Below are 113908 nucleotides of genomic sequence, written 5' to 3'. Positions count from 1 at the left end.
AGTGTTCCCGATCGGCGCACTGAGCAAAGGCCTGGACGGCGAACAGCTTGCAGAGCTGGTTGCCTTGCGCGATGCCGGCTGCGTGGCCTTCGGCAACGGCCTGGAGAGCTTCCGCAACACCCGCACCCTGTGCCGGGCACTGGATTACGCGGCCACCTTCGATCTCACGGTGATCTTCAACTCCCAGGACCACGACCTGGCGGAAGGCGGCCTGGCTCATGAAGGACCGACCGCGAGCTTCCTCGGCCTGCCGGGCATTCCGGAAACCGCTGAAACCGTGGCCCTGGCCAGGGACTTGCTGCTGGTCGAACAGACGGGCGTGCGTGCGCATTTCAGCCAGCTGACCAGCGCACGTGGTGTAGCGCTGATCGCCCAAGCCCAGCAACGCGGCCTGAAGGTCACGGCGGATGTCGCCCTGTACCAGTTGATACTGACCGACGAAGCGCTGATCGATTTCAGCAGCCTCTATCACGTGCAGCCGCCGCTGCGCACCCGCGCCGACCGTGAGGGTTTGCGCGCAGCCGTGAAGTCCGGCGTGGTCTCGGCCATTTCCAGCCATCACCAACCCCACGAACGGGACGCCAAACTGGCACCGTTCGGGGCTACCGAGCCCGGCATCAGCAGTGTTGAACTGCTGCTGCCGCTGGCGATGACACTGGTGGAAGACGGCTTGCTCGACCTGCCGACGCTGCTGGCGCGACTCAGTGCCGGCCCTGCGGAGGCCTTGCGCCTGCCAGCGGGCAAGCTGGCGGTAGGGGGCGCGGCGGACATCGTGCTGTTCGACCCGGCGGCTTCGACCGTGGCCGGGGAGACCTGGCTGTCCAAAGGCGAGAACTGCCCATTCATTGGCCACAGCCTCCCGGGTGTGGTGCGCTACACCCTGGTGGATGGCCGGATCAGCCACCAGGCTTAAAACCGCGTCGCCTGCATTCGCGAGCAGGCTCGCTCCCACAAGGACCGCATCAATCCTGTGGGAGCGAGCCTGCTCGCGAAGACTTACTGGAAGGCGCCTCTGTTCTGCGCGTTGCGAATGGACACCTGGTCATTCAGCGTCCAGAAGTCATACAACACCCCCAGAAAGAACAACCCACCCGTCACCAGGTACAGCAACCCGCTGATCCACTTCCCCTGATACATCCGGTGCACGCCGAACACCCCAAGAAACGTCAGCAGAATCCACGCCACGTTGTATTCAATCGGTCCAGCAGTAAATCGCAGGTCTGCTTCACGGTCCATGGTCGGAATCAGGAACAGGTCGATCAACCAGCCAATCCCCAGCAAACCGAAGGTGAAGAACCAGATCGTCCCGGTCACCGGCTTGCCGTAATAAAAGCGATGGGCACCGGTAAATCCAAAAATCCACAGCAGGTAACCAATCACCTTGCTGTGCGTGTCCTGATGCGGGACGGGGGGTTGATAGGTGTTCATGGATGACCTCGATTCACGCGATAGATAAATATTCTTTAAATCTTTGTGACTTTTTTACGAGCAGCCGACGTATGGCAAATGCTACCGTCACTCTCGCCAAACCCTTATAGCACCTGACTTCTGTCGGACAATCGCGTCAATTTACCGCTTATTTGGTTCCGTTAGACCCCGATGGAATCGACCAACGGCCTCAGAATGCCAAAAAAAGCTGTTATAAAGTTGCGCGCTAACACATACGAGCCCTGCCTAATGCGTCCATTTTTCAAGACATGGCTAACCATTTGCCTATTATTGCCACTGGCCGCCCACGCCACCAATCGTGAGCAACGTCTTCCGAACGTTAATGGTTACACCCCAAAATCCCATGCGGCTGCTCCTTCGAGCAAAAGCAAGAAATCGGTAAAGCTAGCTCCACAGCTGGCCAGCAAGAGCAGCCTGGTGCCGCCAATGGCGACCCGGGAAAGCAGCAACGTGCTGAGCCGCGCCGTTAACGTCCTGGGTACACCGTACCGTTGGGGCGGCAGCAGCCCGAGCAAAGGCTTCGACTGCAGCGGCCTGGTGAAATACGCGTTCAACGACGCCACGTTTGACCTGCCACGCACCTCCAATGCCATGGCCAGCGGCCACGGCGAGAAAGTCGATCGCAACGACTTGAAGCCCGGCGACCTGATTTTCTTCAACATCAAGAGTCGTCGAGTCAATCACGTTGCCATCTATTTGGGCAACGACCGCTTCATCCACGCGCCACGCCGTGGCAAGTCGGTGAGCATCGACACCCTGAAGAAACCGTACTGGGAAAAACACTACGTCGTGGCCAAGCGGGTTCTGCCGAAAGACCAGAAAGCGTTGCAGGTTGTTCAGCGCTAACCTGAAGCAAGATCAAAAGATCGCAGCCTGCGGCAGCTCCTACACAGGGACTCGCGTTTCCCTGTAGGAGCTGCCGCAGGCTGCGATCTTTTGCTTTAAACGCCATCAGAAATTATCCGGCGACCGCGCCTTCTCCCGCGCCTGCTCGCGACTGACCAAGCCCTTGGTCACCAGGTCCCTCAGGCCCATATCCAGCGTCTGCATCCCCAGCGACCCGCCCGCCTGAATCGACGAATACATCTGTGCCACCTTGTCTTCACGGATCAGGTTACGGATTGCCGATGTCCCGAGCATGATCTCGTGGGCTGCGACCCGCCCTCCCCCGACCTTCTTGACCAGGGTCTGGGACACCACCGCCAGCAATGACTCGGAAAGCATCGAACGCACTATCGACTTCTCGTCCCCGGGGAACACGTCGATGATCCGGTCGATGGTTTTCGCCGCCGAGGTCGTGTGCAGCGTGCCGAACACCAAATGGCCAGTCTCGGCAGCGGTCAATGCCAGGCGGATGGTTTCCAGGTCACGCATTTCCCCCACCAGGATCACGTCCGGGTCTTCGCGCAGGGCCGAACGCAAGGCGGTGGCGAAACTGCGGGTATCACGATGAACTTCACGCTGATTGATCAGGCATTTGCGCGATTCGTGAACGAACTCGATAGGGTCTTCGATAGTGAGGATGTGGTGATGGCGGTGGTTGTTCAGATAATCGATCATCGCTGCCAAGGTGGTGGACTTGCCGGACCCCGTCGGGCCTGTCACCAGGACCAGGCCACGCGGCGCGTCGGTCATCTTGCGGAACACCTCGCCCATGCCCAGCTCTTCCATACTCTGGACCCTGGACGGGATCGTGCGGAAAACCGCTCCAGCGCCTCGACTCTGATTGAAGGCATTGACCCGGAATCGCGCGACGCCGGGCACCTCAAAGGAAAAGTCGGTTTCCAAGTGCTTCTCAAAGGCCACCCGCTGGGTGTCGTTCATGATGTCGTAGATCAGTGCCTGCACCTCCTTGTGCTCCAGGGCCGGCAAGTTGATGCGCCGCACATCGCCATCGACACGGATCATTGGCGGCAGGCCTGCTGACAAATGCAGGTCGGATGCGCCTTGTTTGGCGCTGAACGCCAGCAACTCAGTGATATCCATAGCACCCCTCAATTCCAGTAGAATGCCGCCAACCTCAGACCGCTGGCGCCTCTTGAATGTCCACGATAGCAGACAACATTGAACGGGTTGGTTCACGTATTCGTGCCGCCGCCCTCGCCGCCCACCGCGATGAAAACAGCGTCCAGTTGCTGGCCGTCAGCAAGACCAAACCCGCCCAGGCGCTGCGTGAAGCCTATGCCGCGGGCCTGCGCGATTTTGGCGAGAACTACCTGCAGGAGGCATTGGGCAAGCAGGCGGAACTGACCGACCTGCCCTTGATCTGGCACTTCATCGGCCCCATTCAATCGAACAAGACTCGCGCAATCGCCGAGCACTTCGCCTGGGTGCATTCCGTGGATCGCCTGAAAATTGCGCAACGCCTGTCCGAACAACGCCCCGCCGATCTGCCGCCCTTGAACATCTGCATCCAGGTCAACGTCAGCGGTGAAGCCAGCAAGTCCGGCTGCACACCGGAGGACCTGCCGGCCTTGGCCAATGCCATCAGCGCCTTGCCGCGCCTGAAGTTGCGCGGGCTGATGGCAATTCCCGAACCGACCGAAGATCGTGCTGCCCAGGATGCCGCTTTTGCTGCCGTGCAAAGCTTGCAGGCCAGCCTGAACTTGCCACTCGACACACTTTCCATGGGGATGAGCCACGACCTTGAGTCAGCTATCGCCCAAGGTGCCACTTGGGTCCGTGTTGGTACGGCCCTGTTTGGCGCCAGAGATTACGGTCAACCTTGACCCCCTTTCATAAGGACCTGACATGAGCAAGACACGTATTGCCTTTATCGGTGCCGGCAACATGGCCGCCAGCCTGATCGGCGGCCTGCGGGCCAAAGGCCTGGAAGCGGCGCAGATCCGCGCCAGCGATCCGGGAGAAGAAACCCGAGCCCGCGTGAGCGCCGAACACGGCATCGAAGTATTCGCCGACAATGCCCAGGCCATCGAGGGCGCCGATGTGGTCGTGCTGGCGGTCAAGCCCCAGGCGATGAAGGCTGTTTGTGAAGCCCTTCGCCCAAGCCTGAAACCCGGGCAACTGGTGGTATCGATTGCCGCCGGCATCACCTGCGCCAGCATGAACAACTGGCTCGGCGCCCAGCCGATCGTGCGCTGCATGCCCAACACGCCGGCGCTGCTGCGTCAGGGCGTGAGCGGCCTGTTCGCCACCAATCAGGTGACCGCCGAACAGCGCCAGCAAGCTCAAGAGCTGCTATCGGCGGTTGGTGTTGCCCTGTGGCTGGACGAGGAACAACAGCTGGATGCGGTCACCGCCGTTTCCGGCTCGGGCCCTGCGTACTTTTTCCTGCTGATCGAAGCCATGACCGCCGCCGGCGTGAAACTCGGCCTGCCGGCAGACATCGCCGCGCAACTGACCCTGCAAACCGCCTTGGGCGCCGCCCACATGGCGGTGTCCAGCGACGTAGACGCCGCCGAGCTGCGTCGCCGCGTCACTTCGCCTGCCGGCACGACCGAAGCCGCGATCAAATCGTTCCAGGCCAATGGCTTCGAAGCACTGGTCGAAAAAGCCCTGGGCGCCGCCGCGCATCGTTCGGCCGAGATGGCTGAGCAACTCGGTCGCTAATCAGCACTTAATAAGGAATCAACAATGCTCGGACTCAATGACGCTGCCATTTTTGTGATCCAGACCTTGGGCAGCCTGTATCTTTTGATCGTGTTGCTGCGTTTCATCCTGCAATTGGTGCGGGCGAACTTCTACAACCCGCTCTGCCAATTCGCCGTCAAGGCCACGCAACCCCTGCTAAAGCCGCTGCGCCGGGTTATCCCGAGCATGTTCGGGCTGGACATGTCCTCGCTGGTGCTGGCCCTGATCGTGCAAATGGTGCTGTTCGCGGTCATCCTGCTGCTCAGTGGTTACTCGGTCGATGTACTGTTCCTGGCCCCCTGGGCGCTGATCGGCATCTTCGCGCTGTTTTTGAAGATCCTGTTCTGGGCAATGATCATCAGCGTGATTCTGTCCTGGGTCGCTCCGGGAAGCCACAATCCAGGCGCAGAACTGGTCCAGCAGATCACTGAACCGGTGCTCGCGCCGTTCCGCCGGATCATTCCGAACCTGGGCGGCCTCGACATCTCGCCGATCTTCGCCTTCATCGCACTGCAGTTGCTGCAGAGCTGGCTGATTCCGCGCCTGGCTTACTACGCGCTGATGCCAAAAGAACTGTTTGGCCTGATCTGATCCTGCTGCACGACGGTGATCGTTCCCACGCTCTGCGTGGGAATGCCTCAACGGACGCTCCGCGTCCGGCTCTGGATGTGACGCGGAGCGTCACGGGCTGCATTCCCACGCAGAGCGTGGGAACGATCATCTCGGCTAGCCGCTTGCTGCTATGGGCAGCGGTCTTTAGACTTACGCCTCATTTCAACGAGAGCAGGGTCGATGCCAGCTGCCTTTCCCCCCGATTCTGTTGGTCTGGTGACGCCGCAAGTGGCGCACTTCAGCGAACCCCTGGCGTTGGCCTGCGGCCGTTCGCTCGCGGCCTATGACCTGGTCTACGAGACCTACGGCACCCTGAACGCCACGGCGAGCAACGCCGTGCTGATTTGCCACGCCTTGTCCGGCCACCACCATGCCGCCGGCTATCACAGCCCCGACGACCGTAAACCCGGTTGGTGGGACAGCTGCATCGGCCCCGGCAAGCCCATCGACACCAACAAGTTCTTCGTGGTCAGCCTGAACAACCTCGGCGGCTGCAATGGCTCCACCGGCCCGAGCAGCATCAACCCGGAGACAGGCAAGCCGTTCGGTGCCGATTTCCCGGTGCTAACCGTTGAAGATTGGGTGCACAGCCAGGCACGCCTGGCGGACCGGCTGGGCATCGCGCAATTCGCCGCTGTGATCGGCGGCAGCCTCGGCGGCATGCAGGCGATGCAATGGAGCATCACCTACCCTGATCGCATCCGCCACTGCCTGGCCATCGCCTCGGCACCCAAGCTGTCGGCGCAAAATATCGCCTTCAACGAAGTAGCACGCCAGGCAATCCTCACCGATCCGGAGTTCCACGGCGGTTCGTTCCAGGAACGAGGCGTGATCCCCAAGCGCGGGCTGATGCTGGCGCGCATGGTTGGGCACATCACCTACCTGTCCGACGACTCCATGGGCGAGAAATTCGGGCGCGGCCTGAAAAGCGAGAAGCTCAACTACGATTTCCACAGCGTCGAGTTCCAGGTGGAAAGCTACCTGCGCTATCAGGGTGAGGAGTTTTCCGGGCGTTTCGACGCCAACACTTACCTGTTGATGACCAAGGCCCTGGACTACTTCGATCCGGCGGCCAACTTCGACGATGACCTGGCGAAAACCTTCGCCAACGCCACCGCCAAGTTCTGCGTGATGTCGTTCACCACCGACTGGCGTTTCTCCCCTGCCCGTTCGCGGGAACTGGTGGACGCACTGATGGCCGCACGCAAGGACGTCTGCTACCTGGAAATCGACGCGCCGCAAGGCCACGACGCCTTCCTGATTCCGATTCCGCGCTACTTGCAGGCGTTCGGCAATTACATGAACCGCATTACGTTGTGAGATAGCCATGAGAGCTGATCTGGAAATCATCCAGGAATGGATCCCCGCGGGCAGCCGCGTGCTCGACCTCGGTTGCGGCAACGGCGAACTGCTGACCTGGCTGCGCGACAACAAACAGGTCACCGGCTATGGCCTGGAAAACGACGCGGACAATATTGCCGAGTGCGTGGCCAAGGGCATCAACGTCATCGAGCAGGACCTGGACAAGGGCCTGGGCAACTTCGCCAGCAACAGCTTCGACATCGTGGTCATGACCCAGGCGCTGCAAGCGGTGCACTACCCGGACAAGATCCTCGACGAAATGCTGCGCGTCGGTCGCCAGTGCATCATCACGTTCCCGAATTTTGGTCACTGGCGCTGCCGCTGGTACTTGGCGAGCAAGGGCCGGATGCCGGTTTCCGAGTTCCTGCCCTACACCTGGTACAACACGCCGAACATCCACTTCTGCACCTTCGCCGACTTTGAAGCCTTGTGTCTCGAACGTGAAGCCAAGGTCATTGATCGGCTGGCAGTGGATCAACAGCATCGGCACGGGTGGGCCAGTAAGCTTTGGCCTAATCTGTTAGGTGAGATCGGTATATACCGCGTCAGCAGCCCGGGGCTTGCAGACCACAAGGTTGCAGTCTGAATCACCACATTTCGAGGAGAACGATCATGGGTCGTCTAGCGCTGCTTCTTCTTACTGCTTGCCTGAGCTTCACGGCCATGGCCGCCGATGCGATCAAAGGTGATCGCCAGGAAAAATTCGGCGACGTGACAGTGCACTACAACACCTTCAACTCCACGTTCCTGACGCCGGACATCGCCAAGGCCGCGGAGCTAACCCGTAGCAAGAACCAGGGCGTGATCAACGTTTCCGTGCTCAAGGACGGCAAGCCGCAGATGGCTCAAGTCAGCGGCACGGTCAAGGACCTGACCAGCCAAAGCGTGCCACTGAACTTCAAGCAGATTACCGAGCAAGGCGCGATCTACTACATCGCCCAATACCCGGTCCCGCAGCAGGAAACCCGCACCTTCGAGATCAAGGTGCAGACCGGTGACAAAATCAACACCATCAATTTCAACCAAGAGCTCTTCCCCGGCGAATGATCAACTTCACGCAACTCGTATTGGCCAGCCATAACGCCGGCAAACTCAAGGAACTCCAGGCCATGCTCGGCGAATCGGTGCAACTGCGCTCGATCGGCGAGTTCAGCAGCGTGGAGCCTGAAGAAACCGGTCTGTCGTTCGTCGAGAACGCCATCCTCAAGGCCCGCAATGCCGCGCGCATTTCCGGCCTGCCGGCCCTGGCGGACGATTCCGGGCTGGCGGTGGATTTCCTTGGCGGTGCGCCAGGCATCTACTCGGCGCGTTATGCCGATGGCAAGGGCGATGCGGCGAACAACGCCAAGCTGCTCGATGTGTTGAAAGACGTGCCTGAAGCTGAACGTGGCGCCCAGTTCGTCTGCGTGCTTGCGCTGGTGCGGCATGCCGACGATCCGCTGCCGATTCTCTGCGAAGGCCTGTGGCACGGACGCATCCTGACCCAGGCCAGCGGCGAACACGGTTTCGGCTACGACCCGTTGTTCTGGGTGCCGGAGCGTGATTGCTCCAGCGCCGAGCTCAGTCCGGGCGACAAGAACCAGATCAGCCACCGCGCCCGTGCAATGGATCTGCTGCGCCAGCGACTGGGCTTGAAATGACCCGTGAATCCTCCGCGTCGTCGTTGATCTTCGGCGGCGCCGCGCAATCGCCTCGGGCCGCCCTGCCTGTGCTGCCGCCCTTGGCGCTGTACATCCACATCCCGTGGTGCGTACGTAAATGCCCTTATTGCGACTTCAACTCCCACACCGCCAGCCCCGTGCTCCCGGAAGAAGAGTATGTCGACGCATTACTGGCTGACCTCGATCAGGACCTGCACGCTGTCTACGGCCGTGAGCTGAGCTCGATCTTTTTCGGTGGCGGCACGCCCAGCCTGTTCAGTGCCCAGGCCTTAGGTCGCCTGCTCAAAGGCGTGGAGCAACGCATTGCCTTTGCCAGCGACATCGAGATCACTCTGGAAGCCAATCCGGGGACCTTCGAACAAGAGAAGTTCATCGCCTACCGAGCGCTGGGCATCAATCGCCTGTCGATTGGCATCCAGAGTTTCCAGCAAGAAAAACTCAATGCCTTGGGTCGTATCCACAACGGTGATGAGGCCGTACGCGCCGCCGGCATGGCTCGTCAAGCGGGGTTCGATAACTTCAACCTTGACTTGATGCATGGCTTGCCCGATCAATCGCTGGAAGACGCCCTGAGCGACTTGCGCCAAGCCATCGCCCTGAAGCCGACCCACCTCTCCTGGTATCAGCTGACGCTGGAGCCGAACACCGTATTCTGGAACCAGCCCCCAACGCTGCCGGAAGACGACACCCTATGGGATATCCAGGAAGCCGGGCAGGCGCTGTTGGCTGAACACGGTTACGCGCAGTATGAAGTCTCGGCTTATGCCCAGCCGGGTCGCCCGGCGCGGCATAACCTCAATTACTGGAGCTTTGGCGACTTCATCGGCATAGGTGCCGGTGCCCACGGCAAGCTCAGCCATCCGGACGGACGCATTATCCGCACCTGGAAGACCCGCCTGCCGAAGGACTACCTGAACCCGAAAAAGCGCTTCCAGGCTGGCGAAAAAGCGTTGAGCAATGAAGAAATGCCGTTTGAGTTCCTGATGAACGCCCTGCGCCTGACCGCAGGTGTCGAGGCGCGGCTTTATCCGGAACGCACTGGAATGACCCTGGAAAGCCTCACCGAAAGCCGTCGCGAAGCCGAACAAAGCGGCCTGTTGCAGGTCGAACCGTCACGTCTGGCGGCTACCGAGCGCGGACAACTCTTCCTCAACGACTTGCTGCAGAAATTTCTGACATAAGGAAATCGAATGGATTTGGTACTCGACCTGCTCGCCACCGCGTCTCGCTGGAGCCGCAGCAATCTCTCGGAAATCGCCCTCGCCCTGGTAGGTTGCCTGCTGGTGCTGTTCGGTGCGGATTTCAAAGGCTGGGTCGAGCAACGCCTGGGCAGCATCGCCGGCGCCTTGCGCGTACCACTGATGTCGTTGCTGTGCATGGTGGGTAGCGGTGCGGCGCTGATCTACGCCACGCCGTGGATCGTCAAGGGCTTGAGCCAATTCAACAATTACAGCCTGGCGCCGGTGTTGCTGGTGGTGCTGGTGCTTATCGGCGTAGTCGCCGACCGCCGCTGACTCCCTGGTCATTGATCGTTCCCACGCTCTGCGTGGGAATGCCTCAACGGACGCTCCGCGTTCGGCTTTAGAGGGGACGCAGAGCGTCCCAGGCTGCATTCCCACGCAGAGCGTGGGAACGATCAGTACAGACTCAGTCGATCAGGACTGCTTTTCGAACTTCAGATCCCACACGCCATGCCCAAGACGTTCGCCACGGCGTTCGAACTTGGTGATCGGGCGCTCGGCCGGGCGTGGCACGCACTTGCCGTCTTCGGCGAGGTTGCGGTAACCCGGTGCGACGTTCATCACTTCCAGCATGTACTCGGCGTACGGTTCCCAGTCGGTGGCCATGTGCAGGATACCGCCGACCTTCAACTTGCTACGCACCAGTTCGGCGAAGGACGCCTGGACGATACGACGCTTGTGGTGACGGCTCTTGTGCCATGGGTCCGGGAAAAACAGCATCAGGCGATCAAGGCTGTTATCGGCCACGCAGCGGTTGAGCACTTCGATGGCATCGCAATCGTAGACCCGCAGGTTGGTCAAACCCTGGGTCAATACGCCATTGAGCAGCGCGCCAACACCTGGACGGTGAACCTCGACGCCGATGAAATCCTGCTCCGGCGAAGCCGCGGCCATTTCCAGCAGCGAATGTCCCATGCCGAAGCCGATCTCCAGCGAACGCGGTGCCGAGCGACCGAACACCTGGTCGAAGTCCACCGGCGCGTCGGCCAGGGGCAGCACGAACAGCGGCGCACCCTGGTCCAGGCCACGTTGCTGGCCTTCGGTCATGCGCCCGGCGCGCATCACGAAACTCTTGATGCGGCGGTGTTGGCGCTCGTCGCCTTCTTCCGTCTGGATTGGCGTGTCGTTCGATTCAGTCATCAAAGGCTCTTACTTGATCAGACCATCCAGCGGCGAAGAGGCGCTGGCATAGAGTTTTTTCGGCATGCGGCCGGCGAGGTAGGCCAGGCGGCCTGCGACGATCGCGTGTTTCATGGCTTCGGCCATCATGATCGGCTGCTGGGCGTGAGCGATGGCCGAGTTCATCAGCACCGCATCGCAGCCCAGTTCCATGGCGATAGTGGCGTCGGAAGCGGTACCGACACCGGCATCCACCAGCACCGGGATTTTTGCTTCTTCGAGGATGATCTGCAGGTTGTACGGGTTGCAGATCCCCAGGCCAGAACCGATCAGGCCGGCCAGCGGCATCACCGCGATGCAGCCGATTTCCGCCAGTTGACGGGCGATGATCGGGTCGTCGCTGGTGTAGACCATCACGTCGAAGCCTTCCTTGACCAGCGTTTCGGCGGCCTTGAGGGTTTCGATCACGTTGGGGAACAGGGTTTTCTGGTCGGCCAGCACTTCCAGCTTGACCAGATTGTGGCCGTCGAGCAGCTCACGGGCCAGACGGCAGGTGCGCACGGCTTCGATGGCATCGTAGCAACCGGCGGTGTTTGGCAGGAAGGTATAGCGATCCGGCGACAGCACTTCGAGCAGGTTCGGCTCGCCTTCAATCTGGCCCAGGTTGGTGCGGCGCACGGCGAAGGTGACGATCTCGGCACCCGAGGCCTCGATGGCCTGACGGGTTTCTTCCATGTCACGGTACTTGCCGGTACCCACCAGCAAACGCGACTGGTAAGTACGACCGGCCAGAACAAAAGGCTTGTCGCTGCGAACGATGCTCATGGGGAATCCTCTTTAAGGGTGAGGGTCTTGCAGAATTCTGTGCCCTTGCAGGCCGGGCGACTAGCCGCCGCCGATGGCGTGCACGACTTCGACATTGTCACCGTCGTTGAGCGTGGTATCGGCATGCTGGCTGCGCGGGACGATATCCAGATTGAGTTCGACCGCCACCCGGCGTCCGGTCAGGTCCAGACGGGTCAGCAGGGCCGCAACGGTTTCACCGTCGGGCAGTTCAAAGGATTCGCCGTTCAACTGAATGCGCATGTCGAATGCCGCCATCATTTTTTGGGGCTGGCATTCTAGCCCGATCATGACCTAAAGGTCAGCAACAAGCGTCAAGCGGTCAACGGCAAGCGCCAGGCGGCAAGGCCCAGGCAAAGCCAGCCGATCAGGAACGCCAGGCCACCGAACGGGGTGATGATGCCCAGCTTGCTGACTCCCGTCAGCGTCAGCACGTACAGGCTGCCGGAGAACAGCACAATACCGATGGCAAAGGATGCGCCGGCCCAGGTAACGAGGCGACCCGGAATCTGCGTAGCCAGCAACGCCACGCCCAGCAATGCCAGGGTGTGCACCAGTTGATAGGTGACGCCGGTATGGAAAATTGCCAGGTATTCGGCGCTCAGGCGGTTTTTCAGGCCGTGCGCGGCAAACGCCCCGAGACCGACACCGGTGAAGCCGAAAAAAGCGGCCAGCATCAAAAAGCCACGCAGCATGAAGAACTCCAGTCAGTCTCGATCCACAGGGTCTGTATAATGGCCCGCTCAACGGGTTCGGCCAAGCCATCTCTATGCTGCGTATCTATTTCCGTCGTTTCGCCAAGGCCGTGCTCTGGTTCATGGGTGCCAGTGTAGTGTTGGTGCTGATTTTCCGCGTGGTGCCGCCGCCCGGGACAATGCTGATGGTCGAGCGCAAGATCGAATCCTGGTTCGATGGCGAGCCCATCGACCTGCAACGTACCTGGAAACCTTGGGATGAAATCTCCGACGACCTTAAAGTCGCGGTGATTGCCGGTGAGGACCAGAAATTTCCCGAGCATTGGGGCTTTGACTTCGGCGCGATCCAGAAAGCACTGGCCCACAACGAGCTCGGCGGCACCATCCGGGGTGCCAGCACCCTGAGCCAGCAGGTGTCGAAAAACCTGTTCCTGTGGTCCGGCCGCAGTTGGCTGCGCAAAGGCCTGGAAGCCTGGTTTACCGGGTTGATCGAAGTGTTCTGGCCCAAGCAGCGGATTCTTGAGGTGTACCTCAACAGCGTCGAGTGGGATGACGGGGTGTTTGGGGCAGAGGCGGCGGCCAGACACCACTTTGGCACCAGCGCAAAAGGTCTCAGTCGCCAGCAATCGAGCTTGCTGGCGGCCGTATTACCGAATCCGCGAGTATGGAGTGCCAGCCATCCAACCGCTTACGTGGCACGGCGTGCGGGCTGGATTCGGCGGCAGATGAGTCAGTTGGGTGGAGACAGCTACCTGGTGGGGCTCAATGATTCGCGTCGGGCACCTTGGGAACAATAGACGATCACGATTTTTCCGGACACTGATGCCCCCCCACTGTGGGAGCGAGCCTGCTCGCGAAAGCGATTGATCATTCAAATTTGTGCTGGCTGACTTGACGCTTTCGCGAGCAGGCTCGCTCCCACATTGGTTTGGCAGTGCGGTAGATTCATTGGCAGCACCAACAAAAACGCCCCGATCAATGACCGGGGCGTTTTTTATTGCCTTTCGCGCGGGTTACGCGGCGATGGACAGTTTGAGCTTGTTCATCGCGCTCTTCTCGAGCTGGCGAATACGCTCGGCCGACACGTTGTACTTCTGTGCCAGGTCGTGCAGCGTGGACTTTTCTTCTGCCAGCCAGCGCTGGTAGAGGATGTCGCGGCTGCGGTCGTCCAGCACTTCCAGCGCTTCGTGCAGGTTGTGGTTGGAATTGTCGCTCCAGTCGGCATCTTCCAGCTGACGGGCCGGGTCGTACCGGTGGTCTTCCAGATAGTTGGCCGGTGACTGGAAGGCACTGTCGTCATCGGCTTCGGCCGCCGGGTCGAAGGCCATGTCGTGACCGGTCAGGCGACTTTCCATCTCGCGCACTTCCCGCGGCTCCACCCCGAGGCTTTCCGCCACACGGTGGACTTCCTCGTTGTTCAGCCACGCCAGGCGTTTTTTCTGGCTGCGCAGGTTGAAGAACAGCTTGCGCTGGGCCTTGGTGGTCGCGACTTTCACGATTCGCCAGTTACGCAGGATGAATTCGTGGATCTCCGCCTTGATCCAGTGCACGGCAAAGGACACCAGGCGCACGCCCATTTCCGGGTTGAAGCGCTTCACGGCCTTCATCAGGCCGACGTTACCTTCCTGGATCAGGTCAGCCTGGGCCAGGCCGTAGCCGGAATAGCTACGGGCGATATGTACGACAAAACGCAGGTGGGCGAGCACCATCTGCCGAGCCGCCTCAAGATCCTGCTCATAATAGAGACTCTCGGCCAGTTCACGCTCCTGCTCCGGCGTCAGCAATGGAATGCTGTTGACGGTGTGCACATAGGCCTCCAGGTTCGCACCCGGGACCAGAGCATATGCAGGCTGCAAAGAATTGGTCATACGAAAAAACCTCCCACTTACATACTCGTGCCATTGGCACTGCGAAAATTGACCGGAAACCGAAAGACAAGTTCCCTTAAAAACTGCAAGGTCAATACGCGCAAAAAAGATTCTACTTCGGCGCCAGCTCCCTGAGATGACGTGCGACTGCAATCCATGCACCGATATAACCCAACAGCACCGCGCCAAGCAAGAGAGACAGACCGTCGGCAACCGGTACGCCGGCCAGTGCGAAATCACTGCCGTACAACCCGGCCAAGCCGACTACCGCATCGTTCAGCCAGTTCAGGCCAAACGCCAATACGCCCCAGGAAAGAATCCCCGCACCGAAACCATACAGCGCTCCCATGTATAGAAAGGGTCTGCGCACATAGCTGTCAGTGCCGCCTACGAGTTTAATCACTTCTATCTCTGTGCGGCGGTTTTCAATATGAAGACGAATGGTATTGCCTATCACCAAAAGTAATGCAGAAACCAGAAGCACGGTCAGACCGAAGACAAATCGGTCGCCCAGCTTGAGGATGGCTGCCAGACGCTCGACCCAGACTAGATCAAGCTGCGCCTGTTGTACCTTCGGCAGTTCGGAAAGTTTTTGTCTTAATGCTTCAAGAGCTGGCTTGTCGACCTCGGTCGGCGTTACCAACACCACGCCAGGCAGCGGGTTTTCCGGCAGTTCCTTGAGCGCCTCGCCCAGTCCCGACTGCTGCTGGAACTCTTCCAGCGCCTGGTCCCGACCAACGTATTCGGCATCGGCCACCCCAGGGATACCCTTGATCTGTTCGCGCAGCGCCTCGCCATCCGTCGCGCTGGCCTCGAGTTGCAGGTACAGGGAGATCTGCGCCGCGCGTTGCCAGGAACCACCAAGGCGCTCAACGTTACTTAGCAAAAGTGACAGGCCCATGGGCAAACTCAAGGCAACCGCCATCACCATGCAGGTGAAAAAGCTGCCGATGGGCTGCTTGCCCAGGCGACGCAAGCTGTCGAGCAGGCTGGCGCGATGACTTTCGATCCAGGCGCGCAACAGCGTGGCGAAATCCGGACCATCATCGTCGTCGTGTTTTTTCTTCTGCGGTTGCGGGTCGGCGGCCTTGGGGGCCACGCGCTCGGAAACCTTTGGACTGCGAGTAGCGCTCATTCGCCGGCCTCCCCATCGCCGATCAATCGGCCGCGTTGCAGCGTCAGCATGCGATGGCGCATGCGCGCAATCAGGGCCAGGTCGTGGCTGGCGATCAGCACGCTGGTGCCCAGGCGGTTGATGTCTTCGAACACACCCATGATTTCCGCCGCCAGACGCGGGTCGAGGTTGCCGGTCGGTTCGTCCGCCAGCAGCAGGGCCGGGCGATGGACGATCGCACGGGCGATGCCGACGCGCTGTTGCTGACCGGTGGACAAGTCGCCGGGATACAGGTCGGTCTTGTCCGACAGCGCCACGCGTTCCAGGGCCGAGTCCACGCGCTTGGCGATTTCGGCCTTGGACAAACCGAGGATCTGCAACGGCAGCGCGACGTTATTGAACACCGTGCGATCGAATAGCAGTTGGTGGTTCTGGAACACCACGCCGATCTGCCGACGCAGGAATGGAATCTGTGCGTTGCTGATGGTGCTCAGGTCTTGCCCAGCCAGCAGCAGCTTGCCGCTGGTCGGACGCTCCATGGCCAGCAACAGTCGCAGCAAGGTGCTCTTGCCGGCACCGGAATGGCCCGTTACAAACAAAAATTCGCCCCGACGGACTCGAAAGCTCAGCTCATGCAAGCCGACGTGACCGTTCGGGTAGCGTTTACCGACCTGTTCGAAACGAATCATGAACGCTCCCGTTCGGCAAACAGTGCCTGGACAAAGGGTTCAGCTTCAAAAGTGCGCAAATCGTCGATGCCCTCACCGACGCCGATGTAGCGGATCGGCAGGCCAAACTGCTTGGCCAGGGCGAAAATCACCCCGCCCTTGGCGGTCCCGTCGAGCTTGGTCAGCGCCAGGCCGGTCAGTTCGACGGTCTGGTTGAATTGCTTGGCCTGGTTGATGGCGTTCTGCCCCGTGCCGGCATCGAGCACCAGCAACACCTCGTGCGGCGCGTCGGCATCGAGCTTGCCGATCACCCGGCGAACCTTTTTCAGCTCTTCCATCAGGTTGTCTTTGGTGTGCAGGCGACCGGCGGTGTCGGCGATCAGCACATCGATGCCACGGGCCTTGGCGGCCTGGACGGCGTCGAAGATCACCGAAGCCGAATCGGCCCCGGTGTGCTGGGCGATGACTGGAATCTTGTTGCGCTCGCCCCATACCTGCAATTGCTCGACCGCGGCAGCGCGGAAGGTGTCGCCGGCGGCCAGCATGACTTTCTTGCCCTCCAGCTGCAGTTTCTTCGCCAGCTTGCCGATCGTGGTGGTCTTACCGGCGCCGTTGACGCCCACCACCAGGATCACGAAAGGCTTGTTCTGCGAGGTGATTTTCAGCGGTTGCTCGACGGGCTTGAGCATGGCCGCCAGCTCGGCTTGCAGGGATTTGTACAGCGCATCGGCATCGGCCAGTTCCTTGCGCGCGACCTTCTGGGTCAGGCGCTGGATGATCACTGACGTAGCCTCGACACCAACGTCGGCGGTCAGCAGGCGGGTTTCGAGGTCATCGAGCAGTTCGTCATCGATGGCTTTCCTGCCCAGGAACAGGCTGGCCATGCCTTCGCCGATGCTGGCACTGGTCTTGGACAGGCCTTGCTTGAGGCGGGCGAAGAAACCGGCTTTGGTTTCTTCGGTGCGTACCGGCTCGACTGGAACTTCGATAGGGGCAGCGACAACAGGAGCAATAACAGGTGCAGGTGCAGGCTCTGGCGCCTGGACAATCGGTGCAACCGGCGGGACAAATGCAGCGACCGCGGGTGGCGGTGCAGCCTCGACGACGGGCGCAACGACCGGCTCGACCACGGGTGCCTGAACCGGCTCAGGCGCAGAAACCGCCTGCGCCGGAATCGGTGGTGTCACGTGCGGCGCCAAGTCATCTTCGACCAGCGCCACCGGCTCTTCCGCCACTGGCAAGGTCAACCAGGGCTCGGTGACCGGGGTCAGCGGCAATTCGGCGACGACTTCAGTCGCTGTTTCGACAAGCGGTTGCAGCACCGGCTCGGCGATCGGCGACACAACCGGCGCAGGTTCGGCGTTTATTACCGGCGCGGGCGTTGGCTCAGGTAGTGGTTGTGGCTGTTCGACGACGGGTTCCTGCGGCTTTTTGCGCAGCCATCCGAACAGGCTTTTCTTTTCACCAGCCGCAGCTGGGGTCTTCTTGTCGTCGTTGGAACCAAACATGGAGGACGGCTATCTCACGGTAGCGACGCGCCAACGGGCGCCCCGGCAAATGAATATTCGATGCAGAACAGACTGCGATTGACCCAGCTTGTTCATGCGCAACATTTTGTCGAGGTGCAAAAGGCACCCTGCAAAAACGATTTCACTAAGGACTGATGGCGGAAAATCGGCGAAAAAGCAGAGTTTAGTTGATAAACCACAGCTTACTGCCGCAAACCCAAACAACCTGATCAAACGTAAAGGCCTGATAGGCGTGGCCGCCAGTAAAACGGATCAGTATCCTAGCACCCTCTCGCCCGCTGAAGCTAAGAACAAGCGGGCAGCCCCAAAGGTTTAAAAACGAATGAATGCCCTAGCCCGCCGCGCTGCAGGCCTGCTGCTCAGCACACTTTGCCTGCCCCTTTCGGCCCTTGCGGCCGACCCGCAACCGACCCACGAATTCACCCTCGACAACGGCTTGAAGGTCGTCGTGCGCGAAGACCATCGCGCCCCGGTGGTGGTTTCCCAAGTCTGGTACAAGGTTGGCTCCAGCTACGAGACGCCCGGCCAGACCGGCCTGTCCCATGCCCTGGAACACATGATGTTCAAGGGCAGCGAAAAAGTCGGCCCTGGCGAAGCGTCGCTGATCCTGCGCGACCTCGGCGCCGAAGAAAACGCCTTCACCAGCGACGATTTCACGGCCTATTACCAGGTCCTGGCCCGCGACCGCCTGGGCGTAGCCTTCGAACTGGAGGCCGATCGCATGGCCAGCCTGCGCCTGCCGCCCGACGAGTTCGCTCGCGAGATCGAAGTCATCAAGGAAGAGCGACGCCTGCGCACAGACGACAAACCCATGTCCAAGGCTTACGAGCGCTTCAAGGCCATGGCATACCCGGCCAGCGGCTATCACACGCCGACCATTGGCTGGATGGCAGACCTGGACCGCATGAAAGTCGAAGAGCTGCGTCATTGGTACCAATCCTGGTACGTGCCCAACAACGCCACGCTGGTGGTGGTCGGCGACGTGACGCCGGACGAGGTCAAGACCCTGGCCCAGCGCTACTTCGGTCCGATCGCCCGGCGTGAGGTGCCGTCGGCGAAGATTCCGCTGGAACTGGCCGAGCCCGGTGAACGCAAGATCACCCTGCATGTGAAGACCCAATTGCCCAGCCTGATGCTGGCCTTCAACGTGCCAAGCATCGCCACCACTGACGACAAGCGCCTGGTCAACGCCCTGCGGCTGATCTCGGCCCTGCTCGACGGCGGCTACAGCGGACGCATTCCGACTCAATTGGAGCGTGGCGAAGAATTGGTGTCCGGCGGCTCGTCGAGTTACGACGCCTACACCCGCGGCGACAGCCTGTTTACCCTGTCGGCAACGCCCAATAGCCAGAAGAACAAGACCATCGCCCAGGCCGAAGCCGGCTTGTGGAAGCTGCTTGAACAACTGAAAACCACCGCGCCGACCGCCGAAGAACTGGAACGCGTAAGGGCGCAGGTCATCGCCGGGTTGGTCTACGAGCGCGACTCGATCACCAGCCAGGCCACCGCCATCGGCCAGCTGGAAACCGTCGGCCTGTCGTGGAAACTGATGGACACCGAACTCGCCGAACTGGAAAGCGTGACACCGCAAGATATCCAGGACGCCGCCAAGCTGTATTTCACCCGCGAACGTCTCAGCGTCGCCCATGTTCTGCCGGAGGAGACGACTCATGAGTGAGCCTAAAAAACCGCGCCTCGCCCTGCTTGGCTTGATCGCTGTCGCCCTGATCGGGTCGGCCGCGTTCTATTTTTCCAAGACCGACCCGTCCAATGCCAGCGAAGCGCTGGACAAGGCCAAGGCCAGCCAGAAGCTGCAGTCGTTGACCGAACTCAACGGCAAGGCCCCGAGCCACCGTAAGCTCGATGTGCAGACCTGGAACACTGCAGAAGGCGCCAAGGTGTTATTCGTCGAAGCCCGTGAGCTGCCGATGTTCGACATGCGCCTGATCTTTGCCGCCGGCAGCAGCCAGGACGGTGACGCTCCGGGCCTGGCGCTACTGACCAACGCCATGCTTAATGAAGGCGTGGCTGGCAAGGATGTCAGCGCCATTGCCCAGGGCTTCGAAGGCCTGGGGGCCGATTTCGGTAACGGTGCCTACAAAGACATGGCGGTTGCCTCGCTGCGTAGTCTCAGCGCCGCGGACAAACGTGAACCGGCCTTGAAGCTGTTCGCCGAAGTGGTCGGCAAACCGACCTTCCCCGCCGACTCGTTTACCCGCATCAAGAACCAGATGCTCGCCGGTTTCGAATACCAGAAACAGAACCCCGGCAAACTCGCCAGCCTCGAGTTGATGAACCGTTTGTACGGTAATCACCCCTACGCGCACGCCAGCGATGGCACGGCGCATACCGTTCCGGCCGTCACCCTTGCGCAACTGCGCGCGTTCCACCAGAAAGCCTATGCCGCAGGCAACGTGGTGATCGCGCTGGTCGGCGACCTGTCCCGCGCCGAAGCCGAAGCCATTGCCGCGCAGGTATCGGCCGCCCTGCCCAAAGGTCCGGCCCTGCCGAAGATCGAGCAACCCGCCGAACCCAAGGCCAGCATCGGCCATATCGAGTTCCCGTCCAAGCAAACCAACCTGATGCTCGCGCAACTGGGCATCGACCGCGACGATCCGGATTACGCGGCACTGTCCATGGGCAACCAGATCCTCGGTGGTGGCGGTTTTGGTACTCGACTGATGAGCGAAGTGCGCGAAAAGCGTGGCCTGGCGTATGGTGTGTACTCAGGTTTCAGCCCGATGCAGGCACGTGGCCCGTTCATGATCAACCTGCAGACCCGCGCCGAAATGAGCGAAGGCACCCTGAAACTGGTGCAGGATGTACTCGCCGACTACCTCAAGACCGGCCCGACCGAAAAAGAGCTCGACGACGCCAAGCGCGAACTGGCTGGCAGCTTCCCGCTGTCCACCGCCAGCAACGCCGATATCGTCGGCCAGTTGGGCGCGATTGGCTTCTATGGCTTGCCACTCAGTCATCTGGAAGACTTCATGCAGCAGTCGCAGAACCTGACCGTCGAGCAGGTCAAGACAGCAATGAACAAACACCTGAGTACGGACAAGCTGGTCATCGTCAGCGCTGGCCCAACCGTGCCGCAAAAGCCGTTGCCGGCCCCTACTGATAAACCCGCCGAGCAACCGCTCGGGGTTCCGGAGCATTAATGGCCACTTCTCGCCCGAAAAAACCTGTCCACAACGTGCATAACGGTGTGAACCAGCTGCGCATCATCGGCGGCGAATGGCGCAGCCGCAAACTGAGCTTCCCCGACGCTCCAGGCCTGCGCCCGACGCCGGACCGGGTGCGTGAAACCCTGTTCAACTGGCTCGCACCCTACGTCCCGGGCGCCAAGGTGCTCGATCCGTTCACCGGCAGCGGCGCGCTGTTTCTCGAAGCATTGTCCCGTGGCGCAGCCATGGGCCAGGCACTGGATGCCAGCAGCCTTGCGGTGTCCAGCCTCAAGGAGCACCTGGGCACGCTGCGTTGCACCACCGGCCAGGTCCAGACCGCCGATGCCCTGCGTTATCTGGAAATCCAGCCAGCGATTGCCTACGACCTGGTGTTCCTTGACCCGCCGTTCAACCAGAACTTGCTGCCCGCCGTTTGCACGCTGCTAGAAGAGCGCCAGTGGCTGGCCGAAGATGCCTGGGTGTACACCGAAAGCGAAAGCGCACCCTCGACCCTCGGCCTGCCTGAGAACTGGCGCCTGCACCGGGAGCAGAAGTCCGGACGTGTCTACTACTCGTTGTGGCAACGCAGCGCCTGAATCCCTGTGACATGACCGCCCCGCAATTACCCTGAATACGCGCTACATAGTTACCGCCAGACGACCCTCCAGATAATCCACAGTGGTTTGTGCAAATACCTGCAAACCACTGAGGATGTACACGGATGAACATCTCCTGCAGCACATGTCTGTTGCTCTTTATCGGGTGGCTGCCGCTCTTGGCTGTCGCCGCATCACCCCCTTTGACTCAAGCTTTCACCCTGGACAATGGACTTAAGGTTGTCGTGCGTGAAGATCATCGATCTGCAGCCGTCACCGCCCAACTCTGGCTGAAAGTCGGTTCAAGCTACGAAACGCCTGGCCAGTCCGGCCTGTCCCACGCCCTCGAGCACATGGTCTACAAAGGCAGCAGCAAAGCCTGCGCCGGAGAGTTTCCCGCAATACTGGAGAAACTCGGGGCCAACGAAAACGCATTTACCGGTAAGGACTACACCGTCTATTACCAGACACTTGCCCCCGGCAGGCTGGCTGTTGCGTTCGAAATCATGGCCGACCTGATGAGTACGGCCAGGTTGCGTGAGCAAGATTTCACCACGGAGCTGGACGTTATAAAGCAGGAGCGTCGCAATAGTATCGACGACCATGTTTCAGCCCTGAGCCTCGAACGCCTGGAAAGCCTCGCCTACCTGAGCAGCGCCTATCGCACCCCGGTCATAGGCTGGATGCACGACCTGCAGCGGCTGGAGGCCCTTCAACTGCAGCAGTGGTACCAGGCCTGGTACGCACCCAACAATGCGACGCTGGTGGTCGTTGGCAATGTCACCCCTGACGGGGTCAAGGCGTTGGCACAGAAATACTTCGATCACCTGGATCGACGCACGACGCCGGTTGCCGTCGTACCTGTCGAATTGTCCACACCCGGCGAAAGGTCGTTGACCCTGTACGCCCCGATATCGGCTCCGCAGCTCATCATGAGTTTCAACATTCCTGGCCTGGCCACTGCGCAAGAGCGCGGGACCGCTCATGCCCTGCGCCTGCTCGAAATCCTGTTGGCAGGTTCCAACAGTGCACGAATCAAACAGCAACTGCAGTTTGGCGAAGCGATATTTTCCGAGGTCCAGTCAGGGTACGACGCCTTCACTCGCGGCGATTCGTTGCTGACCATCAGCACTCAACTCAACCTCGACAAGGTCACGAGTCCAGACCAGGCACTTGCGCGCCTGTGGCAAACGATTGATGAACTGAAAGGCAAGGCACCGGAAAAGGCCGAACTGGATCGGGCCAAAACCATCCTGATCGCCAACACGGTTTATGCACAAGATGATCTGGAAGGCCAAGCCAGTACACTCGGCCTGCTGGAAAGCATTGGCCTCGACTGGCAGTTGGCGGATCAGGACACGGATGAGCTGAACAAGATCACTCCCCTGGATATTCAAAACGCTGCAATCACTTACCTGACACGCGAACGGATGAGCATCGCCCGGATCCTGCCGGAGAAGAACAATGGATAAGTTCACACCCTTCATGAAAGGCATATGGCTAATACTGTCTGGCGTGCTGATGAGCGGGCAGGCGCTTACGGCTGTTGCCACCACAATGACCGCACCACAAAAAGTCATGTTGCAATCACTGAATGAGCCTCAGGCCCAATCGGTTGCGCGGTCGCTACCGATCAAGGGATACAAGACCCTTTCCGGAACCAAGGTCCTGTTCATTCGCACCCCCGGCCTGCCCATGTTCGACGTGCATGTCAGCTTTGCCGCCGGCAGCGCTCACACCCCCCATCAACCTGGCCTGGCAGCCCTGACCTACAGCCTTTTGAATGAAGGCGTGGATGGCAAGGACCTCAATGCCATTCTGGAAAGCTTCGACCAACTGGGAGCCAGACTGGGCATGGGTATCACTCAGGATCGGGCCAACTTTTCCTTGCGCAGCTTGAGCGATGAAGCCCAACGTGTTCCTGCCTTGGCGCTGTTTGCCCAGATGCTTGGCAAACCTTCATTGCCGGAACAGTCCCTGCCTGTGGCGAAGTCCCAGCTACTGCACTTCCTCGACACTGAGGACCAGTTCCATGCCTACCAGGCCAATAAAGCCCTACAGGGATTGCTGTCCCCCGGACACGGTTATGTACAGTCCGTGTATGGGACCAGGGACGGTCTTGCCGCCATCACCCACAATCAGGTCCAGGACTTCCACCGCCACGGGTACGCAGCAGGCAACGCGATGATAACGCTGGTCGGCGACCTTACGGAGGACGAAGCCCAGCGCATTGGCGCACAGATTTCCAGTGCATTACCCCTGGGACCCACCGTTGCCACGATAAAAGCCCCGGACAGTCCCGCCTCTCCAGGTTTTCTGCAGCTGCAAAGGCCAACGAACCAGGCTTACGTGCGCCTTGCCCAGCCAGGCGTCCTGCGCGCCAGTCCAGACTATGTTGCATTGCAGATGGCGAGCCAGATTTTCACAAATCGGCTGATGCATGAACTTCGTGAGCTTCGTGGTCTCACTTATGACGTTCAAGCCGGGCTTTCTACCCTTCAGGCGCAAGGCATCATGACAATCGAGCTGCAGACCAGACCGGAAGTCGCCGATGGGGTAATGACAAAAATCAAGGAGATGTCTCGTGACTTCCTGATCCACGGCCCCACCCAGGAAGAACTCGATGACACCAAAACGCGACTGGCCGGCAGCGCGCCATTGAACAGCACCACCAATACACAGATCGTGGGGCAGCTGCGCGACATCGCTGTCAACGACTTACCATTGAGCCTCGACTTTTCCACTGAAAAAGCCTTGGCATTGGACCTCGCATCGGTCAAGAACGCACTTATCCGACATCTCGACAGCGAGCAATGGAGCACAGTCATCCTGGGGCCCAAGGCCGACCAGCAACCGCTACCAGCCCCTATGGAAAGTGCGGCCGATGGCATCTGTCGCGAAACCGACGAGATTGTGGCAAGTTAGATTTCCCATGACGACGCGGTCGCGGCGCAAGCCGGCCGCGTCATTGTGCGGTTTCACGAAGACCTTTAACGAGAACGGATGTGCAACCCCGCCACACGATCACTGAACCGCCCGCCTTCAGACCAGCCTTCGGCCTCGGCAATCCGCACTTGCAGACCTTGTGGGGGCCGCTGTGGCGCAAAACCACCCACCTGCAACGCGAGCGTGAACGCCTGTGGCTCGAGGATGGCGACTTCCTCGACCTTGACTGGCATGGCCCGCACACTGTCGATGCGCCTCTGGTCCTGGTGTTGCACGGACTGACCGGTTCGTCGAATTCACCTTATGTTGCCGGCATACAGAAAGCGCTGGGCGACCAGGGCTGGGCCAGTGTCGCGCTGAACTGGCGCGGCTGCTCCGGCGAACCCAATCTGTTGCCGCGCAGCTATCATTCCGGCGCCAGTGAAGACCTGGCCGAAACCATCAGGCACCTGCGGGCAAAGCGTCCACTCGCACCGTTGTATGCCGTCGGTTATTCCCTGGGCGGCAATGTGCTGCTCAAGCATCTGGGTGAAACCGGCAGTGCCAGCGGCGTGCTCGGCGCGGTGGCGGTGTCGGTGCCGTTTCGCCTGGACCAGTGCGCCGACCGCATCGGCCAGGGTTTCTCAAAGGTCTATCAGGCGCATTTCATGCGCGAGATGCTGGCCTACATCAAGAACAAGCAACGCCAGTTTCAGCATGACGGGCGCGAGGAGGGTCTCGCGGCACTCGCTGCGCTGGGCTCGCTGGAAAACATGCGCACGTTCTGGGATTTCGATGGCCGGGTGACCGCGCCCCTCAATGGTTTCGCGGATGCCCAGGACTACTATCGTCGCGCATCGAGCCGCTACTTCCTCGGCGAAATCTGTACACCCACCCTGATCATTCAGGCTGCCGATGACCCCTTCGTTTTTCCCCACAGCCTGCCGCAGGCTGACGAGTTGTCAGCCTGCACGCAATTCGAATTGCAGGCCCGGGGCGGGCATGTCGGATTTGTCGATGGCACGTTCCGCCAACCAGGGTACTACCTGGAGCGGCGCATTCCGCAGTGGCTGACTACCGTGGGACGCGGCTAGGCCATGGGCAACACCCAGGGCGAGTCCATCCACTTCTGGCAAACGGCGCCGTTGGCCGGGATCGAGCTGTTGTCGGCACGCTACATCGATCACCGTTTCGCCCCCCATGTGCATGATGGCTATGTGATCGGCATGATCATGGCCGGCGCCCAGCGTTACCGCTATCGCGGTGCCGAACACCTGGCAGGCAGTGGCACACTGGTGCTGATCAACCCTGATGAACTGCACACAGGCCACAAGGGTACGGAAGACGGCTGGTTGTACCGGGCGTTTTATCCCGACAGCGAGCAGATTCTTTCACTGTTGGCCGAGCTGGAACTGCCGACCCATCACCTGCCGGCATTCGGCGCCACGCTGTATCGCGACCAGGACCTGGTCAACGGCTTTTGTCAGTTACATCGCTTGCTGGAAAGCCCCGCCACAGCCCTGCAGCAGCAGACTGCCTGGCGGGAGCTGATGCTGTCACTGCTGCAACGCCACGCAGCAGTTCCCGTTGCCGGCAAACCGGGCAAGGAGCACCGGGCAGTGACTTTGGCCAAGGAGCTGCTGCAGGCACAACTGGCGGCGCCGCCTTCGCTGGAAGAACTGGCGGCGACGGTGAACTTGTCGCCTTTCCACTTCGCACGGGTGTTCCGCCGCGCCACCGGCATGCCGCCACACACATGGCTGATGCAGCAACGCATCGCTCGGGCGCGGGCGTTGCTGCAGGGTGGTTGTTTGCCGCTGGACGTCGCGACACAGCTGGGGTTTGCCGACCAGAGTCATCTGAGCCGGCAGTTCAAGCAGGTGTATGGGGTTGGACCTGGAGCGTATCGCAGCGCGCGCCTCTAAAAGATCGCAGCCTGCGGCAGCTCCTACAGTGGCCTACTCAGGTAGGAGCTGCCGCAGGCTGTGATCTTTTGATCTTTACTCGCCGATGGCAACGCCCCGCGCAGGATCATTGATCCACTCACTCCACGACCCAGCATACAACGACCCCAACGGATAACCCGCCAGGCACAGGGCGAACAGGTTATGGCACGCCGTCACACCGGAACCGCAATACGCCACCAGATCGGCCGGCGAGCGCTCGCCGAGTTTTGCGGCAAACCGCTGCTTGAGCTGATCGGCTGGCAGGAAACGCCCGTCGCTGCCCAAGTTGTCGGTGAAGGCCGCACATTGCGCACCAGGAATGTGGCCGGCAATCGGGTCGATCGGTTCAACCTCGCCCTTGAAGCGCGGCAAGGCACGGGCATCGAGCAAGGTCAGCGCGGGTTGGGCCAGGCGCTCCTGCAACTGCTCGGCACTGAGGATCAGCGCGTTGTCCGGCACTCCGGTAAATGTGCCGCGGCTACTCGACGGTGGGTCCAGGCTCAGGGGCAAGCCCGCCGCGTGCCAGGCCTTAAGCCCGCCGTCGAGGATAAACACGCCGTCACGCTTGCCCAACCAGGCCAGCAACCACCAGGCCCGCGCTGCAAAGGCACCCGGACCGTCGTCGTACAAGACCACTTCGCTGTCGGCGTTGATGCCCCACGCCTGCAGGCGTTCGATCAAGTCCGCCGGCTCGGGCAATGGATGGCGCCCGGTCACGCCCTTGACCACTTTGCCACTCAGGTCGCGCTCAAGATCGGCAAAAGACGAGCCGGCGATGTGCCCTTGTGCGTAGCTGCGCTGGCCGTAATCCGGGTCTTCGAGAGCAAAACGACAATCAAGAATCACCAACCCCGGCTGGTCCTTTTTCAGGTCCAGTGCTTGCGGGCTGATCAGTTGCGCAATGGGCATAACGGGCTCCTGTGATGGGCTGTTTTCGATCCTGCAGCATTCGTTATTTCATACTTCTTCCAATGCCTGGGCCAACGGCACGTAAAACTCTTCAAACAGCGCATCGACCGCGTCGCGAGCCTGATCCGTGACGAAACCCGCCTCCAGCACCAATACCTGGTACACGCCGCGCTTGATGGCTTGTTCGCTGAGGTGGCTGGAGTTTTCCCGCGTGGTGCACAAAAAACGCACCCAGGAGGTGAGGATGATCCAGGCATTGATCGTCAGGGACTCGATCTGCACCCGATCCATCTTCAGGATGCCGGCGGCAACAAAACCTTCGTAGATGGCGGCGCCCTGAATCACGCAGCGCTGGGAAAAGCGCCGGTAGCGGGCCGCCAGTTCCGGGTCACTGTCGAGCAAGTGCTCCAGGTCCCGGTGCAGGAACCGGTAGCGCCACATGGCTGACAACAGCTCCTTGAGGTAGAAACGCTTGTCTTCCACCGTGGCGGCGCGCCCCTGTGGCGGACGCAGGAAGCTGTCTACCAGACTCTCATACTCACCGAACAGCACGGCGATGATCGCCTGCTTGTTAGGAAAGTGGTAGTACAGGTTGCCCGGAGAAATCTCCATGTGGGCGGCGATGTGGTTGGTGCTGATGCTGCGCTCGCCCTGCTGGTTGAACAGCTCCAGGCTGTTCTGCACGATGCGCTCGCTGGTTTTTATCCTTGGGGCCATGGCTTGAGCTTAAATTCAGAGTGCGATGAGGGGCATCTTACGGCCTATCCGCGAGCGATAAAACAAAGCGGTGCCGAGGATGGTATTTGACTTTTTAGAGTATAGACTCTAGAAATGCTCTCACTACAACAAATCCGGAGCCGACCATGACTGCTGACATTTCCTACCTGCAAAATCTCCAGCAGCCCCTGCAAGAGCTTCAGACCCTGTTCGACGCACAGCGCGCGGCCTATGCTGCCAACCCGATGCCGCCCGCGGCCCAGCGCCAGCAATGGCTCAAGGCGCTACGTGATTTGCTGGACAACGAACGCCAGGCCTTGATCGATGCGATCAGCCAGGATTTCAGCAACCGCAGTGCCGATGAAACCTTGCTCGCCGAACTGATGCCCAGCCTGCACGGCATTCACCACGCCCGCCGCCACCTCAAGGGCTGGATGCGCGCGTCGCGGCGCAAAGTCGGTATCGCGTTTCAGCCGGCGTCGGCGAAGGTGGTCTACCAGCCACTGGGCGTGGTCGGGGTCATCGTGCCGTGGAACTATCCGTTGTACCTGGCCATCGGGCCTTTGGTCGGCGCGTTATCGGCAGGTAACCGGGTGATGCTCAAACTCAGCGAATCGACCCCGGCCACCGGTTTGCTGATCAAGGCGTTGTTCGCGCGAATCTTCCCCGAAGACCTGGTTTGCGTGGTGCTGGGCGAAGCCGATATCGGCGTGGCGTTTTCACGCCTGCCCTTCGATCACCTGCTGTTCACCGGCGCCACCAGCATTGGCAAACACGTGATGCGCGCGGCGGCGGAAAACCTGACGCCGGTCACCCTGGAACTGGGCGGCAAGTCCCCGGCCATTGTTTCCCATGACGTACCGCTCAAGGATGCCGCTGAACGCATCGCTTTCGGCAAGACCCTCAATGCCGGCCAGACCTGCGTGGCCCCGGATTACGTGCTGGTGCCGGAAGATCGTGTCGGCGCGTTCGTGGAGGCCTATCGACAGGCGGTTCGCGGTTTTTATCCGACCCTCGCCGACAACCCGGACTACACCGCGATCATCAATGACCGACAACTGGCGCGACTCAAGGGCTATGTCAGCGATGCCACCAGCAAGGGTGCTCTGCTGATTCCAGTGTTCGAGCAAGGCCAAGGCCGTCGCATGGCGCATAGCCTGCTGCTTAACGTCAACGACGAGATGACGGTGATGCAGGACGAAATCTTCGGCCCGCTGTTGCCGATCGTTCCCTACAAGCATCTGGACCAGGCCTTCGCCTATATCAACCAGCGGCCTCGCCCACTGGCGCTGTACTACTTTGGCTACGACAAGCGCGAGCAAAACCGTGTGCTCAACGAGACCCACTCCGGAGGCGTCTGCCTCAACGACACCCTGCTGCACGTGGCCCAGGATGACATGCCGTTCGGCGGTATCGGTCCTTCGGGCATGGGCCATTACCACGGGCACGAAGGCTTCCTGACCTTCAGCAAGGCCAAGGGTGTGCTGGTCAAGCAGCGCTTCAACGCGGCGAAGCTGATCTATCCGCCCTATGGCAAAGCCATTCAGAAAATGATCCAGAAGCTGTTTATCCGCTAACGATAGCCACCGCCGGGTAATAACAATAATGCACCCAAGCCTGTCCGAAACACCCGCGCTGTCACGGCGCGGCCTGCTCAAATTCAGCCTCGGCGCCAGCGCCTTTCTTGCCACTGCCGGGTTGGGGGCCAGCCTCAGCGGCTGCTCATCGAGCGCGCCTGCCAGTGGCTTCACGGCACTGCGCAGTAGCGACCTGCTGTTTTTGCGCGCCCTTGTCCCAGTGATGCTCGACGGTGCAGTCACGGCCGCGAACATGCCGGAGGCTGTCGAGGGCACCCTGAAAAGCCTCGATTACAACCTCGACCACCTGTCTCCGGAAATGCTCAAGCTCACTCGACAATTGTTCGATGTGCTGGGCATGGCCGTGACCCGCGGGCCGCTGACCGGGATCTGGGGTAGCTGGGAAAACGCCAGTGCCGAGGATATCCGGCGCTTCCTCGATCGCTGGGAAAACAGCTCGTTGAGCCTGCTGCGCATGGGTCACAGTTCATTGCTGCAACTGGTGATGATGGCCTGGTATGGGCGCAAGGAGTCATGGGCGCATTGCGGGTATCCGGGGCCACCAGCGGTTTGAGACCGCGTCGACGCTTTCGCGAGCAGGCTCGCTCCCACAGAGATCGCGTACCCATGTGGGAGCGAGCCTGCTCGCGAAGGCGCCAGCTGCTTCACCACTTCATCCAACAATAAAAAGAGAACCCGAAGATGCCCGTACCCGACCCGTTCCGCGAAGGCATGGCCCGTGGCTGGAAAACCCATGATGGCTCGCAACTGACCCAGGACCTGACCCTCGAAGCGGATGTGGCGATCATCGGCAGCGGTGCCGGTGGAGGGACCACGGCCGAAATCCTCAGTGCGGCCGGCTACAAAGTGCTGCTGATCGAGGAAGGCCCACTCAAGACCAGCAGCGACTTCAAGTTGCTCGAAGACCAGGCCTACGCCAGCCTCTACCAGGAAGGCATCGGTCGCATGAGCAAGGATGGCGCAATCACCATCCTCCAGGGCCGGGCGGTGGGCGGCACCACGCTGATCAACTGGACCTCCAGCTTCCGCACGCCAGAGCCAACCCTGGAACACTGGGCCAAGGAACACAACGTGAAGGGCCACTCCCCTGCTGAAATGGCGCCCTGGTTCGAAAAAATGGAACAGCGCCTGGGCGTCGCCCCGTGGATGGTCCCGCCCAACGCGAACAACGAAGTGATCCGCAAGGGCTGCGAAAAGCTCGGTTACAACTGGCATGTGATCCCGCGCAATGTGCGCGGCTGCTGGAACCTCGGCTACTGCGGCATGGGCTGCCCGACCAACGCCAAGCAATCGATGATGGTCACGACCATTCCGGCCACCCTGGAAAACGGCGGCGAGCTGCTTTATCTGGCCCGCGCGGAAAAACTCATCATCAGTGGCGAGACCGTCACCGGACTGCACTGCGTGGCGATGGACGAGCGCTGTGTCGAGCCCACCGGACGCAGTATCAGGGTCAAGGCCAAGCATTACGTATTGGCCGGCGGCGGAATCAACAGCCCGGCGCTGCTGCTGCGCTCCGACGCGCCCGACCCGCACAAGCGGCTGGGCACACGCACCTTTCTGCATCTGGTGAACATGTCCGCCGGCTTGTTCGACGAAGTCATCAACCCGTTCTATGGCGCGCCACAGTCGATCTATTCCGACCATTTCCAATGGCAGGATGGCACCAGCGGCAAGATTGGCTACAAACTGGAGGTTCCGCCGCTGCACCCGGCGCTGGCCGCCACCCTGCTGGGTGGCTTCGGCCAGGAAAATGCCCGGCACATGGCTGACCTGCCGCACACTCACGCCATGCTGGCGTTGCTGCGCGACGGATTCCACCCGGACAGTCCCGGTGGCAGCGTACAACTGCGCGGTGACGCTACACCAGTGCTCGACTACCAGGTTTCACCCTACGTCTGGGACGGCTTGCGCCGGGCCTTCCACAGCATGGCCGAGATCCAGTTCGCCGGGGGCGCCAAGGCCGTGATGCCCATGCACGCCGATGCTCGCTACGTTAAAACCTTGGGCGAAGCGCGCACGCTGATCGACGGGCTCAATCTGGCGTTGTATCGCACGCGCTTGGGCAGCGCCCATGTGATGGGCGGATGCAGCATGGGCGAAGACCCGAAAAATGCGGTCACCGATAGCCTTGGCCGGCATCATCAACTGGGTAATTTGTCGATCCATGATGGTTCGCTCTTCCCCACCAGCATTGGCGCAAACCCGCAGTTGTCGGTCTATGGGCTGACGGCGCAACTGGCGACTTCCTTGGCTGAACGTTTAAAAAACCCGTGAAAAAGACGATTATTTCCATCGTCTATAGTGCTTTCTTACCCAACAGGCGACTTGGCCGACCGGTTAGGCTGCGATACCATCCGAATCCCCAACGCACTCCCGCCAGGACGACGCGATGAACCGAGTGTTGTACCCAGGTACCTTCGACCCTATTACCAAGGGCCATGGCGATCTGGTCGAACGCGCCTCGCGCCTGTTCGATCACGTGATCATTGCTGTCGCCGCCAGCCCGAAGAAAAACCCGCTGTTTCCCCTGGAACAGCGTGTGGAGCTGGCCCGCGAAGTCACCAAACATCTGCCGAACGTTGAAGTGGTCGGTTTCTCGACGCTACTGGCGCATTTTGCCAAAGAGACGAACGCCAATGTGTTCCTGCGTGGCTTGCGCGCAGTGTCGGACTTCGAATACGAATTCCAGCTGGCCAACATGAACCGCCAGTTGGCCCCGGATGTGGAAAGCCTGTTCCTTACCCCATCCGAGCGTTATTCGTTCATTTCCTCGACGCTGGTTCGTGAAATCGCAGCCTTGGGCGGTGATATCACCAAGTTCGTACACCCGATAGTGGCGGACGCCCTCACACAGCGCTTCAAGAAATAATCCTGATCCGTAGGAGCCGGCTTGCTGACAACGCGGTGCACCTGATGCACCGCCTTCGCCAGCAAGCCGGCTCCTGCAGTACGTCGTAGTTGCGTGCACCGCAGACGCCAATGCGGCACAATTAGCGCATTGATTTATTGCGCCCGGGCCTGCCGCCCCGGCTGGAGTTAGCATGTCCCTGATCATCACCGACGATTGCATCAACTGCGACGTCTGCGAACCCGAGTGCCCCAACGCCGCCATTTCCCAGGGCGAAGAAATCTATGTGATCGACCCGAACCTGTGCACTCAGTGTGTCGGCCACTACGACGAACCGCAGTGCCAGCAGGTCTGCCCGGTGGATTGCATTCCTCTGGACGAAGCCCATCCAGAGACTGAAGAGCAGTTGATGGAGAAGTACCGCAAGATTACCGGGAAGGCTTGAAAGATCGCAGCCTTCGGCAGCTCCTACAGAGATCGCATTCCCCTGTAGGAGCTGCCGAAGGCTGCGATCTTTTGCTTTTCAGGTCTGACACCGCGGGCAGAACACACTGGCGCGCTGCCCGAGTTTCACTTCCCGCAGGCCCGTGCCACAGACTTTGCAGTGCTCACCGCCGCGACCGTACACGAACAACTCCTGCTGGAAGTAGCCCGGCTGCCCGTCCCCGCCGATAAAGTCGCGCAATGTGGTGCCCCCGCGCTCGATGGCAGCCGCCAGGATGCGCTTGATCTCGATCGCCAGTTTCAAGTACCGCGCCCGGGAAATACTCTTGGCTTCGCGACGTGGGTCGATACCGGCGGCGAACAGCGCTTCGGTCGCATAGATATTGCCAACGCCGACCACCACCGCGTTGTCCATGATGAACGGCTTGACTGCCATCGATCGCCCGCGAGACTGCTGGAACAGTCGCTCGCCATCGAACAGGTCGGTCAACGGTTCCGGCCCAAGACGAATCAACAGCTCATGGTTGAGCGGATCGAGGCTCCACAGCATCGCACCGAACCGTCGCGGGTCGGTGTAGCGCAAGGCCAGGCCCGATTCCAGCTCGATATCCACATGCTCATGCTTGGCCGCCGGCAGGCCGGCTTCGACCAGGCGCAAATTCCCCGACATCCCCAAATGGCTGATCAAGGTACCGACCTCGGCATTGATCAAAAGGTATTTGGCGCGCCGCTCCACCAGTACGATGCGCTGGCCGGACAAGCGCACATCGAGGTCTTCGGGGATTGGCCAGCGCAGACGGCGATCGCGCACGATCACCCGACTGACACGCTGGCCTTCCAGGTGCGGCGCAATCCCGCGGCGGGTGGTTTCGACTTCTGGGAGTTCAGGCATGGTGCTCTCGGATCAGGCGCTCGGTGAGAAGAGGTTCGCCGTTCAGCGGTGAGTGCCGAGGTCGCGAATCGTTTGCTTGAGGGTTTCGAAATCGTAATCCGAGAGGCCCACGTAATCGAGCACCAAATGCCCGATGCTGTTCCACTCGTGGTCTTCGGGCTGGCTGCCCAGCACCCGGTAGGACGCACAAATGTGCTCGGCCATTTTCAGGATCGCCAACAGGTTTTTCAGGGCGCTGTTGCGCGACGACTCATCGCTGAATATCGCCAGGGCATTGTGATGATTGGCGATCGCGGCAGACACGTGATCCGGCAGGCGCCAGGATTTGGCCGTGTAGTACCCGACCACGGCATGGTTGGTGTTGAATGCCTGGTTCTCGGTGTCCACCACCCGGTAATCGGGACCGGCGTTGGCATAGGCCTGTTCCAGCACGCTCATATAGTTGGGGAACCGCTGCAGCATCAACGGCACGCCGCAGTCGTGGAACAGTCCCAGGGCATAGGCTTCATCGCCGGCCTGAGCGCCAATGCGCTTGGCCAGGGTCAGGCAGGTCATCGCCACGTCCTGGGCAGTATCCCAGAACCGGTTCAAGGTAACGATGGTGTCGTCGTTCATCTCGCCCTTGATCGACTGCGCGTTGATCAGGTTGATGATCGAACGGCTGCCCAGCAGATTCACCGCGCGCTGGATCGAGGCGATCTTGTTGCTCAGGCCGTAATACGGCGAGTTGACGATTTTCAGCAGGGAGCCAGAGAGGCCCGGGTCCTGGGAAATCAGCTTCGCGATCACATCCAGATCCGGGTCGGGCATGTACTGCTCCATCTGCAGATCCACCATGATCTGCGGTTGGGCCGGCACACTGATGCCTTGCAAGGATTGCTGGATTTGTTCGGCGGTAAGCTCTTGGGACATAGGTACACACTCTGGGTCAGGCGCGGATTCTAACTTTTCTGGATTGGATCCGACACCTGGGCCAGTGCGCCGATTGCAGTTTCATCTGGTCCAGGCCTGACTCACCGCATGTCCACCCACCGCGCCGTGGGCTTGCGCAACACGGTATACTCCCGCTCTTTTTTCCGGAGCGACGTCATGTCCCTGCCTAGCCTGCGCCTCAAAGCCAACGCCGACCGTCGCCTGCGCAACGGCCACTTGTGGGTCTACAGCAACGAAATCGATGTAGCCGCTACACCTTTGCACGGTTTCAAGGCCGGCGACCAGGCGATCCTCGAAGCCGCTGGCGGCAAGCCACTGGGCATCGTCGCCATGAGCCCGAACAACCTGATCTGTGCGCGCCTGCTGTCGCGCGACATCAAGTTGCCACTCGACAAGTCACTGCTGGTGCATCGCCTGAATGTGGCCCTGTCGCTGCGCGATCGCCTGTTCGACAAGCCGTTCTATCGCCTGGTCTACGGTGATTCCGACCTGCTGCCAGGCCTGGTGGTCGACCGTTTCGGCGACATCCTGGTGGTGCAGATCGCCTCGGCGACCATGGAAGCCCATAAAGACGACGTGATCGCAGCGCTGACCCAAGTGCTCAAGCCAAGCGGCATCCTGTTCAAGAACGACTCCGCCGCCCGTGATGCCGAAGGCCTCAACCGCTATGTCGAAACCGTGTTCGGCCTGGTGCCGGAATGGGTTGCGCTGGAAGAGAACGGGGTGAAATTCGAAGCGCCGGTTATCCAGGGCCAGAAAACCGGTTGGTTCTACGACCACCGCATGAACCGCGCACGCCTGGCGCCATACGCCAAGGGCAAGCGCGTGCTCGACCTGTACAGCTACATTGGCGGCTGGGGCGTTCAAGCGGCTGCATTCGGCGCCAGTGAAGTGTTCTGCATCGACGCCTCGGCCTTCGCCCTCGACGGTGTCGAGCGCAACGCCGCGCTGAATGGCTTCGCCGAGAAAATGACCTGCATCGAAGGCGACGTGTTCGAAGCCCTGAAAGAGCTCAAGGCCAGCGAAGAGCGCTTCGATGTGATCGTGGCCGACCCGCCTGCCTTCATCAAACGCAAGAAAGACATGAAGAACGGCGAAGGCGCCTACCGCCGCCTGAACGAACAAGCCATGCGCCTGCTCACCAAGGACGGCATCCTGTTCAGCGCCTCCTGCTCGATGCACCTGCCGGAAGACGACCTGCAGAACATCCTGCTGACCAGCGCCCGCCACCTGGATCGTAATATCCAGATGCTGGAGCGTGGCGGCCAAGGCCCGGATCATCCGGTGCACCCGGCCATCCCGGAAACCCGCTACATCAAGAGCATCACCTGCCGGTTGCTGCCAAACAGCTAACGCCATCTCCTGTAGGAGCGAGCACGCTCGCGATGGTCGTCAACGATAACGCGGGAAGCCTGGCGCCCCGCGGCGTTCTCGAGCTCATCGCGAGCAGGCTCGCTCCTACAGGTGCAGGACACATCCTGATCCACTGTCGAAACGACAACCGCTCACCCCTCGCCTACCGCTTTCTCTTCACATCATCGAAGAGGACAACGGAATGTCCGATACGACCAAAGCCCATCGATTACGCAAAGGCCGTCACCCACAATCCGGCCGCATCTATCACCTGAGCGCCGTCACCCATGAACGACAGCCTGTGTTCCAGGATTGGCGCACTGGCCGCTTGTTGGTGCACGAATTTAGAAGTGCCCAGGAAGCCGGCTATATCACGTTTATCGCCTGGGTAGTCATGCCGGATCACTTCCACTGGCTGGTTGAATTGCATAACGGTGATTTACCTAAACTGATGCAAACCACCAAATCCCACTGCACACGACTCCTTAGTCAAAAGCGAGGCCATTGTGCCCCTGTATGGCAGAAGGGCTATTTCGGCCGAGCCCTGCGTCGCGAGGAAGATCTGAAAGCAGCAGCCCGATACATCATCGCCAACCCTTTGCGAGTTGGTTATGTAACTCATATAGGCGACTACCCGCTATGGGACGCCATCTGGCTATGAAACACGCCTCCCTGTAGGAGCAGCCGGTCGACGCTCGATTGCTCGCGATGATCGTCAACGATAACGCTGGAAACCTGACACCCGGCTGCGCTCTCAGGTTTTTCGCGAGCATGCTCGCTCCTACAAGGGGCCGTCCGTGCGTCTTGTGGATGCTGACTGCATGCGTGCAGGCATTCCCTCCAGCCGCCAGCCGTGTAGAATCGCGACATTCATCGCCAGTCATCCCCGGCGGGTTTATGAGCTCAAGCTGAAGCGCGCGGCGATCCCGCAAAGTTATCGGCAACTTCCGGACACCCGGCCATTTCTGAGTGTTCCAGACGTCAATAGAAGCTCACTTCCCTTTTGATACCTGATTAGCCGCCCGGAGTGCTTCATGCCTGATTACCGCTCGAAAACATCCACCCACGGCCGCAACATGGCCGGCGCCCGCGCACTGTGGCGCGCAACGGGGATGAAAGATGACGACTTCAAAAAACCGATCATCGCCATTGCCAACTCATTTACCCAGTTCGTGCCGGGCCACGTGCACCTGAAAGATCTGGGGCAACTGGTCGCCCGCGAAATCGAACGCGCTGGCGGCGTGGCAAAAGAATTCAACACCATCGCCGTCGACGACGGCATCGCCATGGGCCACGACGGCATGCTGTATTCGCTGCCGAGCCGCGAGATCATCGCCGACTCCGTCGAGTACATGGTCAATGCCCACTGCGCTGACGCCATCGTCTGCATCTCGAACTGCGACAAGATCACTCCTGGCATGTTGATGGCCTCCCTGCGCCTGAACATCCCGGTGATCTTCGTGTCCGGCGGCCCGATGGAAGCCGGCAAGACCAAACTGGCCAGCCACGGTCTCGACCTGGTCGACGCCATGGTGATCGCCGCCGACTCCAGCGCTTCTGACGAGAAGGTTGCCGAGTACGAGCGTAGCGCCTGCCCTACCTGCGGTTCGTGCTCCGGCATGTTCACCGCCAACTCGATGAACTGCCTGGTCGAGGCCCTGGGCCTGGCATTGCCGGGCAACGGTTCGACCCTGGCCACCCACAGCGACCGCGAGCAGCTGTTCCTGCAGGCCGGCCGCACCATCGTCGAGCTGTGCAAGCGTTACTACGGCGAGAACGATGAGTCGGTGTTGCCGCGCAACATCGCCAACTTCCAGGCGTTCGAAAACGCCATGACGCTGGACATCGCCATGGGCGGTTCCACCAACACCATCCTGCACTTGCTGGCCGCCGCCCAGGAAGCCGAGATCGATTTCGACCTGCGCGATATCGACCGCCTGTCCCGTCACGTGCCGCAACTGTGCAAGGTCGCGCCGAACATCCAGAAGTACCACATGGAAGACGTGCACCGTGCGGGCGGGATCTTCAGCATCCTCGGCTCGCTGGCCCGTGGCGGCCTGCTGCACACCCAGCTGCCGACCGTGCACAGCGGCAGCATGGAAGAAGCCATCGCCAAGTGGGACATCACCCAGACCAACGACGAAGCCGTGCATCACTTCTTCAAGGCGGGTCCTGCGGGCATCCCGACGCAAACCGCGTTCAGCCAATCGACCCGTTGGGACACCCTGGACGACGACCGTGAAAACGGCTGCATCCGCAGCGTCGAGCACGCCTACTCGCAAGAAGGCGGCCTGGCCGTGCTGTACGGCAACATCGCCCTGGACGGCTGCGTGGTGAAAACCGCTGGCGTCGACGAGTCGATCCACGTGTTCGAAGGCAACGCGAAGATCTTCGAAAGCCAGGACAGTGCCGTACGCGGCATCCTCGCTGACGAAGTGAAGGAAGGCGACATCGTCATCATTCGCTACGAAGGCCCGAAAGGCGGCCCGGGCATGCAGGAAATGCTCTACCCGACGTCGTACCTGAAATCCAAAGGCCTGGGCAAAGCCTGCGCCCTGCTCACCGACGGCCGTTTCTCCGGCGGCACCTCGGGCCTGTCCATCGGCCACGCATCGCCTGAAGCGGCTGCCGGCGGCGCGATCGGCCTGGTGCAGGACGGCGACAAAGTGCTGATCGACATTCCAAACCGCTCGATCAACCTGTTGGTCAGCGATGAAGAACTGGCCGCGCGCCGCGTCGAGCAGGACAAGAAAGGCTGGAAACCGGTTGAAGTGCGTCCACGTAAAGTGACCACGGCGTTGAAGGCTTATGCCCTGCTGGCGACCAGTGCCGACAAGGGTGCTGTGCGTAACAAGGCGATGCTTGATGGGCTGTAAGGCTTAGCGTTGAACGAAAAATACCCCGCCATGTGCGGGGTATTTTTTTGCGGCGTCTATTTAGTGCTTAATTTACTAGTGTATTCCCGAAGGCATATTCAGAACCGGGTCAAAAGCCAGAGTCGTCAATCGCAAGAGTTAGAAGTCCGCAACATCTCTCCCAGATAGAGGAGCGCCAGTAATGTGGGGCTAATCAATGCCACGTTAAACCAGATACTACTACCGGGATGGGTCAGTGAACCTATTAGCGGGATGGAGATAGCTATCAGCCCCATTATTAGCATTAACGATATAATGCGTCTGCGGTAATACACCGTAGTACTAGGTCTATTCAGCGCAGCTAGAGCAAGCCCCGTAGTTCCCGACCAGGCAAGTATGCTTATTATTATACCGAAGGCTTCACCAAACATCATTAAGTACGAACTTAGCAGGGCCAATCCAAAAGCAGGTAAGACACCTCCGATTAGATACATAACTGGCCAAAGGATACGTAACACCACGTATATTTACTCCATTAAATAATCATCGAGCTGAATAAAGTCTCGACCTGATAGGTTTCCGCCTTCCTGAGTTCCTCGATGCGCGAGTCAAGGATTTACCCACGGCCTGGCAACTTGTAGCTTGATGAGATAACGCTCCTCTGTGGGACGCTTGTCGTCTCTAAAGCGATTGACCACCAACATCACCTGATACTGATTACCCGCTTGCCAGGTAGACGTGCCGCCTTTGTTCACGTCTCGTAATCGGGCCCGCCATTCGGGAGTGTCAGCAAAAGGTGGGTCGTCACCGACCCGAATGGGTATCCAGCCACCGTGGCGCCATTGCGCCTGCAAATCCAGCACGACTTTGAGGGTATCGTCGAGTAACAGCGGCTCGATTTGCGGGGACATGCGCAGACTTCTGACTAACCCATCACGATCGAAACTAACCGTGAAAAAGCGAGCCAGCGGGGTCAAAAATCCGAATTGATCGTCGATAAAACGCAGGCGTGCGTCGGACTTGGGAGTGTTGAACCAGGAGTACCCTGGAAAAGCCGGATCAATGGCCGCGCTGGAGCGCAGGCGCATGGCTTCCCAAGGTTCGCCGATCACTAGCGCAATTTCCGGGTCATCCGATAGCGCTCGCATAACCGCCATTGTCAATAGAGCCGCGACTGCAATGGCCAAAACCTTCCGTCGCCACTTCATGCGTCGCAGTAGATTCATCGCACGCCCCGGCCTGCGGCTATATCGAGAATCGCCTGTTCGATCAGTTGGCGATCAGAGCGCCGTAGAAGCTCATCAAATTGCTCCGCGGCCTTGAGTACGAAGGGCATGCGCTGATGGATATCGGCCAGGTTGGCAAAGTAATCATTGCTGAAGCCCACGGTGCGCCCGTCTTCGCTGGGACGGCACTGGCTGGCCAGTGTCAGCTCGACCGCTGCCGCAGCACCAGAGGGGAGGTTCGTGACGTAGGAGAAATGGTTGCCACGTAGCAAATGTACCAATTGCACATCGCTGTACATCGATGGTTGCAGGATGTTCTTCTGTTCATGTTCGGCTAGAAAAACAACACTTTCGGCAATGTTGCCAGCCTCAATGGCCGCGAAGGCTTGCAGTATTTCCTCATGGTAAGTGCCAAACTCCAGCTTTTCCTGCTCGATCGGCCACAACACAGGTTGTTGAACATGCCCAAATATGTTCTTCCGTGAAGCGAGGCATGTCTTGAGCGCCAACAACCCTCGCTCTTTGTAAAAAACATGCAACGGAAAAACATCCAGAAACAGCGTGGTATTGCCCAGCGCCAGCATGTCATGCACGTACTCGAGTTGCCCCTGTACTAGCGACAATGATTCTCTGTCGGTGCGCCAGTCAACGCTCGGTATCGGGTTATTGCTGCGGGATAGCTCGTAGTCACGTTGCAACTGTTTGTCAGTCTTGCCGAACAATTCAATTCCAAAGATTTTCCAACGACGCTGGGCGCTGCCAACCATGCGCTTTCCCGCTTCGTATTGATTCTGAATCCTCTCGACTGATTGAGCCGCATGCAACAACCCACAACCCACCTGCTTGGAGGCGAACGCAGCAAGTCCAGCCCATTGGAAACGCTGATCCTCCAGCCACAATCGGGCGTAGGCCGCATTGATCGCGCGATTGCGCGCTTTTGGATCGGCGATAAGGATCCCGCCCGGTGCCACGATCGCTTCGGCTCTTTGCTGGTAGCTGCGCCAAAGGTTCTGGCAGACCTGTCCCGTCTGTTCGCCGTAGCTCGTTGCAGGACGGACGCTGGAGGGGCTCGGTTCTGCTGTCGGCTGGCGGGCTTCGACCGGCTTCGCGGGTTGAGCCGCGGCTCGGGCAGGCGACGCAATGCCGCTGCTTTCGATCGTTTGGCATCTGATGGTCTGATTGGCAATCAGCTTGGGCGATGGATCGCACTTGCACTTGCACAGGTCGCCGTCCAGTGCGGGCTTGCGTCCTTCCCACTCCTCCGACAGGCGTGGGCCGACGCAGATGATTGTCCCGGTACTGTCGCATTCCGGGCATTTGACTTGATCGCCTTCGCGGGCCAAGTTCTGGCCCAAGATGCTGCCTCGATGCCAACCGCTTACGACTGTGCCGCCGACGGTGGTTTTGGCCCCGACTGTGATGTGGTAGCGCTTCATGCGAAATGTGTCCTTGTCAGATCGAAAGGACGAAAGCTAGAAGAGTCGAAGTGGAGGAAGAATCAGACGCTTCTTTGATTGATGTAGGGCATTTCTGAAATGGGGCAGGATGTGGTCGTCGGTATGCTGGAGATAATGCGAGGGAATGCCCCGCCAGGTGCGGGGCTGATCGTTCCCACGCTCTGCGTGGTAATGCCTCAAGGGACGCTCTGCGTCCAGTGACGCGGAGCGTCACGGGCTTCATTCCCACGCAGAGCGTGGGAACGATCAACTCGGCCAGATGCGGGGCATCTTTTTCCCGCGTTATTGCTGCGGGTCGAGGTTATCCAGCGCCTGGTTTACTGCCAGTTCGCCCAACATGATGAGCTGGGTAATTCCCAGCATCGTGCTGCGTTGAGAGCCTTCCAGCAGGCCGGCGAAATCGCTGGCCATGACGTTGGCCGAGGCGAGGGATTCGCAGGCGTGGGCCAACAGGGTTTCGGTGTCGAGGCCGGGGGCGATGATGAATGTTCGGCTGGGTTTGCGTGGGGTGGCGTTGATGCGGGCGGACAGGTTGTCGGTGTCCGGTGGATCGGGGGTAATTTTGAGCATTGATGAATCTCCTGAAAACAAGGAGCCATCACCTTCGCTACCAAACGAAAGGTGGCAGTCATACGCAGGTTGGTAGACCGGTCCAGGGAGCCGGCGCGCTCGAAAGCGCCCTACGCATGACCACCATAAAAGCAGAGACGAAAAAACCTGCCAAAGGTGTAGTCATGCGCCTGGAAAATCCGGGCTACCAAACCCGATCGCTGAAGAGCAGCGACACGGAGAAGATAGAACCCGCCAAACAGGCGCACAAGTCGGCGGATTCTGAAGTAGTCGTAGTCCCTTACGCAAGAATGCGCAGGTTGTGACTGTAGGAAGAAGTTGATCGAGCAGAGGCTTTCATTGCCCCGACTGACCTCATCGCGAGCAGGCTCGCTCCCACAATGGATCAGCTTTGCACTCTGGATTGGGAACAACACCGATCAAATTGTAGGAGCGAGCCTGCTCGCGATGGACGACAGAGCGCCGCGGGGTATCAGGCAGCCAGCTTCATCGTTAACGACCATCGCGAGCATGCTCGCTCCTACAGTGAATCAAAGTCCTTACTGAATCTCTTGCGGTGTGACGACCACCCAATTTTTGTCCGCCGTCACCGGCAGCCCTTCCTTGGCCTGGGCCGCGGCGTTCTTGGCCATCATGCCCTGGATCTGGGTCATGTACTTGTCCTTGCGGTTGACCCACAGGTGGATGCCGCCCTTGGCCACGTCAACGCCGTGGAACAGCATGTAGCCGTCGCTGGTCGGGGTATCGCCACCGACCAGTACCGGTTTTTTCCACTCATCGATGTAGGTCAGGATCGCTGCGTGCTTGCCGGCCATCCAGGTCGCCGGGGTCCACAGGTATGGCGTCAGTTCCAGGCCGAGGTTGGCCTTCTCGTCATATTTGCCAGCGGTGATCTGCTTGCGCGCAGTGGTCAGTTCGCCGGTCTTCTGGTCCTTGAGCAGCATCGACACGCCGATCACGTTCTGCGGTTTGACGTTGTAGCCGTACTTCGGATCGGCCGCGACCATGCGCACCAGCTCTTCCGAGGCGGCGGTCATCACATAGACCTCGATACCGTTCTCCATCAGCTTGTTGTAGAGCTCTTGCTGGCCGGTGAAGATTTTCGGTGGGTTGACGTCGAGTTTCTTGACCACGTCGCCTTCGTAATAGGTGGCGGGCACCGGTTTGCCAGAGGCCATCAACTCATCGACGTAGCCCTTGAGTTCCTGGAGCGTGAAGCCTGAAAACACTTGGGCGACCCATGGATAGCAGACCATGTCGTCGAGTTCACAGAGGCGGTAGTAGTAACTGAACAGGCTTTCCTTGTGGTCGGCGGTGTCCTTGAACGGCATCAGTTTCAGGGAGGGGTCGAGTTTGTCGCGGGTGATCAGGCCTTTGTTTTCCATGAACGGCAGCAACGACTCTTCGAGGTCGTAGCGGTAACTGGTGTTGTCCATGTCGAACACCGCGTAGTTACCTTTGTTGGCATTGGCCGCGATCATCGCATCCAGTGCCTTGGCCTGATCGGCGGGCCAGTGTTTCAGATCCGTGGCGAACACCTGGCCGACGAGGCCAAGGCAAAGAGCTGCAGCCAGTAATTTCGGTGCGAACTTCATCCTCATATCTCCCTGATTGAAAGACATCGACGCTAACAAATACCTGTGACAGTCCTCATCCGTCAGCGACCGTCAACGTACCTTTCGCGCCAGTCACATTCTCAAAAGCGACATGCGCTTATTCCAAAAACGACACTTTCAAGACGTTTTTGATATTAAATCATTAGATTTCAAGCTGTTAGGCTTGCCGGTTCGCAACTGCCCCGGAAGGCAGTTCGCACCTGTCTAATGGGAGTTCCAATGAATCTGCCGCTGATTCTCAATCTGCTGGTGTTCCTCGCCCTGCTGCTGGGCTTGGCACAAACCCGCCACACAACATTTAGCCTGGCGAAAAAAGTCCTGCTTGCACTGGTGCTTGGCGTGCTGTTCGGTGTGGCGTTGCACACTGTCTACGGTGCCGGCAACCCGGTGTTGAAAGCCTCGATCGGCTGGTTCGATCTGGTGGGCAACGGTTACGTGCAACTGCTGCAAATGATCGTGATCCCGCTGGTGTTCGCTTCGATCCTCAGCGCCGTGGCCCGTCTGCACAATGCCTCGTCGTTGGGAAAAATCAGCTTCCTGACCATTGGCACGCTGCTGTTCACCACCGCCATCGCGGCATTGATCGGCATCGGCCTGACCAACCTTTTCGGCCTGACCGCCGAGGGCCTGGTGGCCGGCACCCAGGAAATGGCGCGCCTGCAGACCATCCAGAGCGACTATGCCGGCAAGGTCACCGACCTCAATGTGCCGCAGTTGCTGCTGTCGTTCATTCCGCAAAACCCGTTCGCCGACCTGGCGCGGGCCAAGCCGACGTCGATCATCAGCGTGGTGATCTTTGCCGCATTCCTCGGGGTTGCAGCGCTGCAACTGTTGAAGGATGACGTGGAAAAAGGTCGGAAAGTGATCAACGCCATCGACACCCTGCAAGCCTGGGTGATGCGTCTGGTGCGCCTGGTGATGAAGCTGACCCCATACGGTGTGTTGGCGCTGATGACCAAAGTGGTCGCTGGCTCCAACCTGCAAGACATCATCAAGCTCGGCAGTTTCGTGGTGGTGTCCTACATCGGCCTGGGCTTGATGTTTGTGGTGCATGGCGTGCTGGTGTCGGCCGCCGGGATCAACCCGTTGAGATTCTTCCGCAAGATCTGGCCGGTGCTGACGTTTGCTTTCACCAGCCGTTCGAGCGCTGCAACGATCCCGTTGAGCATCGAAGCGCAAACCAGCCGCCTGGGCATCCCGCAATCCATCGCCAGCTTCGCCGCCTCGTTCGGCGCGACCATTGGCCAGAACGGCTGCGCCGGCCTGTATCCGGCGATGTTGGCGGTGATGGTAGCGCCGACCGTTGGCATCAACCCGCTAGACCCGCTGTGGATCGCGACGCTGGTGGCGATTGTTACGTTGAGTTCGGCGGGTGTGGCTGGGGTTGGCGGGGGCGCGACGTTTGCCGCGTTGATCGTGCTGCCGGCGATGGGCTTGCCGGTGTCACTGGTGGCGCTGCTGATTTCGGTCGAGCCGTTGATTGATATGGGGCGCACGGCGTTGAACGTCAGCGGTTCGATCACGGCCGGGGCGATTACCAGCCAGGTGATGCAGCAGACGGATAAAGAATTGTTGGATGCGGATGAGCATTCTGAGTTGGCTCACGCTTAAGTCTTTCAGCGGCTGAGTGGGCCTCTTCGCGAGCAAGCCCGCTCCCACATTATTCCTGCGGTGTGCACAGCATTTGTGAACACCCGAGATCAAATGTGGGAGCGGGCTTGCTCGCGATGCTCTTAGGCTTTTTCCCAAACTTCGAAGTTGTATGCCGGCTTGTCATCCACAGCCGGGTTTTCGATGTTGGACACCAGCTTCCACTGCCCCGAATCAAACTCCGGAAACCACGCATCCCCTTCCGGGCTCAGTGCCACACGGGTCAAGTACAACCGATCTGCCTGCGCCAACCCCTGCGCATACAGCTGCGCCCCGCCGATCAGCATCAGCTCATCGACGCCCTGCTCTTTGGCCCACTCTTCAGCGCGAACCACGGCCGTCTCCAGTGAGGGGTAGACCTCCGCGCCTTCGAGTACCAGACCCGCCTGACGACTGACCACGATGTTCAAGCGACCTGGCAATGGGCGACCGAGGGAGTCCCAGGTCTTGCGCCCCATGATGATCGGCTTGCCCAGGGTGGTGGCCTTGAAGTATTTGAAGTCCCCCGGCAGGTGCCAGGGCATGCAGTTGTCGATGCCGATCACGCGGTTTTCACCGAGGGCTGCGATCAGGCTGAGGGGGAGTGATTTAGTCATGCCGGCGAGGATACCAGAGCCGCGCTTACCCGGATAAGCGCCACAGCGGTTATGCTCACAGTTCAATTAAGCGACGGGATGCCGCGTGACTGAACTGAATAATCTCTGGCTGACAGAAACCATCCGCCTGCGCGAAGAACACGCCGGCCCCCTGGAAGATCTGGAAGCCAATCGGCTGGCCCGCAGCGCCGGCGGCGATCTGCCGGCACGCATACAACGCCGCGCCCTGTGGCTGGCGGAACGCGATGGCTTGAGCGAGGCACTCAAACACTGGCTGCAGGGCGCGCGATTGGCGCTGATCGTATTGGCGGTGCTGGCCGTGGTCAGCGGCACCGGCTTGGCCTTTGCCGCGATGGGCGACGGCCTGCACCCGGTGAATGTGTTCTGGGCGCTGGGCAGTCTGCTCGGGATTAATCTGATCCTGCTGTTGAGCTGGGCCTTGGGCCTGGTGTTTGCTGGCGAACACGGCGCCAGCCTCGGCCGCTTGTGGTTGTGGCTAAGCGAAAAACTCGCCCGGGACGCCAAGGCCGCACAACTGGCGCCGGCCCTGCTGCTGTTGCTGCAACGCCAGAAACTCAATCGCTGGGCCATCGGTGTTGTGGTCAATGGCCTGTGGTTGTTGGCGATGCTCAGTGCTTTGGTGATTCTGCTGACGTTGATGGCAACCCGGCGCTACGGCTTCGTTTGGGAAACCACGATCCTCAGTGCCGACACATTCATTGTCGTGACCCAGGCCCTGGGTGCGCTCCCAGCTTTGCTTGGTTTCAGTGTGCCGACTGAACAGATGATCCGCGCCAGTGGCGACGCCGCACTGAATATCGAAAGCGCCCGTCAGGCCTGGGCGACTTGGCTGGTGGGCGTGCTGCTGGTCTACGGCGTCGTGCCGCGCCTGCTGCTTGCAGTGTTTTGCCTGTGGCGCTGGAAAACCGGCAAGTCTGCCTTACGCCTGGATTTGAACCTGCCCGGTTATGCGCAACTGCGCGAACGCCTGATGCCTACCAGTGAACGCCTGGGTGTCAGCGATGCCGCACCGGCTCAACTTCATCGAGTGGAAAGCGGCGTCAGTGAACAACAAAGCGATGGCGCGCTATTGGTCGCGATCGAACTGGACGACGACCGCCCGTGGCCGCCACAACTGCCCAAGAGCGTCAGCAATGCCGGCATCCTCGACAGCCGCGAATCGCGGCACAAACTCCTCGAACAACTGAGCCGCTTTCCGCCTGCTCGCCTGGCGATCGCTTGCGATCCACGGCGCTCGCCGGATCGCGGCAGCCTGGCACTGATTGCCGAACTGGCCCGCAGCGCCAGCGCGACCCGCATCTGGTTGCTGCAAGCGCCGCCGGGTAAAGCGCTGGATGCCGAACGCCTCGGCGATTGGCACGTGGCGCTGCAACAGCTTGAGCTGCCGTTCGCCGATTGCGCACCGATGAACTGGCTGGAGACGGGCCATGACTGACACCAGGAAGCAGCCTCTGAAACTCGCGGTCGTCGGCCACACCAACGTCGGTAAAACCTCATTGTTGCGCACCCTGACTCGCGATGTCGGTTTCGGCGAAGTGTCCCACCGTCCCAGCACCACGCGGCATGTCGAAGGTGCGAGGTTGTCGGTAGATGGCGAACCTTTGCTTGATCTCTATGACACGCCCGGACTGGAAGACGCCATCGCCCTGCTCGATTACCTCGAACGCCTGGAGCGCCCCGGCGAGCGGCTGGACGGCCCGGCACGGCTGGCACGTTTTCTTGAGGGCAGCGAAGCCCGGCAGCGCTTCGAACAGGAAGCCAAGGTGTTGCGCCAGTTGCTGGCGTCGGACGCCGGGCTCTATGTGATCGACGCCCGGGAACCGGTCCTTGCCAAATATCGCGATGAGCTGGAAGTGCTGGCCAGTTGTGGCAAACCGCTGCTGCCGGTGCTGAATTTTGTCAGCAGCACCAACCACCGCGAGCCGGCGTGGCGTGAAGCGCTGGCGCGTTTGGGTTTGCATGCGCTGGTGCGCTTCGACAGCGTCGCACCGCCGGAGGATGGCGAACGCCGGCTCTATGAAAGCCTCGCGCTGCTGTTGGAACATGCCCGTCCACAGCTTGAGCGGTTGATTGCCGATCAACAGGCACAACGCTTGGCGCGCCAGCAAAGTGCGGCGCGCTTGATTGCCGAATTGTTGATCGATTGCGCCGCCTGCCGGCGCAGCGTGGTCAGCGAGGCCGAACAGGAACAGCAAGCCATCAACGAATTGCGCAAAGCCGTTCGCCAGCGCGAACAACGCTGCGTCGAAGCCCTGCTCAAGCTCTATGCCTTCCGCCCACAGGACGCGGCGGCCAGCGACTTGCCGCTGCTTGATGGGCGCTGGGGCGACGACTTGTTCAACCCGGAAACCCTCAAGCAACTGGGCGTGCGGGTCGGCGGCGGGATCGCGGCCGGTGCAGCAGCCGGCGCCGGAGTCGACTTGCTGGTCGGCGGTATTACCCTCGGCGCGGCGGCTCTGGCCGGTGCGATTGCCGGCGGCGCCCTGCAAACCGTGCGCAGTTATGGCAGTCGGTTGCTGGGCAAGATCAAGGGCCAGCGTGAGCTGACGGTCGATGACAACGTGCTGCGGCTGTTGGCGCTGCGCCAACGGCAACTGCTGCAAGCGCTGGATGCCCGTGGGCATGCGGCGATGGACAGCATCCAGGTCGCCACGCCCCAGGACAAGACCTGGCGCGAGGGCACACTGCCGGAAGCGCTGAACAAGGCACGGGCGCACCCGCAGTGGTCGTCGCTCAATGCGCATCCAAAGTTGAATCAGGCGGAGCGTCAGGAGCAGATTGAGGAGTTGGCGCAGCAGCTTTGATGCGGTTGATCAGCGCCAGTTGAACTTCACATAGGTGGTGCTCAACACCATGACAAGCTGTTGGTCCACCGCATCCTGATTGCCGTCGTTATTCATGTCGTAATTGACCAGCCAGTCCAGCTTGCCGTCGTTATTGGTGTCGTAGGCCGAGGCGGTGTAAGCGATGCTTTGATCTGAAGGTTTGCCGACACCCTCATGAAAGTGCAGGCGTACGGTGTCTGGCGAGCCGTCCCTGGCAAAGTCCTCTGTAAATATCTTGAGATAACGCTCCCAGGTAGTTCCACGATTGAACCAATTGAGCCGCAGGAACGCGTCTGCAAACGATTTGAGTAACCGTTCGTCCTTAGTGTTTTCCTTACCGTCGTTATTCACATCGCCAACCTGAAAATCAACTTTGCCATCGGCAGTGATATCCAGTGCATATGCCTTGTGAACGAGCCGATCTTCGGCACCGTTAGTCTCTTCGAAGAAATGCAGGAGCACGGTGTCAGCCCTGCCGTTTGCGCTGCGGTCCTGGGCAGTGATTTTCAAATAACGCATGGGGATAGCTCAGATCAAAATAGGGTGATCAAGCTATCCCGTACCGCTGAAACCCTCTGCGCGAATAATCTCTACCTCGTGTAGGTTTTTTCAGCAGCACTTGTCGTTCAAGCCACCTTGGGCAAAAGGCCCAGAGCCTTGCGCTTCAAAATATCGAGATCCAGAAGCGGTACGTTCATCTCCTTGGCCATCTCATCCCACTGCCGCATGCGCAAACTCACCGTGCACAGCGGGTCTTGTTCGAACGCCTCTGCCTCGGCAGCCGACATCACCCCACCCTGATACTCCAAGGTCCGGCGACTGGCTTCGCTCAAGCGCTCGTAGTACCCCGGCTCTTTCAGCGTCAGATACCGCTTGGCTTGCACGTGGTACTCCACCAGCCGCGCCATGCGCTCGCTGAAGCCGACGCTGCGCAAGTAATTGGCGCCCAGCCGTTCATGGCTGACCACGCCAAAGCCGCCCATATTCTCGGCGCCTTCGGCGCAGATGTGCCCGATGTCATGGAAAAAAGCGGCAAGCACCACTTCGTCATCGAAGCCCTCGGCCATCGCGCACTGCGCGGCCTGGGACATGTGCTCGATCTGCGACACCGGCTCGCCGATGTAGTCGGCATCGCCGAAGCGTTCGTAGAGGGCGAAAACCTTGGCGACTGCTTGTTCGTTGGGGCTCATCAGAAGTCTCGCGATGAAGTGGGATGAGTGCTGAATTGTAGACCGCCTTCGCGGGCAAGCCCGCTCCCACAGTGGACAAGGTGATGGACAAATTGTGTGCACACCAACGATCCCTGTGGGAGCGAGCCTGCTCGCGAAGATGCCCTTTCAGGCGGCGGAGATTTACTTGGCCGCCACCTTCTCGGACTTGCCGTCATAACGCTTGCGCCATTCGGTCAAAATCTCGTCGCGATTCTTCGAAGCCCAGGCAAAGTCGTTCTTGATCAAGCGCTGTTCATAGTCAGCTGGCAACTCGGTCTGCGGCTTGGCGATTCCCGGCTGTGCGAGTACGGCGAAGTTTTCTTTATAAAGCTCCATCGCCTCGGGGCTGGCCGAGAAGTCCGCGAGTTTCTTCGCGGCGTCTTCATGTTGGGTACCCTTGATCACGGCCGTGGCTTCGATCTCCCAGCCCAGGCCTTCCTTCGGCAGGATGATGTCCAGCGGCGCGCCCTGGCGCTTGAGCTGGACAGCCGGGTATTCAAAGGAAATACCGATCGGGAACTCCCCCGCCGCCGCCAGTTTGCAAGGCTTGGAACCGGAGTGAACGTACTGGCCGATGTTCTGGTGCAGGCCGTCCATGTAGGCCCAGCCCTGCTTCTCGCCGAAGGTTTGCAGCCAGGCGCTGACGTCAAGGAAACCGGTGCCGGAAGACGCCGGGTTGGGCATGACGATCTTGCCTTTGTACTCTGGCTTGGTCAGGTCTTGCCAGCTCACGGGCTTGCTCAGGCCCTGCTTTTCGGCTTCGACGGTGTTGAAGCAAATGGTCGCGGCCCACACGTCCATGCCGACCCAGGCTGGCGGGTTGGCGGCGTCGCGGTAGTTGCCGCCAATCTTGCCAAGGTCTTTGGGCGCGTAGCTTTGCAGCATGCCATGCTGGTCGAGGATTGCCAGGCTCGATGCGGCCAAGCCCCATACGGCGTCAGCTTGTGGGCGGTCTTTTTCGGCGAGCAATTTGGCGGTGATGATGCCGGTGGAGTCGCGCACCCATTTGATCTCGACGTCCGGGTTGGCTTTTTCGAACGCCTGCTTGTAGGTCTTGAGTTGCTCGGCTTCGAGGGCGGTGTACACCGTCAACTCGGTTTTCGCCGCAAAGGCGTTCAGGCTGAAAGCGGTGAGGACAGCAGCGGCCAGGGCCATAGGCTTGAACATGATCTTTTCCTGTAGTTGAGTTGAGAGGGTGAATCAGTGACCAGGCGCGGTCTGCCGCCAGGCTTGCGAGCGACGCAGCAAACCGCGCGAAGCCCAGGCCAGCAGCAAGGACACACCCGCCGAGGTGAACAGAATCAGGGTCGACATCGCCGCCGCACCACCGACATTGCCGGCGTCGTCCATGTTCAGCACCGCGACCGCCGCGAGAATGGTGTCGGGGCTATAGAGGAAGATCGCTGCCGAGACGGTGGTCATGGCCGAGACGAACAGGTAGCGCACAATATCCAGCAGCGCCGGCAGGCAAATCGGCACGGTGACCCGCAAGTAATGCCGATAAAGCGGCGCCTTGAGTGACAGCGCGGCGGCTTCGAACTCGGCATCGAGTTGGCGCAGCGCGGTGGTGGCGGTCATTTGCGCAGTGGTCAAATAATGCGCAATGGTGCAGACAACCAGCAGGGTCATGGTCCCGTAGAGCACATGCAGCGGGTTGCCGGTGAGGTTGAAGAAGAAGACGTAACCCAAGCCCAGCACCAGGCCCGGCACCGCCATCGGTACGAAACTGAGCATGCGCAGGGTCAGGTTCAGCCCGCGCTGGCCCTTGGTTTTCTCCATCAAGTAGGCGCCGGTGAAGATCAACAGGCTGCCGATCAGCGCCGTGCATAACGCCATCTTCACGCTGTTGCCATAGGCCAGCCAGCCGCCACCCGCGGTGTCATTGAACTGGTAGTGGTTGAGTGACAGCGACAGGTTGTACGGCCAGAATTTCACCAGCGATGAGAACACCGCCATGCCGAACACCATTAGCAACGCGGCGCAGATCAGCAGAACCACGACCAGGTAGCAGCCGTCGCGCAGCTTCGACGGTGCCGGTTTAAAGACTTGCGCCCGACCGCTCATGGAATCGCCATGACGCCGGCGCAACCAGGCATCGACCCCGAAACTGAACAGCGCCGGCAGCAACAGCACCATGCCGATCAACGCGCCGCGACCGAACTGTTGCTGGCCGACCACCGCCTTGTAGGCTTCCAGTGCCAGCACTTGATAGTCGCCTCCGACCACCACGGGTACACCGAAGTCAGTAATGGTCAGAGTGAACACCAGACAGAACGCAGCAAATACCGCCTGACGGGTCGCCGGCCAGGTGATGCTGCGAAAGGCTTTTGCCGGACTGGCGCCCATACTCGAGGCGGCATCGAACAGGCGCGCATCCGCCAGGGAAAGCGCTGACAGCAAAATCATCAAGGCGTGTGGGAAGGTGTAGATGACCTCACCCAGAACGATGCCCCAGAAGCCGTAGATGTTATCCGAGAGCAAGCCGCGTAATAGGCCCTGGTTGCCGAACAGATAAACCAGGGCAATCCCCGGCAGCATCGAAGGCGCCATCAGCGGCAATAATGAAATCCCCCGCCAGATGCCCTTGCCGGGAATCAGGGTGCGTTGCAGGGCGTAGGCAAACAGGTAGGCCAGTGGTACGACAATGGCGGCGACGCTGAGAGATACCTTCAGGCTATTACCCAGCAACCAATGGAAATTGGCACTGCTGATCAATTCTTGAGCAGCCAACCAGCCTCCGCCCTGCCCGGCTTCGGCACTGAAGCCGCGCCAGAAGATGGCCAGCAACGGCATCAGTACCGCGACGCCAAGCAGCACCAGCAAGAGGACTTTGCCGCCGACCACGAACAGCCGGTCGCCAAGTTCGGCACGGGAATACTTCCGCACCTGCTTGTGCGTCAGCGGCAGCGCGATGTTCGAATTCATCAGGCAAACACCTGCAGGCTCTGTGGCGGCAAAGCCACCATGATCTGCTGCGCGCCAAGACGCGGCATGGCTTCGGGTGCCAGCTCGGCCAACAGTGCGTGGCCAGGCAAATGGTCGAGCTCGAAGCTCATCCGACAGCGATTACCCAGGAAGGTGATTTCGCGAACCCTGGCCGGAAACAGGTTTTCTTCATGCACCGGCGGATTGACGTTGATCGCTTCCGGGCGACAGAACAAACGACCCGAGGCATTTTTTGCGCTGCCGTCGGCCAGGCGCAGGTTCATCCCGCCGACTTGGGCGTGGCTGTCGCTGTTGCGGCTGAAAGGCAGCCAGTTGCCCTGGCCGACGAACTCCGCCACGAACGGCGTGGCCGGACGGTTGTAGATTTCCTGCGGCGTGGCGTACTGCTCGACTTGGCCGTTGTTCATCACGGCAATGCGGTCGGCCATCAGCATGGCCTCGTCCTGGTTGTGGGTAACCATCAGGGTGGTGATGCCGAGGCTGCGCTGCAACTGACGCAGTTCGGTGCACAGGTGCTCACGGACGCGGGCATCGAGTGCCGACATCGGTTCGTCCAGCAGCAACAACGAAGGTGCCGGGGCCAAGGCGCGAGCCAGCGCTACGCGTTGCTGCTGTCCACCGGACAACTGGCCCGGGTACTTTTTCTCACTGCCGCTCAGGCCGACCAGTTCCAGCATCTGACCGACACGCTGACGCACCTGTTCGCGGCCACTGCCGGCCAGACCGTAGGCAATGTTCGCTTCGACGGTGAGATTGGGAAACAGTGCGTAGGACTGAAACAGAATGCCGTAGTCCCGCGCTTGGGGCGCCAGGTGGGAAACGTCGCGATCGCCCAGGTACAGCTCGCCGCTGTCCTGCTTTTCCAGCCCGGCGATGCAACGCAGCAAGGTGGTCTTGCCGCAGCCCGATGGGCCCAACAAACACACCAGCTCACCGGCCGCCACGTCGAGGGAAACGTTATCCAGCGCAGTAAACGCGCCAAAGCGCTTCTGTACACCGCGCACCTTCATCGGTGCGCCAGGGTTGGTCAGGGCAGTTGCGATCGAGTTGTTCATGGACGGACCTCATCTGGCAGATGGGGCCATCCTAGGGTTGTAATGCGTCCGTCATGTGGCAGTGAGGCAAAAACCGCCGATAGTGGTATTCAAGGATTTTGGTTGCCTGGACTGACCTCTTCGCGAGCAGGCTCGCTCCCACAGTTGACCGCACGCCCCTGTGGGAGCGAGCCTGCTCGCGAAGAGGTCGGCATAGACACCAGAGATTCAGGCAGGAGACATTTCCTGCGCCAATCCCAGAAACGCCGCTGGCAACCGCGCGTTTTTTCGCTCCTTGAGGCAGTACAGGTACTCCGGAATCTGCGGCGCATTCTCGATGGTCAGCACGCGCAGTTGCGGATCATGCGGCACTTCCTGGCGGGCAATAATGCTGATGCCGATATTGCGCAACACCGCCTCACGGATCGATTCGCGGCTGCCAATCTCCAGCAGCGGCCCGAAACCGACACCGGCGCTGGCGAGCAACTCTTCGGTCAAACGCCGGGTGGTCGAACCCGGTTCTCGCATCAACAATGTGTGCCCTGCCAATGCGCCCAGCGGCACGTGATCGTGGACCGCCAGTGGATGATTGCGATGCACCGCCAGCACCAGCGGATCGCTGCCCAGCACCCGTCGAATCAGCCGCGCATCCTCCAGCAACTGCGAAGATGCCGCAACATCCACCCGGTACTCCTCCAAAGCTTCGAGCACCTGCTGGGAGTTGCCGATTTCCACCGACACCTCCACCTGCGGCAGGCGTTCGCGGAAGGTTTTCACCAAGTCGAGGATGTAGTACGGCGCCGTAGCGGCGATGCGCAACATGCCCTGGACCTGCCCGCTGTTACGCAGGAAGAACTCGATGTCGGCTTCCTGTTGCAGCAGTCCCTTGACCATCGGCAACAGCCGCGCGCCCTCATCGCTGACGCTCAGGCGACGGCCGCCCCGGTAGAACAACTCAACTGAGTACTGGCTTTCCAGGTTGCGAATCTGGGTGGTCACCGTGGGTTGGCTCAAACCGAGCTTTTTCGCTGCCAGGGTGATGCTGCCCAGGCGGGCGACCATGTAAAACGCCTTCAGCTCGGCACTCAGCACAACTGTCCCTCATCGTTTATTTGCGCAGCAGGCGCAAGCCATTGAACACCACCAACAGGCTCACGCCCATGTCAGCGAACACCGCCATCCACATGGTGGCGAGCCCGGCGAAGGTTACCCCAAGAAAGATCGCCTTGATGACCAATGCCAGGGCAATGTTCTGCTTGAGGATGCTCGAGGTTTGTCGCGACAGACGAATGAAAGTCGGAATTTTGCGCAGATCGTCGTCCATCAGGGCGACATCGGCGGTTTCGATTGCCGTGTCTGTGCCAGCGGCAGCCATGGCGAAACCAATTTCGGCGCGCGCCAGTGCGGGCGCATCGTTGATGCCGTCACCGACCATGCCAACGTTATGGCCCTGAGCATACAGTGCTTCGATGGCTTGCAATTTATCAGAGGGCAGCAGATCCCCTTGTGCCTGGTCGATGCCAACCTGCGCGGCAATCGCCTCGGCGGTGTAGAAATTGTCGCCGGTCAGCATCAGGGTCTTGATGCCCAGGTCATGTAGTTGCTGGATCGCTTCGCGACTGGACTCCTTCACTGTGTCGGCCACGGCAAACAGCGCCAATGGGCCGGATGAATCGAGTAGTAGCACTACGGATTTACCCTGTTTTTCCAGCGCGAACAGCGTCTCTTCCAGCTCCGGCGAGCACAGGTTCAGGTCTTCGACCAGCCGATGGTTGCCCAAGTGATAGGTTTGGCCGTTGATGTCACCGCGCACTCCACGCCCGGCCAGCGCCTCGAAGTTATCCACAATCAACAGCGGGTGTTTTTTATCCACAGCGGCATTGGCGATGGCCAACGACACCGGGTGATCCGATCGACCGGCCAGTGCTGCGGCAATTGCCGGCACCGAGGCATCGGCCTTGGGATCAAGCTCCAGATAATCAGTCTGCACCGGCTTGCCGTGGGTAATCGTGCCGGTCTTGTCCAGCGCCAGATAGTCGAGCTTGTAGCCACCCTCCAGATAAACACCGCCCTTCACCAGAATACCTTTGCGCGCCGCCGCCGCGAGGCCGCTGACGATGGTCACCGGCGTGGAAATCACCAAGGCACAAGGACAGGCGACAACCAGCAGGACCAGCGCGCGGTAGATCCAGTCAAACCAAAGCGCATTCATGAACAGCGGTGGAATCACCGCCACCGCCAGGGCCAGGACAAACACCGCCGGGGTGTATATTTTCGAGAAGCGGTCAACGAAGCGCTGGGTCGGCGCCCGCGCGCCTTGAGCCTGTTCGACGGCGTGAATGATCCGCGCCAGCGTCGAATGGTTCGCTTCAGCAGTCACGGCATATTCCAGGGAACCGGCCTGATTGATGGTGCCTGCGAATACCTTGTCGCCAACGGTTTTCTCCACCGGCAGGCTTTCACCCGTGATCGGTGCCTGGTTGATGGTCGAACTGCCCGACACCACTTCACCGTCCAGGCCAATCCGCTCACCGGGGCGTACCCGCACCCGCGCGCCGAGTTCGATGGACTTGACGTTTTGCGCAATCCAGCGGCCATCGGCTTGCAACACCGTGGCCTGCTCCGGCGCCATCTGCATCAGGCCGCTGATTGCATTGCGCGCCCGGTCCAGCGACTTGGCTTCGATCAGCTCGGCCACGGTAAACAGGAACATCACCATCGCTGCTTCCGGCCATTGCCCGATCAGGATTGCACCGGTCACCGCAATGCTCATCAAGGCGTTGATGTTCAGGTTGAGGTTCTTCAGGGCAATCCAGCCCTTCTTGTAGGTTGCGAGGCCGCCACTGAGGATCGAGACCAGAGCGATGACCGCCACCACCCAGTTCGGTGCAGCACTGGTGAAGTGAATCACTTCGGCCACCAGCGCACCCAGACCCGATAACGCCAATGGCCACCAGGGCTTTTTCACCGGCGCCGGGGCGGGCGCTTCAACACCCTGCTCCAGCGGCTCGGCTTGCATGCCGAGGGACTTGATGGCGTCGATGATCGGTGCAGTGCCTGGCAAGTCGTGGGTTACGCCGAGCACACGGTTGATCAGGTTGAATTCCAGCTGCTGCACACCCGCCAGTTTGCCGAGTTTGTTCTGGATCAGCGTTTGCTCGGTCGGGCAATCCATGGCCTCGATGCGGAAGCTGCTAAGCCGCGAGTTGGCGGTCGGCGTTTCGTTCAACTTGATCAGCGACGGCGCCGCCACTTTGGCGGAACAGCAGGAATCCCCGGGGCCGCCATGCTCATGTTTGTGCGCAGGCTGAAATTTATGGCTGTGATCGTGATCAGCCTCGGGTTTGTGGGTGTGAAGGGAGTCGCTCATCGGGTCGCGTCCTTGAAGGTGCCTGTTGCCAAGTAAAGACCCTGTAGCCACTATAGGGTCAAGCACCTATTTGGAGATTGCCGTGATGAAGATTGGAGAGCTGGCCAAACTCACTGACTGCGCCGTGGAAACCATTCGCTACTACGAACGCGAGAACCTGCTGCCGGAGCCGGCCCGCAGCGACGGCAACTACCGGGTCTATACCCAGGCCCACGCTGAACGCCTGACCTTCATCCGCAACTGCCGCACCCTCGACATGACCCTTGAAGAAATTCGCAGCCTACTGGCCTTTCGCGACAGTCCGCAGGATCAATGTGAAAGCGTGAATGCGCTGATCGACGAGCATATCCATCACGTCAAGGCGCGGATCGATGGTTTGCTGGCGTTGCAGACACAACTGCTCGACCTGCGCCAACGCTGTGGCGAAGGGCCGGATGTTGATCAATGCGGGATTTTGCAGAGGCTGGAAGTGAGTGGCGGGGTTGTGGCGACCGAGGTTGAGCATTCACATGTCGGCCGTAGCCACGGCCATTAGTAGTAGAGGATCGTTCCCATGCTCCGCGTGGGAATGCATCCCGTGACGCTCCGCGTCACAGTGGACGCGGAGCGTCCATGGCGGCATTCCCACGCAGAGCGTGGGAACGATCTGACGGCAGGCTTCAGACCGCCATTGGCGCGGTCATCGGCGCATGGTGTTCATAGCCTTCCAGCGAGAAATCACTCGGTTCCACCAGTTCCAGCCACTCCGGCTGGTAAACACCCGTCTTGGCAAACTCCGGTACGCGGTCGGAAATCACCAGCTTGGGCATCGGGAACGGCTCGCGCTTGAGCTGTTCGTTGAGCATGTCCAGGTGATTTTCGTAAACGTGGGCGTCGCCGATGAAATAGGTGAACCAGCGCGGCGTGTAGCCGGTCAGGCGACCGATCAGGCTTAGCAGCGCGGCGCCCTCGGTGAGGTTGAACGGCGTGCCCAGGCCCAAGTCGTTCGAACGGATGTAGAGGGTCAGGGAAATCTCCCTGGTCTCGACATTCGGGTGGAACTGGTACAGCAGATGGCACGGCGGCAGGGCCATTTCATCGAGTTGTGCGACGTTCCAGCCGTGAAACAGGATACGGCGGCTGCCCGGATCCTTGATGATGGTGTCGACGCACTGGCGAACCTGATCGATGGCCTTGTACAACACCACGTAGGCCTGGCCATCCTCTTCACCTTCGGCAATCTGGCGATAACCCTGCTTCAGGGTTTGCTCGATGGCGGCCGGATTGCTGACCGGGATCTGCTTGTACGCCGGCCATTTACGCCATTGCACGCCGTAGATCTCGCCGAGGTCGTCTTCACCCTGGCGGAACGGGTTGGCGAGCCACTGGGCGTTTTCATTGGCGTTCTGGTCCCAGACCTTGCAGCCCAACGCACGGAATTGCGCGGCATTGTTCACGCCACGCAGAAAACCGCACATCTCGCCAATGGCCGATTTGAAGGCCATCTTGCGTGTGGTGATCGCCGGGAAACCTTCCTGCAGGTCGTAACGCAGCATGGCGCCCGGGAAGCTGATGGTGTTCACGCCGGTGCGATTGGCCTGTTTGGTGCCGTTCTTGATGACGTGGGCGACCAGTTCGAGATATTGCTTCATGAATTACCTGTGTCCTTGAACCCGCAGCATCGCTGCGGGGTTCGAATTTTATACGGCTGCCGCTGGAGTCGCCGGGGCGCGGTGATATGCCAGCCAGATCAGGAACAGCCCGCCGACGATCATCGGCACGCAGAGCACCTGGCCCATGGTTAGCCAGTTCCAGGCCAGATAGCCCAGTTGCGCATCCGGTACGCGGACGAACTCGACGATGAAACGGAAGATGCCATAGAACAGCGCGAACATCCCCGATACCGCCATGGTCGGCCGCGGTTTGCGCGAAAACAGCCACAGGATCAGGAACAGCGCGACGCCTTCGAGCGCAAACTGATACAGCTGCGACGGGTGACGTGCCAATTGTGCCGGATCAGTCGGGAAGACCATCGCCCACGGCACATCGGTAGCCTTGCCCCACAGCTCGGCATTGATGAAGTTGCCGATCCGCCCGGCGCCCAGGCCGATCGGCACCATCGGCGCGACGAAGTCCATCAGCTGGAAAAACGACTTGTTGTTCTTTTTACCGAACCACAAGGCTGCCAACATCACGCCGATGAACCCGCCGTGGAACGACATCCCGCCCTTCCACACTTCAAAGATCAACAGCGGGTTGGCGATATAAGCACTCAAATCGTAGAACAGCACATAACCCAGGCGACCACCGACAATCACCCCCATCGACATCCAGAACACCATGTCGGAGAGCTTCTCCTTGGTCCAGGTCGGGTCGAAACGGTTCAGCCGGCGCGACGCCAGCAGCCAGGCGCCGCCGATGCCGATCAGGTACATCAACCCGTACCAGTGGATTTTCAGCGGACCGATGGCCAAGGCCACCGGGTCGATCTGCGGGTAAGGCAGCATTGCGACTCCTCATGAGTTCAAATCAATTCCCGGGCGACGCTGTCACCTCAGGATTAAGCCAGGATTGTGTCGTGCGTCAGAGCAGATGCTTCAGACTAGAAACTTCAGGCCAACGCCAAACAGCAAAGCGGCAAACAGTCTTTTCAGCAACCTTGGCGACAGATTGTGCGCCAGTCGCGCGCCGAAGCGGGCGAAGACCATGCTGGTCAGGGCAATGCCCAACAGCGCCGGCAAATAAATGAAACCGAGACTATGGGCCGGAAGCAACGGATCGTGCCAGCCCAGAATCATGAAAAATAATGCACTGGACAGCGCAATCGGCAGGCCGCAGGCAGAGGACGTGGCGACCGCTTGCTGCATCGGCACGCTGCGCCAGGTCAGGAACGGCACGGTCAGTGACCCGCCACCAATCCCGAAAATCGCAGAAGCCCAGCCAATTACGCTGCCGGCTACGGTCAGACCGAGTTTACCCGGCACCGTTCGACTGGCCTTGGGCTTGAGTTCCAACGCCAGCTGCGCAGCAATGACCAAGGCAAACACGCCGATGATCTTTTGCAGGTTGGGCCCGGAGATCGCTTCGGCAGTCAGCGCGCCAAAACCCGCACCGATCAGAATGCCCAGGGTCATCCACGCAAAAATTGGCCAGCGTACCGCTCCACGGCGATGGTGCTCCCGAATGGCGTTGACCGAGGTAAAGATAATCGTCGCCAGCGAGGTGCCTACGGCCAGGTGCGTGAGGATCGACGGATCAAACCCCTGCGCCTTGAAGCTGAATACCAGCACCGGGACAATGATGATTCCGCCCCCCACGCCGAACAGCCCGGCCAGCACTCCGGCACAGGCGCCGAGCGCCAGATAGAGCAGAAATTCCATGCTTTTCCCCTCCCAACCCCAAAATCGGAGCGGCATGGTAACGGATGCATGGCCTCGGGCTCCACTGGATGGCGATGGATACCCGCACGATGACTGCGTAGAGTGGGGGAAAAAACACACAAGGATCACCTTATGTGCCTGATTGTTTTTGCTTGGCGACCGGGCCACGCCCAACCGCTGATCGTGGCGGCTAACCGCGACGAATTTTATGCCCGCCCCAGCCTGCCACTGGCGCAATGGCCCGAGGCCCCCCAGGTGCACGCCGGGCGAGACCTGGAGGCGGGAGGAACCTGGCTCGGTCTCGGCGCCAACGGGCGCTTTGCGGCGCTGACCAACATCCGCGATCCGCATCGACCGCCAGGGCGCCGGTCTCGCGGTGAGTTAGTGGCGGGATTCCTCACCAAAGATGTGCCAATTGATGACTATTTAGCCGACGTTGTCGCCCGTTCGCCTGAATATGGCGGATTTAACTTACTGATCGGCAACGCTAATGAGTTGTGGCATTTCAATGCGCGGGAATCGGAAGCGGTGATGCTACCGCCGGGGATCTACGGCCTGTCGAACGCCGGGCTGGATACGCCGTGGCCGAAACTGCTCAGGGCCAAGGCAGCACTGGGCGAGGTACTGGATGATCCGCAACCGCAGTCTTTGCTGGCCTTGCTCAGCGATTCACAGCAAGCGCCGTTTGCAGACCTGCCAGACACCGGAGTGGGGTTGGCCACCGAGACGCTGCTGTCGAGTGTGTTTATTGCCAGCCAGAGTTATGGGACGCGGGCGAGTACGGCGTTGATTGTGCGGGCGGATGGCTCGCGGCATTTGGTCGAACGGAGTTTTGGGCCGTTTGGCGGGCATCTTGGGGAAGTGGATATTCGGCTTTAGTGTTGCGTTATTCGTGCGACCCTCTTCGCGAGCAAGCCCGCTCCCACATTTGAAATACGGTTAAATGTGGGAGCGGGCTTGCTCGCGAAGGGGGTGTCGCAAATTCAGAGAGGCTTGATCGCCGCCGGATTGATCATCCGTGCCAACCCCAGGTTCTTCAGCGCCAATTGCAGCGAGCTGTGGATAACTTGCGGGTTGTCGATGGTCATCAGTTCGGCGAGCAGCTGCTTGGCCTTGCTCAAGTTGATCTGGCGCAGCATCCACTTCACCTTCGGCAAGTTGGTGGCGTTCATCGACAAGCTGTCGAAACCCATCGCCATCAATAGCACCGCCGCCGCCGGGTCACCGGCCATCTCGCCGCAGATACTCACTGGCTTGCCTTCGGCATGGGCGTCACGCACTACGGTTTGCAGGGCTTGCAGCACCGCCGGGTGCAGGTAGTCGTATAGGTCGGCTACTCGCGGGTTGTTACGGTCCACGGCCAACAGATACTGGGTCAGGTCGTTGGAACCAACCGACAGGAAGTCCACCTGCCGCGCCAGCTCCTTGGTCTGGTACACCGCTGCCGGAATCTCGATCATCACGCCAATCGGTGGCATCGGCACGTCGCAACCTTCGTCGCGAACCTCGCCCCAGGCCCGGTGGATCAGGTGCAGGGCTTCTTCCAGCTCATGGGTACCGGAGATCATCGGCAGCAGAATCCGCAGGTTGTTCAAGCCTTCACTGGCCTTGAGCATGGCGCGGGTCTGCACCAGGAAGATTTCCGGGTGGTCGAGGGTGACACGAATGCCGCGCCAGCCGAGGAACGGGTTGTCTTCCTTGATCGGGAAGTACGACAGCGACTTGTCGCCGCCGATGTCCAAGGTACGCATGGTCACTGGCTGTGGGTGAAAAGCGGCCAGCTGTTCGCGGTAGATCGCCAGCTGTTCCTTTTCACTCGGGAAGCGCTGGTTGATCATGAACGGCACTTCGGTGCGGTACAGACCTACGCCTTCGGCCCCGCGCTTTTGCGCGCGCGCCACATCCGCCAACAGGCCGGTGTTGACCCAGAGCGGCATGCGGTGGCCATCGACCGTGATGCACGGCAGATCGCGCAGCGCATCCAGCCCGAGGGCCAGTTGCTTTTCTTCTTCGACCACCTCGGCGAACTGCTTGCGCAGCACGTCGCTGGGGTTGGTGTAGACCTCGCCGCGGTGACCGTCGACGATCATGCCTATGCCGTCGACCTTGGAATACGGCAGGTCCACCAGGCCCATCACCGTTGGAATGCCCATGGCCCGGGCAAGGATCGCAACGTGGGAGTTACCGGAGCCAAGCACCGAAACCAGGCCCACCAGCTTGTTTTCCGGAACCTCGCCGAGCATGGCCGGCGTCAGTTCCTCGCTGACCAGGATGGTGTTGTCGGGATAGACCAGGGTTTGCTGGCGCTCTTCCTGCAAATAAGCGAGCAGACGACGACCGAGGTCCTTGACGTCCGACGCACGCTCACGCAAGTAAGCGTCGTCCATCAATTCGAAGCGGTTGACGTGATCGGTGACCACTTGGCGCAACGCGCCCTGGGCCCACTGCCCGGTCTTGATCACGGTGGTCACTTCGCTGCCAAGCGCCGCATCGTCGAGCATCATCAGGTAGACGTCGAACAACGCGCGCTCTTCCGGGCGCAATTGCGTGGCGAGCTTGGCGGACAACGCACGCATGTCAGCGCGCACACCTTCGATGGCGGTCTTGAACAGACCCAGTTCCGCTTCGATGTCGGTGATGGTCTTGTCGGGCACCACGTCCAGGTCGGCCGGCGGCAGCATGACCACCGCCGTACCGACCGCCGCGCCGGGCGAGCCCGGCACGCCGATGAACTTGGCTTCCTGGATACCCTTGCCCTGCCGGCCCAGGCCACGGATCGAACCGGTGGCCTCGGCGTGGGCGATAACCCCGGCGAGCTGCGCGCTCATGGTCACGAGGAAGGCTTCTTCGCCTTCATCGAACTGGCGGCGCTCTTTTTGCTGGATAACCAACACACCGACGACACGGCGGTGGTGGATGATTGGCGCCCCGAGGAACGAAGCGTAGCGCTCTTCACCAGTTTCGGCGAAGTAGCGGTAGCGCGGGTGATCCGCGGCGTTTTCGAGGTTCAGGGGTTCTTCACGCGTGCCGACCAAACCCACCAGACCTTCATTGGGCGCCATGCTGACCTTGCCAATCGAGCGCTTGTTCAAGCCCTCGGTAGCCATCAACACAAAGCGGTTGGTCTCGGGATCAAGCAGGTAGACCGAGCAGACCTGGCTGCCCATGGCCTCTTTGACGCGCAACACAATAATCCCCAACGCCGCCTTGAGATCCTTGGCGGAGTTAACTTCCTGGACGATCTTGCGCAGCGTATTGAGCATGGCTCGGGGTCGAACTCCGTCGTCAGTCGCGCGCTAAAAGGCGCGGGGCAAGCTCTTTGAGGGCGCGTCGATACACCTCGCGCTTGAATGTCACCACCTGGCCCAACGGATACCAATAACTGACCCAGCGCCAGCCATCGAATTCCGGTTTACCGGTCAAATCCATCCGCACCCGCTGCTCATTGGAGATCAGGCGCAGGAGAAACCATTTCTGCTTCTGGCCGATGCACAGCGGTTGGCTGTGCGTCCTGACCAGACGTTGCGGCAAACGATAGCGCAACCAGCCCCGAGTGCAGGCGAGTATTTCAACATCTTCGCGCTCCAGGCCCACTTCTTCGTTCAGCTCGCGGTACAAGGCGTCTTCCGGCGTCTCCTGGGGGTTGATCCCGCCTTGAGGAAACTGCCAGGCATCTTGATTGATACGGCGAGCCCATAGCACCTGGCCGGCATCATTCGTGAGAATGATCCCGACATTAGGACGGAAACCATCGGGGTCGATCACGGCAACAACCTCGCAAACGCATGTCATCGCATTGTTCCACAAAGGTTGTTAAGGCAGCAACGCGCCGGCCTACGTTATGTGCACTCTTGTGAAAAGTCCGTATTCTGGACGCCTTTCTACAGACTTTTCAGCGAGTAACTGCAATGCGGCTGGCTTTATTCGACTTGGACAACACGCTTCTGGGCGGCGACAGTGACCATGCCTGGGGCGATTACCTTTGTGAACGCGGCTTCCTCGACGCCGTCGCCTACAAGGCCCGTAACGATGAGTTCTACCAGGACTACCTGGCTGGCAAGCTCGATAACGACGCCTACCTGAACTTCTGCCTGGAAGTGCTCGGCCGTACCGAGATGGCCACCCTGGATCTATGGCACAGCGACTACATGCGCGACTGCATCGAACCGATCCTGCTGCCCAAGGCGATCGAGTTGCTGGCCCAACACCGCGATGCCGGCGACAAACTGGTGATCATCACCGCCACCAACCGCTTCGTGACCGGCCCGATTGCCGCGCGCCTGGGCGTCGAGACCCTGATCGCCACCGAATGCGAAATGCAGGACGGCCGGTACACCGGGCGCAGTACCGATGTACCGTGCTTCCGTGAAGGCAAGGTGACAAGGCTCAATCGCTGGCTGGAAGAAACCGGGCACAACCTCGAGGACAGCTACTTTTATAGCGACTCGATGAATGACCTGGCGTTGCTGGAGCAGGTGGCGAACCCGGTGGCGGTCGATCCGGATCCGAACTTGCGCGCCGAGGCCGAGAAGCGGGGCTGGCCAGTAATCAGTCTGCGCGGCTGATATTGCCTTCGCGAGCAGGCTCGCTCCCACAGTGGATGTGTGAACGACACAATTCCCTTGTGGGAGCGAGCCTGCTCGCGAATGGGGCAATACGGTTTAAAGGGTTAAACCGGTTTGGCGCCCATCAACCCGGCAATCGCCACAAAGCAGACAAAACTGAACAACGCCAAGGCAAAGGTAAATCTGCCCACCCCACCCGGCGTGTTGCGCACCTTGTTCAGCCTTACCAACAACCAGAACCACGCCAGCGCCGCCACGGTGTAAAGCACACTGGAAGCCAGCAACCAGGTCTGCCCCAACGGCCAGCCCACCAGGTGCACCATCCACCAACCGGTAAACGGCATGCTCAGCAATGCCAGCCCCATCAACAGCCAGACGAACACCCGTGGCCGTTGCAGCGTACGGCTGCCCGCTGTCGCGTCGCCGTTACGCCGGGTTCGCCAGACCCAAATCCCCAGGCCCAGCGCACAGACCAGCAACACCACCGTCGCCACCGTGTGCGCCGCTTTCAGGGCCGTCAACGTTTCCATGGTTCGATTTCCTTAAGGGCCTGCCCATCAGCGTAGCCGCTCAGCCAAGAAACAACTGATAGGCCGGGTTGTCGGTTTCGTCCCAGAACGGGTAGCCAATTTCTTCCAGTGCTGCCGGCACCAGGTGACGCTCCTCATGGGGCACCTGCAGGCCCGCGACCACACGACCATCGGCCGCACCGTGGTTACGATAGTGGAACATGGAAATGTTCCAGCGCCCGCCGAGCTTGTTGAGGAAGTTGAACAGCGCGCCCGGACGCTCCGGGAATTCGAAGCGCAGGATCACTTCATCGACCACATGCGCCGCGCGACCGCCGACCATGTGGCGGATGTGCAACTTGGCCAGTTCGTTGTCGGTCAGGTCGACGACCGGAAAGCCCTGCTCGCCCAGGCTGGCGATCAGCGCGCGACGCGGGTCGGTTTCCGGATGAGTCTGTACCCCGACAAAGATGTGCGCTTCGCTGCCAGTGTTGTAGCGGTAGTTGAATTCGGTGATCTGACGCTTGCCGATGGCTTCGCAGAACGCCTTGAAACTCCCCGGCTGCTCAGGGATGGTCACGGCGATGATGGCTTCACGGCCTTCGCCCAGTTCAGCGCGCTCGGCGACATGGCGCAGGCGGTCAAAATTGACGTTGGCCCCGGAGTCAATGGCCACGAAGGTCTGTCCGGTGACGCCGCGGGACTCGACGTACTTCTTGATCCCGGCCACGCCCAAGGCGCCGGCAGGTTCGGTGATCGAACGGGTATCGTCGTAGATGTCCTTGATCGCCGCACAGATTTCGTCGGTACTGACGGTGATGACTTCGTCGACGTAGTCTTTGCAGATATCAAAAGTGTGCTGGCCGATCTGGGCCACCGCGACGCCATCGGCGAAGATGCCCACGGTCGGCAATACCACACGCTCACCCGCCGCCATGGCGGCTTGCAGGCAATTGGAGTCGTCCGGCTCGACACCGATGACCTTGATGTCCGGCCGCAGGTACTTCACGTACGCCGCGATACCGGCGATCAGGCCGCCGCCACCGACTGGAACGAAGATCGCATCCAGGGGCGCCGGGTGTTGGCGCAAGATTTCCATCGCCACTGTGCCCTGCCCGGCAATGGTGTGGGGATCGTCGTAGGGGTGAATGTAGACGTAGCCTTTTTCGTCGACCAGTTTCAACGAGTAGGCCAGGGCCTCCGGAAACGAATCGCCGTGCAGCACCACTTTGCCACCGCGCGAACGCACGCCTTCGACCTTGATCTCGGGCGTGGTCTTGGGCATGACGATGGTGGCTTTCACGCCCAGGACCTTGGCCGCCAGGGCCAGGCCTTGCGCGTGATTACCCGCCGAAGCGGTAACCACGCCGCGAGCGCGCTCTTCATCGCTCAGCTGCGTCAGCTTGTTGTAGGCGCCGCGAATCTTGAACGAGAACACGGGCTGCAAGTCTTCACGCTTGAGCAAAATCTCGTTGCCCAGCCGCTCGGAGAGCTGGCGAGCAGTCTGCAATGGGGTTTCTACGGCAACGTCATAAACGCGCGAGGTGAGGATCTTTTTGACGTACTGTTCAAGCATCGGAAAGCATCACTGAGCGGGTTGGGCAGGATCAAGGAGTCTAACCCGGCTTTTAGCCGCACGACCACCTGTTGTAGGAGCGAGCATGCTCGCGAGAAACCCAAAGGCGCTGCGGGGTGCCTGGTTTCACGCGTTATCGTTCACGGCTATCGCGAGCATGCTCGCTCCTACAGGGAACAGTCACGGACCGCCAATCGGACAATGACCTTCCCTGCCCCGAGGCCTATAATGCCAGCCTTTCGTTCTCTCTTCGGCACTTCGGAGCCCGCATGACCCAGGATCAACTCAAACAGGCAGTAGCCCAGGCCGCCGTCGACTTCATCCTCCCGAAACTCGACGACAAGAGCATCGTTGGGGTCGGCACCGGCTCCACCGCCAACTGCTTCATCGATGCCCTGGCCAAGCACAAGGGCGCGTTCGATGGCGCGGTCGCCAGCTCCGAAGCCACCGCCGCACGCCTCAAGGGCCACGGGATCCCGGTCTATGAGCTCAATACGGTCAGCGACCTGGAGTTCTACGTCGACGGCGCCGACGAGAGCGACGAGCACCTGAACCTGATCAAGGGCGGCGGCGCAGCCCTGACCCGTGAGAAAATCGTCGCGGCCGTGGCCAAGACCTTCATCTGCATCGCCGACGCCAGCAAACTGGTGCCCGTCCTCGGCGCCTTCCCGCTGCCCGTGGAAGTGATCCCGATGGCCCGCAGCCACGTGGCCCGCCAGCTGGTGAAACTCGGCGGTGATCCGGTCTACCGTGAAGGTGTAGTCACCGACAACGGCAACATCATCCTCGATGTGTTCAATCTGGAGATCACCAATCCGGTGGAACTGGAGTCGCAGATCAATGCGATCGTCGGCGTGGTCACCAACGGCTTGTTCGCGGCGCGCCCGGCGGATCTGTTGTTGCTGGGCACGAGCGAAGGTGTGAAAACCCTGCGCGCCGAGTAAAACATACGCCCCCTTGTGGGAGCGGGCTTGCTCGCGAATGCGGTGTGCCAGTCAACAGAGATGTCACTGACACACCGCATTCGCGAGCAAGCCCGCTCCCACAGTTGATTTGCGGTGTTTGTTAGTTCTGCGGTGGTTTCTTGAAGACGTAGAACAGATTTGGTTCACTCACCAAGTACATCGTACCGTCGTCGTCCATGGCGATACCTTCCGCTTGCGGTACGGTCTTTTGCAGACCTTGCCGCCCCTTGTTCAATGACATGGTGCTCAACGGTCGACCATCCACATCCAGCTCCAGAATCAGCCGCGACTCGTCGGACAGCGCCAGCAAGTGCCCGCTGCGCTCGTCGTATTGCAGGCTCGACAAATCCCGCACAAACATCCCGGCGTCGCGCTTGGGATTGTTGACCACATGTACCGCGTAGGACTTTTCCGGATTGAAATGCGGAAAGCCGTGCACTTCGTAGATCAGCATCGGGTCGCGCTCCTTGGCGACAAACAAGCGCTTGCCTACCGAATCGTAAGCCAAGCCTTCGAACCCCTTGTTGCCGCTCATGTGCACACCGAGGGTCATCTGTTCCGCGTCCGCGGCGTCGAGAAAGCTGGTGTCATGCTCCAGATGGATCTTGATCAGGCGCTGCTGGCGCTCGTCCGTGATCACGTAGGTGTCGGCGCTGATGAACTCGACAGCTTCAGGATCACCAAAACCGACCAACGCGATGCGCCGCAAGATCCTGCCGTCGAGCGACAGCTCGATCAATTCGGAGTTTTGATTGGTGACCGTGAACAGGCTTTTGCGCACCGGGTCGTAGGTCAAGGCTGAAACATCATCGTCCAGCCCTTCAATGACCTGCCCCTCCAGCACCACCCGATACTGATCCAGGCCGATGGACTGGGTGCTCATCGGCTGCCAGAGCGTACGCAGGTTGAACCAGGTGCGCTCGAACAGGCGTAAATGCTGCCCGAACGCGATCAATACGCTCAGGGCAATCACCGACAGGAGCAACAGCAGAGGTTTGGGGCGGGCTAATCGGCGCATTCAGGCGGGCTCGGCTTCAGGACAGGCGGATGAAATATCACGCCTGCCTGAACTGAAGCTTAATGGCCATTGGCCTGATCCTACAACCAGAGGCGAAAAAGCCTACACGAAAAGTTGATTATTTCTGCTTTTCGAAACGGTAAAACAGATTTGGCTCACTCACGATGTACATCGTGCCGGCCTCATCCATGGTCACGCCTTCAGCCCGTGGGATGGTTTTTTTCAAGCCGTTGAAGCCACCCAGCAAGGTCATGAAGCTGACCTGTTCGCCTTTCTCGTCCAGCTCCAGCAACAGGTGGGAGTCAGCGGACAACACCAGGGTGTGGCCCGTGCGCGGATCGATGGCAAGGGCAGACAGGTTGCGGATGTCCAGCTCGTCACTGGCCAGCTTTTGCTTGTCGCCGCTGAGCGTCGTGCCGTCGCCTTTCCAGGTGAACAGCGCGGGCGGACGCTCTTCGCCGAGCAGCATTTGCTGATTGCGCGCATCCCATACGACCGCCTCAAACGCCTTGTTCTGGTCTTTCGAAGGGCCAAGGTCGAACTTCGGGAAATCAGCGAAGTTCAGCTCGCGAGTGCCGGCATCGACCTTGACGAGGGAGATCTGGTGGTCACGCTCATCGACAATGGCCAGCATTCCATTGCCCAGCGCTGTTACCCCTTCAGGATTGCTCCAGCCTACCAAGGGCATTTTGCGCAGCACATCGCCTTGCAGCGACAACTCGACCAGGAACGGGTTCTTACCCATTACCGAAAACAGGGTTTTGGTCTGGGCATCGTAGGTGACGTCCGACGCCTCGTCCTTTTCCATGCCCGGAAGTGGCTTGGCGTCGATCACCGCATGATAGTCCGGCAGCCAGACGCTGCCCTGACGTTCGGCCGGGCTTTCAAAACGCTCCAGCACCCAGAGCACGCCGCGGTCATCCCAATGCATGGCAAACGCCAAACCGTAGGCAGCGGCGACCAGCAGCAACAGCCAGGAATACCAACGCAGGGCAAAGCGCGAGCGACGGGCAGGTTTGAGCGACGAGATTGGTTGAGTGGCCATCAGGGCATGCGTTCCAGAAATTCAGGCTAGGGGTAATAGCACAATTGGGCCCGGCTCAGATGCCGAAAGCCGTGGAAATTATCCAGACATCATGTGAAAAAAACGGGAAATGGCGGGATAGGAGCAGTCGCACACCCTAATGTAGGAGCGAGCAGGCTCGCGATGGTCGCCAACGATAACGCTGGATACCAGGCATCCCGCGTCGATCTCAGGTACATCGCGAGCATGCTCGCTCCTACAAAGGGTTTGCGTTGCTTAGCGAACGCTGCTGGTGAAGCTGCTTGCGCCCGGCAGTTCCAGGACGATCTCGTCGCCGACATTCAGCGGACCCACGCCCACCGGTGTGCCAGTGAGGATCACGTCACCGGCCTGTAGCGAAAAGCAACCGGCCATGTGCTGGATCATCGGCACGATCGGGTTGAGCATCGCACTGCTGTTGCCATCCTGGCGCACTTCGCCGTTGATGGTCAGGCGGATGCCGATGTCGGTCAGGTCGGCGAAGGTGCTGCCGGAAACGAACGGGGCAATCACTGCTGCGCCGTCGAAGGACTTGGCGATTTCCCAGGGCAGGCCCTTGGATTTCAGCTCGGCCTGCTTGTCGCGCAGGGTCAGGTCCAGGGCCGGGGCGAAGCCGGAGATGGCGTCCAGCACTTCTTCAACGCTGGGCTTGGTCGACAACGGCTTGCCAATCAGTACGGCGATTTCCGCTTCGTAATGCACCGAGCCACGCTCGGTCGGAATGCTGAAACCGCCTTCCAGCGGCACCACACAACTGCCCGGCTTGATGAACAGCAGCGGCTCGGTCGGCACCGGGTTGTCCAGTTCCTTGGCGTGTTCGGCGTAGTTACGGCCGATGCACACCACTTTCCCCAGCGGGAAGTGAATACGCGTACCGTCGACATACTGGTGCTGATAGCTCATGGACCGACTCCTGGTTCGTAGCTCTTAAAGTCAAACAGCGAAAATCTTGCCCGGGTTCATGATCCCGTTCGGGTCGAACACCGCCTTGACCGCTTTCATGTACTCGATCTCAACCGGGGAGCGGCTGTAGGTCAGGTAATCACGCTTGGTCATGCCCACGCCGTGTTCGGCGGAAATCGAGCCGTTGTACTTCTCGACAGTTTCGAACACCCACTTGTTGACGGTTGCGCACTTGGCGAAGAACTCGTCCTTGCTCAAGTTATCTGGCTTGAGAATGTTCAAGTGCAGGTTGCCGTCGCCGATGTGACCAAACCAGACGATTTCGAAGTCCGGGTAGTGTTCGCCGACGATCGCGTCGATTTCCTTGAGGAATGCCGGCACTTTCGACACGGTCACCGAAATGTCGTTCTTGTACGGTGTCCAGTGGGAAATGGTTTCGGAAATGTATTCGCGCAGTTTCCACAGGTTCTGCAACTGGGTTTCGCTCTGGCTCATCACACCGTCCAGGACCCAGCCCTGCTCGACACAGTGCTCGAACGTTTCCAGGGCGTGGTTGGCCACTTCTTCGGTGGTCGCTTCGAATTCCAGCAGCGCGTAGAACGGGCAATCGGTTTCGAACGGAGCCGGCACATCACCACGGCCCATGACCTTGGCCAGGGCCTTGTCGGAGAAGAATTCGAAAGCGGTCAGGTCGAGCTTGCCTTGGAAGGCATGCAGCACCGGCATGATCGAGTCGAAATCGGCGGTGCCGAGGACCATGGCAGTAAGATTTTTCGGCGCGCGATCCAGGCGCATGGTCGCTTCCACCACGAAGCCCAGGGTGCCTTCGGCGCCGATGAAGAGCTGGCGCATGTCGTAGCCGGTGGCGTTCTTGATCAGGTCTCGGTTCAGCTCCAGCACGTCGCCCTTGCCGGTGACGACTTTCATGCCGGCCACCCAGTTACGGGTCATGCCGTAGCGAATCACCTTGATCCCGCCGGCATTGGTGCCGATATTGCCGCCAATCTGGCTCGAACCTGCCGAAGCGAAGTCCACCGGGTAGTACAGGCCCTTTTCTTCGGCCACGTTCTGCAGATGTTCGGTGACCACGCCCGGCTGGCAAACGGCAGTGCGGTCGGTGAGGTTCACGTCGAGGATCTGGTTCATGTAGTCGAAGGACACGACCACTTCGCCATTGGCTGCCACTGCGGCGGCGGAAAGGCCGGTGCGGCCACCGGAAGGCACCAGCGCCACCTTGTGTTTGTTGGCCCACAGGACGATGGCCTGGACCTGTTCGGTGGTCTTGGGGAACACGATGGCGGTCGGAGCCGGAGCGAAATGCTTGGTCCAATCCTTACCGTAAGCATTCAGGGAGTCGGCATCGGTCAGCACCTTGCCAGGCTCAACCAGGGTCTTCAGCTCATCAATCAGGGCAGGATTGGTCATCGACAGAACTCTCGAACAATTCATGGTCATCCTGAGAACGCTTCACGTCGCAGGAATGAGTGTTTAGCGGGGTGCATATGCTAGCATACCGACCCCGCAGCATAGTGCCCAACGGCTGTTCTGCGGTGACGGCTTTCTTGCCGTGCGGGTCAGCTCCGGGCTGCTCCCTTCCCTGCCATTTTTCTCCGGGATACAGGTTTACGCAGATGAGCAAGACTTCTCTCGATAAGAGCAAGATCAAGTTCCTTCTTCTCGAAGGCGTCCACCAATCGGCTGTCGACGTCCTCAAGGCGGCGGGCTACACCAGCATCGAGTACCTCACAGGTTCTCTGCCGGAAGCCCAGCTCAAGGAAAAGATCGCTGATGCTCACTTCATCGGCATTCGCTCGCGCACTCAACTGACCGAAGAGATCTTCGATCACGCGAAGAAGCTCGTAGCTGTAGGGTGTTTCTGCATCGGCACCAACCAGGTCGACCTGAGCGCTGCCCGCGAACGCGGTATCGCGGTGTTCAACGCGCCGTACTCCAACACCCGCTCCGTTGCCGAGCTGGTGCTGGCCGAAGCGATCCTGTTGCTGCGCGGTATCCCTGAGAAGAACGCTTCCTGCCACCGTGGTGGCTGGATCAAGAGTGCGGCCAACTCCTTCGAGATCCGCGGCAAGAAGCTGGGCATCGTCGGTTACGGCTCGATCGGTACTCAGCTGTCGGTCCTGGCCGAAGGCCTGGGCATGCAGGTGTACTTCTATGACACCGTGACCAAGCTGCCACTGGGTAACGCCACCCAGGTCGGCAACCTGCACGAACTGCTGGGCATGTCCGACATCGTGACCCTGCACGTACCGGAAACCGCTGCCACCCAGTGGATGATCGGCGAGAAGGAAATCCGCGCCATCAAGAAGGGCGGCATCCTGATCAACGCCGCGCGCGGCACCGTGGTCGAGCTGGACGCCCTGGCGGACGCGATCAAGGACAAGCACCTGATCGGCGCGGCCATCGACGTGTTCCCGGTGGAGCCACGCTCCAACGACGAAGAGTTCGAAAGCCCGCTGCGTGGCCTGGACAACGTGATCCTGACGCCGCACATCGGTGGTTCCACCGCCGAAGCGCAGGCCAACATCGGCCTGGAAGTGGCAGAAAAACTGGTCAAGTACAGCGACAACGGTACTTCGGTATCGTCCGTGAACTTCCCGGAAGTAGCCCTGCCGGCTCACCCTGGCAAGCACCGCCTGCTGCACATCCACGAGAACATCCCGGGCGTGATGAGCGAGATCAACAAGGTCTTCGCCGAAAACGGCATCAACATTTCCGGTCAGTTCCTGCAGACCAACGAGAAAGTCGGCTACGTGGTGATCGACGTAGATGCCGAGTACTCGGACCTGGCGCAACAGAAACTGCAACACGTCAACGGCACCATTCGTAGCCGCGTTCTGTTCTAAGAGCAGCGTGCGGCATTAAAAAGGGAGCCCCTGCGAAGGGGCTCCCTTTTTTTATTTGACGTTTACAGTGATCTTCTCGGAGACGATCGGTGGGTCGAACGGCATGTGACCGCTGTCGCCCAACTCCAGCTGCAAGGTATGCTTGCCCGGCGGCAGCGTTACTTCAGCCTGGGTCTGCGCCTTGCCGAAGTGCAGGTGGTTGGCATCGTTCGGGATCGGCTGGCCAGCCGCCGGCAGTTTGTCCACGTCAATCAGCAGGTGATGGTGGCCCGTGTTTTTGGTGGCATCGCCAGCTGGCGCCAACGCGATGTTCTCGACAGCGAACTTCACCACGAACGTCTGCGGAACCGTGGCATCATCTTTGGGAGAAACAATGGACACTTCAGCACCTTTCGGGGCTGGCGTTGCTGCACTGGCCAACACTGAAACACCCATCAGCAGACCAGCCAGAGCAGCACGTGACATAAAGGTTTTCATTCTCTTCTCCAGTTTTTACGTAAAATTCGCGTGACCATCACAACTTCATGGTCAATCGTTGTCGAAAGGCACTCGACAACCATAGCAAAGCGAGCCTGATCCAGAGCGTCGCGATAATGATTTCAAAGGAGTGACCATGCGTTTTCTGCCTGGCCTGATCTGCCTGCTACCCCTTTTGAGCCCGTTGGCTCATGCCGAACTGATTGACGACGTGAACGATCGCGGTGAATTGCGCATTGCCCTTGAGGCTAATACCCCCCCCTTCAGTTTCAAGGAGGATGGCAATCTAAAGGGCTTCGAAGTCGAGTTGGGCCAACTGCTGGCCAACGAACTGGAGGTTCGCGCCGACTTTGTCGTGACAGATGCCAGTGATTTGCTGGCCGGCGTGGAAAGTGGCAAATACGACATCGCCATCAACCACATTGCACAGACCCCGGCGCTTTCGGATCGTTTCGATTTCACCGAGCCTTACATCAAGGCCAATGCGCAATTGATCGCGCAGAAAGAAGAGCCACGCTCGATATTGCTGGTGCAGTCGTTGACAGAGGCAAAACCGAAAGTGGCCCAGGCAGTGAGCTTGTCGATTCCATTCCAGAAGGGTAACCCGGCGTTCCACGCCAGCCTGGAAAGCGCGCTGCAACGGATCAAGGCGGATGGGCGACTGGAGGCGCTGGAGAAGAAGTGGCTGGGGCCGGATACCGGTGTGGCACCGAACCCCTGAGTCGCAAGCCAAACCTGTGTGGTTTTGTGTGGGTCGTTAATCGAGTGCTGCCAGTGCCTGAGCCGCATTCGCGAGTTCCAGCTCACTGAAGACCCGCACCCCATGGCGCCTGAGCAGCGCCGCCGTGACCCCTTCGCCCGTGACTTTCACTCCACTGAACGTCCCGTCATAGGTCAGCAGATTGCCGCACGACGGGCTATTGGCCTTGAGCACGGCAATGCGTATGTCGTGTTGTTGCACCAGTTCAAGGGCTTGATAAGCCCCTGACAGAAACTGCGCACTGACATCCTCGCCTTCCGTGGTGATCACCGCGGCCTGGCCATCGAGTACTTCGCCGCCCTGCCCACCGGGAATTTCCGCCGCCGCCCGTGGCGTCGGCAGGCCACCGGCAACTTCCGGACACAACGGCACCACCCGACCTTCGTCGATCCACCGCTGCAACTGATCGAAGGGCCCGCTGGCCCCGCCGTCATAACGTACGCGGTGACCCAGCAGGCAGCGGCTTACCAGTATCTTTTGCATGATCAGAACGGCTCATTGCCTCGACGCCGGAACCAGCCGGTCAACGACAGGCGCTCACGGCTCGCAGGCAGGACTTCATGGGGGACCTCCCCCGACAGGAATACCACCAGGCATCCACCGATGGGTACTACATCGTATTGCGCACCTTCTTCCAGGTACATGCGCAACTGACCACCCTGCTCAGGCAGCCAGGCATCGTTGAGGTAGACCACCGCCGACACCATGCGCCGGTCGTCGTCACGGAACCGGTCGACATGCTTGAGGTAGAAAGCGCCAGGCGGGTACATCGCGAAATGACTCTCAAAGTCCTCCAGCCCCAGGAACAGGCCACGGTTGAGCGCCTCGCGCAGGCTGTCCATCAACGCCAGATAGCTGTCGCAGACCTCGGCCTGGCCGGGCTCGATCCACTGGATATGATCGCCGCGAATCCCCTCGCGAATCTCCGACGACGGCCCTCGACCCACGGCAGCCGGGGCCAACTCACCTTCGGCCGCACGTTTACGGCACTCAGCCGCCAAGGCTCGGGTCAGATCCTGAGGCAGGAAAATATTCTGCTGCGACCAACCGTGGGTAGCCAGGTCGTCGACGATTTGTAACAGCAGTGGGTGATCAGAAGGTATTTGCATGGCGCGCATAGTATTCCTGCGCCTGAAAATCCGACAGAGCCATGCAGCGGGTTGATACGAATTCTCGACAAGACTGGATGCCACACGGAGAATAGTCGCCTGCTGACAGGAGTCCCTATGCGCCGTTTGCTTTTCTCCCTGCTGATGCTCTGTGTTATGCCCGCCTGGGCAGACGGCCACGCCCAACTGTACAAGGTCGCCGGCTGGCCAGAACAACGCGCGCATTTCAACGACGCCCTCACGGCCGCGCAACAGCGCTACCAAAGCAGCCTGCCACCGGCGGTTTTCCAGGCGCTGGTCGACAACAGCAATCAGCGTTTCGCACCCAAGGCCGTGGACCAGCGTGCCGAAGCACAGCTGCGCAAGAGCCTCGCCGATCCGAAGCCGGCGCTGGCGTTCTTTCAATCGCCGCTGGGCAAGAAAATCGTCGCCGCCGAATTGCTCGCAACCCGCCGCGATCAACTGGCGAAAAATGCCAAGGGCCTGCCCAAGATGCAGGCCAGCGACAGCCGGCTGCTGATCATCGGCCACCTGGCCCAGGCCCTGCCTGCTCGCGAGGCCGGCGCGGAAGTCAGCCTGGCGATTGCCGGTGTTGCGGCCGACAGTCTCAGTTCGATGATCCCCGGCCTGCTCGGCGCCGGCCAGACCCAAAGCATGCTGAATGGGCAGCGCCAGCGCTTGATGGAACAGATCGGCAACGACCTGAACAACACGCTGCTGTACGTCTACCGCGACCTGTCGGATGAGGAGCTCGAAGAATTCGCCACATTTGCCGAATCAGCTGAAGGCAAAGCCTATTACCAGGCGGCGCTGGCGGCGATTCGGGCCGGGTTGGCGGTGGGGCAAAGCACTTCGAATCTGACCCAATAGTTTTCAGCGTCTGCTAGACCGCTTTCCCGAGCAGGCTCGCTCCCACAGTGGATCGAGCTTTCAGATAGACGCGGTCTAATGTGGGAGCGAGCCTGCTCGCGAAGAGGCCGGCAGGGTCACTAAAGATTCCGGCCCTTGATCCGCTTGGTCAAAAACCCGAAATACTCCCCGCGCAGCACCAACGTTTCATTCGCCAGATGATGCCGTGCCTCAGGCAGCATCAATACCTGCGGACGATCGAACTTGCCCCGCAGCACCTCAAGGTTGTGCTGCCAATCCACCGTCATGTCCGCTTGCCCCTGCACTATCAACGGTCGCCTGGTACTTGCCGGCGCCGCTTCGACACGCTTGATCCAGCGCGCCAACGCCCCGACCCATGCCGTCGGCAATCGCAGCGGCTGCAGCGGATCGGCTTGCAAGAACGGCAAGAACTCAGGGTCGTTGGAGTTCTCGCTGAAGCGCCGGGCAATGGCTTTGACGAAAGGCCTGAGCAGGTAATAGCTCAGTTGCGACCAGCCCCACGCCCGTGGCCGCACCAGCGGCGCCAACAGGATCACCTGGCCCTGGGCCGGACTGCCCGCCCCCGCGTTGAGCACATGATCGATCACGATGGCGCCACCAGTGCTCTGGCCACATAGATGCCAGGGTTGTGGCAGCTCGAGCGATCGGGCCTCGGCAAACAAGCCTTGCAGGGTGTCCTGATACTCGGCGAAGTCCTTGATGCTCGCCCGCTCGCCACTGGAAAGCCCATGGCCCGGCAAGTCGCAGGCAATCACCGCGAAGCCTTGCTCCAGCGCCCATTCGATCACATGCCGATAGAGGCCGGTGTGGTCGTAGAACCCGTGAAAGACAAACAGCGTCGCCTTCACCTGCTCTGGCCACCAGACCTGGCTGACCACTTCGTAACCATCGACCTGAAAACAACCGAGGGCGCTGCGAACCTTACGCGAGGAAAAATCCAGTCCATAAAACCGTTGATAAGCCTGGGCCTCCGCTGACAACGGCTGCCCTTGCGCCAGCGGCCGCAGGCTGGCACGCAGATGATCGGGATCGAAGGTCACTGACATGGGCATTCCAGAGCGCGAAGCGGACTTTATAGACCTGCGATATTCATCTGTCGCGGCAAGCATGGCAAGCTAACCGACCCACAAGGAGTGACACCATGCGCTCGCACTATCGCGCCACCCTGCTCGCCAGCTTGCTCGCCCTCGTGTGCGCCGGGGTGCTGTGGGCGGCCTACGATTGGTTTCAGGGGCGCTATCTGCGGGCATTCAGCGAGCACACGGCGTTATTCTCCGGTGATCCGCTACGCCTGCCCGACCATCTCGCCGGCCCCGGCGCCATCCGACTCGTGCATTTCTGGGACCCGGCCTGCCCGTGCAACGTGGGCAATCAACAGCACCTGACCGAACTGGTCGAGCGCTATGTCCCGCACGGTGTGGAGTTCTATGCAGTGCAAAGGCCTGGCAGCCACGGCCAACTACCCGCCACGCTCAGCAGCCTGGAAACCATCGACGTCCTGCCGGGCTCCGAACAGATTCCCGCCAGCCCCGCCGTGGCGATCTGGGATCGCAATGGCAGGCTGGCGTACTTCGGGCCCTACAGTGAAGGCCTGACCTGCAATTCCAGCAACAGCTTTATCGAGCCGATCCTGCAGGCGCTGAACGAAGGCCGCGAAGTGAGTGCCACGCACACACTGGCCGTGGGGTGTTACTGCCCGTGGCCCGTCGTCCCGACGAGTTAACGCAGGCAGCAAACGAGAATCCCTCCTACGGGCGATGGGCCAAACCGGCTTGTCGTGTTAAACAGTCTCGCCAGGGAATTGCTGTCACACATAACAATAAGGAGTCACCATGAAACGTAGCCTGACCGCGCTCGGTTTGCTGATCGTCGCGCTCGCCGTCGGCGCCGGTTGGTACGTCTACAGCAAGCAGCCATCACGCCAGGGCATGGTGGAACTGCAGCACCTGCAAGGTTCGGTCACCGTGCGCTATGACGAGCGCGGTATCCCGCACATCCGCGCCGACAACGAAACCGACCTGTACCGCGCCCTCGGCTATGTCCATGCCCAGGATCGGTTGTTCCAGATGGAGGTTTTGCGTCGCCTTGCCCGGGGCGAACTGGCCGAGGTGCTCGGACCGAAACTGCTCGACACCGACAAGTTGATGCGCAGCCTGCGCATTCGCGAACGCGCCGAAACCTATCTGGCGAACATGGACAAGCAATCGCCCGCCTTCCTTGCCCTGCAGGCTTACCTGGACGGCATCAACCAGTACCAGGACGGTCACGCCAAACCCGTCGAGTTCGATGTGCTGGGCATAACCAAGCGCCCGTTCACGGCGCAGGACACCATCAGCATCGCTGGCTACATGGCCTACAGTTTTGCGGCGGCGTTTCGCACCGAACCGCTGCTGACCTACGTGCGTGATCAATTGGGCGCCGGCTATCTGAGCGTCTTCGATCTCGACTGGCAGGCCAAGGGCGTGCTGGCGACCCGACCCAGCGCGGCCCCGTCGCCCCTCGCCAGCACCGACTGGAAAGACCTCAACGCCCTCGCCCGCCTGAGCGAACAGGCCCTGGCCGACAATGGCTTGCCGCAGTTCGAGGGCAGCAATGCGTGGGCGGTTGCCGGCAACCGCACCAAAAGCGGCAAGCCGCTGCTGGCCGGAGACCCCCACATCCGTTTTTCCGCACCGTCGGTATGGTACGAAGCGCAGCTTTCGGCACCGGGCTTCGAGCTCTATGGCCATTACCAGGCCCTGATGCCGTTCGCCTCACTGGGCATGAACCGAGACTTCGGCTGGAGCATCACCATGTTCCAGAACGACGATCTCGACCTGATTGCCGAAAAGGTCAATCCGGACAATCCGAATCAGGTCTGGTATCGCGGCAAGTGGGTGGACATGGTCAGCAGCGAACAACAGATCGCGGTCAAGGGCCAGGCACCGGTCACCCTGACGCTGCGCCAGTCACCCCATGGCCCGATCGTCAACGACGCGCTGGGCAAGAGCGTCGGCAAAACGCCGATCGCCATGTGGTGGGGCTTTCTCGAAAGCCAGAACCCGATCATCGAAGGCTTCTACCAACTCAACCGTGCTGACACCCTGGCCAAGGCCCGTGGCGCTGCCGCCAAGGTCCAGGCTCCCGGCCTGAACATCGTCTGGGCCAATGCCAAGGGTGATATCGGCTGGTGGGCTGCAGCGCAATTGCCCAAGCGCCCGGCCGGGGTGCTGCCGTGGTTTATCCTCGATGGCAGTACCAGCGATGCCGACAAGGACGGCTTCTATCCGTTCAGCGCCAACCCGCAGGAAGAGAACCCGGTACGGGGCTATATCGTCTCGGCCAACTTCCAGCCGTTGTCGCCGACGGGAATGGAGATCCCCGGTTATTACAACCTCGCCGATCGAGGCCAGCAGCTCAATCGCCAGCTCAGCGACAAGAACGTCAAGTGGGATCTGGACAGTAGCCAGAAGCTGCAACTGGGCACCACCACCGCCTACGGCACGCGCCTGCTGGCGCCACTCCTACCGACCCTGCGCGAAGTGGTCAGCGACCCTGCAGAGCTCAAGCTGGTGGAGCAACTGGCCCAGTGGCAAGGCGACTACCCGCTGGAGTCCACCAGCGCGACGCTGTTCAACCAGCTCCTGTTCAACCTGGCTGACGCGGCGATGCATGACGAACTGGGCAATGACTTCTTCGAAACGCTGCTCTCGACCCGGGTGATCGATGCCGCCCTGCCGCGCCTGGCAGCGACGGCGGATTCACCGTGGTGGGACAACCGTAATACCCTCGGCAAGGAAACCCGCGCCGACACCGTCAAGGTCGCGTGGCTTGCCAGCATCGCCCACCTCAAGGCCACCCTGGGTGCCGATTCCTCGCAATGGCAATGGGGCAAGGCGCACACGCTGACCCATGGCCACCCGCTGGGGCAGCAAAAGCCATTGGATCGGATCTTCAATATCGGTCCGTTCGCGGCTCCGGGCACCCATGAAGTGCCGAACAACCTGTCGGCCAAGATCGGCCCGGCACCGTGGCCGGTGACGTACGGCCCATCGACCCGGCGCCTGATCGACTTCGCCGATCCGGCGCACAGTTTGACGGTCAACCCGGTCGGCCAGAGTGGCGTGCCGTTCGACAAACACTTTGACGATCAGGCTGAGGCGTATATCGAGGGGATTTACTTTCAGGCGCATCTCAATGATGAAGAGGTGACGGCGAATACGCGCAGTACGTTGAAGTTGCTGCCAGCGCGGTCCGGGCAATAGATTTTCATTGGTCGGGCTGACGTCTTCGCGAGCAGGCTCGCTCCCACATTAGAGGACACTCGGTCACCTGTGGGAGCGAGCCTGCTCGCGAAGAGGTCCTCAAGAATAAATGGCTCAAACCATCGCCGAAAAATTCTGCCTGAACTGCTGGGGCGTCACCACCAGCCTGCGGTTGAACACGCTGCGCATGTGCTGGGCATCGCGGAAACCGCACTGGTAAGCCACGGTCTTGAGCGGCGCGCGGGTGCTTTCCAGCATCACCCACGCCGGGCGTGCCGCAACACCTGCGGCCGACCGTGGCGCTGGTGACCGCTGGCGTTGAAATGGATGTGCTGGGCATGGACTACGCAGCGTTTCCACCGTGCAGCGTGAAGCGGTGGTGCATGCGCATCCACGGGGCGAAGGGTTCAAGGAGTGCATCATCTGCGCCTTTGCCGACGGCTTGCACCATCGTCCGCAGACCACGTTCGGCAATGTGAAGACCGATGTCTTGATAGATCAGGAACCGGGGTTCAAGCCGATGAATTTTGTCGAAGTCATTCGCCAATCCCCTTGGGTTGCCTAAAGCAAATGTGGGAGCGGGCTTGCTCGCGAAGAGGGAGTGTCAGTCCACATATTCGTGACTGACACTCCGCTTTCGCGAGCAAGCCCGCTCCCACATTAGATTTGGGTTGGTCACAGGATTGTGGTCAACCCGATTTAAGACTCACGCCGCTTCCGGCTGCGCGCGACGCACGTCCGGTTGCTTCCACGAATCGGCAGCGCTTTCTTCGATGGCTTGCTGGATCGCACGCTTGCGCGCTTCTTCGGCGCGACGGCTGAAGAACCAGACCAGGAACGTCATCAGCGACACTGCCAGCAGGATCAGGCTGGCCACGGCGTTGATCTCGGGCTTCACGCCCAGGCGCACCGCCGAGAACACTTCCATCGGCAAGGTCGTGGAACCCGGGCCCGACACGAAGCTCGCCAACACCAGGTCATCCAGCGACAGGGCAAACGACATCATGCCGCCGGCGCCCAGGGATGGCGCGATCATCGGGATGGTGATCAGGAAGAACACCTTCCATGGCCGCGCACCGAGGTCCATGGCCGCTTCTTCGATGGACAGGTCCAGTTCACGCAAGCGCGCCGACACCACCACCGCCACATACGCCGCACAGAACGTGGTGTGGGCGATCCAGATCGTCACGATGCCACGCTCCTGCGGCCAGCCGATCATCTGTGCCATGGCCACGAACAGCAGCAACAGCGACAGACCGGTGATCACTTCCGGCATCACCAGCGGCGCGGTGACCAGGCCGCCGAACAGCGTACGGCCCTTGAAGTGGGTGATGCGGGTCAGGACGAACGCGGCTAGCGTTCCCAGTGCGACTGCCGCCACCGCCGTGTAGCAGGCGATTTCCAGCGAACGCACCACCGAGCCCATCAGTTGGGTGTTGTCCATCAGGCCGACGTACCACTTGATCGACCAGCCGCCCCACACCGTCACCAGCTTCGAGGCGTTGAAGGAGTAGATCACCAGGATCAGCATCGGCAGATAGATGAACAACAGACCCAGTACCAGCATCAGGCTGGAGAAACGGAAGCGTTTCATTCTTTACCCTCCATTTCCTTGGCCTGACTGCGGTTGAACAGGATGATCGGCACAATCAGGATCGCCAGCATCACCACTGCCAGGGCGGATGCCACCGGCCAGTCACGGTTGTTGAAGAACTCTTGCCAGAGCACTTTACCGATCATCAGGGTCTCCGGACCGCCAAGCAGTTCCGGGATCACGAACTCGCCCACCACCGGGATGAACACCAGCATGCAGCCGGCGATGATGCCGTTTTTCGACAGCGGCACGGTGATCTTCCAGAAGCTGTTGAAGGTGCTCGAACCGAGGTCCGACGCGGCTTCCAGCAGGCTGGTGTCGTGTTTCACCAGGTTGGCGTACAGCGGCAGGATCATGAACGGCAGGTACGAATACACCACGCCGATGTACACGGCGAGGTTGGTGTTGAGGATCTGCAGCGGCTCACTGATCCAGCCCATGGTCATCAGGAAACCGTTGAGCAGGCCGTTGTTGCTGAGGATGCCCATCCACGCATAGACGCGGATCAGGATCGCGGTCCAGGTCGGCATCATGATCAGCAGAACCAGCACCGTTTGCAGCTCTTTGCGGGCACTGGCGATGGCGTAGGCCATCGGGTAGCCGATCAGCAGGCAGAGGATGGTGCTGAAGAGTGCCATCTTCAACGAGCCGAGGTAAGCGGCGATGTACAACTCGTCGTCGCCGAGCATCACGTAGTTGCCCAGGTTCAGCAGCACCTGCAGTTTCTGTTCGGCGTAGCTGTAGATCTCGGTGTACGGCGGGATGGCCACGTCGGCTTCGGCGAAGCTGATCTTCAGGACGATGAAGAACGGCAACATGAAGAACAGGAACAGCCAGATGAAGGGAACCCCGATGACCAGCTGGCGGCCACCGGGAATTATTCGATTGAGGCGGCGTTTGAATTTGCGCATGTTCATGAGCGAAGTACCACGCCGCTATCGTCTTCCCAATACACGTACACCTGGTCACCCCAGGTTGGTCGCTGGCCACGGCGCTCGGCGTTGGCGACGAACGACTGGACGATCTTGCCGCTCGGCAGTTCGACGTAGAACACCGAGTGACCACCGAGGTAGGCGATGTCGTGCACTTTGCCGCTGGACCAGTTGTATTCACAGGTCGGCATGGTCGGGGTCACGAGCAGCTTTTCCGGACGGATCGCATAGGTCACGGATTTGTCCTGCACCGAGGTGCTGATGCCATGGCCCACATAGATCTTCCGGTCGAGGTCCTTGCAGGTGATGATCGCGTGGCCCTCGGCGTCGTCGATCACTTCACCGTCGAAGATGTTGACGTTGCCGATGAATTCGCAGACCAGGCGGCTGGTCGGGGTTTCGTAGATGTCGATCGGGCTGCCGATCTGGGCGATCCAGCCCAGGTGCATGATCGCGATGCGCTCGGCCATGGTCATGGCCTCTTCCTGGTCGTGGGTCACCATCACGCAGGTCACGCCAACGCGCTCGATGATCTCGACCAGCTCCAGCTGCATTTGCGAACGCAGTTTTTTATCCAGCGCGCCCATCGGTTCGTCGAGCAGCAGCAGCTTTGGACGCTTGGCCAGCGAACGGGCCAGGGCCACACGCTGGCGCTGGCCACCGGACAACTGATGCGGCTTGCGCTTGGCGTACTGGGTCATCTGAACCAGCTTGAGCATATCGGCCACGCGCGCATCGATCTCAGCGGCGGGCAGTTTGTCCTGCTTGAGGCCGAAGGCGATGTTCTGCGCCACGGTCATGTGCGGGAACAGGGCGTAAGACTGGAACATCATGTTGATCGGCCGCTCGTACGGCGGCATGTCAGTGATGTCCACGCCGTCGAGGAAGATCCGCCCTTCAGTCGGTCGTTCGAAGCCGGCGAGCATGCGCAGCAGGGTGGATTTGCCCGATCCCGAACCGCCGAGCAGGGCGAAAATCTCGCCTTTCTTGATTTCCAGGGACACGTCGTCCACGGCAATCGTCTCGTCGAACTTCTTCGTGACCCGGTCGATTTTGACCAGCACCTGTTTAGGTGTCTGGTCGCCCTCGAGGGCTTTCTTATAGGCGCCGGAGGCAACTGCCATTTACGAAACTCCCAACAAAAAGAGTGCAGTTCGCTCAAGGTGAGCCAACCTTGGATAGTTTGAGCCTTGAAGCTATTTACCCGACTTGACCTTGGTCCAGCTGCGGGTCATCAAACGTTGTATGTTTGGTGGTAACTCGATGGACACGTAGGTCTTGTCGAGTACCGCTTGCGGTGGATAAACCGCTTCGTCGGTGCGAATGGACTGTTCCATCAGTTTGTCCGACCCGGGGTTAGGGTTGGCGTAGCCGACGTAATCACTGACCTGGGCAATCACCTCAGGTTTCAGCAAATAGTTGATGAACGCGTGCGCTTCCTTGACGTTGGCCGAATCCTTCGGAATCGCCAGCATGTCGAACCACAGCGCACCGCCTTCCTTGGGAATCGAATAGGCGATGTCCACGCCCTTCTTCGCTTCGGCCGCGCGGTTGCGGGCCTGGAACATGTCACCGGAGAAACCGATGGCCACGCAGATATCGCCGTTGGCCAGGTCCGCGATGTATTTGGAGGAGTGGAAGTAAGTCACGTAAGGCCGAACCGCCAGCAACTTGGCTTCGGCTTTTTTGTAGTCTTCGGGGTTGGTGCTATTAGCATCCAGGCCCATGTAGTTGAGGACCGTCGGCATCATTTCATCGGCGGAATCGAGGAACGCCACGCCGCAGCTTTGCAGCTTCTTGATGTTCTCCGGCTCAAAGACCGCCGCCCAGGAATCGATCTTGTCGACGCCCAGCGCAGCCTTGACCTTTTCGGGGTTGTAACCGATGCCGTTGGTACCCCACAGGTACGGCACGGCGTACAGGTTACCCGGATCGTTTTGCTCCAGGCGCTTGAGCAGCACCGGATCGAGGTTCGAATAGTTCGGCAACTTCGATTTGTCGAGCTTCTGGAAAGCACCTGCCTTGATCTGTTTGCCGAGGAAGTGGTTGGACGGCACGACCACGTCATAACCGGTACGCCCGGCCAGCAACTTGCCTTCCAGGGTTTCGTTGGAATCGAATACGTCATAAACCGGTTTGATACCGGTCTCTTTCTGGAAGTCGGCCAGGGTGGTCTCGCCGATGTAATCCGACCAGTTATAAATATGCACGGTGCCGGCAGCCTGAACATTGACGACAAGCGTCAACCCGGCAGCGACCAGCATGGCATTGCGCAACAAAGAAAAAATAGGCAAGTGGAGGTCCTCTAAAATGAGTTGGGCTCAAGTTGCCCCGCGTTACATGACAGCCATGGCTGCCTTACAACAAAACCGGCGCGCAACTTACCCTCGAAAAACCGTTCCAGCAAAACTTTCTGTCATTTAATTGATCCTGTTGTTGCCGCCGCGCAGGTGGCAACAACAGGTTGTTGCATCAAACCGGCTTATTTACCGGATTTGATCTTGGTCCAGCTGCGAGTCAGGATCCGCTGGGTCGCGGCCGGCAAGTCGGCAATCGCGTACAGCTTGGCCAGCACGTCCGCTGGCGGGTAGATGCCTGGGTCGGCGGTGATTTCTTTATCAACCAATGGCGTGGCGGCCGCGTTACCGTTCGGGAAACGCACGGCGTTGGTGATTTCAGCCATGATTTCCGGCTTCTGCAGGAAGGTCATGAACTTGTAGGCGCCTTCGACGTTTTCGGCATCTTTAGGGATGGCGACCATGTCGTAGAAGCTGCCAGCACCTTCTTTTGGAATGTTGTAGCTGACTTTCACTTTGTCACCGGCTTCGGCGGCACGCGCCTTGGCCTGGTAGATGTCGCCCGAGTAACCCACGGCCACGCAGATGTTGCCGTTGGCCAGGTCGGAGATGTACTTGGACGAGTGGAAGTAGCCTACCGAAGGACGGATTTTCAGGAACAGTGCTTCGGCTTCGGCCAGTTGTTTCTTGTCCTGGCTGTCGGTTGGATAGCCCAGGTAATGCAACGCCACCGGAATCATCTCGGTAGGCGAATCGAGGAAACTGATACCGCACGACTTCAACTTGGCGGCGTTTTCCGGTTTGAACAGCAGATCCCAGGAATTGGTCGGCGCATCGGCGCCCAGTGCAGCCTTGACCTTCTCGGCGTTGAAGCCGATGCCGATCGAACCCCACATGTAAGGGAAGGCGTGCTCGTTACCCGGGTCGCTCACCGATACCGCCTTGAGCAAGTCGGTGTTCAGGTTTTTCCAGTTTGGCAGCTTGGACTTGTCCAGCTTCTGGTAGACGCCAGCCTTGATCTGCTTGGCCAGGAAGTTGTTCGACGGTACGACGATGTCATAACCGGACTTGCCTGCCAGCAACTTGGCTTCGAGGGTTTCATTACTGTCGAAGACGTCGTAGACCACTTTGATCCCAGACTCGTCTTCAAACTTCTTGATCGTGTCCGGAGCGATGTAGTCGGACCAGTTATAGACGTGCAACACCTTGTCGTCCGCCTGGACCGCACCCGCCATAATGCCCATCAGGGACATGGCGAGGAGAGTCTTGCCAGCAAGCTTTTTTCCTAATGCCTTCATGCGTAATGCTCCAAATTTTTCTTTTTTGAACCACTTTGTTCAGCGGCCGAACCCGGACAACTGGAACCGCGGCTAGTCTGGCAAGATCCGAGGCGGTCTTTCAAGGAAAGGCCAACGTTTCTGACAGCTCTGAGCGAAAGTTTCATGACTCCCGCTCAGAGCCTAGCACTTAGGCCTGCAACGCACTCAGGGTCAGGTCAAGGCACTTGCGTGCCTTGGTCACCAACTCATCGATTTCCGCAGGCGAGATCACCAGCGGTGGCGCGATGATCATGGTGTCCCCCACGGCACGCATGATCAGCCCGTTATCGAAGCAGAACTGCCGGCAGATCATGCCGACGCCCTTGCCTTCATAACGCTTGCGAGTAGCTTTGTCCTGAACCAGTTCGATTGCCCCCAACAGGCCTACCCCACGAACTTCGCCCACCAATGGGTGATCGTTCAGTTCGCGCAGACGTTTCTGCAAATACGGTGCCGTTTCTGCCTTGACGCGCTCGACAATTTTTTCGTCGCGCAGGATACGGATGTTTTCCAGGCCTACAGCCGCCGCCACCGGGTGCCCGGAGTAGGTGAAACCGTGGTTGAAATCGCCGCCTTCGTTGAGCACTTCGACCACTTCATCGCGCACGATCAGGCCACCCATGGGGATATAGCCGGAGGTCAGGCCTTTGGCGATGGTCATCATGTCCGGCTTGAGGTCGTAGAAGTCGCTGCCGAACCACTCACCGGTACGGCCGAAGCCGCAGATCACTTCGTCGGCCACGAACAGGATGTCGTACTTGGCGAGGATTTCCTTGATGCGCGGCCAGTAGGTGTCTGGCGGAATGATCACGCCGCCGGCGCCCTGGATTGGCTCGGCAATAAATGCACCGACGTTGTCCACGCCGACTTCCAGAATCTTCTCTTCCAACTGATTGGCAGCCCAGATCCCGAACTCTTCCGGGGTCATGTCGCCGCCTTCGGCGAACCAGTATGGCTGGGCGATGTGGACGATGCCCGGAATCGGCAAGTCGCCCTGTTCGTGCATGTAGGTCATGCCTCCCAGGCTGGCGCCGGCCACGGTGGAACCGTGATAGCCGTTCTTGCGGCTGATGATGACCTTTTTCTTCGGCTGGCCCTTGATTGCCCAATAGTGACGAACCATTCGCAGCATGGTGTCGTTGCCTTCAGAGCCGGAACCGGTGAAGAACACGTGGTTCATGCCTTCTGGCGCGACATCGGCGATGGCCTTGGCCAGCTCCAGCACCGGCGGGTGAGCGGTCTGGAAGAACAGGTTGTAGTAGGGCAGCTCGCGCATCTGCTTGCTGGCGGCGTCCGCCAGTTCATCGCGACCGTAACCAATGGCTACGCACCATAGGCCGGCCATGCCGTCGAGGATCTTGTTGCCTTCGCTGTCCCACAGGTAGACGCCCTTGGCGTTGGTGATGATCCGCGGGCCTTTCTCTTTCAGCTGCTTGAAGTCGCTGAACGGGGCCAGGTGGTGATCGCTGCTCAGGGTTTGCCATTCACGGGTTTGCGGGTTGTTGCTGGTCATACCAATCTCCTAAAAATTCCAGGTGAGAGCGCCACCCGACAACGGCGGCGCACGGCGCGTCAGACGGCAAAAAGCAGGAATTCCCGTTCCCACGAACTGATCACGCGCTTGAAGTTTTCATGCTCGGCCCGCTTGACCGCGACGTAGCCAGTGATGAAAGTTTTGCCCAGGTAGCGCTCGATGGTTGCGCTGTTTTCCATACGCTCGAGCGCGTCTTCGATGGTCAGTGGCAGGCGCAGGTTGCGGCGCTCATAACCACGACCCACCACCGGTGCGCTCGGGTTCAGGCCTTCGACCATGCCGATGTAGCCACACAGCAGGCTCGCGGCAATGGCCAGGTACGGGTTGGCATCGGCACCCGGCAGGCGGTTTTCCACACGCCGGTTTTGCGGCCCGGCATCCGGTACACGCAGGCCCACGGTGCGGTTCTCTTCGCCCCATTCCACGTTTACCGGTGCCGAGGTGTCCGGCAGGAAGCGGCGGAACGAGTTGACGTTGGGGGCGAACAGCGGCAGCAACTCGGGAATCAGTTTCTGCAGGCCACCGATGTGCTGCAGGAACAGCTCGCTCATGGTCCCGTCTTCATTGGAGAAGATGTTCTTGCCGGTCTCGATGTCGATGATGCTCTGGTGCAAGTGCATGGCACTGCCAGGCTCGCCGGTCATCGGCTTGGCCATGAAGGTAGCTGCCACGTCGTGCTTGAGGGCGGCTTCGCGCATGGTGCGCTTGAACACCAGGATCTGGTCGGCCAGGGACAGGGCATCGCCATGACGGAAGTTGATTTCCATCTGCGCCGTGCCGTCTTCGTGGATCAGCGTGTCGAGGTCCAGTTCCTGCAATTCGCACCAGTCATAGACGTCCTCGAACAATGGATCGAATTCGTTCGCCGCCTCGATGGAGAACGACTGGCGACCGATTTCCGGACGCCCGGAGCGGCCGATCGGCGGCTGCAACGGATAATCCGGGTCGTCGCTGCGCTTGGTCAGGTAGAACTCCATTTCCGGCGCCACGATCGGCTGCCAGCCTTTGTCGGCATAGAGTTTCAGGACCTTCTTGAGCACGTTGCGCGGCGACAGCTCAATCGGGTTGCCCTGCTTGTCATAGGTATCGTGGATGACGATGGCGGTCGGTTCGATGGCCCATGGCACCGGAAACACCGCGTTCTGGTCGGGACGGCAGATCATGTCGATGTCGGCCGGGTCGAGCAGCTCGTAATAGATGTCGTCTTCGACGTAATCGCCGGTCACGGTCTGCAGCAGCACACTTTCTGGCAGACGCATGCCTTTCTCGGCGATGAATTTGTTGGTCGGCGAAATCTTGCCCCGGGTAATCCCGGTCAAGTCGGCGATCATGCATTCGACTTCTGTGATCTTGTGGTCTTTCAACCAATCGGTGAGCTGGTCGAGGTTGTTACTCATAAATGCCTCTAGGCTTTGAGTTTCCTGACGCTTGAGGTCAGGCGATAGTTGACGCATCGGCGTCGCGTTGAAATACAAGTTTGCGCCAGGCTATCGTGCTTGTGTGTACTTCTGCACATACCAGGCGTGCAGAATCACGAGCGGTGCCCTGCACAAAGGCCGAGCCGCTATTGTGAATCGGTTCTATATTGAATGGAGTAACCGTAATGGGTGTGCCGTCGAGGCCGTCCAGAATATCGGACAGAAACGGTTGATCCGCCAGGGACGGGAAGATCACCGACAGGCCAGGAGCCGCTGGAGCCTTGGCGCTGACGCAGATGTCGCCACTGATGTGATAAGCATTCAGACCGGTCTGCGAAGAGCAGGCGGTGACGCCGATTATCGGCAGGCGATACATGAAGCACCCCGGTATTATTGCTGTTATGGGTTTGATTCGAGCTTAGCCTTGTTCATTTTTTTACACAACACCCCCGTAAAAAATACAACACGGCCCGCTCAAGCCTGCGGGCGTCAAACGGCCACGGGGGATGAAAACGCCCCAAAGAGCCTCAAAAAAGCCATGCGAGCGCTTTTTTAGGGCAAAAAAGGCCTCGCTTGACTTCGGCATGCCGTTCGGGTTGACTGGAATCCGAAAAGATCAATGATTGATATTTTTAACAACAAAGGTGTTGCATCATGTCGGTACCCCCGCGTGCCGTTCAGCTTAACGAAGCGAACGCGTTCCTTAAGGAACATCCTGAGGTTCTGTACGTTGACCTTCTGATTGCGGATATGAATGGTGTGGTGCGCGGCAAGCGCATCGAACGCACCAGCCTCCACAAGGTTTACGAGAAAGGCATCAACCTGCCGGCCTCTCTATTTGCTCTGGATATCAATGGCTCTACGGTGGAAAGCACCGGCCTGGGCCTGGACATCGGTGATGCTGACCGAATCTGCTATCCAATTCCCGATACCCTGTGCAACGAGCCATGGCAAAAGCGCCCGACCGCGCAACTGCTGATGACCATGCACGAACTCGAAGGCGAGCCATTCTTCGCCGACCCTCGCGAAGTGCTGGCCAACGTCGTGCGCAAGTTCGACGAAATGGGCCTGACCATCTGCGCCGCGTTTGAACTGGAGTTCTACCTGATCGACCAGGAGAACGTGAACGGTCGTCCGCAACCGCCTCGCTCGCCGGTTTCCGGTAAACGCCCGCACTCGACACAGGTCTACCTGATCGACGACCTCGACGAATACGTCGACTGTCTCCAGGACATTCTGGAAGGTGCCAAAGAGCAAGGCATCCCTGCCGACGCCATCGTCAAGGAAAGTGCCCCGGCGCAGTTCGAAGTGAACCTGCACCACGTGGCCGACCCGATCAAGGCCTGCGACTACGCAGTGCTGCTCAAGCGTCTGATCAAGAACATCGCCTACGACCATGAAATGGACACCACCTTCATGGCCAAGCCTTACCCGGGCCAGGCGGGTAACGGTCTGCACGTGCACATTTCGATTCTCGACAAAGACGGCAAGAATATTTTTGCCAGTGAGGATCCCGAGCAGAACGCCGCGCTGCGTCACGCGATCGGCGGTGTGCTCGAGACCCTACCGGCGCAGATGGCTTTCCTCTGCCCGAACGTCAACTCCTACCGTCGTTTCGGCGCGCAGTTCTATGTGCCGAACTCGCCGTGCTGGGGCCTGGACAACCGCACCGTAGCGATTCGCGTACCGACCGGCTCCGCCGATGCCGTACGTATCGAACACCGCGTGGCCGGTGCCGATGCCAACCCGTACCTGCTGATGGCTTCGGTCCTGGCAGGCGTGCACCACGGCCTGGTCAACAAGATCGAGCCAGGTGCCCCGGTGGAAGGCAACAGCTACGAGCAGAACGAGCAGAGCCTGCCAAACAACTTGCGTGATGCGTTGCGCGAGCTGGACGACAGCGAAGTCATGGCCAAGTACATCGATCCGAAATACATCGATATCTTCGTGGCCTGTAAAGAGAGCGAGCTGGAGGAGTTCGAACACTCCATCTCCGACCTCGAGTACAACTGGTACCTGCATACCGTGTAAGTGGTTGCAGTGAACAAGAAGCGCCGCCGGCCTCACAGCCAGCGGCGTTTTTTTATGGCCGCCTGCGGCGGTTCGCGAGCAGGCTCGCTCCCACAGTAAATTTCAGTGAACATCATTTTCGTGAACACAGGCAATCCTTGTGGGAGCGACCTGCTCGCGAAGGCGTCCAGGCAGACAACATCAAACCCTGCTCGTACAATGCCCCCTGCCCCGCAGGAGACTCCAATGACGCGCACCGCCACCGTTCGCAAACCCCGTGCACGCAGCCAGGCCCGGATCGATTCGATACTCGATGCCGCCCGCACGCTGCTGGCCGCCGAGGGCGTGGCCAGTCTGTCGATCTACAGTGTCGCCGAACGCGCACAAATCCCGCCCTCCTCCGTCTACCACTTCTTCGCCAGCGTCCCGTCCCTGCTGGAGGCGCTGACGGCCGACGTCCACGCGGCCTTCCGCGCCTGCCTGCAGGCACCTATCGACCATGACGCTTTAAGTGGTTGGCGTGACCTGTCGCGACTGGTCGAGCAACGGATGCTTGAGATCTACAGCGAAGACGCCGCGGCCCGCCAATTGATTCTGGCCCAGCACGGCCTGACCGAAGTCACCCAGGCCGACCGCCAGCACGACATTGAGCTGGGCGACCTGATGCACAAGCTGTTCGATCATCATTTCGAGCTGCCAAGGTTGCCGGACGATGTCGATGTGTTTGCCCTGGCCATGGAGCTCGGGGACCGGGTTTATGCGCGCTCGGTGCAGCAGCACGGGCAGATCACGCCGCGCATGGCTGAGGAAGGGATGCGGGTGTTCGATGCGTATCTGGGGCTGTACTTGCCGCCGTACCTGCCCAAGCGCTCCGCACGCTGATCGTTCCCACGCTCTGCGTGGGAAATGCAGCCCGGGACGCTCTGCGTCCCCAAAGGCCGAACGCGGAGCGTCCGTTGAGGCATTCCCACGCAGAGCGTGGGAACGATCACACGTACGACTCACAATTTGGCGATCGACACCTCGGTGGATTTCACGAACGCGATCACTTCGCTGCCCACCGCCAGTTCCAGCTCTTTCACCGAACGCGTGGTGATCACCGAGGTGACGATGCCGGAAGCGGTCTGCACATCGATTTCCGACAGCACGTCACCGAGTACGATTTCCTTGATGGAGCCTTTGAACTGGTTGCGAACGTTGATGGCCTTGATAGTCATGATGTTGATTCCTGTCGTTGATTGAGGCTTGAGTTATTGAGCCCAACGCAACTGCGTAGGCAAGGGTGAAACAGGTTCCGGCTCCGGTGGTTGCCCCGGCAGTGACAGCACACGGTTGAGCACTTCGGTTTCCAGCGCCGCCAACCGATGAGAGCCGCGGACCCGAGGGCGCGGCAGTTCCACGTGCAGGTCGAGGCCGACCTCACCGTCTTCGATCAGGATCACCCGATCGGCGATCGCCACCGCTTCGCTGACGTCGTGGGTGACCAGCAACACCGTAAAGCCGTGTTGTTGCCAGAGCCGCTCGATCAGCTGCTGCATTTCAATTCGGGTCAGCGCATCCAGCGCACCCAACGGCTCGTCGAGCAACAGCAGGCGCGGTTGATGGATCAGTGCGCGAGCCAGCGCCACACGTTGCTTCTGCCCTCCGGACAACGCCGCCGGCCACTCGTTGGCGCGATCCGCCAGGCCGACCGCTTCCAGGGCTTTCAGCGCTTGCGGACGCCAGTTGCCCTTGAGGCCGAGGCCAACGTTGTCGATGATCTTTTTCCACGGCAGCAGACGCGCTTCCTGGAACATCAGCCGGGTGTCTTCCCGCGCCTCGCTCAGCGGCGCGGTGCCGGCGAGCAATTCACCAGCCGTAGGTTTGTCGAGGCCAGCAAGCAAGCGCAGCAGGGTACTTTTGCCACAGCCGCTACGGCCGACCACTGCGACGAACTGACCGGCCGGAACGTGCAGGTCGATCTCACGCAGCACCTGCCGCGAGCCGAAGGTTTTTTGCAGCTTGCGCACCGCCAGCGGGATTCCGCGCAGCAAGCGTGGAGGTTGTTGGGCAGTCATGCAGCACCTCCCTTGACGACCTGATAGGCCGGATGCCAGCGCAGCCATACGCGTTCAAGTCCACGGGCCGCGAGGTCGGCCAGTTTGCCGAGCACCGCGTATAGCAGAATCGCCAGCACCACCACGTCGGTCTGCAGGAACTCCCGGGCGTTCATCGCCAGGTAGCCAATGCCGGAGCTGGCGGAGATGGTTTCGGCGACGATCAGCGTCAGCCACATGAAGCCCAGGGCAAAGCGCACACCGACCAGGATCGAAGGCAAGGCCCCCGGCAGAATCACTTGGCGAAACAGGCTGAAACCCGACAGACCGTAGCTGCGCGACATTTCCACCAACGCCGGGTCGACGTTGCGGATGCCGTGATAGGTGTTGAGGTAGATCGGGAACAAGGTGCCCAGGGCCACCAGGAAAATCTTCGCCGACTCGTCGATGCCGAACCACAGGATCACCAAGGGAATCAGCGCCAGGTGCGGCACGTTGCGGATCATCTGCACCGAGCTGTCGAGCAGGCGCTCGCCCCATTTCGACAGGCCGGTGATAAAGCCCAGGGTCAGGCCGATGCCGCCGCCAATGGCGAAACCCAGCGCCGCGCGCCAACCGCTGATAGCCAGGTGCGTCCAGATTTCACCACTGCGAACCAGGCTCACCCCGGCTTCGATCACGGCAATGGGCGCCGGCAGAATCCGCGTCGACAACCAGCCCGCCGACACCGACAACTGCCACACCGCTAACAGCAAGACCGGTAATGCCCATGGCGCAAGGCTGTGAATGACTTTCTTCATGGCGCGCCTCAGCTCTGGGACGCAGCTTTAGGGAGAATGTCGTTAGCAACCATCTCGCCAAACGGGCTGACGTAACCGGCGCTTTTCGGCAACTCGGGACGCTCGATGTCCAGGTGCGGGAACAGCAGTTCGGCAACGCGATACGACTCTTCCAGGTGTGGATAACCAGAGAAGATAAAGGTATCGATACCCAGGTCCGCGTACTCCTTTACACGGGCAGCCACGGTTGGACCATCACCCACCAGCGCCGTGCCGGCACCGCCGCGCACCAGGCCGACACCGGCCCACAGGTTGGGACTGACTTCCAGGTTATCGCGACTGCCGCCGTGCAGAGCCGCCATGCGTTGCTGGCCAACCGAGTCGAAGCGCGCCAGTGAAGCCTGGGCACGTGCGATGGTGTCGTCGTCCAGGTGTGAGATCAGTCGGTCCGCCGCTTGCCACGCCTGGGCATTGGTTTCGCGCACGATCACATGCAGGCGAATACCGAAGCGCACAGTGCGCCCGAGCTTGGCGGCCTTGGCGCGCACCTGGGCGATTTTTTCGGCAACGGCGGCCGGCGGCTCGCCCCAGGTCAGGACCATTTCGACCTGCTCTGCCGCCAGATCCTGGGCCGCTTCCGACGAGCCTCCGAAATACAGCGGCGGACGCGGTTGCTGGATCGGCGGATAGAGCAGCTTGGCGCCCTTCACACTGATGTGCTGACCATCGTAATCGACGGTTTCGCCTTCCAGCACCCGACGCCAGATGCGGGTGAATTCGACCGAGGCCTGATAGCGCTCTTCGTGGGTCAGGAACAAACCGTCGCCGGCCAATTCTTCCGGATCACCGCCTGTCACCAGGTTGAACAATGCACGCCCACCGGACAAACGATCCAGGGTCGCAGCCTGACGCGCCGCCACCGTCGGGGAAATGATCCCGGGGCGCAGTGCGACAAGAAATTTCAAACGCTGGGTCACTGGAATCAGCGACGCGGCCACCAGCCACGAGTCTTCGCAGGAACGACCGGTAGGGATCAGCACGCCGCCGAAACCCAGGCGATCCGCCGCTTGCGCGACTTGTTGCAGGTAACCGTGATCGACGGCGCGAGCGCCTTCGGCGGTGCCAAGGTAATGGCCGTCGCCGTGGGTAGGCAGGAACCAGAAGATATTGAGGCTCATGGAGTGGTCTCCTTAGGGAATCGAATTACTGTGCTTTGGCAACGGCCGCCGGTGGCGTCCAGATCACGTCTTTTATGCTCAGCGGCTTTGGAATCAGCTTGAGCTGGTAGAAGCTGTCGGCGATTTTCTGTTGCGCGGCGACCACTTCCGGAGTCAGGAACAGCGCGCCGTAGCCCTGGCGTTTCACGGACGTCAGGGTGATGTCCGCTGGCAGGCCAAGCAGTGGCGAAACCTGTTGGGTCACATCGTCCGGATTCGCCTTGGACCATTCACCGACTGCGCGCACTTCTTCCACGAGGGTCTTGATCACCTCAGGGTTTTTCTGCGCATAGGGCTTGGTGGCGAGGTAGAACTGGTGGTTATCGACGATGCCTTGGCCATCGCGCAGGGTATGGGCCTGCAGCTGCTGTTCGGCGGCGGCCTGGTATGGGTCCCAGATGACCCAGGCATCGACGCTGCCACGCTCGAACGCGGCGCGGGCATCGGCCGGCGGCAGGAATACGGTCTGGATATCGCTGTACTTGAGGCCGGCGTCTTCCAGGGCGCGGACCAGCAAGTAGTGCACATTGGAGCCTTTGTTCAGGACGACTTTCTTGCCCTTGAGGTCCTTCACCGATTTGATCGGCGAGTCCTTCGGCACCAGGATCGCTTCACTGTGCGGCGCCGGCGGTTCGTAGGCGACGTAGAGCAGATCAGCACCGGCTGCCTGGGCGAACACTGGCGGGGTTTCGCCGGTGACGCCGAAGTCGATGGAGCCGACGTTCAGGCCTTCGAGCAGTTGCGGACCACCGGGGAATTCAGTCCATTGCACGTCCACGCCTTGGGCGGCAAGGCGTTTTTCCAGAGTGCCCTTGGCTTTGAGCAGCACCAGGGTGCCATATTTCTGGTAACCGATACGAAGCGTCTCGGCCTGAGCTTGAGTAATGGCGCCGAAGGTGACAGCCGCAGCAAACAGAGCGACCAGACCACGACGCAAAATGACAGGGCGCATGGCGCTCTCCTTTTTGCAGTTGGGTTTTTGGCTGCACCTGCTTGCCCGTTAGCGGGCGAGTAAGGCCAGTACATCAATTTGGAATGGGGCTTATGTTCAGTGGAGCTCAGATGCTCCAGCGAGCACTCAACAAACGATCATTCAATAGCTGCGGGTCGAGCGGCTTGGGCCGTCGCGCCATGGCGCTGAAAAACAACTCCAGCGACTCGTTCAATCTTTGCTCCAGCTCCGGCGCCAACTGTGCCTGCGCACTGCCTTCGCCGTAAGCGATCTGGCTGTCGACGGCGAAAATCCCCTGGAGCAGCTCCTGGGCCTTCAATGCCGACAATACCGGCTTGAGTGCGTAATCCACCGCCAGCATGTGGGCAATGCTGCCCCCGGTTGCCATGGGCAGCACCACTTTATGCGCCAGGGCGCGCTCGGGCAGCAGATCCAGCACGGTTTTCAACGCACCTGAGAAAGAAGCCTTGTAGACCGGCGTGGCAATCAGCAGGCCATCGGCGTTTTCAATCTGTTGAAGCAGGTTGATCACCTTCGGACTGTCGAAGCGTGCATGCAGCAAGTCTTCGGCCGGGAAGTCCCGCACCTGATAGCTCACCACTTCCACACCCTGCCCTTGCAACCAACGCTGGGAGCGCTCCAGCAACACCCCGGAACGGGAGCGCTGGCTGGGGCTGCCACCGAGTGAGACGACCAACATTCAGACGATTCCTTGAGCGGCGTTGCGATTCGCGGTTTGCGATCTCGCTTGGATAGAGTGACCTTAACAGGTGATTTATATATCTATAAATCATATTTATTCATTTGGTTATTCGTTTTGGCGATATAACTTCAGTTTCTTCCTGACAAAAAAAAGGCCGTCGAAACGGCCTGAAAACCCCCTGCTTTGTGTTCTTGATCGTTCCCACGCTCTGCGTGGGAATGCAGCCCGGGACGCTCCGCGTCCCCTCGAAAGCCGAACGCAGAGCGTCCGTTGAGGCGTTCCTTTGCTGCGCGTGGGAACGCGCAGACTTCAGCGATTCGGCTGCGGTGTCAGGCGCAAGTACGGCTTAATGGCTCGATAGCCTTTGGGAAAGCGCTGCCTGATTTCATCTTCATCCTTGAGCGATGGCACGATCACCACCTCATCACCGTCCTGCCAGTTGGCCGGGGTGGCCACCTTGAAGTTGTCGGTCAGTTGCAGCGAGTCGATCACCCGCAGGATTTCATGGAAGTTGCGACCGGTGCTCGCCGGGTAGGTGATGGTCAACCGTACCTTTTTGTTCGGGTCGATCACGAACAGCGAGCGCACCGTCAAGGTGTCGTTGGCGTTCGGATGGATCAAGTCGTACAGGTCCGAAACCTTGCGGTCGGCGTCGTCGAGAATCGGGAAGTTGACCACGGTGCCCTGGGTTTCGTTGATGTCTTCGATCCACCTGTGGTGCGATTCCACCGGGTCGACGGACAGCGCGATGGCCTTGACCCCACGCTTGGCGAATTCGTCTTTCAACTTCGCCGTAAAGCCCAGCTCGGTGGTGCACACCGGCGTGAAGTCGGCCGGGTGGGAAAACAGCACACCCCAACTATCGCCCAGCCACTGGTGAAACCGGATGGTACCGGCGCTGGAATCCTGTTCGAAATCCGGGGCGATATCGCCCAGTCTGATACTCATGGTGCTGCTCCTGGTGAGTGCTGGTTGAGTTCAACTGTGCCTGCATTTTTTATTCATTAAAAAGAATAAATATCGATTTATTTAGATCGTAAAGGAATATTAAACATCTCTTCACTGGACGCCCGAACCCATCGCCCCCAACATCGGCCACAAGGTTCGAGAAGGCCTTGAGTTGCTGTAAAAGAGGGGAAATACGAGGCCGGTTTACGGGGGTGAGCCGCCTTGGAAACACAAAAGCCCCGCCCGGCGTGATGCCGGGCGGGGCTTTTTTTTGCGTCGGTTACCCTGTGGGAGCGAGCAGGCTCGCTCCCACACGCTATTACAACAGCGGGATCGAGTAGCTGACGATCAGGCGATTCTCGTCCTGGGAGCGAGTGTTCGGCAGATCGGTACGCCAGCTGGCGTTTTTCCACATCACGCCGAGGTTTTTCAACGCACCGGACTGAACGACGTAACCCACGGTCAGGTCGCGTTCCCACTCGGAAGCGCCGCTGGCCGCTTCGCGACCGGCAGAGTTGACGGTATCGATATCGTCGCCATGCAGGTACACCACGCCCGCCGTCAGGCCAGGCACGCCAACCTTGGCGAAGTCATACGAGTAGCGTGCCTGCCAGGTGCGTTCGCCGGCACGGGCGAACTTCTGGATTTGCGAGTCAGTGATGATGTAGGCCGACGATCCGTCGCCCTGGTTCAGCCACGGGAAATCGCTGCTGCCGTTGCTGACCTGGTAACCACCACCAAAGGTGTGACCGGCAACGGAATACAGGAACAGGCCGCTGTACAGGTTGTTGTCGACCTTGCCTTTACCGTTTGGAGCGTTATAGTTGCCGGTGGTGAAGTACAGCGGATCGTGACCGTTGGCACCGTCATCGGAACTGTTGAAGTAGCGCAAATCCGACTTCAACACACCGGGGCCGATTGCCCAGTTGTGCACCAGGCCCAGGAAGTGTTGCTTGTAGAACTCTTCAAGGTTGCCGTAGTAGTACTGGGCTGTCAGGTCCTTGGTGAGCTTGTAGTCACCACCGGCGTAGATGAACTTATTGCTGTCTCGACCTGTTGAGGCACGGCTGTTGGCGCCCGAGATCGACAACTGTTCGTTGTTGCTCGAGTTACGACCTTTTACCTGCTCGATCTGACCACCGATCAATGTCAGGTCCTTGATATCGCTCGAGCTGAGTTGGCCACCCTGCCAGGTTTGTGGAAGCAGACGACCATCGTTGGTGACGATCACCGGCAGTTTTGGCTGCAAGGTACCCAGTTTCAGTTCAGTCTGGGAGATCTTGGCCTTGGCAGTCAGGCCCAGGCTGGAGAAGTTATCAACCGCTTCGCCGTTGGACTTGCTTGGGAACACTGTACCGCCATAGGACGTCGCAGTGGCGCCGTTTGTACCGCCACCCGAATCCAGGCGCACGCCCAGTAGGCCGATCGCATCAACACCAAAACCAACGGTGCCTTGGGTATAACCGGAAGTGAAACGCAGGTCGAAGCCTTGGCCCCACTCTTCGTTTTTGTTCGGACCGGTACCATCACGGTAATCGGTGTTGATGTAGAAGTTGCGCAACCCCAACGTTGCCTTGCTGTCTTCGATGAAACCGGCGGCGCTTGCTTGCTGCGCCAAAACCCCTACGGCCACTGCCACGGCCAGGTTGGACTTGTTCATTGTTTCGCTCCTATCGTTTTCTAATTCTTGGTCCTGGGTCGAATGCCCTGGATCCGCCGGCGCCATTAGCGCCAGACCGTCTGGATCGGTCTTTTTTTGGGCCGCGCAGAATACCCCTTCATAATCCTAAAAAGAATTGAAAAATAAATTTTAATCGCATTTAGGAATATGCCCCGACGGTAAAGCCCGAGGTATCGACGACAAGCCGATTCCTGGAATTCTTGGGTGTTCGGGGATTTGGAACTCGATCCGAAGCTTACGGTGCGTATCGGATGGCCTAACTTTAAGCGCTTGAGTAAAATTCTAAAAAGAATAAAAAATAATCATATGCATTGTTTATGGAATATAAAACGGGAGGCGAAAAAAAGCCCCGTCCGCCGACGAGGCTTTTTGCTACGGCTTACTTGAAGGCGTAGGTGTAGTTGAAGATCACACGGGTCTGGTCTTCATCAAGGGTACTGGTGTTACCACGATACATACCGTGACGCAGCGTCGTACCGAAGCCTTTAAGCGGACCGGTTTGAATCACGTAATCCACACGCAGGTCGGTCTCGCGCTCGTTCAGGTCCTTGCCCACGCCGTTGGTGGCCTTGATGTCCTGGCCGTACAGGTAAGCAGCCGACGCTTTCAAACCGGGAACGCCCAGCGAAGCGAAGTCATAAGAGTACTGACCGTAGGTGGTGTTTTCACCGGCACGGATAAAGCTGCCGACGGTGGCGTCGGTGAACGAGTAGAAGCTGGCGCCGCCAGCACCTTCGTTGCGGCCGTTGCCATCGACAACGTTGGCCTGGTTCAGGAAAACAAAGCCGCCGTCATCGTTGACACGCTGATGCCCAAGCAGGAATGCACTGCCACCCAGGGTATAGGTGAACGTGGCGCTCCAGGTCTTGTTATCGACCTCGCCCGGCGTCTTGGCGAAGCCGTTGTTGTTGTTGAACCGGTAGCCCGCCTGGCCGCTGCCGTTCTTGCCATCGGAGCTGCTGTCGAAGTAGCGAATGTCAGTCTTGAACGACTGGTTAGGCGCGATCGGGTAAACGTGCACCAGGCCGAGGAAGTTCTGCTTGTAGAAGTCTTCCAGGTTCGCGTAGTAGTACTGCAGCAACAGGTCCTTGGTGACCTTCCAGTCAGCACCAGCGTAACGGAACTGGTTGCTGTCCTGGGTAGCGCCAGCCACAGACAGGCCAGTGCTGTTCGAGGAGGCGCGACCCGTCGCGTGCTCGAGTTGACCGACGTTGAAGGTCACGTTGTCGATTTCCTTCGAGGTGATGGTGCCACCCTCAAAGGTTTGTGGCAGTACGCGACTGTCGTTCGCAATCAGGATAGGCATGTTGGGCTGCAAGGCACCACCGTAGTGGGCCTCGGTCTTCGAGACGCGTGCCTTGACGTTGCCCGCCAAACGGCTCCACGAACTCTCTGCCGAACCATCGGAATCGCTAGGGGAGAAGGAGTTGTTGTCCGGGTGATGGCCCTTGCCGCCGTCCAGATGGATGCCGACCAGTGCCTGGGCGTCGATACCGAAGCCAACGGTGCCTTGGGTGAAGCCCGACTGGTAATCGAACTTCAGGCCTTCCGCCGCTTCACGCTGCCGGTTGGCAGGCGTACTGGCACCTTCACGCTTATCCGAGTCGAAATAATAGGTGCGCGAACTAACGGAAGCCTTGCTGTCATCGATGAAACCGGCGGCGCCTGCCTGCTGCGCCAGAACCCCTACAGCCACGGCCAGGGTCAAGGTCGACTTGTTCATTGTTTAAACTCCTCTCGTCTCTAATTCTTATTGGTCCTGGTTCCGGGTCATATGCCTGGAATCCTAAGATGCGCGATTAGCGCCAGAGCGTGACCCACAAGTCAATCGTAACTACATGTGTCTACGACCATAGTCTAATCCCCGATTTTTTGGTCCTTGCCGGTCATGCTTTCGTCATAAACCTGAAAAGAATGGATGGTTTCTTTTCTCATACCGTTTAGGAATTTCGCTCATTTTTTTCCTTTCCTCAGGCTAGAGCCTCCGGCTCATAAGCTAATTCCTAAATGGTATTTATTAGGCATTTTTTAGATCGATTAGGTTTGGAAGCAATTCCGAAACAAAACCTTTCATAAAGGCCAACGCCATGTCGATCAGACGCGCACTATCCAAGCCATTTGTTACAGTTTGTGTATCGCTCGTATTTTCTTTTTCCACCCATGCGGCAAACCTCACGGTTGGCTACCAGACCGGCATTGATCCAAGCAAAGTCCCCCAGGCCGATGGCCTTTATGAAAAAACCATTGGCGAGAAAATCGACTGGCGGCGCTTCAACAGTGGCCCGGAAGTGGTCACCGCCATTGCTTCCGGCGACGTGCAGATCGGCAACCTCGGCTCCAGCCCACTGGCCGCCGCGGCCTCGCGCAATCTGCCGATCGTCGCGTTCCTCGTTTCCGCACAGATCAATGCCGCCGAAGCCTTGGTGGTGCGCAATGGCAGTGGTATCGAAAAACCGCAAGATCTGATCGGCAAGACCATCGCCACGCCGTTCGTTTCCACATCCCACTACAGCCTGTTGGGCGCGCTTAAGCACTGGGGCCTGGACGCGTCGAAAGTCAAAGTGGTGAACCTGCAACCGGCAGAAATCGCCGCCGCCTGGAAGCGTGGAGACATTGATGGCGCATTTGTGTGGTCGCCAGCCCTGGGGGAAATCCGCAAGACCGGCAAGACCTTGACCGATGCCGCACAAGTCGGCCAATGGGGTGCACCGACCTTCGAAGTCTGGGTAGCGCGCAAGGATTACGCCGAGAAGCACCCAGAGGTCATCGCCCGGTTCGCCAAGGTCACCCTCGACTCATTTGCCGACTATGCGGCGCATAAGGACAGCTGGACCGAGGATTCGGTACCGGTGCAGAAAATTGCCAAATTGACCGGAGCCAATGCAGCCGATGTACCGGAATTGCTGGCCGGGTCCGCGTTCCCGGATGCCAAGGCACAACAGACCAGCGCCCTGCTGGCCGGCGGTACGGCGCTGGCGATTGGCGAGACGGCGAAATTCTTGAAGGAACAGGGGAAGGTTGAAACGGTGCTGCCGGATTACTCACCGTATGTCAGCGCAAAATTCGTGCAGCAATAACCCCCCCTGCACTTGATCGTTCCCACGCTCCGCGTGGGAATGCAGCCCGGGACGCTCCGCGTCCCCACTCAGAAGCCAAACGCGGAGCGTCCGTTGAGGCGTTCCCACGCAGAGCTTGGGAACGATCCGGTCGACCGTGACCGCACAATCACAAGGCTTTTTCGAAGATCTTCGAGTTACGCTGGTAGTTGTACAGCGACGCCCGTGCCGACGGCAGGCGATCGACGCTGCTCGGCACGAAGCCACGCTCGCGGAACCAGTGAGCCGTGCGCGTGGTGAGGACGAACAAGGTTTTCAACCCCTGGGCCCGTGCACGGGTTTCAATGCGCTCGAGAAGCTCATCACCGCGACCGCCATGACGGTACTCCGGGTTCACCGCCAGGCACGCCAACTCTCCGGCATCGGAATCGGCGATCTGATACAGCGCCGCGCAGGCGATGATCATGCCCTCACGCTCGACCACGCTGAACTGCTCGATCTCACGCTCGAGTACTTCGCGGGAGCGGCGTACCAGGATGCCCTGCTCTTCCAGCGGGCTGATCAAGTCCAGCAAGCCGCCGACGTCTTCGATGGCCGCTTCGCGCACCACCTCGAATTGCTCCTGGGCCACCAGCGTACCGCCACCGTCACGGGTAAACAGCTCGGTCAGCAGCGCACCGTCTTCGGCATAGCTGACGATATGGCTGCGGGCCACGCCGCCACGGCAGGCTTCAGCGGCGGCATCCAGCAGCTCGGCCTGGTAATTACTGCCCAGACGCTGCAAATGCGCCGGCACCTGCTGCGGACGCAGTTCGCGTACCAGCCTGCCGTGTTCATCGATCAAACCAAGGTCGGCGCCAAACAGCAGCAGTTTGTCTGCGCCCAGGTCGATGGCCGCGCGCGTGGCGACATCTTCACAAGCGAGGTTGAAAATTTCGCCGGTCGGCGAATAGCCCAGTGGCGACAAGAGCACGATGGAGCGCTCGTCCAGCAAGCGATTGATGCCCTTGCGGTCAACCCGACGCACTTCACCGGTGTGGTGATAGTCGACACCTTCAAGCACGCCGATGGGACGCGCCGTCACCAGGTTGCCGCTGGCCACCCGCAGGCGCGAGCCTTGCATCGGCGAAGACGCCATGTCCATGGACAGCCGCGCTTCGATGGCGATGCGCAGTTGGCCGACCGCATCGATCACGCACTCCAGGGTCGCCGCATCGGTAATGCGCATTCCATGGTGGTAATGCGGGGTCAGGCCGCGAGACTCGAGGCGTGCTTCGATTTGCGGGCGCGAACCGTGCACCAGCACCAGGCGCACGCCCAGGCTGTGCAACAACACCAGGTCGTGGACGATGTTGCCGAAGTTCGGGTGTTCAACGCCATCGCCGGGCAGCATGACGACAAAGGTGCAATCGCGGTGGGCGTTGATGTAGGGCGAAGCGTGACGAAGCCAATTGACGTATTCGGGCATGAACCTGGGCCTGTAATAAATAGCAGCCGAAAAAAGGGCGGAACAGAAAACGCACAGCGGGCTGATGGTTATCTTCGGAACAGGCTTGGCGACACGCGCGCTCTCCTCATGAATACGGGTTGGGACACCGGCAATTTAAACTGCGCATTCAACCGGTTGGTACCGATTTTTGGGCCGGCGTCAGGCAGTAATGTTCAATCAACTGTCGTAATAGATGCACCGTAGGCTGCAAACGTGACATTTCGAGGAATTCCCCCGGTTGGTGGGCACAGGCGATATCGCCCGGGCCAAGCACCAGTGTTTCGCAGCCAAGTCGCTGAAGATAAGGCGCTTCGGTGCCAAATGCCACTGCTTCGGCGCCATGGCCGGTGAGCTTTTCAGCAATGCGCACCAGTTCCGCATCCTCAGCCTGCTCGAAAGGAGGCACTTCGGGGAACAGCGGTGCGTAATCGATTTTTACCTGGTGCCGCTCGGCAATCGCCTTGAGCTTCTGCGAAATATCGGCTCGCAGGATCTTGGGATCCATGCCCGGCAACGGCCGCAGATCGAACTCCAGCGAACACTGGCCGCAGATGCGGTTGGGGTTGTCGCCACCATGGATGCAGCCGAAGTTCATGGTCGGCATCGGCACGCTGAATTGCGGATTACGGAATTCACGCTGCCACAACAGGCGCAAGCCGCGTAGTTCACCGATGGCATCGTGCATGGCTTCGAGTGCGCTGTGCCCCAGGCGCGGGTCCGAGGAGTGGCCGCTCTGCCCGAGGATATCGATGCGCTCCATCATGATGCCTTTGTGCATGCGGATCGGCTTGAGCCCGGTCGGCTCGCCGATCACGGCTGCACGTCCCAGCGGCCGTCCCGCCTGGGCCAGTGCCCGGGCGCCGGACATCGAGCTTTCTTCATCGCAGGTGGCAAGGATCAGCAGCGGCTGCTTGAACGGTTGGTCGAGCAGCGGCCGGACGGCTTCGATGGCCAGGGCGAAAAAGCCCTTCATGTCGCAACTGCCCAGGCCGACCCAGCGCCCGTCGACCTCAGTCAGCTTCAGGGGGTCGGTCTGCCACAACGCGCCATCGAACGGCACCGTATCACTGTGACCGGCCAGCACGAGCCCGCCGGGGCCACTGCCAAAACTGGCCAGCAAGTTGAATTTGCCGGGGCTGACCTGCTGGATGTCGCAGGCAAAACCCAGATCACCGAGCCAGGCGGCCAGCAAGTCGATCACCGGACGATTGGATTGATCGAGGCTTGGCTGGGTGCAACTGACGGATGGCGCAGCGATCAGTGCAGCGAACTGATCTTTCATGGACGGCAAAGGCATCGCTGACTCCAACTCCCGAATTGAAGTCCATCATAGAGCCATCCGGTGACAGGAATAAACCGTCGCACGGCGTAGGCAGGTTGAGTCCTGTACACTGCACGACCTTGGCAGCCACCTTTTCCCCCGGCTGCGCTCCCGATCCTGGATTTTCCGGCCATGCAGAAAGAAACCGAAATCAAGCTCCGCGTCAGCCGCGAAACCCTCGCCGCCCTGCGCGAGCACCCGTTACTGAAAAAACGCAACAAAAGTGGCTGGGAACGCCGTGAGTTGATGAATCAATACTTCGACACCCCTGAGCGTGACCTGGCCCGGGCCAAAGTCGCCCTGCGCCTGCGCAAGGATGGCGAAGAAGTGATCCAGACCCTCAAGACCCGCGGCCAAAGCGTCGCTGGCCTGTCCGTACGTAACGAGTACGACTGGAACCTGCCCAAAGCCAAGCTCGACCTGAAAAAACTGGACGGCGAATGCTGGCCCGAAGAACTGGCCGAGCTGGACAAGAAAACCCTGAAAGCCATCTTCACCACCGACTTCGTCCGCGAGCGCGCGGAAATCGCCTGGGGCCGCGGCAAGACCAAAGTGGTCATCGAAGCGGCACTGGACCTGGGCCACGTGGTGGTCGGCAAGCAAAAAGAAGAAATCTGCGAACTGGAACTGGAATTGCGCGAAGGCGAACCCGCTGCGCTGCTGGAACTGGCCGCCGAACTGGCTGAAAAACTGGCGCTGATGCCATGCGACATCAGCAAGGCCGAACGTGGCTATCGCCTGTACGACGCCCACAGTTACTCCTTGAGCCTGCCGGCACCGCAGATCAGCGCCGAAACGCCACTGGACGACGCCTTCGCCGCACTCAGCTGGCACTTGCTGGGCAGCAGCCAGCGCCTGGCCGAGCAGTATCGTTTCAATGGCCACTGGCGCCTGTTGCAGGACTGGGTCGAGAACCTGGCTGAAATGCGCGCGCTGATCAGCAGCCTCGGTCAAGCCGCACCGCGCCAGTCGACCCACGATTTGCGTGTCGCCCTCGACGCCCTGCTGGAAGACTGGCGCCCGCTGGTACAGGCTGGCCTGGACGATGAAGACGTTCGCAAAGCCGCGCCGGAGCAGTTCCTCGAAGAACTCGAAGACCCGCGTTGGGGCTTGTTCTCCCTGAACACCTCGCGTTGGTTGCTGGCCCGCACCTGGACCGCCGAGCGTAATACCCGGGGCAATCGCCAGGGCGCCGCGCAATTGGGCAGCTGGCTGCCGCGCCTGCTGGGCGAGGAAGCCACCTCGCTGCAATTGCAGCGCTACCAGCAACAGCCGGAAGACCTGGCCGAGCAACTGCCGCGTATCGAGCGCATTCAGGTCTGGTTGCACCACGCACGCAACGTGCTGGAGATCCCGGAAATGGATCGCCTCTACGGCGAGCTGAACAAGCTGGCGCAACTGGCCAACGAGCCGATCACCGACGAAACCCTGGATGCGCGCAAGCAACAGGCGATCGCGGTTTATCAGAATCGTGCCTGGAAGATGCTTCTGCGTCTGTAACACCGCTAAAAGATCGCAGCCTTCGGCAGCTCCTACATAGAATTGTGTACCCCTGTAGGAGCTGCCGCAGGCTGCGATCTTTTGCTTTACCGCAACACCGGCAAACTGGTCGTCGATTTGATCTCCGACAACGCCACGATCGAGTTCACCTCCTGTATCCCCGGCACCAGCGACAGCTTCTCGAAGAAGAACCGCTCGTACGCCTCGATATCCGCCGCGACGATCCTCAACATGAAGTCCACCGCCCCCATCAGCACGTAGCACTCCAATACTTCAGGAAAACCTCGAATGGCCTCGGTGAACTCGGTGAAGTTCGAACGGCCATGGGCGTTGAGTTTTACCTGGGCAAAAATCTGCGTGTTCAGGCCGATTTTCTTGCGGTCGAGCAAGGTGACCTGGCTGCGAATGATCCCCTCCTCTTTCATTCGCTGAATCCGCCGCCAACAGGGTGACTGCGAAAGCCCCACCTGTTCGGCGATCTGCGCGCTTGAAAGCGAAGCATCCTCCTGCAGCAAGGCGAGAATCCTACGGTCGTAGCTGTCCAACTCGCTATGCATAAAAAAACCTTCAAATGATGATCTTGCGAATTACTTAATTCAACATAACGCGAATATGTCCAATCATAGATAAGAAATACCCGCCACCGAATGTAAAAATTTCTCCAATCAGATTGGAGATCGAGCATGCCTTACCTGGAAGCCGTGAATACCTCGCTAACCCGCGCCGATGCCTGGAATGCCGGCAACACCCATTGCCGCGTTCACTATCAATTGCTCGCCGAAGCCGAACCGGACCTGTTATGCCGCGCGCTCAACCTGTTCGCCTTGCAGTGCCTGACCCCGCAACAGGTGCAGGTGCAGCGTCACGACGATTTGCTGGCCATCGATGTGGTCATCGACGGCTTGAGCTGGCATCGCGCCCAGGTGATTGCGCAAAAACTGCGCAACCTGATCAGCGTCTGTTCGGTCGATCTGCAAGCGGCGGATTGCGCCTGGGGAGAAGCGGTTCTGGCGGCGGGCTGAAAAATCCCGATACGGCTTCGTCGGGTAGTGGCCCAACGGCCTGCAGGGTCACGACTATCCTTTGCGCACTGTTTTCAAAAGGAGCCCGCATGTCCGTTCAAATCGCCCTTCAGGACCGCTGGCTGGACCTCAATGATGTGCTGCGTGAACTGGTCGCCCAGGGCTTTGTCAGCCAGGACTCGGCCGAACAGGCGTTGAACGCCCGACGCCGTCACGCCGCCGATGGCCAGATACACCCGCTGGAGTTCATCGCCAGCCAACACCTGGACGACCTCAGCCGTCCGGGCAAGCACCTCGACCTTGAAAGCCTGACCCTGTGGCTATCCCAGCAGGCGGGCCAGCCTTACCTGCGGATCGATCCGCTGAAAATCAACGTCGCGGCCGTGACGCCGCTGATGTCCTACGCCTTCGCCCAGCGCCACAAGATTCTCGCGGTGTCGGTCGATCGCGACGCAGTAACCATCGCCAGCGCCCAGCCTTATGTAACGGGTTGGGAAGCAGACCTGGCCCACGTGCTGAAGTTGCCGATCAAGCGCGTGGTGGCCAACCCGGTGGACATCCAGCGTTTCAGCGTGGAGTTCTTTCGCCTGGCCAAATCGGTCAGCGGCGCGAACAGCGCCGATCAGCAGGTCAGCCACCTGGGCAATTTCGAGCAGTTGCTCAACCTCGGCGCCAGCGACCAGGAGCCCGACGCCAACGACGCGCACATCGTCAATATCGTCGACTGGCTGTTCCAGTACGCCTTCCAGCAGCGCGCCAGCGATATCCACATCGAGCCCCGACGCGAACAGGGCACGGTGCGCTTCCGCATCGACGGCGTATTGCACAACGTCTACCAATTCCCGCCCCAGGTGACCATGGCCATCGTCAGTCGCCTCAAAAGCCTGGGCAGAATGAACGTTGCGGAGAAACGCAAACCCCAGGACGGCCGGGTGAAAACCAAGACTCCGGAGGGTGGAGAAGTCGAGTTGCGGCTCTCGACCTTGCCCACGGCCTTCGGCGAAAAAATGGTCATGCGGATCTTTGACCCGGAAGTGCTGCTCAAGGATTTCGATCAGTTGGGTTTTTCCGCCGATGACCTGCGGCGCTGGCAGGACATGACCCGCCAGCCCAATGGCATTATCCTGGTCACCGGGCCGACCGGTTCGGGCAAGACCACTACGCTCTACACCACGCTGAAAAAACTGGCGACGCCGCAAGTCAACCTCTGCACCATCGAAGACCCGATAGAAATGGTCGAGCCGGCGTTCAACCAGATGCAGGTCCAGCACAACATCGACCTGACTTTCGCCGCCGGTGTCCGGGCGCTGATGCGGCAAGACCCGGACATCATCATGATCGGCGAGATCCGCGACCTGGAAACCGCTGAGATGGCCATCCAGGCGGCCCTCACCGGGCACCTGGTGTTATCGACGCTGCACACCAACGATGCACCCAGCGCCATCAGCCGGTTACTGGAACTGGGCGTGCCGCACTACCTGATCAAGGCCACCGTACTCGGCGTGATGGCCCAACGCCTGGTGCGCACCCTGTGCCCACACTGCAAGGCCCCGCAAACCCTGGGCGAGGAAGACTGGCAAACCCTGACCCGGCCCTGGCAGGCCCCCTTGCCTGGCAACGCCCAGCGCGCCATTGGCTGCCTGGAATGTCGCGATACCGGCTACCACGGTCGTGCCGGGGTGTACGAAATCATGCAATTGAGCGACGGCTTGAAGGCGCTGATCAATCCCGACACTGACTTGCTGGCGGTGCGGCGCCAGGCGTTCAAGGAGGGCATGCGCAGCCTGCGACTGTCGGGGGCGCAGAAAGTGGCGGCGGGCCTGACGACGATTGAGGAGGTGTTGCGGGTGACTCCGCAGAGCGAGCAGAAGTAGGTGGACCGTTACGGAACTCGATTGGGGGTCGACAATCCAACATCGCAGTTAATCAGTGGAGTCACCCATCATGCGTTTCAAAGTTGCTGTCGCTACCATCGCCTTGTTGTCCCTGCCTGTCGGCTCGGCGATGGCTGATAGCTTTTGGCGTAACGTCCTTACCTCCGGTGCAACCACCGGCTCGACCTACCTGACGTTCAAGGATAACAAGATGATCGTCGCGGCCCAGGACGATGCCGGCAGCTTTGTGGCCAGTGACGGCAGCATCCGCGGCCCGTACCTGGAAGCGGCAATGCAGAAAGTCCGCGCCGACAACCCGGGTTTGCAGGCCACGGATATGGAACTGGCGAATGCGATCCTGGCGAAGAATGCCGTGGCTTCGGAATAAGCCAGGTTGCCGAACGAAAAATGCCGCTCACATGAGCGGCATTTTTTATGGACGTTTAAAAGCAAAGATCGCAGCCTGCGGCAGCTCCTACAGGGGATCGCGCTTCAATGTAGGAGCTGCCGCAGGCTGCGATCTTTTGATCTTGCCTAACGGTACTCGTCCAGCGGTACACACGCACAAAACAGGTTCCGGTCGCCGTAGACATTGTCCACCCGGTTCACCGCCGGCCAATACTTGTGCGCCTTGGTGTGCGCATCCGGTGTGACCGCCTGCACGATGCTGTAAGGCCGTTCCCACACGCCAGTGATGTCCGCCAGCGTATGCGGCGCTCGTTTCAACGGGTTGTCCTCGGCCGGCCAGTTGCCATTCTGCACCTCGGTAATTTCCGCGCGGATGCTCAGCATCGCGCCGATAAAACGGTCCAGCTCTGCCTTCGATTCGCTTTCGGTGGGCTCGACCATCAACGTTCCCGGCACCGGGAACGACATGGTGGGTGCATGGAAGCCGTAGTCCATCAGGCGCTTGGCAACGTCCTCCTCGCTGATGCCGGTCAGCGCCTTGAGGGGTCGCAAGTCGAGAATGCATTCGTGGGCCACTCGCTCGTTGCGGCCGGTGTAGAGGACCGGAAACGCGCCGGACAGGTGCCGCGCCAGGTAATTGGCCGCCAGGATCGCCACTTCACTGGCGTCGGCCAATTGCGGCCCCATCATGGCGATGTACATCCAGCTGATCGGCAAGATGCTTGCACTGCCCCAGGGCGCCGCACTGACTGCGCCATTCTGTGGTTGCGGTCCTTCGATAGGCACGACCGGGTGGTTGGCCACGAACGGCGCCAGGTGGGCGCGCACGCCAATCGGCCCCATGCCCGGCCCGCCGCCGCCATGGGGAATGCAGAAGGTCTTGTGCAGGTTCATGTGTGACACATCGGCGCCAATGTCCGCCGGGCGCGCCAGCCCGACCTGGGCGTTGAGGTTCGCGCCGTCCATGTACACCTGGCCGCCGTGGCTGTGGATAACTTCACAGATTTCGCTGATGCCTTCTTCATACACGCCGTGGGTCGACGGATAAGTCGCCATCAGGCACGCCAGCTTATCCCCGGCCTGGGCGGCCTTGTCTTTCAGGTCCTCCAGATCGACGTTGCCCGCCTCGTCACACTCGACGATCACCACGCGCATCCCGGCCATCTGCGCCGAGGCCGGATTGGTGCCGTGGGCCGACGAAGGAATCAGGCAGACATCCCGCCCGCCCTGCTGGCGGCTCTCGTGGTATTTGCGGATCGCCAGCAGGCCGGCATATTCGCCCTGGGCCCCGGAGTTGGGCTGCATGCAGATCGCATCAAAACCGGTAATCGCGCAAAGCCAGCGCTCCAGTTCTTCGATCATCAATGAATAACCGAGGGCCTGTTCTCTGGGCGCAAACGGGTGCAGGTTGGCGAACTGCGGCCAGGTAATCGGGATCATTTCGCTGGTGGCGTTGAGCTTCATGGTGCACGAGCCCAGCGGGATCATCGATTGATTGAGTGCCAGATCCTTGTTTTCCAGTTGCTTGAGGTAGCGCAGCATCTCGGTTTCGCTGTGGTGGGCGTTGAACACCGGGTGGCGCAGATAGGGCGAGGTCCGTGCCAGCGTGTCGGGAATGCCGCCGTCCAGGGTTTCAGCGTCCAGCTCGTCGACACTGAGCCCATGATCGGCCCCCAGGAACAGGTCGAACAGTTTCGCCACCGTGGTTTCATCGCAGGTTTCGTCGAGGCTCACACCCAATTGCCCACGCCCCAGAATGCGCAGGTTGATTTGCGCGGCCTGGGCGCTTTCGATGATTGCGGTCTGGGTGCCACCGACCTCCAGGGTCAGGGTGTCGAAGAAGTGTTGGTTGAGACGGGTAATGCCCTTGCGCTCAAGGCCCGCGGCAAGGATGCAGGTCAGCCGATGGACGCGCTGGGCAATCCGTTTCAGCCCTTCGGGGCCGTGATAAACCGCGTAGAAGCTGGCGATATTGGCCAGCAGCACTTGAGCGGTGCAGATGTTCGAGTTGGCCTTTTCACGACGGATATGCTGCTCGCGGGTTTGCAGCGCCATGCG

General features: G+C 60.0%; 109 protein-coding genes and 2 pseudogenes (2 of these 111 only partly in view). 48 read left to right on the top strand and 63 right to left on the bottom strand.

Annotated elements, in window-relative coordinates:
- Positions 1-913, top strand: the 3' portion of a protein-coding gene (locus tag PSUM_RS18755) for a dihydroorotase (protein ID WP_020797379.1). The gene continues 359 nt to the left of window position 1, outside the view; only the last 913 of its 1272 coding nucleotides appear in the window; its start codon lies beyond the left edge, outside the window; its stop codon occupies positions 911-913.
- Between the two features lie 83 nt (positions 914-996).
- On the opposite strand, the gene PSUM_RS18750 is transcribed toward PSUM_RS18755, so the two are convergent.
- Positions 997-1428, bottom strand: a complete 432-nt coding sequence (locus PSUM_RS18750; protein WP_033045275.1) for an NINE protein — start codon at positions 1426-1428, stop codon at positions 997-999.
- Positions 1429-1677: 249 nt separating this feature from the next.
- Between PSUM_RS18750 and PSUM_RS18745 the strand changes: the two genes are divergently transcribed.
- The gene (locus tag PSUM_RS18745) at positions 1678-2295 is read left to right on the top strand and encodes a C40 family peptidase (RefSeq protein ID WP_020797377.1); all 618 of its coding nucleotides are present in this window, start codon (positions 1678-1680) and stop codon (positions 2293-2295) included.
- Between the two features lie 105 nt (positions 2296-2400).
- Here PSUM_RS18745 and PSUM_RS18740 read toward each other — a convergent pair whose 3' ends face one another.
- On the bottom strand, positions 2401-3435 hold the full coding sequence (locus PSUM_RS18740; RefSeq protein ID WP_083349856.1) for a type IV pilus twitching motility protein PilT: 1035 nt from the start codon (positions 3433-3435) through the stop codon (positions 2401-2403).
- A gap of 56 nt (positions 3436-3491) precedes the next feature.
- Here PSUM_RS18740 and PSUM_RS18735 point away from each other — a divergent pair, with 56 nt between their 5' ends.
- The 9 genes from PSUM_RS18735 to PSUM_RS18695 all read left to right on the top strand — a co-directional run bounded on the left by PSUM_RS18735 (position 3492) and on the right by PSUM_RS18695 (position 10189).
- The gene (locus PSUM_RS18735) at positions 3492-4178 is read left to right on the top strand and encodes a YggS family pyridoxal phosphate-dependent enzyme (protein WP_020797375.1); all 687 of its coding nucleotides are present in this window, start codon (positions 3492-3494) and stop codon (positions 4176-4178) included.
- 22 nt (positions 4179-4200) lie between these two features.
- Positions 4201-5019 (top strand): pyrroline-5-carboxylate reductase, encoded by an 819-nt coding sequence (proC, locus tag PSUM_RS18730; protein WP_020797374.1) that lies wholly within the window; start codon positions 4201-4203, stop codon positions 5017-5019.
- A 24-nt stretch (positions 5020-5043) separates the two neighbouring features.
- Positions 5044-5631 carry a YggT family protein gene (locus tag PSUM_RS18725; RefSeq protein WP_020797373.1) on the top strand — a complete coding sequence of 196 codons (588 nt, stop codon included), beginning with the start codon at positions 5044-5046 and terminating at the stop codon, positions 5629-5631.
- Positions 5632-5832: 201 nt separating this feature from the next.
- On the top strand, positions 5833-6972 hold the full coding sequence (gene metX / locus PSUM_RS18720; RefSeq protein WP_020797372.1) for a homoserine O-succinyltransferase MetX: 1140 nt from the start codon (positions 5833-5835) through the stop codon (positions 6970-6972).
- Positions 6973-6979: 7 nt separating this feature from the next.
- Complete coding sequence (gene metW, locus PSUM_RS18715; RefSeq protein ID WP_008063505.1) at positions 6980-7600, top strand: methionine biosynthesis protein MetW; 621 nt, start codon at positions 6980-6982, stop codon at positions 7598-7600.
- 26 nt (positions 7601-7626) lie between these two features.
- Positions 7627-8061, top strand: coding sequence for a DUF4426 domain-containing protein (locus PSUM_RS18710; protein WP_033043027.1), 435 nt, complete (start codon positions 7627-7629; stop codon positions 8059-8061).
- Positions 8058-8654 carry an RdgB/HAM1 family non-canonical purine NTP pyrophosphatase gene (gene rdgB, locus PSUM_RS18705; protein ID WP_033043028.1) on the top strand — a complete coding sequence of 199 codons (597 nt, stop codon included), beginning with the start codon at positions 8058-8060 and terminating at the stop codon, positions 8652-8654. Before PSUM_RS18710 ends, rdgB begins: the two co-directional genes overlap by 4 nt.
- Positions 8651-9856, top strand: coding sequence for a radical SAM family heme chaperone HemW (gene hemW / locus PSUM_RS18700; RefSeq protein ID WP_033043030.1), 1206 nt, complete (start codon positions 8651-8653; stop codon positions 9854-9856). Before rdgB ends, hemW begins: the two co-directional genes overlap by 4 nt.
- 9 nt (positions 9857-9865) lie before the next feature.
- Positions 9866-10189 (top strand): DUF3392 domain-containing protein, encoded by a 324-nt coding sequence (locus tag PSUM_RS18695; protein WP_020797368.1) that lies wholly within the window; start codon positions 9866-9868, stop codon positions 10187-10189.
- 141 nt (positions 10190-10330) lie between these two features.
- Here PSUM_RS18695 and trmB read toward each other — a convergent pair whose 3' ends face one another.
- From trmB to PSUM_RS18675, 4 genes are all read right to left on the bottom strand, one after another.
- Positions 10331-11056: a tRNA (guanosine(46)-N7)-methyltransferase TrmB gene (trmB, locus tag PSUM_RS18690; protein WP_083349857.1), complete on the bottom strand. Its 726-nt coding sequence runs from the start codon at positions 11054-11056 to the stop codon at positions 10331-10333.
- A 9-nt stretch (positions 11057-11065) separates the two neighbouring features.
- Positions 11066-11860: a thiazole synthase gene (locus PSUM_RS18685; RefSeq protein ID WP_020797366.1), complete on the bottom strand. Its 795-nt coding sequence runs from the start codon at positions 11858-11860 to the stop codon at positions 11066-11068.
- Between the two features lie 60 nt (positions 11861-11920).
- Positions 11921-12121 carry a sulfur carrier protein ThiS gene (gene thiS / locus PSUM_RS18680; RefSeq protein ID WP_007953386.1) on the bottom strand — a complete coding sequence of 67 codons (201 nt, stop codon included), beginning with the start codon at positions 12119-12121 and terminating at the stop codon, positions 11921-11923.
- Positions 12122-12192: 71 nt separating this feature from the next.
- The gene (locus PSUM_RS18675; protein ID WP_020797364.1) at positions 12193-12573 is read right to left on the bottom strand and encodes a DUF423 domain-containing protein; all 381 of its coding nucleotides are present in this window, start codon (positions 12571-12573) and stop codon (positions 12193-12195) included.
- A gap of 74 nt (positions 12574-12647) precedes the next feature.
- Here PSUM_RS18675 and mtgA point away from each other — a divergent pair, with 74 nt between their 5' ends.
- A complete protein-coding gene (mtgA, locus tag PSUM_RS18670; protein WP_033043036.1) occupies positions 12648-13370 on the top strand; it encodes a monofunctional biosynthetic peptidoglycan transglycosylase in 723 nt (240 codons plus the stop codon).
- Between the two features lie 216 nt (positions 13371-13586).
- Here the strand turns inward: mtgA and rpoH are convergent, their stop codons facing one another.
- The 4 genes from rpoH to ftsY form a co-directional block, all read right to left on the bottom strand.
- Complete coding sequence (gene rpoH / locus PSUM_RS18665) at positions 13587-14441, bottom strand: RNA polymerase sigma factor RpoH (protein ID WP_008065085.1); 855 nt, start codon at positions 14439-14441, stop codon at positions 13587-13589.
- 112 nt (positions 14442-14553) lie between these two features.
- Entirely contained in the window at positions 14554-15576 is a 1023-nt protein-coding gene (gene ftsX / locus PSUM_RS18660) for a permease-like cell division protein FtsX (protein WP_020797361.1), read from the bottom strand.
- Positions 15573-16244: a cell division ATP-binding protein FtsE gene (ftsE, locus tag PSUM_RS18655; RefSeq protein WP_008065082.1), complete on the bottom strand. Its 672-nt coding sequence runs from the start codon at positions 16242-16244 to the stop codon at positions 15573-15575. The genes ftsX and ftsE overlap by 4 nt, the downstream gene beginning before the upstream one ends.
- Positions 16241-17731, bottom strand: coding sequence for a signal recognition particle-docking protein FtsY (gene ftsY / locus PSUM_RS18650; protein WP_033043039.1), 1491 nt, complete (start codon positions 17729-17731; stop codon positions 16241-16243). Before ftsY ends, ftsE begins: the two co-directional genes overlap by 4 nt.
- 343 nt (positions 17732-18074) lie before the next feature.
- On the opposite strand from ftsY, the gene PSUM_RS18645 reads away from it, so the two are divergent.
- The 7 genes from PSUM_RS18645 (at position 18075) to PSUM_RS18615 (ending at position 26365) form a co-directional block, all read left to right on the top strand.
- Positions 18075-19430: a M16 family metallopeptidase gene (locus PSUM_RS18645; protein ID WP_020797359.1), complete on the top strand. Its 1356-nt coding sequence runs from the start codon at positions 18075-18077 to the stop codon at positions 19428-19430.
- Positions 19423-20913, top strand: coding sequence for a M16 family metallopeptidase (locus PSUM_RS18640; RefSeq protein WP_020797358.1), 1491 nt, complete (start codon positions 19423-19425; stop codon positions 20911-20913). The genes PSUM_RS18645 and PSUM_RS18640 overlap by 8 nt, the downstream gene beginning before the upstream one ends.
- The gene (gene rsmD / locus PSUM_RS18635) at positions 20913-21515 is read left to right on the top strand and encodes a 16S rRNA (guanine(966)-N(2))-methyltransferase RsmD (RefSeq protein WP_083349858.1); all 603 of its coding nucleotides are present in this window, start codon (positions 20913-20915) and stop codon (positions 21513-21515) included. The genes PSUM_RS18640 and rsmD overlap by 1 nt, the downstream gene beginning before the upstream one ends.
- Before the next feature lie 125 nt (positions 21516-21640).
- Positions 21641-22987 carry a M16 family metallopeptidase gene (locus PSUM_RS18630; RefSeq protein WP_033043041.1) on the top strand — a complete coding sequence of 449 codons (1347 nt, stop codon included), beginning with the start codon at positions 21641-21643 and terminating at the stop codon, positions 22985-22987.
- Positions 22980-24440: a M16 family metallopeptidase gene (locus PSUM_RS18625; RefSeq protein ID WP_083349859.1), complete on the top strand. Its 1461-nt coding sequence runs from the start codon at positions 22980-22982 to the stop codon at positions 24438-24440. The genes PSUM_RS18630 and PSUM_RS18625 overlap by 8 nt, the downstream gene beginning before the upstream one ends.
- A gap of 98 nt (positions 24441-24538) precedes the next feature.
- The gene (locus PSUM_RS18620) at positions 24539-25534 is read left to right on the top strand and encodes a hydrolase (RefSeq protein ID WP_083350197.1); all 996 of its coding nucleotides are present in this window, start codon (positions 24539-24541) and stop codon (positions 25532-25534) included.
- Positions 25535-25537: 3 nt separating this feature from the next.
- Entirely contained in the window at positions 25538-26365 is an 828-nt protein-coding gene (locus tag PSUM_RS18615; RefSeq protein WP_083349860.1) for an AraC family transcriptional regulator, read from the top strand.
- A 75-nt stretch (positions 26366-26440) separates the two neighbouring features.
- On the opposite strand, the gene PSUM_RS18610 is transcribed toward PSUM_RS18615, so the two are convergent.
- Positions 26441-27295, bottom strand: coding sequence for a sulfurtransferase (locus PSUM_RS18610; protein ID WP_020797352.1), 855 nt, complete (start codon positions 27293-27295; stop codon positions 26441-26443).
- 48 nt (positions 27296-27343) lie between these two features.
- Entirely contained in the window at positions 27344-28012 is a 669-nt protein-coding gene (locus PSUM_RS18605) for a TetR/AcrR family transcriptional regulator (protein WP_020797351.1), read from the bottom strand.
- A gap of 146 nt (positions 28013-28158) precedes the next feature.
- On the opposite strand from PSUM_RS18605, the gene PSUM_RS18600 reads away from it, so the two are divergent.
- The 5 genes from PSUM_RS18600 to PSUM_RS18580 all read left to right on the top strand — a co-directional run bounded on the left by PSUM_RS18600 (position 28159) and on the right by PSUM_RS18580 (position 32906).
- Positions 28159-29589, top strand: a complete 1431-nt coding sequence (locus PSUM_RS18600; RefSeq protein ID WP_083349861.1) for a coniferyl aldehyde dehydrogenase — start codon at positions 28159-28161, stop codon at positions 29587-29589.
- A 28-nt stretch (positions 29590-29617) separates the two neighbouring features.
- Complete coding sequence (locus tag PSUM_RS18595; RefSeq protein WP_020797349.1) at positions 29618-30163, top strand: hypothetical protein; 546 nt, start codon at positions 29618-29620, stop codon at positions 30161-30163.
- A gap of 128 nt (positions 30164-30291) precedes the next feature.
- Positions 30292-31887 carry a GMC family oxidoreductase gene (locus tag PSUM_RS18590; RefSeq protein WP_083349862.1) on the top strand — a complete coding sequence of 532 codons (1596 nt, stop codon included), beginning with the start codon at positions 30292-30294 and terminating at the stop codon, positions 31885-31887.
- Between the two features lie 115 nt (positions 31888-32002).
- Entirely contained in the window at positions 32003-32482 is a 480-nt protein-coding gene (coaD, locus tag PSUM_RS18585; RefSeq protein ID WP_008065062.1) for a pantetheine-phosphate adenylyltransferase, read from the top strand.
- Between the two features lie 172 nt (positions 32483-32654).
- Complete coding sequence (locus PSUM_RS18580; protein WP_003195146.1) at positions 32655-32906, top strand: YfhL family 4Fe-4S dicluster ferredoxin; 252 nt, start codon at positions 32655-32657, stop codon at positions 32904-32906.
- Between the two features lie 78 nt (positions 32907-32984).
- Here PSUM_RS18580 and mutM read toward each other — a convergent pair whose 3' ends face one another.
- On the bottom strand, positions 32985-33797 hold the full coding sequence (mutM, locus tag PSUM_RS18575; RefSeq protein ID WP_020797347.1) for a bifunctional DNA-formamidopyrimidine glycosylase/DNA-(apurinic or apyrimidinic site) lyase: 813 nt from the start codon (positions 33795-33797) through the stop codon (positions 32985-32987).
- A 42-nt stretch (positions 33798-33839) separates the two neighbouring features.
- A complete protein-coding gene (locus tag PSUM_RS18570) occupies positions 33840-34655 on the bottom strand; it encodes an HDOD domain-containing protein (RefSeq protein ID WP_173667187.1) in 816 nt (271 codons plus the stop codon).
- 231 nt (positions 34656-34886) lie between these two features.
- Between PSUM_RS18570 and PSUM_RS18565 the strand changes: the two genes are divergently transcribed.
- From PSUM_RS18565 to ilvD, 3 genes are all read left to right on the top strand, one after another.
- Positions 34887-36083: a class I SAM-dependent rRNA methyltransferase gene (locus PSUM_RS18565; RefSeq protein ID WP_083349864.1), complete on the top strand. Its 1197-nt coding sequence runs from the start codon at positions 34887-34889 to the stop codon at positions 36081-36083.
- A 202-nt stretch (positions 36084-36285) separates the two neighbouring features.
- Entirely contained in the window at positions 36286-36744 is a 459-nt protein-coding gene (locus PSUM_RS18555) for an REP-associated tyrosine transposase (protein WP_083349865.1), read from the top strand.
- Positions 36745-37117: 373 nt separating this feature from the next.
- Positions 37118-38959 carry a dihydroxy-acid dehydratase gene (gene ilvD, locus PSUM_RS18545; protein WP_033044264.1) on the top strand — a complete coding sequence of 614 codons (1842 nt, stop codon included), beginning with the start codon at positions 37118-37120 and terminating at the stop codon, positions 38957-38959.
- A gap of 587 nt (positions 38960-39546) precedes the next feature.
- Here the strand turns inward: ilvD and PSUM_RS18540 are convergent.
- The 3 genes from PSUM_RS18540 to PSUM_RS18525 all read right to left on the bottom strand — a co-directional run bounded on the left by PSUM_RS18540 (position 39547) and on the right by PSUM_RS18525 (position 42191).
- Entirely contained in the window at positions 39547-40164 is a 618-nt protein-coding gene (locus PSUM_RS18540; protein ID WP_083349867.1) for a hypothetical protein, read from the bottom strand.
- Positions 40161-41600, bottom strand: coding sequence for a PAAR domain-containing protein (locus tag PSUM_RS32190; RefSeq protein WP_083349868.1), 1440 nt, complete (start codon positions 41598-41600; stop codon positions 40161-40163). The genes PSUM_RS18540 and PSUM_RS32190 overlap by 4 nt, the downstream gene beginning before the upstream one ends.
- Before the next feature lie 303 nt (positions 41601-41903).
- Positions 41904-42191, bottom strand: a complete 288-nt coding sequence (locus PSUM_RS18525; RefSeq protein ID WP_083349869.1) for a DUF6124 family protein — start codon at positions 42189-42191, stop codon at positions 41904-41906.
- A 116-nt stretch (positions 42192-42307) separates the two neighbouring features.
- Between PSUM_RS18525 and PSUM_RS31390 the strand changes: the two genes are divergently transcribed.
- On the top strand, positions 42308-42496 hold the full coding sequence (locus PSUM_RS31390) for a hypothetical protein (RefSeq protein WP_131658032.1): 189 nt from the start codon (positions 42308-42310) through the stop codon (positions 42494-42496).
- A 234-nt stretch (positions 42497-42730) separates the two neighbouring features.
- Here PSUM_RS31390 and PSUM_RS18515 read toward each other — a convergent pair whose 3' ends face one another.
- Positions 42731-43786, bottom strand: coding sequence for an HAD family hydrolase (locus tag PSUM_RS18515; RefSeq protein ID WP_033043518.1), 1056 nt, complete (start codon positions 43784-43786; stop codon positions 42731-42733).
- A gap of 240 nt (positions 43787-44026) precedes the next feature.
- Here PSUM_RS18515 and PSUM_RS18510 point away from each other — a divergent pair, with 240 nt between their 5' ends.
- A complete protein-coding gene (locus PSUM_RS18510; protein ID WP_083349871.1) occupies positions 44027-45418 on the top strand; it encodes an L-cystine transporter in 1392 nt (463 codons plus the stop codon).
- A gap of 122 nt (positions 45419-45540) precedes the next feature.
- Here the strand turns inward: PSUM_RS18510 and PSUM_RS18505 are convergent, their stop codons facing one another.
- Complete coding sequence (locus tag PSUM_RS18505) at positions 45541-46053, bottom strand: dihydrofolate reductase (RefSeq protein WP_083349872.1); 513 nt, start codon at positions 46051-46053, stop codon at positions 45541-45543.
- A gap of 85 nt (positions 46054-46138) precedes the next feature.
- Here PSUM_RS18505 and PSUM_RS18500 point away from each other — a divergent pair, with 85 nt between their 5' ends.
- Together PSUM_RS18500 and PSUM_RS18495 are read left to right on the top strand one after the other, a co-directional pair.
- On the top strand, positions 46139-47509 hold the full coding sequence (locus PSUM_RS18500) for a DUF2868 domain-containing protein (protein WP_083349873.1): 1371 nt from the start codon (positions 46139-46141) through the stop codon (positions 47507-47509).
- Complete coding sequence (locus PSUM_RS18495; RefSeq protein WP_020797338.1) at positions 47502-48878, top strand: GTPase/DUF3482 domain-containing protein; 1377 nt, start codon at positions 47502-47504, stop codon at positions 48876-48878. Before PSUM_RS18500 ends, PSUM_RS18495 begins: the two co-directional genes overlap by 8 nt.
- 9 nt (positions 48879-48887) lie before the next feature.
- On the opposite strand, the gene PSUM_RS18490 is transcribed toward PSUM_RS18495, so the two are convergent.
- From PSUM_RS18490 to PSUM_RS18460, 7 genes are all read right to left on the bottom strand, one after another.
- Entirely contained in the window at positions 48888-49418 is a 531-nt protein-coding gene (locus PSUM_RS18490) for a hypothetical protein (protein ID WP_020797337.1), read from the bottom strand.
- Between the two features lie 107 nt (positions 49419-49525).
- Entirely contained in the window at positions 49526-50089 is a 564-nt protein-coding gene (locus PSUM_RS18485) for a phosphonate degradation HD-domain oxygenase (protein WP_020797336.1), read from the bottom strand.
- Between the two features lie 162 nt (positions 50090-50251).
- The gene (locus PSUM_RS18480; RefSeq protein ID WP_083349874.1) at positions 50252-51277 is read right to left on the bottom strand and encodes a putative 2-aminoethylphosphonate ABC transporter substrate-binding protein; all 1026 of its coding nucleotides are present in this window, start codon (positions 51275-51277) and stop codon (positions 50252-50254) included.
- Between the two features lie 33 nt (positions 51278-51310).
- Entirely contained in the window at positions 51311-53035 is a 1725-nt protein-coding gene (locus PSUM_RS18475) for a putative 2-aminoethylphosphonate ABC transporter permease subunit (RefSeq protein ID WP_033043523.1), read from the bottom strand.
- Positions 53035-54111 carry a putative 2-aminoethylphosphonate ABC transporter ATP-binding protein gene (locus PSUM_RS18470; protein ID WP_020797333.1) on the bottom strand — a complete coding sequence of 359 codons (1077 nt, stop codon included), beginning with the start codon at positions 54109-54111 and terminating at the stop codon, positions 53035-53037. The genes PSUM_RS18475 and PSUM_RS18470 overlap by 1 nt, the downstream gene beginning before the upstream one ends.
- 207 nt (positions 54112-54318) lie before the next feature.
- Positions 54319-55182: a LysR family transcriptional regulator gene (locus PSUM_RS18465; protein WP_020797332.1), complete on the bottom strand. Its 864-nt coding sequence runs from the start codon at positions 55180-55182 to the stop codon at positions 54319-54321.
- 16 nt (positions 55183-55198) lie between these two features.
- The gene (locus tag PSUM_RS18460) at positions 55199-57460 is read right to left on the bottom strand and encodes a heavy metal translocating P-type ATPase (protein ID WP_083349875.1); all 2262 of its coding nucleotides are present in this window, start codon (positions 57458-57460) and stop codon (positions 55199-55201) included.
- A gap of 85 nt (positions 57461-57545) precedes the next feature.
- Here PSUM_RS18460 and cadR point away from each other — a divergent pair, with 85 nt between their 5' ends.
- Positions 57546-57995 carry a Cd(II)/Pb(II)-responsive transcriptional regulator gene (cadR, locus tag PSUM_RS18455; protein WP_020797330.1) on the top strand — a complete coding sequence of 150 codons (450 nt, stop codon included), beginning with the start codon at positions 57546-57548 and terminating at the stop codon, positions 57993-57995.
- 124 nt (positions 57996-58119) lie between these two features.
- Here cadR and PSUM_RS18450 read toward each other — a convergent pair whose 3' ends face one another.
- The 3 genes from PSUM_RS18450 to PSUM_RS18440 form a co-directional block, all read right to left on the bottom strand.
- Positions 58120-59091, bottom strand: a complete 972-nt coding sequence (locus PSUM_RS18450; protein ID WP_020797329.1) for a thymidylate synthase — start codon at positions 59089-59091, stop codon at positions 58120-58122.
- 48 nt (positions 59092-59139) lie between these two features.
- On the bottom strand, positions 59140-59946 hold the full coding sequence (gene lgt / locus PSUM_RS18445; RefSeq protein WP_008064986.1) for a prolipoprotein diacylglyceryl transferase: 807 nt from the start codon (positions 59944-59946) through the stop codon (positions 59140-59142).
- Between the two features lie 90 nt (positions 59947-60036).
- Positions 60037-60819 (bottom strand): sulfite exporter TauE/SafE family protein, encoded by a 783-nt coding sequence (locus PSUM_RS18440; protein WP_020797327.1) that lies wholly within the window; start codon positions 60817-60819, stop codon positions 60037-60039.
- 132 nt (positions 60820-60951) lie between these two features.
- On the opposite strand from PSUM_RS18440, the gene PSUM_RS18435 reads away from it, so the two are divergent.
- The gene (locus tag PSUM_RS18435) at positions 60952-61698 is read left to right on the top strand and encodes an NRDE family protein (RefSeq protein ID WP_083349876.1); all 747 of its coding nucleotides are present in this window, start codon (positions 60952-60954) and stop codon (positions 61696-61698) included.
- Positions 61699-61802: 104 nt separating this feature from the next.
- Here PSUM_RS18435 and ptsP read toward each other — a convergent pair whose 3' ends face one another.
- Both ptsP and PSUM_RS18425 read right to left on the bottom strand, forming a co-directional pair.
- Positions 61803-64082, bottom strand: a complete 2280-nt coding sequence (ptsP, locus tag PSUM_RS18430; RefSeq protein ID WP_020797325.1) for a phosphoenolpyruvate--protein phosphotransferase — start codon at positions 64080-64082, stop codon at positions 61803-61805.
- Positions 64083-64104: 22 nt separating this feature from the next.
- Positions 64105-64584, bottom strand: a complete 480-nt coding sequence (locus PSUM_RS18425) for an RNA pyrophosphohydrolase (protein WP_007897732.1) — start codon at positions 64582-64584, stop codon at positions 64105-64107.
- A 143-nt stretch (positions 64585-64727) separates the two neighbouring features.
- On the opposite strand from PSUM_RS18425, the gene PSUM_RS18420 reads away from it, so the two are divergent.
- Entirely contained in the window at positions 64728-65384 is a 657-nt protein-coding gene (locus PSUM_RS18420; RefSeq protein WP_020797324.1) for a histidinol-phosphatase, read from the top strand.
- Positions 65385-65488: 104 nt separating this feature from the next.
- Here the strand turns inward: PSUM_RS18420 and PSUM_RS18415 are convergent, their stop codons facing one another.
- Both PSUM_RS18415 and ilvA read right to left on the bottom strand, forming a co-directional pair.
- On the bottom strand, positions 65489-65914 hold the full coding sequence (locus PSUM_RS18415; RefSeq protein ID WP_083349877.1) for a DUF2269 domain-containing protein: 426 nt from the start codon (positions 65912-65914) through the stop codon (positions 65489-65491).
- Positions 65915-65954: 40 nt separating this feature from the next.
- A complete protein-coding gene (gene ilvA, locus PSUM_RS18410; protein ID WP_020797322.1) occupies positions 65955-67469 on the bottom strand; it encodes a threonine ammonia-lyase, biosynthetic in 1515 nt (504 codons plus the stop codon).
- A gap of 269 nt (positions 67470-67738) precedes the next feature.
- On the opposite strand from ilvA, the gene rpiA reads away from it, so the two are divergent.
- The gene (gene rpiA, locus PSUM_RS18405; protein ID WP_020797320.1) at positions 67739-68413 is read left to right on the top strand and encodes a ribose-5-phosphate isomerase RpiA; all 675 of its coding nucleotides are present in this window, start codon (positions 67739-67741) and stop codon (positions 68411-68413) included.
- A gap of 121 nt (positions 68414-68534) precedes the next feature.
- Here the strand turns inward: rpiA and PSUM_RS18400 are convergent, their stop codons facing one another.
- From PSUM_RS18400 to PSUM_RS18385, 4 genes are all read right to left on the bottom strand, one after another.
- Complete coding sequence (locus tag PSUM_RS18400) at positions 68535-69452, bottom strand: SdiA-regulated domain-containing protein (protein WP_020797319.1); 918 nt, start codon at positions 69450-69452, stop codon at positions 68535-68537.
- A 118-nt stretch (positions 69453-69570) separates the two neighbouring features.
- Positions 69571-70497: an SdiA-regulated domain-containing protein gene (locus PSUM_RS18395; RefSeq protein WP_020797318.1), complete on the bottom strand. Its 927-nt coding sequence runs from the start codon at positions 70495-70497 to the stop codon at positions 69571-69573.
- Between the two features lie 255 nt (positions 70498-70752).
- A complete protein-coding gene (locus tag PSUM_RS18390) occupies positions 70753-71418 on the bottom strand; it encodes a fumarylacetoacetate hydrolase family protein (protein ID WP_020797317.1) in 666 nt (221 codons plus the stop codon).
- Between the two features lie 30 nt (positions 71419-71448).
- Complete coding sequence (locus tag PSUM_RS18385; protein ID WP_033041948.1) at positions 71449-72843, bottom strand: FAD-binding oxidoreductase; 1395 nt, start codon at positions 72841-72843, stop codon at positions 71449-71451.
- A gap of 206 nt (positions 72844-73049) precedes the next feature.
- Between PSUM_RS18385 and serA the strand changes: the two genes are divergently transcribed.
- Complete coding sequence (gene serA / locus PSUM_RS18375; RefSeq protein WP_020797315.1) at positions 73050-74279, top strand: phosphoglycerate dehydrogenase; 1230 nt, start codon at positions 73050-73052, stop codon at positions 74277-74279.
- A 51-nt stretch (positions 74280-74330) separates the two neighbouring features.
- Here serA and PSUM_RS18370 read toward each other — a convergent pair whose 3' ends face one another.
- Positions 74331-74756, bottom strand: coding sequence for a DUF4399 domain-containing protein (locus tag PSUM_RS18370; RefSeq protein ID WP_020797314.1), 426 nt, complete (start codon positions 74754-74756; stop codon positions 74331-74333).
- A gap of 136 nt (positions 74757-74892) precedes the next feature.
- Between PSUM_RS18370 and PSUM_RS18365 the strand changes: the two genes are divergently transcribed.
- A complete protein-coding gene (locus tag PSUM_RS18365) occupies positions 74893-75477 on the top strand; it encodes a transporter substrate-binding domain-containing protein (RefSeq protein ID WP_020797313.1) in 585 nt (194 codons plus the stop codon).
- A gap of 36 nt (positions 75478-75513) precedes the next feature.
- On the opposite strand, the gene PSUM_RS18360 is transcribed toward PSUM_RS18365, so the two are convergent.
- The gene (locus PSUM_RS18360) at positions 75514-75999 is read right to left on the bottom strand and encodes a 2-thiouracil desulfurase family protein (RefSeq protein ID WP_020797312.1); all 486 of its coding nucleotides are present in this window, start codon (positions 75997-75999) and stop codon (positions 75514-75516) included.
- A gap of 2 nt (positions 76000-76001) precedes the next feature.
- Entirely contained in the window at positions 76002-76634 is a 633-nt protein-coding gene (locus PSUM_RS18355; protein WP_020797311.1) for a 2OG-Fe(II) oxygenase, read from the bottom strand.
- Positions 76635-76742: 108 nt separating this feature from the next.
- Between PSUM_RS18355 and PSUM_RS18350 the strand changes: the two genes are divergently transcribed.
- The gene (locus PSUM_RS18350; RefSeq protein ID WP_020797310.1) at positions 76743-77495 is read left to right on the top strand and encodes a DUF2059 domain-containing protein; all 753 of its coding nucleotides are present in this window, start codon (positions 76743-76745) and stop codon (positions 77493-77495) included.
- A 119-nt stretch (positions 77496-77614) separates the two neighbouring features.
- On the opposite strand, the gene bipL is transcribed toward PSUM_RS18350, so the two are convergent.
- Positions 77615-78562 carry a phospholipase BipL gene (bipL, locus tag PSUM_RS18345; RefSeq protein WP_020797309.1) on the bottom strand — a complete coding sequence of 316 codons (948 nt, stop codon included), beginning with the start codon at positions 78560-78562 and terminating at the stop codon, positions 77615-77617.
- 95 nt (positions 78563-78657) lie between these two features.
- On the opposite strand from bipL, the gene PSUM_RS18340 reads away from it, so the two are divergent.
- Together PSUM_RS18340 and PSUM_RS18335 are read left to right on the top strand one after the other, a co-directional pair.
- Positions 78658-79239, top strand: coding sequence for a DUF6436 domain-containing protein (locus tag PSUM_RS18340; protein WP_033041952.1), 582 nt, complete (start codon positions 78658-78660; stop codon positions 79237-79239).
- A 109-nt stretch (positions 79240-79348) separates the two neighbouring features.
- On the top strand, positions 79349-81760 hold the full coding sequence (locus PSUM_RS18335; protein WP_083349878.1) for a penicillin acylase family protein: 2412 nt from the start codon (positions 79349-79351) through the stop codon (positions 81758-81760).
- 114 nt (positions 81761-81874) lie between these two features.
- Here PSUM_RS18335 and PSUM_RS31385 read toward each other — a convergent pair.
- Positions 81875-82027: pseudogene (locus PSUM_RS31385) on the bottom strand (helix-turn-helix domain-containing protein); the annotation flags it as partial.
- Here PSUM_RS31385 and PSUM_RS18330 point away from each other — a divergent pair.
- Positions 82024-82325, top strand: a pseudogene (locus PSUM_RS18330) (phosphohydrolase); the annotation flags it as partial. The pseudogenes PSUM_RS31385 and PSUM_RS18330 sit on opposite strands and share 4 nt — an antisense overlap.
- A gap of 141 nt (positions 82326-82466) precedes the next feature.
- On the opposite strand, the gene PSUM_RS18325 reads toward PSUM_RS18330, so the two are convergent.
- The 8 genes from PSUM_RS18325 to PSUM_RS18290 form a co-directional block, all read right to left on the bottom strand.
- Positions 82467-83354, bottom strand: coding sequence for an ABC transporter permease subunit (locus PSUM_RS18325; RefSeq protein ID WP_020797304.1), 888 nt, complete (start codon positions 83352-83354; stop codon positions 82467-82469).
- Positions 83351-84232, bottom strand: coding sequence for an ABC transporter permease subunit (locus PSUM_RS18320; protein WP_231989931.1), 882 nt, complete (start codon positions 84230-84232; stop codon positions 83351-83353). The genes PSUM_RS18325 and PSUM_RS18320 overlap by 4 nt, the downstream gene beginning before the upstream one ends.
- A 35-nt stretch (positions 84233-84267) precedes the next feature.
- Positions 84268-85410 (bottom strand): ABC transporter ATP-binding protein, encoded by a 1143-nt coding sequence (locus PSUM_RS18315; RefSeq protein ID WP_020797302.1) that lies wholly within the window; start codon positions 85408-85410, stop codon positions 84268-84270.
- A gap of 72 nt (positions 85411-85482) precedes the next feature.
- Entirely contained in the window at positions 85483-86580 is a 1098-nt protein-coding gene (locus PSUM_RS18310; RefSeq protein ID WP_020797301.1) for a polyamine ABC transporter substrate-binding protein, read from the bottom strand.
- A gap of 188 nt (positions 86581-86768) precedes the next feature.
- On the bottom strand, positions 86769-87881 hold the full coding sequence (locus PSUM_RS18305) for a polyamine ABC transporter substrate-binding protein (RefSeq protein WP_020797300.1): 1113 nt from the start codon (positions 87879-87881) through the stop codon (positions 86769-86771).
- Between the two features lie 169 nt (positions 87882-88050).
- Positions 88051-89415, bottom strand: a complete 1365-nt coding sequence (locus tag PSUM_RS18300) for an aspartate aminotransferase family protein (RefSeq protein WP_033041957.1) — start codon at positions 89413-89415, stop codon at positions 88051-88053.
- Between the two features lie 59 nt (positions 89416-89474).
- Entirely contained in the window at positions 89475-90833 is a 1359-nt protein-coding gene (locus PSUM_RS18295) for a glutamine synthetase family protein (RefSeq protein WP_008064954.1), read from the bottom strand.
- 37 nt (positions 90834-90870) lie between these two features.
- A complete protein-coding gene (locus PSUM_RS18290; protein ID WP_083349880.1) occupies positions 90871-91230 on the bottom strand; it encodes a gamma-glutamyl-gamma-aminobutyrate hydrolase family protein in 360 nt (119 codons plus the stop codon).
- A gap of 278 nt (positions 91231-91508) precedes the next feature.
- On the opposite strand from PSUM_RS18290, the gene PSUM_RS18285 reads away from it, so the two are divergent.
- Both PSUM_RS18285 and PSUM_RS18280 read left to right on the top strand, forming a co-directional pair.
- Positions 91509-92885: a glutamine synthetase family protein gene (locus PSUM_RS18285; protein ID WP_015097275.1), complete on the top strand. Its 1377-nt coding sequence runs from the start codon at positions 91509-91511 to the stop codon at positions 92883-92885.
- A 225-nt stretch (positions 92886-93110) separates the two neighbouring features.
- Positions 93111-93746, top strand: a complete 636-nt coding sequence (locus PSUM_RS18280) for a TetR/AcrR family transcriptional regulator (RefSeq protein ID WP_020797296.1) — start codon at positions 93111-93113, stop codon at positions 93744-93746.
- Between the two features lie 119 nt (positions 93747-93865).
- Here PSUM_RS18280 and PSUM_RS18275 read toward each other — a convergent pair whose 3' ends face one another.
- The 9 genes from PSUM_RS18275 to PSUM_RS18235 form a co-directional block, all read right to left on the bottom strand.
- Positions 93866-94081: a TOBE domain-containing protein gene (locus PSUM_RS18275; RefSeq protein ID WP_007967989.1), complete on the bottom strand. Its 216-nt coding sequence runs from the start codon at positions 94079-94081 to the stop codon at positions 93866-93868.
- A 33-nt stretch (positions 94082-94114) separates the two neighbouring features.
- On the bottom strand, positions 94115-94921 hold the full coding sequence (gene ssuB, locus PSUM_RS18270; RefSeq protein WP_083349881.1) for an aliphatic sulfonates ABC transporter ATP-binding protein: 807 nt from the start codon (positions 94919-94921) through the stop codon (positions 94115-94117).
- Entirely contained in the window at positions 94918-95700 is a 783-nt protein-coding gene (gene ssuC, locus PSUM_RS18265; protein WP_083349882.1) for an aliphatic sulfonate ABC transporter permease SsuC, read from the bottom strand. The genes ssuB and ssuC overlap by 4 nt, the downstream gene beginning before the upstream one ends.
- A gap of 8 nt (positions 95701-95708) precedes the next feature.
- Positions 95709-96857: an FMNH2-dependent alkanesulfonate monooxygenase gene (ssuD, locus tag PSUM_RS18260; RefSeq protein ID WP_083349883.1), complete on the bottom strand. Its 1149-nt coding sequence runs from the start codon at positions 96855-96857 to the stop codon at positions 95709-95711.
- 25 nt (positions 96858-96882) lie between these two features.
- On the bottom strand, positions 96883-97848 hold the full coding sequence (locus PSUM_RS18255) for a sulfonate ABC transporter substrate-binding protein (protein WP_020797292.1): 966 nt from the start codon (positions 97846-97848) through the stop codon (positions 96883-96885).
- Between the two features lie 106 nt (positions 97849-97954).
- Positions 97955-98548, bottom strand: coding sequence for an NADPH-dependent FMN reductase (gene ssuE, locus PSUM_RS18250; protein ID WP_008064947.1), 594 nt, complete (start codon positions 98546-98548; stop codon positions 97955-97957).
- A 312-nt stretch (positions 98549-98860) separates the two neighbouring features.
- Positions 98861-99499, bottom strand: coding sequence for a peroxiredoxin (locus tag PSUM_RS18245; protein ID WP_020797291.1), 639 nt, complete (start codon positions 99497-99499; stop codon positions 98861-98863).
- 319 nt (positions 99500-99818) lie between these two features.
- Positions 99819-101159 carry an OprD family porin gene (locus PSUM_RS18240; RefSeq protein ID WP_083349884.1) on the bottom strand — a complete coding sequence of 447 codons (1341 nt, stop codon included), beginning with the start codon at positions 101157-101159 and terminating at the stop codon, positions 99819-99821.
- Positions 101160-101559: 400 nt separating this feature from the next.
- A complete protein-coding gene (locus PSUM_RS18235; protein WP_020797289.1) occupies positions 101560-102903 on the bottom strand; it encodes an OprD family outer membrane porin in 1344 nt (447 codons plus the stop codon).
- A gap of 364 nt (positions 102904-103267) precedes the next feature.
- Between PSUM_RS18235 and tauA the strand changes: the two genes are divergently transcribed.
- The gene (tauA, locus tag PSUM_RS18230) at positions 103268-104257 is read left to right on the top strand and encodes a taurine ABC transporter substrate-binding protein (protein ID WP_083349885.1); all 990 of its coding nucleotides are present in this window, start codon (positions 103268-103270) and stop codon (positions 104255-104257) included.
- A 148-nt stretch (positions 104258-104405) separates the two neighbouring features.
- On the opposite strand, the gene argA is transcribed toward tauA, so the two are convergent.
- Both argA and argE read right to left on the bottom strand, forming a co-directional pair.
- Positions 104406-105704 carry an amino-acid N-acetyltransferase gene (argA, locus tag PSUM_RS18225; RefSeq protein WP_020797287.1) on the bottom strand — a complete coding sequence of 433 codons (1299 nt, stop codon included), beginning with the start codon at positions 105702-105704 and terminating at the stop codon, positions 104406-104408.
- 148 nt (positions 105705-105852) lie between these two features.
- Positions 105853-107022, bottom strand: coding sequence for an acetylornithine deacetylase (gene argE / locus PSUM_RS18220; protein WP_020797286.1), 1170 nt, complete (start codon positions 107020-107022; stop codon positions 105853-105855).
- 156 nt (positions 107023-107178) lie between these two features.
- Here argE and PSUM_RS18215 point away from each other — a divergent pair, with 156 nt between their 5' ends.
- Positions 107179-108546, top strand: coding sequence for a CYTH domain-containing protein (locus PSUM_RS18215; protein ID WP_020797285.1), 1368 nt, complete (start codon positions 107179-107181; stop codon positions 108544-108546).
- A gap of 86 nt (positions 108547-108632) precedes the next feature.
- On the opposite strand, the gene PSUM_RS18210 is transcribed toward PSUM_RS18215, so the two are convergent.
- Entirely contained in the window at positions 108633-109103 is a 471-nt protein-coding gene (locus PSUM_RS18210) for an Lrp/AsnC family transcriptional regulator (RefSeq protein ID WP_020797284.1), read from the bottom strand.
- A gap of 126 nt (positions 109104-109229) precedes the next feature.
- Between PSUM_RS18210 and PSUM_RS18205 the strand changes: the two genes are divergently transcribed.
- The 3 genes from PSUM_RS18205 (at position 109230) to PSUM_RS18195 (ending at position 111830) form a co-directional block, all read left to right on the top strand.
- On the top strand, positions 109230-109568 hold the full coding sequence (locus PSUM_RS18205) for a hypothetical protein (protein WP_083349886.1): 339 nt from the start codon (positions 109230-109232) through the stop codon (positions 109566-109568).
- An 89-nt stretch (positions 109569-109657) separates the two neighbouring features.
- A complete protein-coding gene (gene tfpB / locus PSUM_RS18200; RefSeq protein WP_020797282.1) occupies positions 109658-111442 on the top strand; it encodes a type IV pilus assembly ATPase TfpB in 1785 nt (594 codons plus the stop codon).
- Positions 111443-111512: 70 nt separating this feature from the next.
- Complete coding sequence (locus PSUM_RS18195; protein WP_020797281.1) at positions 111513-111830, top strand: DUF2388 domain-containing protein; 318 nt, start codon at positions 111513-111515, stop codon at positions 111828-111830.
- A 146-nt stretch (positions 111831-111976) separates the two neighbouring features.
- Here PSUM_RS18195 and gcvP read toward each other — a convergent pair whose 3' ends face one another.
- Positions 111977-113908, bottom strand: the 3' portion of a protein-coding gene (gcvP, locus tag PSUM_RS18190) for an aminomethyl-transferring glycine dehydrogenase (RefSeq protein WP_033045660.1). Its footprint extends 942 nt past the window's final position; 1932 of the gene's 2874 nt are visible here — the last part of the coding sequence; its start codon lies off the right edge, out of view — the gene reads right to left on this strand; its stop codon occupies positions 111977-111979.

Origin of the sequence: Pseudomonas umsongensis (assembly GCF_002236105.1) — a bacterium.
Classification (GTDB): domain Bacteria; phylum Pseudomonadota; class Gammaproteobacteria; order Pseudomonadales; family Pseudomonadaceae; genus Aquipseudomonas; species Aquipseudomonas umsongensis.
Note: the sequence above shows the minus strand (reverse complement) of the source record. Positions and strands in the feature narration are given on the sequence as shown.

Coding starts and splice junctions, on each gene's coding strand:
- PSUM_RS18415 (WP_083349877.1), bottom strand. CDS start 65,914: ATGGAAACGTTGACGGCCCTGAAAGCGGCGCACACGGTGGCGACGGTG.
- PSUM_RS18675 (WP_020797364.1), bottom strand. CDS start 12,573: ATGCTGCGTGGCTTTTTGATGCTGGCCGCTTTTTTCGGCTTCACCGGT.
- PSUM_RS18280 (WP_020797296.1), top strand. CDS start 93,111: ATGACGCGCACCGCCACCGTTCGCAAACCCCGTGCACGCAGCCAGGCC.
- PSUM_RS18275 (WP_007967989.1), bottom strand. CDS start 94,081: ATGACTATCAAGGCCATCAACGTTCGCAACCAGTTCAAAGGCTCCATC.
- ftsX (WP_020797361.1), bottom strand. CDS start 15,576: ATGAGCGCTACTCGCAGTCCAAAGGTTTCCGAGCGCGTGGCCCCCAAG.
- PSUM_RS18335 (WP_083349878.1), top strand. CDS start 79,349: ATGAAACGTAGCCTGACCGCGCTCGGTTTGCTGATCGTCGCGCTCGCC.
- metW (WP_008063505.1), top strand. CDS start 6,980: ATGAGAGCTGATCTGGAAATCATCCAGGAATGGATCCCCGCGGGCAGC.
- PSUM_RS18595 (WP_020797349.1), top strand. CDS start 29,618: ATGCACCCAAGCCTGTCCGAAACACCCGCGCTGTCACGGCGCGGCCTG.
- proC (WP_020797374.1), top strand. CDS start 4,201: ATGAGCAAGACACGTATTGCCTTTATCGGTGCCGGCAACATGGCCGCC.
- PSUM_RS18355 (WP_020797311.1), bottom strand. CDS start 76,634: ATGCGCGCCATGCAAATACCTTCTGATCACCCACTGCTGTTACAAATC.
- PSUM_RS18440 (WP_020797327.1), bottom strand. CDS start 60,819: ATGGAATTTCTGCTCTATCTGGCGCTCGGCGCCTGTGCCGGAGTGCTG.
- PSUM_RS18360 (WP_020797312.1), bottom strand. CDS start 75,999: ATGCAAAAGATACTGGTAAGCCGCTGCCTGCTGGGTCACCGCGTACGT.
- PSUM_RS18745 (WP_020797377.1), top strand. CDS start 1,678: ATGCGTCCATTTTTCAAGACATGGCTAACCATTTGCCTATTATTGCCA.
- PSUM_RS18390 (WP_020797317.1), bottom strand. CDS start 71,418: ATGAGCTATCAGCACCAGTATGTCGACGGTACGCGTATTCACTTCCCG.
- PSUM_RS18300 (WP_033041957.1), bottom strand. CDS start 89,415: ATGACCAGCAACAACCCGCAAACCCGTGAATGGCAAACCCTGAGCAGC.
- PSUM_RS18235 (WP_020797289.1), bottom strand. CDS start 102,903: ATGAACAAGTCGACCTTGACCCTGGCCGTGGCTGTAGGGGTTCTGGCG.
- PSUM_RS18365 (WP_020797313.1), top strand. CDS start 74,893: ATGCGTTTTCTGCCTGGCCTGATCTGCCTGCTACCCCTTTTGAGCCCG.
- ftsE (WP_008065082.1), bottom strand. CDS start 16,244: ATGATTCGTTTCGAACAGGTCGGTAAACGCTACCCGAACGGTCACGTC.
- PSUM_RS18285 (WP_015097275.1), top strand. CDS start 91,509: ATGTCGGTACCCCCGCGTGCCGTTCAGCTTAACGAAGCGAACGCGTTC.
- PSUM_RS18555 (WP_083349865.1), top strand. CDS start 36,286: ATGTCCGATACGACCAAAGCCCATCGATTACGCAAAGGCCGTCACCCA.
- ftsY (WP_033043039.1), bottom strand. CDS start 17,731: ATGTTTGGTTCCAACGACGACAAGAAGACCCCAGCTGCGGCTGGTGAA.
- lgt (WP_008064986.1), bottom strand. CDS start 59,946: ATGCTGCCTTACCCGCAGATCGACCCGGTGGCCTTGGCCATCGGTCCG.
- ssuE (WP_008064947.1), bottom strand. CDS start 98,548: ATGTTGGTCGTCTCACTCGGTGGCAGCCCCAGCCAGCGCTCCCGTTCC.
- PSUM_RS18510 (WP_083349871.1), top strand. CDS start 44,027: ATGAATCTGCCGCTGATTCTCAATCTGCTGGTGTTCCTCGCCCTGCTG.
- PSUM_RS18525 (WP_083349869.1), bottom strand. CDS start 42,191: ATGCTCAAAATTACCCCCGATCCACCGGACACCGACAACCTGTCCGCC.
- PSUM_RS18245 (WP_020797291.1), bottom strand. CDS start 99,499: ATGAGTATCAGACTGGGCGATATCGCCCCGGATTTCGAACAGGATTCC.
- ssuC (WP_083349882.1), bottom strand. CDS start 95,700: ATGAAGAAAGTCATTCACAGCCTTGCGCCATGGGCATTACCGGTCTTG.
- PSUM_RS18640 (WP_020797358.1), top strand. CDS start 19,423: ATGAGTGAGCCTAAAAAACCGCGCCTCGCCCTGCTTGGCTTGATCGCT.
- PSUM_RS18215 (WP_020797285.1), top strand. CDS start 107,179: ATGCAGAAAGAAACCGAAATCAAGCTCCGCGTCAGCCGCGAAACCCTC.
- PSUM_RS18540 (WP_083349867.1), bottom strand. CDS start 40,164: ATGAATCTACTGCGACGCATGAAGTGGCGACGGAAGGTTTTGGCCATT.
- PSUM_RS18205 (WP_083349886.1), top strand. CDS start 109,230: ATGCCTTACCTGGAAGCCGTGAATACCTCGCTAACCCGCGCCGATGCC.
- tauA (WP_083349885.1), top strand. CDS start 103,268: ATGTCGATCAGACGCGCACTATCCAAGCCATTTGTTACAGTTTGTGTA.
- mutM (WP_020797347.1), bottom strand. CDS start 33,797: ATGCCTGAACTCCCAGAAGTCGAAACCACCCGCCGCGGGATTGCGCCG.
- PSUM_RS18395 (WP_020797318.1), bottom strand. CDS start 70,497: ATGGCCACTCAACCAATCTCGTCGCTCAAACCTGCCCGTCGCTCGCGC.
- PSUM_RS18735 (WP_020797375.1), top strand. CDS start 3,492: ATGTCCACGATAGCAGACAACATTGAACGGGTTGGTTCACGTATTCGT.
- PSUM_RS18685 (WP_020797366.1), bottom strand. CDS start 11,860: ATGAGCATCGTTCGCAGCGACAAGCCTTTTGTTCTGGCCGGTCGTACT.
- PSUM_RS31390 (WP_131658032.1), top strand. CDS start 42,308: ATGACCACCATAAAAGCAGAGACGAAAAAACCTGCCAAAGGTGTAGTC.
- PSUM_RS32190 (WP_083349868.1), bottom strand. CDS start 41,600: ATGAAGCGCTACCACATCACAGTCGGGGCCAAAACCACCGTCGGCGGC.
- mtgA (WP_033043036.1), top strand. CDS start 12,648: ATGCTGCGTATCTATTTCCGTCGTTTCGCCAAGGCCGTGCTCTGGTTC.
- cadR (WP_020797330.1), top strand. CDS start 57,546: ATGAAGATTGGAGAGCTGGCCAAACTCACTGACTGCGCCGTGGAAACC.
- PSUM_RS18625 (WP_083349859.1), top strand. CDS start 22,980: ATGGATAAGTTCACACCCTTCATGAAAGGCATATGGCTAATACTGTCT.
- PSUM_RS18480 (WP_083349874.1), bottom strand. CDS start 51,277: ATGTTCAAGCCTATGGCCCTGGCCGCTGCTGTCCTCACCGCTTTCAGC.
- PSUM_RS18195 (WP_020797281.1), top strand. CDS start 111,513: ATGCGTTTCAAAGTTGCTGTCGCTACCATCGCCTTGTTGTCCCTGCCT.
- metX (WP_020797372.1), top strand. CDS start 5,833: ATGCCAGCTGCCTTTCCCCCCGATTCTGTTGGTCTGGTGACGCCGCAA.
- PSUM_RS18420 (WP_020797324.1), top strand. CDS start 64,728: ATGCGGCTGGCTTTATTCGACTTGGACAACACGCTTCTGGGCGGCGAC.
- PSUM_RS18710 (WP_033043027.1), top strand. CDS start 7,627: ATGGGTCGTCTAGCGCTGCTTCTTCTTACTGCTTGCCTGAGCTTCACG.
- PSUM_RS18740 (WP_083349856.1), bottom strand. CDS start 3,435: ATGGATATCACTGAGTTGCTGGCGTTCAGCGCCAAACAAGGCGCATCC.
- ptsP (WP_020797325.1), bottom strand. CDS start 64,082: ATGCTCAATACGCTGCGCAAGATCGTCCAGGAAGTTAACTCCGCCAAG.
- tfpB (WP_020797282.1), top strand. CDS start 109,658: ATGTCCGTTCAAATCGCCCTTCAGGACCGCTGGCTGGACCTCAATGAT.
- ilvD (WP_033044264.1), top strand. CDS start 37,118: ATGCCTGATTACCGCTCGAAAACATCCACCCACGGCCGCAACATGGCC.
- rpoH (WP_008065085.1), bottom strand. CDS start 14,441: ATGACCAATTCTTTGCAGCCTGCATATGCTCTGGTCCCGGGTGCGAAC.
- coaD (WP_008065062.1), top strand. CDS start 32,003: ATGAACCGAGTGTTGTACCCAGGTACCTTCGACCCTATTACCAAGGGC.
- PSUM_RS18495 (WP_020797338.1), top strand. CDS start 47,502: ATGACTGACACCAGGAAGCAGCCTCTGAAACTCGCGGTCGTCGGCCAC.
- ssuB (WP_083349881.1), bottom strand. CDS start 94,921: ATGACTGCCCAACAACCTCCACGCTTGCTGCGCGGAATCCCGCTGGCG.
- PSUM_RS18290 (WP_083349880.1), bottom strand. CDS start 91,230: ATGTATCGCCTGCCGATAATCGGCGTCACCGCCTGCTCTTCGCAGACC.
- PSUM_RS18460 (WP_083349875.1), bottom strand. CDS start 57,460: ATGAGCGACTCCCTTCACACCCACAAACCCGAGGCTGATCACGATCAC.
- rsmD (WP_083349858.1), top strand. CDS start 20,913: ATGGCCACTTCTCGCCCGAAAAAACCTGTCCACAACGTGCATAACGGT.
- PSUM_RS18485 (WP_020797336.1), bottom strand. CDS start 50,089: ATGAGCCCCAACGAACAAGCAGTCGCCAAGGTTTTCGCCCTCTACGAA.
- PSUM_RS18600 (WP_083349861.1), top strand. CDS start 28,159: ATGACTGCTGACATTTCCTACCTGCAAAATCTCCAGCAGCCCCTGCAA.
- argA (WP_020797287.1), bottom strand. CDS start 105,704: ATGCCCGAATACGTCAATTGGCTTCGTCACGCTTCGCCCTACATCAAC.
- argE (WP_020797286.1), bottom strand. CDS start 107,022: ATGCCTTTGCCGTCCATGAAAGATCAGTTCGCTGCACTGATCGCTGCG.
- bipL (WP_020797309.1), bottom strand. CDS start 78,562: ATGTCAGTGACCTTCGATCCCGATCATCTGCGTGCCAGCCTGCGGCCG.
- PSUM_RS18385 (WP_033041948.1), bottom strand. CDS start 72,843: ATGACCAATCCTGCCCTGATTGATGAGCTGAAGACCCTGGTTGAGCCT.
- trmB (WP_083349857.1), bottom strand. CDS start 11,056: ATGACTGAATCGAACGACACGCCAATCCAGACGGAAGAAGGCGACGAG.
- PSUM_RS18305 (WP_020797300.1), bottom strand. CDS start 87,881: ATGAAGGCATTAGGAAAAAAGCTTGCTGGCAAGACTCTCCTCGCCATG.
- PSUM_RS18695 (WP_020797368.1), top strand. CDS start 9,866: ATGGATTTGGTACTCGACCTGCTCGCCACCGCGTCTCGCTGGAGCCGC.
- ilvA (WP_020797322.1), bottom strand. CDS start 67,469: ATGCTTGAACAGTACGTCAAAAAGATCCTCACCTCGCGCGTTTATGAC.
- serA (WP_020797315.1), top strand. CDS start 73,050: ATGAGCAAGACTTCTCTCGATAAGAGCAAGATCAAGTTCCTTCTTCTC.
- PSUM_RS18610 (WP_020797352.1), bottom strand. CDS start 27,295: ATGCCCATTGCGCAACTGATCAGCCCGCAAGCACTGGACCTGAAAAAG.
- PSUM_RS18370 (WP_020797314.1), bottom strand. CDS start 74,756: ATGAAAACCTTTATGTCACGTGCTGCTCTGGCTGGTCTGCTGATGGGT.
- ssuD (WP_083349883.1), bottom strand. CDS start 96,857: ATGAGCCTCAATATCTTCTGGTTCCTGCCTACCCACGGCGACGGCCAT.
- PSUM_RS18350 (WP_020797310.1), top strand. CDS start 76,743: ATGCGCCGTTTGCTTTTCTCCCTGCTGATGCTCTGTGTTATGCCCGCC.
- PSUM_RS18505 (WP_083349872.1), bottom strand. CDS start 46,053: ATGACTAAATCACTCCCCCTCAGCCTGATCGCAGCCCTCGGTGAAAAC.
- PSUM_RS18580 (WP_003195146.1), top strand. CDS start 32,655: ATGTCCCTGATCATCACCGACGATTGCATCAACTGCGACGTCTGCGAA.
- thiS (WP_007953386.1), bottom strand. CDS start 12,121: ATGCGCATTCAGTTGAACGGCGAATCCTTTGAACTGCCCGACGGTGAA.
- PSUM_RS18210 (WP_020797284.1), bottom strand. CDS start 109,103: ATGCATAGCGAGTTGGACAGCTACGACCGTAGGATTCTCGCCTTGCTG.
- rpiA (WP_020797320.1), top strand. CDS start 67,739: ATGACCCAGGATCAACTCAAACAGGCAGTAGCCCAGGCCGCCGTCGAC.
- PSUM_RS18590 (WP_083349862.1), top strand. CDS start 30,292: ATGCCCGTACCCGACCCGTTCCGCGAAGGCATGGCCCGTGGCTGGAAA.
- PSUM_RS18435 (WP_083349876.1), top strand. CDS start 60,952: ATGTGCCTGATTGTTTTTGCTTGGCGACCGGGCCACGCCCAACCGCTG.
- PSUM_RS18255 (WP_020797292.1), bottom strand. CDS start 97,848: ATGCGCCCTGTCATTTTGCGTCGTGGTCTGGTCGCTCTGTTTGCTGCG.
- PSUM_RS18240 (WP_083349884.1), bottom strand. CDS start 101,159: ATGAACAAGTCCAACCTGGCCGTGGCAGTGGCCGTAGGGGTTTTGGCG.
- PSUM_RS18565 (WP_083349864.1), top strand. CDS start 34,887: ATGTCCCTGCCTAGCCTGCGCCTCAAAGCCAACGCCGACCGTCGCCTG.
- PSUM_RS18450 (WP_020797329.1), bottom strand. CDS start 59,091: ATGAAGCAATATCTCGAACTGGTCGCCCACGTCATCAAGAACGGCACC.
- PSUM_RS18750 (WP_033045275.1), bottom strand. CDS start 1,428: ATGAACACCTATCAACCCCCCGTCCCGCATCAGGACACGCACAGCAAG.
- PSUM_RS18515 (WP_033043518.1), bottom strand. CDS start 43,786: ATGAAGTTCGCACCGAAATTACTGGCTGCAGCTCTTTGCCTTGGCCTC.
- PSUM_RS18645 (WP_020797359.1), top strand. CDS start 18,075: ATGAATGCCCTAGCCCGCCGCGCTGCAGGCCTGCTGCTCAGCACACTT.
- PSUM_RS18490 (WP_020797337.1), bottom strand. CDS start 49,418: ATGCGTTATTTGAAAATCACTGCCCAGGACCGCAGCGCAAACGGCAGG.
- PSUM_RS18315 (WP_020797302.1), bottom strand. CDS start 85,410: ATGGCAGTTGCCTCCGGCGCCTATAAGAAAGCCCTCGAGGGCGACCAG.
- PSUM_RS18630 (WP_033043041.1), top strand. CDS start 21,641: ATGAACATCTCCTGCAGCACATGTCTGTTGCTCTTTATCGGGTGGCTG.
- PSUM_RS18340 (WP_033041952.1), top strand. CDS start 78,658: ATGCGCTCGCACTATCGCGCCACCCTGCTCGCCAGCTTGCTCGCCCTC.
- rdgB (WP_033043028.1), top strand. CDS start 8,058: ATGATCAACTTCACGCAACTCGTATTGGCCAGCCATAACGCCGGCAAA.
- PSUM_RS18725 (WP_020797373.1), top strand. CDS start 5,044: ATGCTCGGACTCAATGACGCTGCCATTTTTGTGATCCAGACCTTGGGC.
- PSUM_RS18400 (WP_020797319.1), bottom strand. CDS start 69,452: ATGCGCCGATTAGCCCGCCCCAAACCTCTGCTGTTGCTCCTGTCGGTG.
- PSUM_RS18615 (WP_083349860.1), top strand. CDS start 25,538: ATGGGCAACACCCAGGGCGAGTCCATCCACTTCTGGCAAACGGCGCCG.
- PSUM_RS18475 (WP_033043523.1), bottom strand. CDS start 53,035: ATGAATTCGAACATCGCGCTGCCGCTGACGCACAAGCAGGTGCGGAAG.
- PSUM_RS18470 (WP_020797333.1), bottom strand. CDS start 54,111: ATGAACAACTCGATCGCAACTGCCCTGACCAACCCTGGCGCACCGATG.
- hemW (WP_033043030.1), top strand. CDS start 8,651: ATGACCCGTGAATCCTCCGCGTCGTCGTTGATCTTCGGCGGCGCCGCG.
- PSUM_RS18295 (WP_008064954.1), bottom strand. CDS start 90,833: ATGAGTAACAACCTCGACCAGCTCACCGATTGGTTGAAAGACCACAAG.
- PSUM_RS18605 (WP_020797351.1), bottom strand. CDS start 28,012: ATGGCCCCAAGGATAAAAACCAGCGAGCGCATCGTGCAGAACAGCCTG.
- PSUM_RS18325 (WP_020797304.1), bottom strand. CDS start 83,354: ATGAAACGCTTCCGTTTCTCCAGCCTGATGCTGGTACTGGGTCTGTTG.